117 protein-coding genes (1 of these 117 running past the window's edge) are annotated in these 115,343 nt (G+C 43.7%); 55 read left to right on the forward strand and 62 right to left on the reverse strand.

The features are described from left to right. Positions 1-169 precede the first annotated feature (169 nt). The 3 genes from QNI24_RS00005 (at position 170) to QNI24_RS00015 (ending at position 3,296) form a co-directional block, all read left to right on the forward strand. Positions 170-592: an ion channel gene (locus tag QNI24_RS00005; protein WP_283708409.1), complete on the forward strand. Its 423-nt coding sequence runs from the start codon at positions 170-172 to the stop codon at positions 590-592. Continuing rightward, a complete protein-coding gene (locus QNI24_RS00010) occupies positions 589-1,923 on the forward strand; it encodes a hypothetical protein (RefSeq protein ID WP_283708410.1) in 1,335 nt (444 codons plus the stop codon). The genes QNI24_RS00005 and QNI24_RS00010 overlap by 4 nt, the downstream gene beginning before the upstream one ends. Before the next feature lie 95 nt (positions 1,924-2,018). Beyond that, on the forward strand, positions 2,019-3,296 hold the full coding sequence (locus tag QNI24_RS00015) for a hypothetical protein (RefSeq protein WP_283708411.1): 1,278 nt from the start codon (positions 2,019-2,021) through the stop codon (positions 3,294-3,296). 182 nt (positions 3,297-3,478) lie between these two features. Here QNI24_RS00015 and QNI24_RS00020 read toward each other — a convergent pair whose 3' ends face one another. The 5 genes from QNI24_RS00020 to QNI24_RS00040 form a co-directional block, all read right to left on the reverse strand. Next, on the reverse strand, positions 3,479-3,811 hold the full coding sequence (locus QNI24_RS00020; protein ID WP_267176876.1) for a hypothetical protein: 333 nt from the start codon (positions 3,809-3,811) through the stop codon (positions 3,479-3,481). Positions 3,812-3,915: 104 nt separating this feature from the next. Next, positions 3,916-4,215: a HigA family addiction module antitoxin gene (locus tag QNI24_RS00025; protein ID WP_267176875.1), complete on the reverse strand. Its 300-nt coding sequence runs from the start codon at positions 4,213-4,215 to the stop codon at positions 3,916-3,918. After that, entirely contained in the window at positions 4,215-4,493 is a 279-nt protein-coding gene (locus QNI24_RS00030; RefSeq protein WP_267176874.1) for a type II toxin-antitoxin system RelE/ParE family toxin, read from the reverse strand. The genes QNI24_RS00025 and QNI24_RS00030 overlap by 1 nt, the downstream gene beginning before the upstream one ends. Positions 4,494-4,569: 76 nt before the next feature. Next, positions 4,570-4,848: a hypothetical protein gene (locus QNI24_RS00035; RefSeq protein WP_267176873.1), complete on the reverse strand. Its 279-nt coding sequence runs from the start codon at positions 4,846-4,848 to the stop codon at positions 4,570-4,572. Positions 4,849-4,887: 39 nt separating this feature from the next. Continuing rightward, the gene (locus QNI24_RS00040; protein ID WP_283708412.1) at positions 4,888-5,316 is read right to left on the reverse strand and encodes a hypothetical protein; all 429 of its coding nucleotides are present in this window, start codon (positions 5,314-5,316) and stop codon (positions 4,888-4,890) included. Positions 5,317-5,488: 172 nt separating this feature from the next. On the opposite strand from QNI24_RS00040, the gene QNI24_RS00045 reads away from it, so the two are divergent. Further along, on the forward strand, positions 5,489-6,424 hold the full coding sequence (locus tag QNI24_RS00045) for a transposase (protein ID WP_267176871.1): 936 nt from the start codon (positions 5,489-5,491) through the stop codon (positions 6,422-6,424). A 208-nt stretch (positions 6,425-6,632) separates the two neighbouring features. On the opposite strand, the gene QNI24_RS00050 is transcribed toward QNI24_RS00045, so the two are convergent. The 4 genes from QNI24_RS00050 to QNI24_RS00065 form a co-directional block, all read right to left on the reverse strand. Beyond that, positions 6,633-7,169 carry a YaeQ family protein gene (locus QNI24_RS00050; RefSeq protein ID WP_267176870.1) on the reverse strand — a complete coding sequence of 179 codons (537 nt, stop codon included), beginning with the start codon at positions 7,167-7,169 and terminating at the stop codon, positions 6,633-6,635. Positions 7,170-7,263: 94 nt separating this feature from the next. Continuing rightward, positions 7,264-8,058, reverse strand: a complete 795-nt coding sequence (locus QNI24_RS00055; protein ID WP_267176869.1) for an alpha/beta hydrolase family protein — start codon at positions 8,056-8,058, stop codon at positions 7,264-7,266. A 134-nt stretch (positions 8,059-8,192) separates the two neighbouring features. Continuing rightward, positions 8,193-8,531 (reverse strand): nuclear transport factor 2 family protein, encoded by a 339-nt coding sequence (locus QNI24_RS00060; protein ID WP_283708413.1) that lies wholly within the window; start codon positions 8,529-8,531, stop codon positions 8,193-8,195. A gap of 32 nt (positions 8,532-8,563) precedes the next feature. Next, entirely contained in the window at positions 8,564-10,693 is a 2,130-nt protein-coding gene (locus QNI24_RS00065) for a GGDEF domain-containing protein (protein ID WP_267176867.1), read from the reverse strand. Positions 10,694-10,862: 169 nt separating this feature from the next. Between QNI24_RS00065 and QNI24_RS00070 the strand changes: the two genes are divergently transcribed. Further along, positions 10,863-11,714 carry an alpha/beta hydrolase gene (locus tag QNI24_RS00070; protein ID WP_283708414.1) on the forward strand — a complete coding sequence of 284 codons (852 nt, stop codon included), beginning with the start codon at positions 10,863-10,865 and terminating at the stop codon, positions 11,712-11,714. 53 nt (positions 11,715-11,767) lie between these two features. On the opposite strand, the gene QNI24_RS00075 is transcribed toward QNI24_RS00070, so the two are convergent. After that, positions 11,768-13,954, reverse strand: a complete 2,187-nt coding sequence (locus QNI24_RS00075) for a right-handed parallel beta-helix repeat-containing protein (protein WP_267176865.1) — start codon at positions 13,952-13,954, stop codon at positions 11,768-11,770. A 185-nt stretch (positions 13,955-14,139) separates the two neighbouring features. On the opposite strand from QNI24_RS00075, the gene lexA reads away from it, so the two are divergent. Next, entirely contained in the window at positions 14,140-14,751 is a 612-nt protein-coding gene (gene lexA, locus QNI24_RS00080) for a transcriptional repressor LexA (protein WP_267176864.1), read from the forward strand. Positions 14,752-14,813: 62 nt separating this feature from the next. On the opposite strand, the gene QNI24_RS00085 is transcribed toward lexA, so the two are convergent. Together QNI24_RS00085 and pip are read right to left on the reverse strand one after the other, a co-directional pair. Continuing rightward, the gene (locus QNI24_RS00085) at positions 14,814-16,730 is read right to left on the reverse strand and encodes a right-handed parallel beta-helix repeat-containing protein (protein WP_267176863.1); all 1,917 of its coding nucleotides are present in this window, start codon (positions 16,728-16,730) and stop codon (positions 14,814-14,816) included. Between the two features lie 262 nt (positions 16,731-16,992). Continuing rightward, on the reverse strand, positions 16,993-17,931 hold the full coding sequence (pip, locus tag QNI24_RS00090; protein WP_283708415.1) for a prolyl aminopeptidase: 939 nt from the start codon (positions 17,929-17,931) through the stop codon (positions 16,993-16,995). 411 nt (positions 17,932-18,342) lie between these two features. Between pip and QNI24_RS00095 the strand changes: the two genes are divergently transcribed. Next, positions 18,343-19,017, forward strand: coding sequence for a zinc metallopeptidase (locus QNI24_RS00095; RefSeq protein ID WP_267176861.1), 675 nt, complete (start codon positions 18,343-18,345; stop codon positions 19,015-19,017). Positions 19,018-19,022: 5 nt separating this feature from the next. Here the strand turns inward: QNI24_RS00095 and QNI24_RS00100 are convergent, their stop codons facing one another. Beyond that, the gene (locus QNI24_RS00100) at positions 19,023-19,439 is read right to left on the reverse strand and encodes a hypothetical protein (RefSeq protein WP_283708416.1); all 417 of its coding nucleotides are present in this window, start codon (positions 19,437-19,439) and stop codon (positions 19,023-19,025) included. A 245-nt stretch (positions 19,440-19,684) separates the two neighbouring features. Here QNI24_RS00100 and QNI24_RS00105 point away from each other — a divergent pair, with 245 nt between their 5' ends. Further along, entirely contained in the window at positions 19,685-21,142 is a 1,458-nt protein-coding gene (locus QNI24_RS00105) for a hypothetical protein (protein ID WP_267176859.1), read from the forward strand. An 85-nt stretch (positions 21,143-21,227) separates the two neighbouring features. On the opposite strand, the gene QNI24_RS00110 is transcribed toward QNI24_RS00105, so the two are convergent. The 12 genes from QNI24_RS00110 to lptM form a co-directional block, all read right to left on the reverse strand. Continuing rightward, entirely contained in the window at positions 21,228-21,650 is a 423-nt protein-coding gene (locus tag QNI24_RS00110; protein WP_267176858.1) for a F0F1 ATP synthase subunit epsilon, read from the reverse strand. A gap of 11 nt (positions 21,651-21,661) precedes the next feature. After that, on the reverse strand, positions 21,662-23,077 hold the full coding sequence (atpD, locus tag QNI24_RS00115; RefSeq protein WP_267176857.1) for a F0F1 ATP synthase subunit beta: 1,416 nt from the start codon (positions 23,075-23,077) through the stop codon (positions 21,662-21,664). A 12-nt stretch (positions 23,078-23,089) separates the two neighbouring features. Continuing rightward, a complete protein-coding gene (atpG, locus tag QNI24_RS00120) occupies positions 23,090-23,950 on the reverse strand; it encodes a F0F1 ATP synthase subunit gamma (RefSeq protein WP_267176856.1) in 861 nt (286 codons plus the stop codon). Positions 23,951-23,994: 44 nt separating this feature from the next. After that, on the reverse strand, positions 23,995-25,542 hold the full coding sequence (gene atpA, locus QNI24_RS00125) for a F0F1 ATP synthase subunit alpha (RefSeq protein WP_267176855.1): 1,548 nt from the start codon (positions 25,540-25,542) through the stop codon (positions 23,995-23,997). A 38-nt stretch (positions 25,543-25,580) separates the two neighbouring features. After that, positions 25,581-26,108, reverse strand: a complete 528-nt coding sequence (locus QNI24_RS00130; protein WP_267176854.1) for a F0F1 ATP synthase subunit delta — start codon at positions 26,106-26,108, stop codon at positions 25,581-25,583. Position 26,109: 1 nt separating this feature from the next. Further along, on the reverse strand, positions 26,110-26,580 hold the full coding sequence (locus QNI24_RS00135; protein WP_267176853.1) for a F0F1 ATP synthase subunit B: 471 nt from the start codon (positions 26,578-26,580) through the stop codon (positions 26,110-26,112). Positions 26,581-26,629: 49 nt separating this feature from the next. Beyond that, complete coding sequence (gene atpE, locus QNI24_RS00140; protein ID WP_267176852.1) at positions 26,630-26,917, reverse strand: F0F1 ATP synthase subunit C; 288 nt, start codon at positions 26,915-26,917, stop codon at positions 26,630-26,632. A 57-nt stretch (positions 26,918-26,974) separates the two neighbouring features. Next, on the reverse strand, positions 26,975-27,838 hold the full coding sequence (atpB, locus tag QNI24_RS00145; protein WP_267176851.1) for a F0F1 ATP synthase subunit A: 864 nt from the start codon (positions 27,836-27,838) through the stop codon (positions 26,975-26,977). A gap of 9 nt (positions 27,839-27,847) precedes the next feature. Further along, complete coding sequence (locus QNI24_RS00150; RefSeq protein WP_267176850.1) at positions 27,848-28,228, reverse strand: ATP synthase subunit I; 381 nt, start codon at positions 28,226-28,228, stop codon at positions 27,848-27,850. Between the two features lie 242 nt (positions 28,229-28,470). Then, positions 28,471-29,160: a DUF484 family protein gene (locus tag QNI24_RS00155; RefSeq protein ID WP_267176849.1), complete on the reverse strand. Its 690-nt coding sequence runs from the start codon at positions 29,158-29,160 to the stop codon at positions 28,471-28,473. Between the two features lie 18 nt (positions 29,161-29,178). Then, on the reverse strand, positions 29,179-29,958 hold the full coding sequence (dapF, locus tag QNI24_RS00160) for a diaminopimelate epimerase (RefSeq protein ID WP_267176848.1): 780 nt from the start codon (positions 29,956-29,958) through the stop codon (positions 29,179-29,181). Further along, a complete protein-coding gene (gene lptM, locus QNI24_RS00165; protein WP_267176847.1) occupies positions 29,948-30,112 on the reverse strand; it encodes an LPS translocon maturation chaperone LptM in 165 nt (54 codons plus the stop codon). Before lptM ends, dapF begins: the two co-directional genes overlap by 11 nt. An 89-nt stretch (positions 30,113-30,201) precedes the next feature. Here lptM and QNI24_RS00170 point away from each other — a divergent pair, with 89 nt between their 5' ends. Together QNI24_RS00170 and QNI24_RS00175 are read left to right on the forward strand one after the other, a co-directional pair. Further along, a complete protein-coding gene (locus tag QNI24_RS00170; protein WP_267176846.1) occupies positions 30,202-30,852 on the forward strand; it encodes an alpha/beta hydrolase in 651 nt (216 codons plus the stop codon). Between the two features lie 11 nt (positions 30,853-30,863). Further along, positions 30,864-31,616 carry a biotin--[acetyl-CoA-carboxylase] ligase gene (locus QNI24_RS00175; protein WP_267176845.1) on the forward strand — a complete coding sequence of 251 codons (753 nt, stop codon included), beginning with the start codon at positions 30,864-30,866 and terminating at the stop codon, positions 31,614-31,616. Here the strand turns inward: QNI24_RS00175 and QNI24_RS00180 are convergent. The 4 genes from QNI24_RS00180 to QNI24_RS00195 are packed head-to-tail and all read right to left on the reverse strand — an operon-like array spanning position 31,610 to position 34,249. Further along, complete coding sequence (locus tag QNI24_RS00180) at positions 31,610-31,825, reverse strand: hypothetical protein (RefSeq protein WP_283708417.1); 216 nt, start codon at positions 31,823-31,825, stop codon at positions 31,610-31,612. The two genes, QNI24_RS00175 and QNI24_RS00180, sit on opposite strands and share 7 nt — an antisense overlap. Positions 31,826-31,828: 3 nt before the next feature. Continuing rightward, entirely contained in the window at positions 31,829-32,953 is a 1,125-nt protein-coding gene (locus tag QNI24_RS00185; protein WP_267176843.1) for a serine hydrolase domain-containing protein, read from the reverse strand. 24 nt (positions 32,954-32,977) lie between these two features. Continuing rightward, positions 32,978-33,727, reverse strand: coding sequence for an alginate export family protein (locus QNI24_RS00190; RefSeq protein ID WP_267176842.1), 750 nt, complete (start codon positions 33,725-33,727; stop codon positions 32,978-32,980). Between the two features lie 12 nt (positions 33,728-33,739). Continuing rightward, entirely contained in the window at positions 33,740-34,249 is a 510-nt protein-coding gene (locus tag QNI24_RS00195) for a hypothetical protein (protein WP_267176841.1), read from the reverse strand. A gap of 406 nt (positions 34,250-34,655) precedes the next feature. Between QNI24_RS00195 and QNI24_RS00200 the strand changes: the two genes are divergently transcribed. Together QNI24_RS00200 and QNI24_RS00205 are read left to right on the forward strand one after the other, a co-directional pair. Next, a complete protein-coding gene (locus tag QNI24_RS00200; protein WP_267176840.1) occupies positions 34,656-35,309 on the forward strand; it encodes a hypothetical protein in 654 nt (217 codons plus the stop codon). Continuing rightward, positions 35,309-36,325 carry a glycosyltransferase family 4 protein gene (locus tag QNI24_RS00205; RefSeq protein WP_267176839.1) on the forward strand — a complete coding sequence of 339 codons (1,017 nt, stop codon included), beginning with the start codon at positions 35,309-35,311 and terminating at the stop codon, positions 36,323-36,325. The genes QNI24_RS00200 and QNI24_RS00205 overlap by 1 nt, the downstream gene beginning before the upstream one ends. A gap of 53 nt (positions 36,326-36,378) precedes the next feature. Here QNI24_RS00205 and QNI24_RS00210 read toward each other — a convergent pair whose 3' ends face one another. The 5 genes from QNI24_RS00210 to QNI24_RS00230 are packed head-to-tail and all read right to left on the reverse strand — an operon-like array spanning position 36,379 to position 39,697. Then, positions 36,379-36,780 carry a hypothetical protein gene (locus tag QNI24_RS00210; protein WP_267176838.1) on the reverse strand — a complete coding sequence of 134 codons (402 nt, stop codon included), beginning with the start codon at positions 36,778-36,780 and terminating at the stop codon, positions 36,379-36,381. A gap of 37 nt (positions 36,781-36,817) precedes the next feature. Continuing rightward, entirely contained in the window at positions 36,818-37,360 is a 543-nt protein-coding gene (locus tag QNI24_RS00215; protein ID WP_267176837.1) for a GNAT family N-acetyltransferase, read from the reverse strand. Positions 37,361-37,362: 2 nt separating this feature from the next. Further along, positions 37,363-37,896 carry a hypothetical protein gene (locus tag QNI24_RS00220; RefSeq protein ID WP_267176836.1) on the reverse strand — a complete coding sequence of 178 codons (534 nt, stop codon included), beginning with the start codon at positions 37,894-37,896 and terminating at the stop codon, positions 37,363-37,365. A gap of 44 nt (positions 37,897-37,940) precedes the next feature. Next, positions 37,941-38,327, reverse strand: a complete 387-nt coding sequence (msrB, locus tag QNI24_RS00225) for a peptide-methionine (R)-S-oxide reductase MsrB (protein ID WP_267176835.1) — start codon at positions 38,325-38,327, stop codon at positions 37,941-37,943. A 14-nt stretch (positions 38,328-38,341) separates the two neighbouring features. Beyond that, positions 38,342-39,697, reverse strand: a complete 1,356-nt coding sequence (locus tag QNI24_RS00230; RefSeq protein WP_267176834.1) for a Do family serine endopeptidase — start codon at positions 39,695-39,697, stop codon at positions 38,342-38,344. 74 nt (positions 39,698-39,771) lie between these two features. Between QNI24_RS00230 and pyrF the strand changes: the two genes are divergently transcribed. Further along, positions 39,772-40,575, forward strand: coding sequence for an orotidine-5'-phosphate decarboxylase (gene pyrF / locus QNI24_RS00235; protein WP_267176833.1), 804 nt, complete (start codon positions 39,772-39,774; stop codon positions 40,573-40,575). 14 nt (positions 40,576-40,589) lie between these two features. Here the strand turns inward: pyrF and QNI24_RS00240 are convergent, their stop codons facing one another. Beyond that, a complete protein-coding gene (locus QNI24_RS00240; protein WP_267176832.1) occupies positions 40,590-40,844 on the reverse strand; it encodes a hypothetical protein in 255 nt (84 codons plus the stop codon). Positions 40,845-41,045: 201 nt separating this feature from the next. Here QNI24_RS00240 and QNI24_RS00245 point away from each other — a divergent pair, with 201 nt between their 5' ends. The 4 genes from QNI24_RS00245 to QNI24_RS00260 all read left to right on the forward strand — a co-directional run bounded on the left by QNI24_RS00245 (position 41,046) and on the right by QNI24_RS00260 (position 50,013). Then, a complete protein-coding gene (locus tag QNI24_RS00245) occupies positions 41,046-42,284 on the forward strand; it encodes an efflux RND transporter periplasmic adaptor subunit (RefSeq protein WP_267176831.1) in 1,239 nt (412 codons plus the stop codon). A gap of 10 nt (positions 42,285-42,294) precedes the next feature. Beyond that, positions 42,295-45,450 (forward strand): efflux RND transporter permease subunit, encoded by a 3,156-nt coding sequence (locus tag QNI24_RS00250; RefSeq protein ID WP_267176830.1) that lies wholly within the window; start codon positions 42,295-42,297, stop codon positions 45,448-45,450. A 131-nt stretch (positions 45,451-45,581) separates the two neighbouring features. Continuing rightward, the gene (locus QNI24_RS00255) at positions 45,582-45,863 is read left to right on the forward strand and encodes a hypothetical protein (RefSeq protein WP_267176829.1); all 282 of its coding nucleotides are present in this window, start codon (positions 45,582-45,584) and stop codon (positions 45,861-45,863) included. A gap of 829 nt (positions 45,864-46,692) precedes the next feature. Then, positions 46,693-50,013, forward strand: a complete 3,321-nt coding sequence (locus QNI24_RS00260) for a hybrid sensor histidine kinase/response regulator transcription factor (RefSeq protein ID WP_283708418.1) — start codon at positions 46,693-46,695, stop codon at positions 50,011-50,013. Between the two features lie 59 nt (positions 50,014-50,072). Here QNI24_RS00260 and QNI24_RS00265 read toward each other — a convergent pair whose 3' ends face one another. Further along, positions 50,073-50,378: a hypothetical protein gene (locus tag QNI24_RS00265; RefSeq protein ID WP_267176827.1), complete on the reverse strand. Its 306-nt coding sequence runs from the start codon at positions 50,376-50,378 to the stop codon at positions 50,073-50,075. Positions 50,379-50,412: 34 nt separating this feature from the next. Continuing rightward, entirely contained in the window at positions 50,413-50,721 is a 309-nt protein-coding gene (locus tag QNI24_RS00270; protein ID WP_267176826.1) for a hypothetical protein, read from the reverse strand. A gap of 271 nt (positions 50,722-50,992) precedes the next feature. Between QNI24_RS00270 and QNI24_RS00275 the strand changes: the two genes are divergently transcribed. The 3 genes from QNI24_RS00275 to QNI24_RS00285 all read left to right on the forward strand — a co-directional run bounded on the left by QNI24_RS00275 (position 50,993) and on the right by QNI24_RS00285 (position 53,495). Then, entirely contained in the window at positions 50,993-51,862 is an 870-nt protein-coding gene (locus tag QNI24_RS00275; protein WP_267176825.1) for a hypothetical protein, read from the forward strand. Between the two features lie 439 nt (positions 51,863-52,301). Then, positions 52,302-52,874 (forward strand): hypothetical protein, encoded by a 573-nt coding sequence (locus QNI24_RS00280; protein WP_267176824.1) that lies wholly within the window; start codon positions 52,302-52,304, stop codon positions 52,872-52,874. 30 nt (positions 52,875-52,904) lie between these two features. Next, positions 52,905-53,495, forward strand: coding sequence for a hypothetical protein (locus QNI24_RS00285; RefSeq protein WP_267176823.1), 591 nt, complete (start codon positions 52,905-52,907; stop codon positions 53,493-53,495). A 450-nt stretch (positions 53,496-53,945) separates the two neighbouring features. Here QNI24_RS00285 and QNI24_RS00290 read toward each other — a convergent pair whose 3' ends face one another. Further along, the gene (locus QNI24_RS00290; protein ID WP_267176822.1) at positions 53,946-55,373 is read right to left on the reverse strand and encodes a DNA recombination protein RmuC; all 1,428 of its coding nucleotides are present in this window, start codon (positions 55,371-55,373) and stop codon (positions 53,946-53,948) included. A gap of 47 nt (positions 55,374-55,420) precedes the next feature. On the opposite strand from QNI24_RS00290, the gene QNI24_RS00295 reads away from it, so the two are divergent. After that, on the forward strand, positions 55,421-56,434 hold the full coding sequence (locus QNI24_RS00295; RefSeq protein ID WP_267176821.1) for an SRPBCC family protein: 1,014 nt from the start codon (positions 55,421-55,423) through the stop codon (positions 56,432-56,434). Between the two features lie 39 nt (positions 56,435-56,473). Continuing rightward, entirely contained in the window at positions 56,474-58,495 is a 2,022-nt protein-coding gene (locus tag QNI24_RS00300) for a tetratricopeptide repeat-containing sulfotransferase family protein (protein WP_267176820.1), read from the forward strand. A gap of 11 nt (positions 58,496-58,506) precedes the next feature. Here QNI24_RS00300 and QNI24_RS00305 read toward each other — a convergent pair whose 3' ends face one another. The 3 genes from QNI24_RS00305 to QNI24_RS00315 are packed head-to-tail and all read right to left on the reverse strand — an operon-like array spanning position 58,507 to position 60,467. Further along, positions 58,507-59,496, reverse strand: coding sequence for an NAD(P)H-dependent glycerol-3-phosphate dehydrogenase (locus QNI24_RS00305; protein ID WP_267176819.1), 990 nt, complete (start codon positions 59,494-59,496; stop codon positions 58,507-58,509). Next, complete coding sequence (gene secB, locus QNI24_RS00310; protein ID WP_267176818.1) at positions 59,496-59,981, reverse strand: protein-export chaperone SecB; 486 nt, start codon at positions 59,979-59,981, stop codon at positions 59,496-59,498. The genes QNI24_RS00305 and secB overlap by 1 nt, the downstream gene beginning before the upstream one ends. Positions 59,982-60,041: 60 nt before the next feature. Continuing rightward, positions 60,042-60,467: a rhodanese-like domain-containing protein gene (locus QNI24_RS00315; protein WP_267176817.1), complete on the reverse strand. Its 426-nt coding sequence runs from the start codon at positions 60,465-60,467 to the stop codon at positions 60,042-60,044. A 221-nt stretch (positions 60,468-60,688) separates the two neighbouring features. Here QNI24_RS00315 and QNI24_RS00320 point away from each other — a divergent pair, with 221 nt between their 5' ends. Both QNI24_RS00320 and QNI24_RS00325 read left to right on the forward strand, forming a co-directional pair. After that, on the forward strand, positions 60,689-61,792 hold the full coding sequence (locus QNI24_RS00320) for a murein hydrolase activator EnvC family protein (protein WP_267176816.1): 1,104 nt from the start codon (positions 60,689-60,691) through the stop codon (positions 61,790-61,792). Between the two features lie 139 nt (positions 61,793-61,931). Then, positions 61,932-62,339 carry a hypothetical protein gene (locus QNI24_RS00325; RefSeq protein ID WP_267176815.1) on the forward strand — a complete coding sequence of 136 codons (408 nt, stop codon included), beginning with the start codon at positions 61,932-61,934 and terminating at the stop codon, positions 62,337-62,339. A gap of 79 nt (positions 62,340-62,418) precedes the next feature. Here QNI24_RS00325 and QNI24_RS00330 read toward each other — a convergent pair whose 3' ends face one another. After that, on the reverse strand, positions 62,419-63,453 hold the full coding sequence (locus QNI24_RS00330) for an isoaspartyl peptidase/L-asparaginase family protein (RefSeq protein WP_283708419.1): 1,035 nt from the start codon (positions 63,451-63,453) through the stop codon (positions 62,419-62,421). 72 nt (positions 63,454-63,525) lie between these two features. Between QNI24_RS00330 and QNI24_RS00335 the strand changes: the two genes are divergently transcribed. The 5 genes from QNI24_RS00335 (at position 63,526) to QNI24_RS00355 (ending at position 68,984) form a co-directional block, all read left to right on the forward strand. After that, complete coding sequence (locus tag QNI24_RS00335) at positions 63,526-66,531, forward strand: aminotransferase class III-fold pyridoxal phosphate-dependent enzyme (RefSeq protein ID WP_267176813.1); 3,006 nt, start codon at positions 63,526-63,528, stop codon at positions 66,529-66,531. Between the two features lie 63 nt (positions 66,532-66,594). Next, a complete protein-coding gene (locus tag QNI24_RS00340; RefSeq protein WP_267176812.1) occupies positions 66,595-67,056 on the forward strand; it encodes an FKBP-type peptidyl-prolyl cis-trans isomerase in 462 nt (153 codons plus the stop codon). 197 nt (positions 67,057-67,253) lie between these two features. Continuing rightward, the gene (locus QNI24_RS00345; RefSeq protein ID WP_267176811.1) at positions 67,254-67,715 is read left to right on the forward strand and encodes a DUF4174 domain-containing protein; all 462 of its coding nucleotides are present in this window, start codon (positions 67,254-67,256) and stop codon (positions 67,713-67,715) included. Between the two features lie 92 nt (positions 67,716-67,807). Beyond that, complete coding sequence (locus QNI24_RS00350) at positions 67,808-68,014, forward strand: hypothetical protein (protein ID WP_267176810.1); 207 nt, start codon at positions 67,808-67,810, stop codon at positions 68,012-68,014. Between the two features lie 253 nt (positions 68,015-68,267). Continuing rightward, positions 68,268-68,984, forward strand: coding sequence for a hypothetical protein (locus QNI24_RS00355; RefSeq protein ID WP_267176809.1), 717 nt, complete (start codon positions 68,268-68,270; stop codon positions 68,982-68,984). Here QNI24_RS00355 and QNI24_RS00360 read toward each other — a convergent pair whose 3' ends face one another. The 3 genes from QNI24_RS00360 to ubiG are packed head-to-tail and all read right to left on the reverse strand — an operon-like array spanning position 68,985 to position 70,636. Next, positions 68,985-69,242, reverse strand: coding sequence for a hypothetical protein (locus tag QNI24_RS00360; protein WP_267176808.1), 258 nt, complete (start codon positions 69,240-69,242; stop codon positions 68,985-68,987). 7 nt (positions 69,243-69,249) lie between these two features. After that, positions 69,250-69,927 carry an HAD family hydrolase gene (locus QNI24_RS00365; protein ID WP_267176807.1) on the reverse strand — a complete coding sequence of 226 codons (678 nt, stop codon included), beginning with the start codon at positions 69,925-69,927 and terminating at the stop codon, positions 69,250-69,252. Next, the gene (gene ubiG, locus QNI24_RS00370) at positions 69,920-70,636 is read right to left on the reverse strand and encodes a bifunctional 2-polyprenyl-6-hydroxyphenol methylase/3-demethylubiquinol 3-O-methyltransferase UbiG (RefSeq protein WP_267176806.1); all 717 of its coding nucleotides are present in this window, start codon (positions 70,634-70,636) and stop codon (positions 69,920-69,922) included. The genes QNI24_RS00365 and ubiG overlap by 8 nt, the downstream gene beginning before the upstream one ends. Positions 70,637-70,852: 216 nt before the next feature. On the opposite strand from ubiG, the gene QNI24_RS00375 reads away from it, so the two are divergent. Further along, entirely contained in the window at positions 70,853-71,251 is a 399-nt protein-coding gene (locus tag QNI24_RS00375; RefSeq protein ID WP_267176805.1) for a MerC domain-containing protein, read from the forward strand. Positions 71,252-71,272: 21 nt separating this feature from the next. On the opposite strand, the gene QNI24_RS00380 is transcribed toward QNI24_RS00375, so the two are convergent. After that, the gene (locus QNI24_RS00380; RefSeq protein ID WP_267176804.1) at positions 71,273-71,443 is read right to left on the reverse strand and encodes a rubredoxin; all 171 of its coding nucleotides are present in this window, start codon (positions 71,441-71,443) and stop codon (positions 71,273-71,275) included. A 68-nt stretch (positions 71,444-71,511) separates the two neighbouring features. On the opposite strand from QNI24_RS00380, the gene QNI24_RS00385 reads away from it, so the two are divergent. Together QNI24_RS00385 and QNI24_RS00390 are read left to right on the forward strand one after the other, a co-directional pair. Beyond that, complete coding sequence (locus QNI24_RS00385) at positions 71,512-72,465, forward strand: ABC transporter ATP-binding protein (RefSeq protein WP_267176803.1); 954 nt, start codon at positions 71,512-71,514, stop codon at positions 72,463-72,465. Continuing rightward, entirely contained in the window at positions 72,462-73,232 is a 771-nt protein-coding gene (locus tag QNI24_RS00390; protein ID WP_267176802.1) for an ABC transporter permease, read from the forward strand. Before QNI24_RS00385 ends, QNI24_RS00390 begins: the two co-directional genes overlap by 4 nt. Before the next feature lie 9 nt (positions 73,233-73,241). On the opposite strand, the gene QNI24_RS00395 is transcribed toward QNI24_RS00390, so the two are convergent. Next, the gene (locus tag QNI24_RS00395) at positions 73,242-75,926 is read right to left on the reverse strand and encodes a PEP/pyruvate-binding domain-containing protein (protein WP_283708420.1); all 2,685 of its coding nucleotides are present in this window, start codon (positions 75,924-75,926) and stop codon (positions 73,242-73,244) included. A 353-nt stretch (positions 75,927-76,279) separates the two neighbouring features. Here QNI24_RS00395 and groES point away from each other — a divergent pair, with 353 nt between their 5' ends. The 3 genes from groES (at position 76,280) to QNI24_RS00410 (ending at position 79,483) form a co-directional block, all read left to right on the forward strand. After that, the gene (gene groES, locus QNI24_RS00400; RefSeq protein WP_267176800.1) at positions 76,280-76,567 is read left to right on the forward strand and encodes a co-chaperone GroES; all 288 of its coding nucleotides are present in this window, start codon (positions 76,280-76,282) and stop codon (positions 76,565-76,567) included. A 5-nt stretch (positions 76,568-76,572) separates the two neighbouring features. Beyond that, positions 76,573-78,219, forward strand: coding sequence for a chaperonin GroEL (groL, locus tag QNI24_RS00405; RefSeq protein WP_267176799.1), 1,647 nt, complete (start codon positions 76,573-76,575; stop codon positions 78,217-78,219). A gap of 124 nt (positions 78,220-78,343) precedes the next feature. Continuing rightward, positions 78,344-79,483, forward strand: coding sequence for a trans-sulfuration enzyme family protein (locus tag QNI24_RS00410; protein WP_283708421.1), 1,140 nt, complete (start codon positions 78,344-78,346; stop codon positions 79,481-79,483). 7 nt (positions 79,484-79,490) lie between these two features. Here QNI24_RS00410 and QNI24_RS00415 read toward each other — a convergent pair whose 3' ends face one another. Continuing rightward, positions 79,491-79,694: a hypothetical protein gene (locus QNI24_RS00415; RefSeq protein ID WP_267176797.1), complete on the reverse strand. Its 204-nt coding sequence runs from the start codon at positions 79,692-79,694 to the stop codon at positions 79,491-79,493. Between the two features lie 195 nt (positions 79,695-79,889). Here QNI24_RS00415 and QNI24_RS00420 point away from each other — a divergent pair, with 195 nt between their 5' ends. Continuing rightward, positions 79,890-81,143 carry a tetratricopeptide repeat protein gene (locus tag QNI24_RS00420; protein ID WP_267176796.1) on the forward strand — a complete coding sequence of 418 codons (1,254 nt, stop codon included), beginning with the start codon at positions 79,890-79,892 and terminating at the stop codon, positions 81,141-81,143. A gap of 23 nt (positions 81,144-81,166) precedes the next feature. Here the strand turns inward: QNI24_RS00420 and QNI24_RS00425 are convergent, their stop codons facing one another. From QNI24_RS00425 to QNI24_RS00440, 4 genes are all read right to left on the reverse strand, one after another. Further along, a complete protein-coding gene (locus tag QNI24_RS00425) occupies positions 81,167-81,775 on the reverse strand; it encodes a DUF1287 domain-containing protein (RefSeq protein WP_283708422.1) in 609 nt (202 codons plus the stop codon). Positions 81,776-81,847: 72 nt separating this feature from the next. Then, positions 81,848-82,051 carry a dodecin family protein gene (locus QNI24_RS00430; protein WP_267176794.1) on the reverse strand — a complete coding sequence of 68 codons (204 nt, stop codon included), beginning with the start codon at positions 82,049-82,051 and terminating at the stop codon, positions 81,848-81,850. Between the two features lie 155 nt (positions 82,052-82,206). Continuing rightward, positions 82,207-84,015: a M2 family metallopeptidase gene (locus tag QNI24_RS00435; RefSeq protein ID WP_267176793.1), complete on the reverse strand. Its 1,809-nt coding sequence runs from the start codon at positions 84,013-84,015 to the stop codon at positions 82,207-82,209. A 112-nt stretch (positions 84,016-84,127) separates the two neighbouring features. Continuing rightward, positions 84,128-85,474 (reverse strand): hypothetical protein, encoded by a 1,347-nt coding sequence (locus tag QNI24_RS00440; RefSeq protein WP_267176792.1) that lies wholly within the window; start codon positions 85,472-85,474, stop codon positions 84,128-84,130. A gap of 142 nt (positions 85,475-85,616) precedes the next feature. Between QNI24_RS00440 and QNI24_RS00445 the strand changes: the two genes are divergently transcribed. The 7 genes from QNI24_RS00445 (at position 85,617) to gorA (ending at position 92,058) form a co-directional block, all read left to right on the forward strand. Further along, positions 85,617-86,528 (forward strand): DMT family transporter, encoded by a 912-nt coding sequence (locus QNI24_RS00445; protein WP_267176791.1) that lies wholly within the window; start codon positions 85,617-85,619, stop codon positions 86,526-86,528. An 81-nt stretch (positions 86,529-86,609) separates the two neighbouring features. Then, positions 86,610-87,020 carry a DUF4389 domain-containing protein gene (locus QNI24_RS00450; protein WP_267176790.1) on the forward strand — a complete coding sequence of 137 codons (411 nt, stop codon included), beginning with the start codon at positions 86,610-86,612 and terminating at the stop codon, positions 87,018-87,020. A gap of 117 nt (positions 87,021-87,137) precedes the next feature. Then, positions 87,138-87,338 (forward strand): hypothetical protein, encoded by a 201-nt coding sequence (locus QNI24_RS00455; protein ID WP_267176789.1) that lies wholly within the window; start codon positions 87,138-87,140, stop codon positions 87,336-87,338. Position 87,339: 1 nt separating this feature from the next. Next, positions 87,340-88,131: an SDR family oxidoreductase gene (locus QNI24_RS00460; RefSeq protein ID WP_267176788.1), complete on the forward strand. Its 792-nt coding sequence runs from the start codon at positions 87,340-87,342 to the stop codon at positions 88,129-88,131. Next, the gene (locus tag QNI24_RS00465; protein WP_267176787.1) at positions 88,122-89,585 is read left to right on the forward strand and encodes an aldehyde dehydrogenase; all 1,464 of its coding nucleotides are present in this window, start codon (positions 88,122-88,124) and stop codon (positions 89,583-89,585) included. Before QNI24_RS00460 ends, QNI24_RS00465 begins: the two co-directional genes overlap by 10 nt. A 592-nt stretch (positions 89,586-90,177) precedes the next feature. Continuing rightward, complete coding sequence (locus tag QNI24_RS00470) at positions 90,178-90,678, forward strand: hypothetical protein (RefSeq protein WP_267176786.1); 501 nt, start codon at positions 90,178-90,180, stop codon at positions 90,676-90,678. Positions 90,679-90,729: 51 nt separating this feature from the next. Next, complete coding sequence (gene gorA, locus QNI24_RS00475; protein ID WP_267176785.1) at positions 90,730-92,058, forward strand: glutathione-disulfide reductase; 1,329 nt, start codon at positions 90,730-90,732, stop codon at positions 92,056-92,058. Positions 92,059-92,064: 6 nt separating this feature from the next. Here gorA and QNI24_RS00480 read toward each other — a convergent pair whose 3' ends face one another. The 3 genes from QNI24_RS00480 to sufT all read right to left on the reverse strand — a co-directional run bounded on the left by QNI24_RS00480 (position 92,065) and on the right by sufT (position 94,310). Next, positions 92,065-92,832, reverse strand: coding sequence for a hypothetical protein (locus QNI24_RS00480; protein WP_267176783.1), 768 nt, complete (start codon positions 92,830-92,832; stop codon positions 92,065-92,067). A gap of 102 nt (positions 92,833-92,934) precedes the next feature. Next, entirely contained in the window at positions 92,935-93,747 is an 813-nt protein-coding gene (locus tag QNI24_RS00485) for a polysaccharide deacetylase family protein (protein WP_267176782.1), read from the reverse strand. 14 nt (positions 93,748-93,761) lie between these two features. Next, on the reverse strand, positions 93,762-94,310 hold the full coding sequence (gene sufT / locus QNI24_RS00490) for a putative Fe-S cluster assembly protein SufT (RefSeq protein WP_267176881.1): 549 nt from the start codon (positions 94,308-94,310) through the stop codon (positions 93,762-93,764). Between the two features lie 247 nt (positions 94,311-94,557). On the opposite strand from sufT, the gene QNI24_RS00495 reads away from it, so the two are divergent. From QNI24_RS00495 to QNI24_RS00520, 6 genes are read left to right on the forward strand one after another with little or no spacing between them, the layout of a single operon-like run. Continuing rightward, positions 94,558-95,541: an AAA family ATPase gene (locus tag QNI24_RS00495; protein WP_267176781.1), complete on the forward strand. Its 984-nt coding sequence runs from the start codon at positions 94,558-94,560 to the stop codon at positions 95,539-95,541. A gap of 11 nt (positions 95,542-95,552) precedes the next feature. Then, entirely contained in the window at positions 95,553-96,509 is a 957-nt protein-coding gene (locus tag QNI24_RS00500) for a DUF58 domain-containing protein (RefSeq protein ID WP_267176780.1), read from the forward strand. Further along, complete coding sequence (locus QNI24_RS00505) at positions 96,509-97,021, forward strand: DUF4381 domain-containing protein (RefSeq protein WP_267176779.1); 513 nt, start codon at positions 96,509-96,511, stop codon at positions 97,019-97,021. The genes QNI24_RS00500 and QNI24_RS00505 overlap by 1 nt, the downstream gene beginning before the upstream one ends. After that, positions 97,014-97,982, forward strand: a complete 969-nt coding sequence (locus tag QNI24_RS00510; protein WP_267176778.1) for a VWA domain-containing protein — start codon at positions 97,014-97,016, stop codon at positions 97,980-97,982. Before QNI24_RS00505 ends, QNI24_RS00510 begins: the two co-directional genes overlap by 8 nt. After that, positions 97,982-99,781, forward strand: coding sequence for a VWA domain-containing protein (locus QNI24_RS00515; RefSeq protein WP_283708423.1), 1,800 nt, complete (start codon positions 97,982-97,984; stop codon positions 99,779-99,781). Before QNI24_RS00510 ends, QNI24_RS00515 begins: the two co-directional genes overlap by 1 nt. Positions 99,782-99,784: 3 nt before the next feature. Further along, entirely contained in the window at positions 99,785-101,446 is a 1,662-nt protein-coding gene (locus tag QNI24_RS00520; protein WP_267176776.1) for a BatD family protein, read from the forward strand. 14 nt (positions 101,447-101,460) lie between these two features. Here the strand turns inward: QNI24_RS00520 and QNI24_RS00525 are convergent, their stop codons facing one another. Continuing rightward, a complete protein-coding gene (locus tag QNI24_RS00525; protein WP_267176775.1) occupies positions 101,461-102,561 on the reverse strand; it encodes an acyltransferase family protein in 1,101 nt (366 codons plus the stop codon). A 151-nt stretch (positions 102,562-102,712) separates the two neighbouring features. On the opposite strand from QNI24_RS00525, the gene QNI24_RS00530 reads away from it, so the two are divergent. The 5 genes from QNI24_RS00530 (at position 102,713) to QNI24_RS00550 (ending at position 109,986) form a co-directional block, all read left to right on the forward strand. Then, positions 102,713-103,576 carry an SPFH domain-containing protein gene (locus tag QNI24_RS00530; RefSeq protein WP_458368007.1) on the forward strand — a complete coding sequence of 288 codons (864 nt, stop codon included), beginning with the start codon at positions 102,713-102,715 and terminating at the stop codon, positions 103,574-103,576. Positions 103,577-103,578: 2 nt separating this feature from the next. Further along, positions 103,579-103,743: a type II toxin-antitoxin system antitoxin gene (locus tag QNI24_RS00535; RefSeq protein ID WP_267176773.1), complete on the forward strand. Its 165-nt coding sequence runs from the start codon at positions 103,579-103,581 to the stop codon at positions 103,741-103,743. A 100-nt stretch (positions 103,744-103,843) separates the two neighbouring features. Next, positions 103,844-104,347, forward strand: a complete 504-nt coding sequence (locus QNI24_RS00540) for an ECF-type sigma factor (RefSeq protein ID WP_267176772.1) — start codon at positions 103,844-103,846, stop codon at positions 104,345-104,347. Beyond that, positions 104,344-107,052 carry a serine/threonine-protein kinase gene (locus QNI24_RS00545; protein WP_267176771.1) on the forward strand — a complete coding sequence of 903 codons (2,709 nt, stop codon included), beginning with the start codon at positions 104,344-104,346 and terminating at the stop codon, positions 107,050-107,052. Before QNI24_RS00540 ends, QNI24_RS00545 begins: the two co-directional genes overlap by 4 nt. A gap of 285 nt (positions 107,053-107,337) precedes the next feature. Next, positions 107,338-109,986: a right-handed parallel beta-helix repeat-containing protein gene (locus tag QNI24_RS00550; RefSeq protein WP_267176770.1), complete on the forward strand. Its 2,649-nt coding sequence runs from the start codon at positions 107,338-107,340 to the stop codon at positions 109,984-109,986. Positions 109,987-110,024: 38 nt separating this feature from the next. Here the strand turns inward: QNI24_RS00550 and QNI24_RS00555 are convergent, their stop codons facing one another. Beyond that, a complete protein-coding gene (locus QNI24_RS00555; RefSeq protein ID WP_347177847.1) occupies positions 110,025-110,246 on the reverse strand; it encodes a CPXCG motif-containing cysteine-rich protein in 222 nt (73 codons plus the stop codon). 95 nt (positions 110,247-110,341) lie between these two features. Here QNI24_RS00555 and QNI24_RS00560 point away from each other — a divergent pair, with 95 nt between their 5' ends. Next, complete coding sequence (locus QNI24_RS00560) at positions 110,342-111,106, forward strand: DUF4097 family beta strand repeat-containing protein (RefSeq protein ID WP_267176768.1); 765 nt, start codon at positions 110,342-110,344, stop codon at positions 111,104-111,106. A gap of 51 nt (positions 111,107-111,157) precedes the next feature. Here the strand turns inward: QNI24_RS00560 and QNI24_RS00565 are convergent, their stop codons facing one another. The 5 genes from QNI24_RS00565 to QNI24_RS00585 all read right to left on the reverse strand — a co-directional run. Continuing rightward, a complete protein-coding gene (locus QNI24_RS00565; protein ID WP_267176767.1) occupies positions 111,158-111,499 on the reverse strand; it encodes a nuclear transport factor 2 family protein in 342 nt (113 codons plus the stop codon). A 79-nt stretch (positions 111,500-111,578) separates the two neighbouring features. Continuing rightward, entirely contained in the window at positions 111,579-112,829 is a 1,251-nt protein-coding gene (locus QNI24_RS00570; protein ID WP_430539198.1) for an inorganic phosphate transporter, read from the reverse strand. 11 nt (positions 112,830-112,840) lie between these two features. Next, entirely contained in the window at positions 112,841-113,545 is a 705-nt protein-coding gene (locus tag QNI24_RS00575; RefSeq protein WP_267176766.1) for a TIGR00153 family protein, read from the reverse strand. Between the two features lie 69 nt (positions 113,546-113,614). Then, positions 113,615-114,958 carry a TRAP transporter large permease gene (locus tag QNI24_RS00580; RefSeq protein ID WP_267176765.1) on the reverse strand — a complete coding sequence of 448 codons (1,344 nt, stop codon included), beginning with the start codon at positions 114,956-114,958 and terminating at the stop codon, positions 113,615-113,617. Beyond that, positions 114,958-115,343, reverse strand: partial view of a TRAP transporter small permease subunit gene (locus tag QNI24_RS00585; RefSeq protein WP_267176764.1) — the 3' portion only. The gene runs 115 nt beyond the window's last position; the window shows 386 of its 501 coding nt (coding positions 116-501); its start codon lies beyond the right edge, outside the window; it ends in the stop codon at positions 114,958-114,960. Before QNI24_RS00585 ends, QNI24_RS00580 begins: the two co-directional genes overlap by 1 nt.

Raw genomic sequence — 115,343 nt, forward strand, 5'->3', positions numbered from 1 at the left:
CACCTGACTCATGCTGTTTGATGGCGCCAATGATTTGTTCTTCTGTATAACGTTTCTTTTTCATAATGAGATATCCTCTTTCTTAGTTTAATTGGAAATCTCATCCTTGTCATGGGTCTGTTTTTGGGGGAAAGGTCACATTATATCTTGTTTGACATTAACAGCTTTAATGTTTATTGGAGCTTTCTTTACGCTATTAAATGCTATGCTCGCAATAGCATGGGCATCGATCACGATACTTGATATAATTCAATATCAGCTCAGACTTGTTCTTCTTAGGCCTGTATATCACGAAAATTATTCACCATATTCAGCTGAACGTACTTTAATAATATTAATTCTTCAATATCTGCAATTAATTGGATGCTTCTCGTTGCTTTACTTTTTTGCATTTAATAGTGACTTTTGCGGCGGCTTAAATGTTTGCCAGTCTATTGAATTTTCTATTGTAACTATTACTACTCTTGGCTATGGAAATATTGTTGCACAGCCAGGTTCATTAGGTGCTTTGGTTGCTTCATTACAAGCATTGATAGGTGTGTTTTTTCTTGGCTTAATAATTTCTACAGCTATTGGTCGAGCAAAGTCTTGACTGCTTTAGAATCTATTACAAATATAGGCCCACTAAATTGTAAATGTATGAAGCTTTTATCAAGTTATGGTTATGATTCTAGTATTCAAAAATTAGCCACAACTCTTTCTGGGAATCTCTGGGTCGTGGGTGGATGGGTTAGAAACTCAGCACTTAATTATGATTACGTTGGAGATGTAGATTGCCTCACAACCTTAGAACCAAATGAGCTTAATCAACTTCTGAGGAGCGCCAAATATGAATATGATTTAAATCGATTTGGTACTAGAAGATTTCTTTTGCCAGATGGAAACCATTTAGATCTGAATACAACAATAGAACAGGCAAATACTTCAGATATTGTTATAGCATTAAAAAATTTTAACTTTTCTATTAATTCAGCTGCAATAAATTATTCATCAGGCCAACTAATCTATACTGAATCATTTGCAAGAGACTTTCAAGAAAAGAAGTTTCATGTCACATGCGAAGAAAAACTCAGGACAGGAGAATACGAAGTTAACGTATTAAAGGATATGGAAGTACTTGAGCAATATTACTGTATAAAGCCTGTAATTGATGTGGTTTCTAATCAATTAATTAAATCCCGTAAAGCTCTTGATGAAAATTTGAGAAGCATTTCTAATAAACTGGCATTAAAAAGAATGTCTGAGCACATAGAAAAACTATTGCCATCAGGTACTTCCTCATGGATTGTTCGCGGATATCCTCGTTGTGCTTATTTAGGAGAATTGAGATATTGGGATGACGTAGATGTGATTGTTGATTGTAGTCAAGAGGAACTGACCAAACACTTATCGCGGTCTAGAATTAATTGGTCCTACAATTATTTTAGAACACCTAAAATATTCCATTTCAGTGGGTTAACTTTGGATATTTGGCCCTTAGAAAAAAACCAATCAATTCATGAAGCAATTTCAAAATTTACCCATAACCTTGACTCCACAGCGTGGCCAGTTGGGGGAGATTCTTTACTAGCTGAAAATATCGTTCTACAGTCATTAGATAAAAGGATATTGAGCGTAAACATTCCTGTTATTGAAAGTATGAGTAAATTTGATTCATCTTATGCAGCCATCAAGTCTTTATACCTTATTTTTCGTCACAATCTTGATATTGATGACAGTATTGCATGGTTACTAAACCGCGAATTTCATGATACGTCGCTAATGAGAAAACATGTGATTAGGTTAGTGAAAGAACTTTATATTTGCGGGATACTTGAATTATCAAATAAAGCAGAATACATATTCTCTGAATGTGGAAATAATGTTCCTACTTCTTATATGTTGAAATATTGGGAACTGCCTCTTCGAAGAAAAAACTGTTAAGGCCTGAGAATAATGGGCGCAAAGTGTGGGAAAGGTCAAAAACTCCACTTCATACTGGTAGAAGTTTGGGGGAAAGGTCAAAGAATTTGAAAGCTATGCATAATACTAATAAAACTGAAAAAATACTCAAACAAATAATTGTTAATCAGTGGAGTAAGTCTCAAGAACTCTACCCACAAGGAATAGATGTTTTTGAGTGTTCAAAATCGAAAGAATTTAAAACAATAATACTGGAAGTAGATGAGAATTTCTCATTCTATAAAAAGTACCTCAGGGTTCTTATTTCTAAAGACATTCTTGATGGTGCGACCAAAACATTTAGTTTTATACTAAGTTCAGCTTTTAACAACCAAAAAAGCTTAGAATTTATTAATAAGCACCTAAAAAGCTCACTTGGACTTACTATTTCAAATAACGAAATTGTGATGGCACAAAAGTCTCCGGCAAGCGTTGTTAAATCTAAGTTAGATGTTAGTTCTGACCAAGCAATCCAAGATAGAATTGACGAATTGATATTGGCTTATGACCAATCTCAACATCAAAACTTGAACTACATCTCACACAAAGAATCTTTTGTTCTAGCTTTGTATTTACTTGAAAGTGAAATTATGAAACTAGACAACCCAATTGAAGATATTTCAAACGACTACTCTCTCTTTGAAAAACATTTCAAAGAGAGAAATGCGACTTTAGTGGAGGGACAATTTTCCAAATATAAATTGGTGGAAATTGATGACAATGTACAAATTGTCAAAGGCGCCACAGCCAGGATACATGACATAATAAGTGATACAACAATATTTCTTTGTGGTGTTGAAGATTATTTGCTGGATTATTTAAGTGAGTTAAAAAATATTAATTTATCACTGAAACCAAGTTCTTTATATTTTGTTAATGGTAAATTTGATAAGAGTTTTATTATAGAACATCTTGAAATAGGTGAATATTTTGATGTTAAAAACCTTGATAAGGAACTAATTACTAAACTTTATGATAATCAATACGACAATCTATGGGTTAACATTGATGGCTCGAATATTACTTTTGAAGAGATTCTTCAAGACGCCAGCACTTTTAATAATATGTACATCAGCCAGGTGATTCATGCTGAATATGTAAGTAATTGTAAGGGCTTATTCGTTACGCACATTGATCATGAGTTTATTTTCTATACAGCTGAAGAATTTAAAAGAAGGCAATCAGATGTTTGCCAAAAAGGACAAGCCCAAAAGCGAATTAAAACATTTAAAATAGACAATAGTGAAATTCCTATCACTGATAGTGACAATATATTATTTTTAATTTTAAAAATCAAATTTGAAAATCAAATGTTGCTAGAAGAGTACTTTAACAAAGTAGGTGAATTAAATTAAGTTAGCACCTTAGTGATGTCATATTGCTTAAATAATTTTGAGATCACAAAAGCCACAATAATGGATAAAAAGTTAAAGACTTTGGTTGTAAACATCATTGTTAACTATTTTTTTAGAAAATTATCAAAAATTAAAGACTTTCGTTGTGAAATGAATTTACATAATACAATAAAATCAACAACTTATGTTTTTACGAAATTAAGCACTTTGGTTATCAATCCACCCTTGTCCGTTATGGTTATAATGTTAGATGAAAGATTACTGCTATCCTGCACAATGTCCAGTAAACCAAAGCCCTCACGTTTATTATAAGAATCATATTTAGAATACATTCTTAGATGTTTTGATCCTGCTGCTGTTTTTAACCCTGCTTTTTTGATTATTGTTGTTTGGTCAGCACCATCATTTTCAAAAGCAACAAGAAAAATAAGAACCTGTTGAACTGTTATACTCTTTTTCAATTCTTGAAAATTATTCAATACCTCAATCACATTCCTAATTTCTTTATAAGTCATAAAGTAGCCTCCAATAATACCTTTTTTTGTTTCTAGATATTTTCATACCACCTGTCACCATAGCGAATATCTGCCCGGCCCTTCTCCATAATATTGTTGCAATTTTAGGCATTGACTACTGGCATTGACTGATCGGCTTGAATATCTTTATAGTTGTTCATGTCCAATTGAGCCAAATCAAAGCTGTTTTGCATGCCAAGCCAAAATCGAGCTGATGTTGAAGTCATTTTGCTGATCCTTGCGGCCATGTCAGCACTGACACTGGCTTTGCCATTAGTGATACCTGACAAGTGTTTTCTACTACACCCTAAGGTTTGTGCTGCTTTGGTGACTGAGATGGCTGAAGGCTTGAGGTACATCTCTAAAAAGACCACCCCTGGGTGTGCTGGGTTTTTCATGTTCATCAGTGATAATCCTCATAATTAACTATTTCAGCAAACCCATCTATAAATCGAAAAGTGATTCGCCAATTTCCACTTACCCATACAGACCAAATGTCATTACGTTGCCCAGAAAGTTTGTGTAACCGGAATCCAGGTAAGTTCATGTCTTGAACATTTATTGCATTGTCTAAAGCTGAAAGAATTATTTGAATTTTAAATTCATGTTCAGATTGAATGCCAGCTGTTGACCCATTCAAATAAAACTTCTTTAAACCTTTGTGTTTAAATGATCTAATCATTCGTATTGTAACCTATTGGGTGACACAAAGCAACATATATCAGCCACATATCTAGACGGCTTAGTGATGTTTTGTTTCATAAGCCATAATAATCATTGAAAAAACTAATCAATTCTGCAACTTGGGGCTGAGTAAAAGTAATTCTTGCATCACGGTGTATCAATACAATTCTTGCAGACACCTCAATAAAACCCTTATCTGAAGACTTATTATAATTTTTAAGGTACTCAGCAAAAGTATCTGCTAGTATCGGAACAGACCAACCAGAATCAATTGTGATACCACTTTCCGATGCGGTTACTGTTATCCCATACTTCTCATTAGTTAGGTCAATAGTTTTCATTTGTTTTGCCATATCAATCTCATTTATTAATTGTAAAAGTGATGTATTGCTTCATTTTGTAATATATTCCCTTAGAAATTGGATGTCATATTTAAGTTTGTTTAATTTATCGTATTCGTTTGATTGAGATTGGTTATTTTGCGTAAATTTTAACATTTTGATTAAATCATTTGGAGATGCCACATGCACTGGCAAACCAAAAATCTGTCTTTTTTCAGAACCTTTCAAAATTAAATTGAAATTAAATTGTTCTGAAACTGGTGTCATTAAATCTGTGAGAATTGACCCTTCATTAAGTTTGAATAGTTGTTTTATATTTTTAAAAGTATCAATGAACCGTTTAACAACTTTTTGATCAAAATCAACTTCAGTAATTGAAATCAATGATTCTGCAATGTTTGATGCATTTCTCTTCGAGTTATTAACTAAAATATCCATATCTTGGGTTTTTCTGTTTGGATTATAGCAACGTACAGCCATGCCACGAAACTAATCAAGGACAGGCATCCCTTTCAACAAATTCTTACACGCTCATCAGAAACTAATCAAGGACAGGCATCCCTTTCAACAAATTCTTACACGCTCATCAGACATTTGCCACAGATAATTTCCTGCAAGTCCTACAAAATAGTATTTTTAAATGAAATTAATCATGACTATTGCCAGAAACCAGCAAATTTGTGTAGAAGAGACCCCCTATTACCATGTGGTATCGAGATGTGTAAGAAGTGCCTTTCTTTGCGGCGAGGACAAGGTGTCAGGAAAGTCGTTTGAACACCGCCGCCAGTGGCTCATAGATCGCATCAAACAAGTCACTTCTGTGTTCGCTATTGATGTGTGTTCATATGCCATTATGAGTAACCATTTTCATATTGTCTTGCGCGTAAATTCAACCAAAGAATGGAACGCCGCTCAGGTACTCATGACTTGGTGCTCTTTGTACTCTTTACCTGTGTTGTGTGATCGTTATCTGAAAGGCCAAATCAGCACCGAAGCTGAGCTTAGGCGAGTGAGAGAATATGTCGCTGAGTACCGCGCTAGATTAGCATCAGTTTCGTGGTACATGAAGGCAATTAATGAGTACATTGCTCGCATGGCCAATGAAGAGGATAAGTGCACCGGTCACTTCTGGGAATCTAGGTTCAAGAGTCAAGCCCTACTTGACGAACGCGCCCTATTGACTTGTATGGCTTACGTCGACCTCAACCCAATAAGAGCAGCAATTGCTAAAGACTTAAAAGGCTCTGACTTCACCTCAATAAAAGAAAGAATTGAAAACTCAAACACGTGGCTTTCAGGCTTCGGCAAAGGTGATAATGACCTACCATTTTACCTATCTAGCTATATTGATTTAGTTGATGAAACTGGTCGATGTTTAAGAGGAGATAAGCGAGGTTTTATCTCAGAAAAAACAGCCAAGGCCATTGATGAAATCGGTATCAATCCTGATGACTGGCTTGACGAATTAAAGGGCTTCAAATCCATCGGATTCAGTGCTGTTGGAACAGCTGAACAACTCAAAGAATACTCGAAGAAAACTAAGCGAAAATGGACGCTCGGAATTAAGCTTACACCTGCTTTGGAATAGCTTAAAAATCAACAAAACCAGACCGGCAGATTAATTCTGCAACCATCCAACTCGAATACATTTCAGTAAACCAACCTCAAAAAACTTATCCAACCAATTTGATTCAAAAAAGCACTCAGTATATGCCTTAGACAATCCATTTAAAGCTTCGATAATCCACTAAAACATCAACAGAACTTCCTCAGTTAATGCCTGTCCTTGATTAGTTTCAAGCTTTCAGCTCTAGAACAACCACTTCATAGCTTTCTTCACCAGCAGCAACATACACTGTATCGCCACTGATGCTCACTGACCAATCCATGTTGCGTTCAGCGCAGGTAGCCAGCTGTTGAATCTGTGACCAATCAAGCTGGTAGTAGGAAACATTTTCGAAGGCCTTTATTTTCGGCATGGTTTGTTGCCACCAGGTATCTGATTTGCTGTTGAAACTGTAAATTTTTACTACATTGGCTTGGCGGCTGGCTTTTTTGATTCGATCAGGCGAAGGTTCGCCCATATCAATCCACAGTTTGATTTGGTCATCATAAGTTTTAAGCCAAATATCAGGCTCATCAATTTCAGAAAGGCCTTTGGTAAAAGTTAAATCTTTATCGGCATTGAGGCAAAAAGCCACTACTCTGGCCATCATCCTTTCGATAGTCTCTGATGGATGCAACGCCACGGTCAAGTTGAATGAGTCGTAGTAATCACGATTCATGTCAGAGATAGCAATGCGTAATTTATAGATGGTTGGCTTCAAAGCCATAGTTAAGTACTCTTGTTACATTCATTTTAGTGAAAACCATTTTACAGCGTGTGCCTGACATATAACAATCACTCAAATCTGACTTGGCCTTATTTCACTTGAACCGGTTGATCCAGTCAGTCACTGTGGCAAAAGTCTCTACCATGTTATTGTGCCCTAAGGCTGAAAACAACACATACTCGATGGGCTTGCCTGTTTGTATTAAGTCTTTGATGCGACTGATGGAAAGGTTTACTGGAATGCTGCCGTCTTGGGCACCAAATACCCACAGGCTGGGTACCTGCAACTTCTCTAAGCTGTCTTTGGGGTTGGTATCTACACCCAAAAAATCTGGCCACACATAAGGCGATTTTCGAGCCGCCAACGCTTCAGCAAAACTGGGCAAATCAGCACCATCATGGTCTTGGGTGTATTTGCTGTATATGTCTTCTTCACTGACTTTGGTTACCGGCCCACTCCACACCACCATAAAGTCCACAGCCTTGGCTTGTTCAGCTGCCAATGGCACAATCCAGCCGGCTTGCGAAATACCGCTCAAGCCAATGCGAACTCCTTTGAGTTTTGGGTGCTGTTGTAGCACCTTCAGGGCCGCCAAAGCATCATCAGCCAACAGCTTGATGTTATGACCACTGACACTTTGTTGTGCTTCATATTGACCACCCGATTCACCCACACCGCGTTTGTCATAGACCAGTGCGGCAATGCCGTCTTGAGCAAAACGTTCAGCTATCTTAATGTTGCGGGTTTGTTTTCCAGAGCCATGTACAAACACCACGGCAGCGGTGATTTTTTCTGCTGGCCAAAGGATAGAACCGGCCAAAACATCTCCATTCGATTCAAAGGTAACCTGTTCCTCAACCGCCGCTGCTGGCAGCGCTGTAGCAAGCATTAAAAGCGAAATAATCCATAGATTTATAAACTTGAGTTGAAACATAATTAATTATTCTTAAAGAGATTTAATTCATTCTAATAACGAATGTGCATGGGCTGTGTTACATAATTATCGTCATTAGCCGATGTACTTCAGCCGCGAATAAAAAACACCCGCTGGATCAAACCACCTTTCACTTCATACATCGCTACCACATCCATCGGTCCATCAGGCAAACCGTACACGGTCTCTCGATCAATGGCAAAATCACCGATGTCATTGGTGGCATGTACTTTACAGTGTAAATCTGGCGTAGCAAAGCGCCTCTTATACATCTCACGAATGGCCGTTATTCCAGTCGCCACCACTTGGCCCGAGGGCAAATCGGTTAACACCGCATCTGCAGCAAACAAGGCACAAAACGCATCTAAATCACAGTTGTTATAGGCAGCCAGCTGTGCAATGGCTATGTCTCTTGGCGTTTTAGTCATTGTTTTGTTCAGTGTTATGTTCTGGTCTTCAGTCATGGCTTAGATATGGTTTTTAATTGTCTGGATTGAACCAAGCCATCAATGTCAGATAGTTTGTCGTAACTGATTTCTGCATCCATCAACTCAAAACCATACCAACTGTCCTTGCCGGTGTTCTTGACTTGATACAAACCGTGATCAGCCAAAGCCAATGCCGCCTCCCAATCTTCGAAATTCAATGAGACCAACGGGAAGCTCGAAAAACCGATGGAACAAGTTACTTGTTTGTTGCCCTCTCTGAACCAATGGTTGTTGGCCAGATTATCTTGCAAGCGTTGACATTTTTGTGGGCCTTGGTCCAATTCATCGATGACAGCCAACCATAAAAATTCCTCACCACCCCAGCGTGCCACCACATCTTTTTCTGCTGCCGTGTCTTGCATCACTTGAGCAAACTGTTTCAAAACTTCATCACCCCTTTGGTGTCCATACTGATCGTTGATCTGTTTGAAATCATCGATATCTAGCATGATCAGGCACCAGTTGTTTTTCACAGTGTCTTGTTTGGCCATGGTTTCAGCAATCAACTGGGTCACATAGCGGCGGTTTTTTAAGCCAGTGAGGTTATCATTCTCGGCTTGTTTCTTTAACTTTTCATTGAGCTCTGATAATTGTAGGTGTTGTTGTTCAATACGTGCATTGTTGGTCAACAAAATCTGGTTCACTTTGCCTCGGTAACGCAAGGAACGAAACACCAACAACAAAACAATCGCCAGAGCTGCCAATAGCACATACATCAGCAGACGTATCCTCTGTTCGAATGCACTTTGTGAATTGAGCAGTTCAATACTGGCTTGTTGTTTTTCCAAAGCCAATTCAGATTCAATCAAGGCCCGTTCTTTTTTCTCAACATCAAAAGAAGTGAGGATTTCATTGAGTTCTTTCTTTGCTGCGACCGAATTGATCTCATCTTCCAATGCTTTGTATTCGACCATCATTTCATAGGCCCGCCGGAAGTTACCCACCTTAACCAAGACCTCAACCATTTTGGGGTAAAGCTTTATGCGTTCGTGTGTTAAATCACTTTCTTGGAATTTAAGGTATGCCTGTTCATAAAAATCTATGGCTTTTTGATGCTGACCCATATTGGCATAGACATCAGCCCTCGATTTAAGTGATACCCCCCTGATTTCAGCATTTTCTATGTCATCCAACTCTGAGGCACTTAATTCATGTTGTTCTAAGGCTTTTTCATACTGGCCGGTAAGGTTATATAACTCGCCGAGATTCAGACGTGCCGTTGAAGTCGTCGAGCCCAAATCGGTGCTGATCTTGATTGATTTTTCAAAGGCCTCGATGGCCATTTCATTTTCACCAATCTTGACGTAAGCTGTGGCTAAATTGTTGTAAGTTGAGGCCACTGCAGGTGTGGCTTCTGGAGTCATAGCAAGGGATTTAAGACTGTACTCAATCGACTGTTCAAAATCATTCAGAAGAAAATACAAAGACCCTAAATTGCGGTATCGATCGGCTGTAACTTCCAGGCCGTTATTCTCCAGCAGCTTGATGGCATCCAGCATGTATTGAGCACCTTGCGCCAATTTGGCTTGTTGCGCGTTGATCACACCGATGGTATTCAGTATTTTGCTGCGCCCCACTATATTATCCGGGTTTATTTGTGACAGCGCTGCCAAAAAATATGGCTCAGCCTGTTCGAATTTCGCTTGGTAATACAGGTTAAAACCCAGCTGTTGATTCAACATTTGTAATGGCCTTCCAGCTGATTCAGAATCAGACTGACTCAATTCGGCTATGAGCGATTCAGCCCGCGCAGTGGCTTGTTTAAAACCTGTTTCGATTTTTCCAGCTCGCAATAGCTCTAATTCTCTGGCAACCAACAGAGCTTCTTGTTCAGTTGTTAATCCATCCAGTCCTGCAAATTGGGCATGTAGCGCCAATGCTTGTTCAGCTTCACTGTTTTTGGATAAGACATACATCTTGAGTAGTGCTTTTTCAAAATTATCCAGTTCGACAGTCTGTTCAGGCCAATAAGCATCCATCGCCTCTAAAGCGGCTTGAGGACTTTTATGCAGCAGTAACTCAATGTTCACAGCAGCCTGATCGGCAGCACCGGCCTGCATAACTGCCAATAACAACATCATTAAGTATTTGGTTTTTAGCATCACACTCATCTCATTTCGGACCTGATTGATTTTATCGGATTATGCAGTTGAATGCTTATATTTCAATCAGTTGTGCGGACTTATTTGTTAAGCAAGCTGTTAGAACAGCATCAATCACATTCACAGCTGTTGTGCTAAATTTCAGTTTTTTTCATGTTGATAAAAAATGATGAAATATTTAATTCTAGCGATGATTATCTTATTGATGTTCAGCACGGTCAAAGCAGGTGTCGGTTCCAGCTTGTTTAACACGGCCTTAAAAGTCACCCGTCCTGTAGATTCAATCAAGGACATTTACTATGGCAATGAAGCGTGGCAAACACTGAATATCTATCCTGCTGAAAACCGCAGCAATGCGCCGGTGATTGTTTTTATTTATGGCGGCGCTTGGTACAAAGGCAGTAAAGAACAACATCATTTCGTGGCCGATGGCTTGGTGAGATTAGGCTACACTGTAGTGATTCCTGATTACATTAAGTATCCCGAAGGTAAATTCCCCACCTTTGTTGAAGACATTGCGCTGGCGACTGCTTGGGTCAAAAACAACATCATTAATTACAACGGCAACCCCAATCAAATCTTTTTGGCAGGCCACTCAGCAGGTGCCCATACCGGTGCCTTATTAGTGACTGACAACCAGTACCTAAATACGGTAGGCATGTCAAAAAACGAAATCAAAGGCTTTGTTGGGCTGGCAGGGCCTTATAACTTCACGCCCAAAAACCCCAAATACATAGAAACCTTTGGCAGTGAAAATTTCGAAATCATGAAAGCCAATCACCATGTGGATGGTTCTGAACCACCCATCAAGCTGATGCACAGCAGCGGTGATAAAACTGTAGCTTTGTTTAATTACCAAACATTCCGAAATAAATTACGCTCAGAGGGTGTACAGGTCGAAACCAAGCTATTTGAGGACATTGGACATGTTTCCATGGTTCTTAAGATTCACCCGTGGTTCGCTGATGAAATTGATCTGGCAAAGGAAATCGATCATTTTTTCTCCAAAATAATCAATTAAACCCCATCAGCTTGGCATCCAAATTCAATGGTCAAATCTAAGACAATCCTTTTTTATTCAGGCTCACAATATTGTCTGATGTTAATGTGACATTCACCACCTCGCCTGTCTCGCTCACTGCATTGATAGTTAAGTTGATTGGCTGTACCCACGTCATTGTAAGCATTCAATAGCCACGGCGTAATCAATTGATTACCTTGTGCTATAGCAGTACCGTCAACCTGGCAACTTCCTTCATCTACATTGTCAGAAGCCCTGACAACTGTGACGCGATTTAACAAAGCTTGATCTCGCTTCGCATCAGTCACTCGCCCAAACTCTAAATTACAAGCCGCTTGCACCCCAATTAATCGCCCTTCAGTACACCCTAAAAGATGAGCATCACTGCCAACCTCACCATCGTCACAGACGTTATTTGGTGCATCACAAGCAACCCCATCCTGCCCAAAGTCCTCAATTATTGGTGCCAAACATTCAGTCATAGGTTCACGACTGAGGATGTTATTTTGACATACCAAAGCTTGCCCACAAGACAATCGAACCGGCGGTTCAATGTTCCAAAAATATTTGACAACTTCACCATTCAAAATGTAGGGTAAATGCCCATTGCTGATTGGATCTAGGTAGGGTGGCTGCATACCATGTGTAATGCCTGCCAGCACAGCACATCCAGCACCCCTCTCTTGCATGATTCGTAAAGCTGTTTCAGCACTTCGGTCAGAGTCAGTCTCATTACTGATTAAATAATTGACCAATGCCTTATTTTTATCACTGCGTTTAATCGGTTTAAGGCTATCTGTCGGAATAAATTGGATCCATTGGTTTTCTGCAATCACATTGTTTTGTGCCCAATCATCATTGTCTTCGCTGCTGCTAAAGACTTCTGCTGTATCCCAGTATGTGCGATCGTCATTACTGGGATAGGCGCTTCCATCACTCGCCCTGTCATCACCACAGTAACGCTTAACACCTCCCAGTGTGTCCAGGTCATCTCTGGACCCCAAAATAATAGTTGGTTTGTCTTGATCCCCTTCCGAGTAATCAAACACATTATTGATGATTTGGTTATATTGCGGTATGCGGTGACGCACTGCTCCACTTTCACCACAGTTGCGGTACAAACGGATGGCACCATAAGGCATATCGCTGATGTGGTTGTTAACGATGCGATTATGTTCTGAGGAATCTATGCTGATCACTTCTCGCTCTTTACCACCGAATAAAATGCCCCTTTTTCTCTGTCCAGTAATGCGATTATTTTTAATCACATTCCATCCACCATCAGCCGGTAAATGGATCGTCATGCTATGAAACCCACCCAAAATCTCAGAATCTTCAATAGTGAAATGATGAACACCCGGTAACAAATGCACTGCGCCTTTGAGGCGGCCTAAAATTTGTACATTTGAAAATGTGACGTGTTGTGCCGCACTGGCTTGAAGCCGCTCTACATGGTCTGCCCTGACCACCGACAGATCATGGTAAGGATCTCTTAATGAGCGCGCTGAAATATGGCCTCTAATGCGACAGTTTTTAATCTTGATGTTTTTCACCGGATCACAAAAACTTCGAACACCACCGTACTCATCGACATACTGGCCACCACCATCAACCAAAGGCTTAATACCACAGTTGCTGGGTTGGAAAGTCAGCATGTGAATGACTTTATCACCTTGGCTCTTTAGGTATTCAGTGGAAGCTGGATTTCTTATTTGCGCGCGTTGTTGACCATCGCCTAAACACGCAACTTCAACGTTTGAAGATTTCGGGCCGATGAACCGAAATTTAACATGAATTTTATCCTCAGGCTGTAGCACCAAGTTGCACCGAAGATTGATTGACTTAATGTCTTCAGTCTCGGAATAAAACAAGTTTTCCAATTCATTTTGTCTGTCGTCAATGGTTTCTCGCAGTTCACGCTCTCGAGCAACACGCGCATCAGCATTTGAGAATACTTCTTCGCTCAATACTTTTTCTACATAGGTATAAGAACCAATGTCCAAATAGACTTCTTTCGGGCATTCTGTTTTTGTGGTCGGCAATTCTTCATCGCCTTTGAAATCAAGATTCACTATTTTATCGTTGGCCAAAGTGACCATCAATTGGTTGTCAGTGATCACTGGCTCGATGTCTGTCCTGATTAAACTGATTTTATCAGCACAGGCTGTTAACAACAGAAGTGAACTCAGCAATAAAAAATGCCGTAGTTCGGCGAATTCAGTTGTAGCGTGTTTACTCATAGCATTTTCCTCTCATTCTTTTCTGTAATTTTTGAGTTGATATAATAGGTATACGAGAAATCCTGAGGAATCATGACACGATACCATTACAATTAATGATTAATTCAGTCAGTATCCCAAAAAATGACTCAAGAACAGAGTGATAGGCGTTGTATTTTCCCTTTTTGTTCCCTATAATCAACAACATGCTGACCGAACGTGAACAAGATACTTTAAACTTTATTCAAAGTTACATGAACCAAAACCAAAAGCCGCCACGCTTGGTGGATATTGGTGAGGGCCTTGACATCAAAGCCATGGGGCACATCTCCAGGCTACTCAAAGCGCTGGAAGAAAAAGGCTACATAGAACGCAGCAGTGCCAACAGGGGCATCAGCTTAATTCAACAAAAAACCCACACCATAACAAGTCAAACTACTGCACCGGGTTTGCCTTTGCTCGGTCGTATCGCTGCTGGCACACCGATTGAGGCTTTGGCCGACGAGGACAGCATTGACATCAATGCCATGTTGGCTGGCAATGATCATTTTGTGCTTAAAGTGGAAGGCCAATCGATGCAAGATGTGGGCATCATGGATCAGGATTGGGTGGTGATTAAATCGGCGCAAAGTGCCCGCAACCATGAAATTGTCGCAGTCATGATCAATGGCTGGGAAACCACCCTCAAGCGCATTCAATACATTGATGAGGAAACCACCCGCCTGATCCCCGAAAACAGCGAACTTGAACCGATTGATTACCACCCAAGCCAATTAACCATACAAGGTGTTCTGGTGGGTCAATTCAGGCGCTATTGAAACCCAACAGTGAATAACAACCACACAGAGCCAAAGCGGCTTTGGCTCTGTGCTGCTTCATTTTATTGTTGAATGTAGCTTGAAATTGGCTCCATCAATGGCTGATTGTCGTATTGATTCTGTCCGGGAAGTCGATAAATACCATCACCCACGCCATCTCCATTTTGGTCAATTAAGTTAGCCTGGTTATAGTAATTACCCAATGATTGAGTATATTCATAACCACCAAACTGATAAGTCAATGGCAACAAAGACTGCCAATCATTATAGCTGCCATCGTTGATACAAAACCCATCATCCGCTGTGAAAATAAAATCATTTAAATAGAGTTCATTGCTGTATGACTGACTGATATCGATTTGACAGTTTAAAGCAAATGGGGTGCTGTAACTCATCTGATTTAACCTGATGGCATTATCTGATGAACGCTCCAATGAGATCATGGCATAGTTGTTATTCAATGAATTCTGCTCAAACAGACTGTCATTCACACGCCTTAACTCAATACCAAATCCATAGTTTTCTGAAAATTCATTTTCAGTTATGTGGGCGGCGTTGACACCTGACATCAGAAGACCAGCCTGTTGATTGTATTCAAACAGATTCTCTTTCACCACCACATCATCAACTCCAACCAAACTCAAACCGTAATTTTTATTGACAATGAAACGATTATTAATAAGCTGGACACCAACGGATTGGCCAACTGTCAGACCATTACCACTGTTGCCACTGAAACTGTTGTTTATGACACTGATATCAGAAGTGCCAGTGATGATGCCACCCAGGCCATTGGCTTGTAACGCACGGGGGTTGAAACTGAAACTGTTATCAGCCACAGCAACAGACTCTGAGTCTCTTATGATCAGACCGGTATAATTATTAGAAGTAGACTGATTACCTCTGATTTCAATGTCTTTGCCCGCTCGGACCTCAATAGCAGCCCACTCCATCAAATAAAAGGTATTATCAATGAATCGGCTGCCTTCAGTATTTTCAGCAAAAATACCATGGCCGCCTCGAAACTGACAATCCAAACCAGAGACCACTATGCGATCAGAGTTTTTGATGTGTATGTTGTTGTGTTGGTCACTGTTATCCGTACTGAGACCACATGCCAAATCAACAACCTGACCATCGTGAGAACCTGTATCAAACAAAATACCGGCATCAAACTGATTGCTGCGGCCATCCAGACTGAAGCCACTGATGGTCACATTGGGAGACTGTACCCATATATTAGGCCTAAAAATATTACCTGTAATCTGAGTTCGGTCTCTGCCATTAACAGAAACCAAGCTCAATGCTTTGCGAATGATAACGTATTCATCATAAATACCATCATTGACCAATACGGTACCACCAGTAGTGGCCGCATTGACTGCATCTTGTATCCGATCATATTCCTCAGGAACCAACCAAGTGGTCTTAATCGGTGGGGTGATGGTTACGCTATAATCTTCCACCTCACCATGACCGATGGAACCACACACTGGTGAATTTTCGTAAAAACTGGCTGATATTCGCAATCGTGTTGTCACCTCACCCTCAATGTCAAGCCCTGATAAATCAACGGTCGCTGCTTCTGAAGCAAAGCCACTGGCCGCCCATACGCGCTCATCTGCAGTGAAATCATAGTCACTGTTAAGATCAATCCACACTTGCCAATGTGTCGGATAATCAACCATAATCGGATGCTCGAGCCTGCCTGGATTCAGTGTCAGCTGATTCAATCCCACTTGCCAGTTAAGGTTTAAGTTTGAATAATCAGCATAACCAATGTAAAGGTGATCTTGATCACCGTATTGATTATTAAACGGACCTGTTTGATTATTGAATGGATCACTTGCAACGGATTCCACCCACATCAATTGATTACCGTATGAACCATTTTCACAATATTCTTGTGACGCTGCATTGAATGACAGAGAGCCACCCATGATGACCGAAAACAACCAGATTTTTAAAGTTTTTTGCATATACATTCCTCATAGATTTAAGACGAAAAAGACCGCCAACCAGCCACCAAAAATAAACCATCAAATAACATCAATATGATGGCTTATCCTGGTGCACTAAAGAATCAGTTAATCAGATTTTTATGATTGGTTGGATGAGTTAATTATCGCCCAAAGGCTTCTCATTTCTTGCGAATAGGAACTATATATTTTTATTATTATCAATACCTTAAGCTATTATTACAGCCCTAAAAAAACAGCCTTAAGGTATTAAATTCAGCGTTTATAGTTGGCTCAACATCTCATCAGTTGCGCTGACCAAAGCATCTACCATGGCAGGCTCTTTCGATGCATGACCGGCGCGATCTACAACTGTCAGTTTTGATTCTGGTAGTGCTTGATGCAGCTTATAGGCTTTGATGGGCGGACACAATAGGTCATAACGGCCATTAACTATGTACACCGGCATGCCCTTGAGTACATCAAGATGTTCAACAATGGGCCGATCTTCAATAAAACAATTGTGCACACAGTAGTGGGCTTCCAACATGCCTTGATGCCAGTTACCATCATCTGGGTTGGCCGTGGATTCATAGTCCTGCATGGTAAAACCCGCATCCTCCCAACGCATCATTTCAGCCGCCGCCAGATTGCGCTTGGTGTCATCACCGCTGGTCATCATCTGATAATAGTATTTGAGGATGTGATCACGCTGATCGACTGGTACCAACGACTGGTAGCGTTCATAAGCTTCCGGATTAAATCGGCTCAAGCCTTCTTGCCAAAGCCATTTATTTTCCTCAGGTGTGCCAAAAAAAACACCCCTAACGATCAAACCCAGAACCCGCTCACGGTGGGTCTGAGCATAAACCAGACTTAAGGTCGATCCCCATGAACCGCCAAACACCACCCATTGCTGGATAGCTAGATGTTGACGAATGGTTTCAATGTCTTGTACCAAATCTTGGGTGGTATTTTCTTCGATGTTACCAAGAGGCCTTGAACGGTTACAGCCCCTTTGGTCAAACAAAACAATGTGGTATTTTTCCGGATTAAAGAAACAGCGGTCATCCAAGCCACAACCGGCTCCAGGTCCACCGTGGACAAATACCACTGGCACCCCATCCGGATTGCCACAGGTTTCTACATATATCTCATGGGTGTCATTGACTGATAAATGAAATGATTGATTCGGTTCGATGCTTGGGTACAGTTTTTTCATCATATTACTTTCAGTTGAGTTACCGATAAATGGCATTATTGTTAGGTTTTAAATGTCGTGATTAAGGTCGTTTAGAACTGTTCTGTTTATTTTTTACTTTTAAACAAACTGGCACTGACTGCACCAGCAACACCACCAGCCACACCGCCACCGATGACCGCTGGGTTTTCGTAACCAATGTATTTCAATATAACCACTGATACAATCGCTGATTAGGCAGATATCATACACACTTTTAATATGGGGTTCATTTATAACACCTCTTTTTTTCAAACTTTCAACACGAACAGTATAGATGTCCTATTTTGGTTTGAGAATAACTTTTGCTTTAATTTGAGTCTTTAGATACAGGCTATCTCAAGCCGTAAACACTTGACCTGTGTCCAAGGCGTTGTTAAATTCTCAATTAACATGCCCATCTTAATCATCCTAATTTTACTGATTGTATTTGGCCCACAGCTCTGGGTGAAATACATCTTGCGCAAACACCAAAAGCACATCGAATCATTGGATGGTACGGGCAGTGAGCTGGCTCATCACCTGGTTGAACGTTTTGAGTTATCCGGTGTTGAGGTCATTAAAGGCGCTGAAGGTGCCGATTACTATGATCCACAAAACAAAATCGTCAGTTTGAGTCCTGAAGTCTACGAAGGAAAATCTCTCACCGCTGTGGCGGTGGCTGCCCATGAAGTGGGACACGCGATTCAGTTCAACAAAGGAGAACCAGTCAGTCGACTGCGACAGAAATATTTACCCACCGCACATCGCATCAAGCAATTGGGAATGATGTTCCTGATGGCCTCGCCCTTTGTTGGTTTGGTTTTTAGAATTCCGCAGATGGCATTGTTGACCATCGTTATAGGTGTGATAACTATGTTGGTCTCGGTGCTGATGCATGCGGCTGTGCTGCCTGAAGAGTTCGATGCCAGTTTCAACAAAGCCATGCCGATTCTCTCTGAAGGTTACATCAAAGAGGAAGAGTTACCCAAGGTCAAACAAATCTTACGTGCTTGCGCCCTGACCTATGTTGCTGCAGCGCTGGCTGATATCCTCAACCTGTGGCGCTGGATGCGCTTTATGCGTTAATCTACCTAACTGTTTTTTACACCGGTTATTTTGGCACCTAAATAGGCCATGGGTATATAGGCCACAACTAAATCAGCCACAATGAACCACATGGGCCCGCCGACCAGATAAACCATGGTGATCCCACCAGTCAGGAATACCAAACCGACCAATAAAGCACAAGCCAGTTTGTTACTGACTGCAATTTTTACTGCCACAATAGCACCCACCAAGGTGCCTAAAGCATGCGCCAAAAATGGAAAAATAAAGTGCTTGGGCTCAAACAACTTCATACTCGCTTTTAAGGTTTCCATGTCCGTCACATCAGCCCCACCCGGTGGCGGTATGACAGATGGACCCACATTCACCAAGCCCATATTCACCACAGCCCCAATCACCACACCAATGACAATCGCTAAAATATTTCGTGTCATGTTATTCATAATTTCACCCTTTCATAAATTTTTCAATATACAGTTTAGCCGATTGGGTGATTATTTTCATGTCACCTAGGTGCGATATTCTCAGCCGCCTATATCTGTTGTGAACCTCGTGAAATTAGGAACCACATCTTAACTGATTGATCATTCATGTACTTTGCAAAGCCACAGGCAATATCAATATTTAACAAATTTCGAATGCCTATCACGTATAATTAAAAACTCAATTATCTATGCAGGGAAAAGCAATGAAAAAATATTTATTGATGGGGTTGTTATTGATTTCACTCAATGTATCAGCAGTCTATATCAACCACAAAGGATTGGGCGAGGTTTTAATCCTTCCATATTACACCGTAAATAATGGTTTAAACACCTTAGTCACTGTAACCAACTCTACGTCTTATGGCAAAGCCATTAAAGTCAACATACGTGAAGGATTACACGGTTATTCAGCACTTTCTTACAATATCTATTTAGATGCTTATGATGTGTGGACTTTTGCTCTGGTGCCTACTGCATCCAGTATTGAGGGTTATCAGGGTCAACTTTCGGCGATGCAAATCTCAAATGACACATCATGTGCACCTGGTTTAAGAAAATCCGGTCAAGAGTTTCTACCTAATGAGATCATTGATGGATCCAATGACCTTGAACGAACACGCGAAGGATTCATAGAAGTCATCGAAATGGCAACATTTTTCAATGGATCCAATGTTTTTGGCGTCGCTGAGCATGGTGTCACCGGGGTTCCTCAAGATTGTGATTCTCTGGCATCGTTTTGGCAAGAAAATGGCATGTGGCACGAAGAAACTGGTGGCAATGTACAATCAGAATTGTTAACCACAACTGGCGGATTGATGGCAGATGCACAAATCATTGATGTGGCCCAAGGCATTAACTACTCAGTACCGTCTTTGGCATTCGACGGTTTTCATGCTGAAAACACCATAGCTCATGTTAACCCTGAAGATTCATCTTTATCGTTGGATTCAGCAAATCCGATGGCTGATATCATGGCACATGGTCAATCTTATAAGCTGGCCACAGCAACGGGTATTGATGCGGTCACTGCTGTTCTAATGGCGGATAAATTGGTGGCGTCATATGCCTTAGATACTGTTGTGGCCGGAATCAATGAATCCATATTCACCCAACCCACCCGGCGTTTTTATGTGAACAGCAATGACACCAATGCCACCAGGCCATTTAATTCGAATACCCAAGACAACGATTTAATCTGTCAAAATACTGCTTATGGTGGCATCGAAATAAAACAATTTATTTTCGACAGAGCATCTCAAGAGAAGGACTTTAATAGTTGTAACTTTGGTGCGCCTTGTCCAGTTTTATTTACTCCTGCTATTTGTGGCAGTGTTTTTGTTCAGGGTTACGATTTAGGTACTTCAATTACAGACTCGCCAGATAGGCCTTTGATTACAAATTCTAAAAATTCCACAATTACAAAGACACCAGCAGCAATTCATGCTACTGAAAATGGTTTTGTTGTTACTTCATTTCCAACAGCAAGAACACTACCAGCAACTGAAACAAACACCGGTTCAACTGTCAATATCCATGGTATTCCTGTCACTGGAATCTCTCTACAACGTTTCACCAATGCAGGGGCAGGTGAGGGCTTGTTAGCCCAATACGGCGGCTCTGAAATCATTAAGTCATCAGTGACTGTTACAGAAGATAATTAAATATATCATCAGTGTCACCTTTTCGAAAAGTAAAAAAAAGCCGACTGAGCAGTCGGCTTTTTAATGCTATTATCAGCAGTTCAAATCAGCGTTTCAACTGTTTCTTCAAACGGGTGATGGCTTGGATTTGCGCCACGGCTTTGGCCAAATCGGCTTGTACCCGTGCCAAATCCTGTCGCTTGTCGGTGTCTTTCAACAACCTTTCGGCTTCTTCTTTGGCTTGAATCGCTGCCGCTTCATCGATGTCATCGGCACGCACTGCTGTGTCGGCCAAGACCGAAACCAAGTGTGGTTGTACCTCTAAAATGCCACCTGAGACGTAAAAGTCTTGCTCAGTGCCATCTTCAAACAAAACCCGCACTTCGCCTGGCTTTAATTGGGTGATGAGCGGGGCGTGCCTGGGCGCAATACCCAATTCACCGGCTACACCACTGGCCACAACCATGGCAACTTCACCAGAGTATATGGCTTTTTCAGCACTGACTATGTCACATTGAATGGTTGCCATAATTATTTACCTCAAGCTGCTTCTTTATCAGCCATTTTCTTGGCTTTTTCTAACACTTCATCAATGGTACCGGCCATGTAGAACGCTTGTTCTGGAATGTGGTCGTACTCACCTTCGATGATGCCTTTGAAACCACGGATGGTTTCGCTCAATGAAACATACGTTCCTGGTGAACCAGTAAATACCTCTGCCACGAAGAATGGTTGTGAGAAGAATTTCTCAACTTTACGTGCGCGGTATACTGTTTGTTTGTCTTCTTCAGACAGTTCGTCCATACCCAGTATCGCGATGATGTCTTTCAATTCTTTGTAGCGTTGTAATGTACCTTGTACTTCACGGGCTGTGTTGTAGTGCTCTTCACCAACCAACTGTGGATCCAATTGACGCGAAGTTGAATCCAATGGATCAACCGCAGGGTAAATACCCAACTCAGCAATCGAACGAGACAGTACAACCGTTGCATCCAAGTGAGCAAAGGTGGTCGCTGGTGATGGATCGGTCAAATCATCAGCTGGTACGTATACCGCTTGAATCGATGTGATCGAACCTTTTTTAGTCGAGGTAATACGTTCTTGTAATTTACCCATTTCTTCAGCCAAAGTAGGCTGATAACCCACCGCTGAAGGCATACGACCTAACAGTGCAGATACCTCAGTACCGGCCAATGTATAACGGTAGATGTTATCGATGAACAACAACACGTCACGACCTTCGTCACGGAAATACTCAGCAATGGTCAAACCCGTCAATGCAACACGCAGTCTGTTACCTGGAGGCTCATTCATCTGACCATAGACCATGGCCACTTTAGAGTCTTCAAATTTCTCAACATTAACAACGCCAGCTTCTTGCATCTCGTAGTAGAAGTCATTACCTTCACGAGTACGCTCACCGACACCAGCAAACACAGACAAACCTGAGTGTTTGGTGGCGATGTTGTTAATCAATTCCATCATGTTTACGGTTTTACCTACACCGGCACCACCGAACAGACCAATCTTACCGCCCTTAGCGAAAGGACAAACCAAGTCGATCACTTTAATACCTGTTTCCAGAATCTCATCAGACGCGGCTTGCTCATCATAAGCTGGTGCATCACGGTGAATTTCCCAATGCTCTTCGGCATCAACATCACCACACATATCAATCGGCTCGCCCAATACATTCATGATGCGACCCAATGTTTTGTTACCCACTGGTACTGAAATGGCTGCACCCGTGTTGGTGACTTCTAATGAACGCTTCAAACCGTCGGTAGAACCCAAAGCAATGGTTCTGACCACGCCATCACCTAATTGTTGTTGAACTTCTAAGGTGGTACCGGTTTCGGCAATCTTTAATGCATCATACAGTTTTGGCACTGCATCGCGAGGAAACTCAACGTCTACTACCGCACCAATGATTTGTACTATGTTACCTGAACTCATATCTGACTTCTCCTATACTGCGGCCGCGCCGCCGACGATTTCTGAAATTTCTTGGGTGATGGCTGCCTGTCTTGCTTTGTTGTAAATCAACTGCAGGTCTTTGATCAGGTCTGACGCGTTGTCAGAGGCTGATTTCATCGCCACCATTCTGGCCGCATGCTCGGAGGCCAAATTCTCTAATACGCCTTGGTAAACCAAAGACTCAACGTAACGGGTCAACAAATGATCCAAAACATCTTTGGCATCAGGCTCATACAGGTAATCCCAGTTATCTGAGATTGCCTCTTCTTCTGTTGCTGGTAAAGGTAATAACTGGTCGATGGTGGGCTTTTGACTCATGGTGTTAATGAAGTCATTAAAGACCAAGTACAAATGACTCAATTCGCCGTTCTCAAAGGCATCCAACATCACTTTAACCACACCAATTAATTTGGTCAGTTCTGGGTTATCACCCAATGATGAGATATTGGCCTTCAAGTTCACATTGGTCGATTTGAAAGTACTGGAGGCTTTATTACCAACGGTTACCACATCAATCTCGGAACCTTTTTGTTCCCATTCACGCATGTGAATGACTGCATTTTTAAACAAATTTGAGTTCAAGCCACCACACAATCCACGATCAGTAGAAAGAATGATATAACCCACACGATTGGCTTCTTGTTCCATCATGAATGGGTGTTTGTACTCTGGTCTGGCTTTTGCCAAATGACCAATCATTTGTTTGATTTTATGCGTGTAAGGTCGAGAGGCATTCATTTGATCTTGAGCCTTCTTAATCTTACTGGCTGAAACCATTTCCAAAGCAGTAGTCACCTTGCGGGTCGACTTTACGCTTTTTATCTTGGTTACAATTTCACTACCAACTGCCATATTAAATACCTGTTATGTTATTAACAAACGCTATTTATAACGTTTTAATAAGTACCGTTCTTTTTAAAATCTTCCACACCAGCTTTCAACTGACCTTCGATTTCTTCATTGAAGTCACCACTTTCATTCAGTGAATTCATGAAGCCTTCTTGGGTGTTGTTCATGTGATCAATCAGAGCTGCTTCAAAGTCTTGGATTTTGTCCATGTCGACATCATCCATATAACCCCTATCAATGGCATACAAAGACACAGCCATCTCAGCCACACTCATAGGCGCGTATTGTTTTTGTTTCATCAATTCGGTCACACGTTGACCACGCTCTAATTGCGCTCGTGTCGCGTCATCCAAATCAGATGCGAACTGGGCGAAAGCCGCCAACTCTCGGTACTGTGCCAGTGCCAAACGAACACCACCACCTAATTTTTTAACAACTTTAGTCTGTGCCGCGCCACCCACTCGAGATACCGATAAACCTGCATCAATCGCAGGACGGATACCTGAGTTAAATAAGTCTGTACCTAAGAAGATTTGTCCATCTGTAATCGAAATCACGTTGGTAGGTACGAAAGCTGATACGTCACCCGCTTGTGTCTCAATGATCGGCAAAGCCGTCAATGAACCGGTTTTTCCTTTGACTTCACCATTGGTAAAGCGCTCAACATAGTCGGCGTTGACACGTGCAGCACGCTCAAGTAATCTTGAATGCAAGTAGAATACATCACCCGGGTAGGCTTCACGACCTGGAGGACGTTTCAACAACAAGGAAACCTGACGGTAAGCCACGGCTTGTTTTGATAAGTCATCATAAATGATCAAGGCATCTTGACCACGATCACGGTAGTATTCACCCATCGCACAACCAGAGTAAGGAGCGATGTATTGCATAGCCGCTGATTCAGAAGCTGTTGCCGCAACGATGATGGTGTGATCCATTGCACCGTGCTCTTCCAACTTACGTACCATGGCAGCAACCGATGAACGTTTTTGACCAACTGCTACGTAGACACAGACCACGCCGGTGCCTTTTTGGTTGATGATGGCATCAATCGCAACGGCTGTTTTACCGGTTTGACGGTCACCAATAATCAACTCACGCTGACCACGTCCAATTGGCACCATCGCATCAATTGATTTCAAACCAGTTTGAACTGGCTCATCAACTGACTGACGATCAATCACACCCGGTGCGATTTTTTCAATCGGAGACAATAATTTAGATTCAATCGGGCCATTACCATCAATTGGATTACCCAACGAGTCGACCACGCGCCCAGTTAATTCAGGTCCAACAGGCACTTCAAGAATACGACCAGTACATTTGGCTTTATCACCTTCTGAAATGTGGCCGTAATCACCCAAGATTACCGCACCTACTGAGTCTCTTTCCAAGTTCAATGCCAAAGCAAAGGTATCACCTGGTAATTCAATCATTTCACCTTGCATCGCGTCGGCCAAGCCGTGGATGCGTACAATTCCGTCTGAAGTACTGACTACAGTACCCTCTGTACGGGCCTCTGACTGAACTTTAAAGTCTTTAATTCGATCTTTAATCAGTTCACTGATTTCTGATGGATTCAATGTCGTTTGCATTGTATTTCCTCGTATTCTCTTAAGTCTGTTGACTTAAATTAATTAAAAAGCTGTGTCTTCAATCGCTCTACTTTGCCGCGCAAAGTGCCATCAATCACCAAATCTCCACAGTGAATTCTGGCGCCGCCCATCAGACTTTCATCGATGTGCGTGTTCAAGCTGATCTGTTTACCGGTTCTCTTGTTGAGTGCTGCGGTCATGGCTTGTTTTTGGGCATCAGTTAACTCGATGGCAGAATACACATCCACACTCAGTGATTGGGCATCTTTTTCGAGGTAATACTGATACAACTCGGCCACTTCTGGCAACAAGCTCAAGCGGTTATTCATGGCCAACAACAACACAAAATTCTTGTATTGTTCGCTGGCATCATCACCACTGACTAACTGAACCAAATCTTCGTCCAGAACTTCTGGTTGGTTGAAGTAATCCAGAATTTGATTGTTTTGAGCTAACCCAGCAGCCACCATCAAGTTTTGAGCCCATTGTTCAACAACAGCCTCACTTTTGGCGAACTCAAATGCCGCTTTGGCATAAGGTCTTGCTAATGTGATTGGTTCACTCATCTCAAATCTCTTTGATTAAATCGTCCAACAATTCGGCGTGTTTCTGGGCATCCACTTCTTTTGAAAGCAACTGCTCAGTGCCCGCAATAGCCAAAGCAGAGACCTGTTGTCTCAGTGCTTCTTTTGCGCGGTTCGCCTCTTGTTCTATTTCAGCCTTAGCTGCATTCAACTGACGCTCTTTTTCAGCAAGGGCGTCAGATTTTGCTTGGTCTTTGATTTTGGTTGCCATTTGTGAAGCCTGATCCTTGATATGGATGGCTTGGTCTTTGGCGTCAACAATCAAAGTGTCCACTTTGGCTTGGGCTTGACTCAATTCTTTTTCAGCACGATCGCCGGCGGCTAAGCCATCAGCAATCTTCTTTTCGCGCTCTTCCATGGCGCCCAAGATTTGCGGCCAGATGTACTTCATTGTTAACCAACATACGGCCAAGAAAGCCAATATTTGGATAATAATTGTGACATTTAAACTCATGTTTCGTACTCCGACTGGTTAGTTAAAGAATGTAATTAAATTAATTTAATTAACCGCCTACCGCTTTCAATACTTCTGGTACGAATGGGTTAGCAAAGGTAAAGAACAACGCCATACCAACGGCAATCATTGAGATCGCATCCAAAAGACCAGCCAATAAGAACATTTTGCCTTGTAACATAGGTGCCAATTCAGGTTGACGTGCTGTTGCTTCCAACAAGCGACCACCCAAAATAGCAAAACCAAATGCTGTTCCAAGTGCAGCCATACCCAAAATAATTGCAACAGCGATAACTGTCATACCTTGAATGTCTGCTAATAAAGCCAATTCGTTCATCGTTTTCTCCGATTTCTATAGTAAGTAAAAAATTAGTAAAAAATTTAAAGTTATAAATCAGTGGGCATCATGCTTTTCATGAGCCATGTTCAAGTACACCAAAGACAGCATCATAAAGATATATGCTTGTAGTGTGATAATCAAAATATGGAAGGCTGCCCAAATAAAGGTCAAGATGAACTGACCAATACCCATCAAAGGTCCGCCTAGGGTGGTGAATAATTCAGTCACAGCCATGTCTAGTGTAAACACCGCAATCAATAAGAATATCAACTCACCAGAATATAAGTTACCAAACAATCGCAAAGCCAATGAAATCGGCTTAGCCAAAGTTTCAACCACATTAAGTAATAAATTGAATGGCGCCAAAGCAATTATTGCGATTGGGTTTTTGGCCTCAAAAGGGTGAGTAACCAATTCCTTGGCATAACCCAATGGGCCTTTAATCACGATACTGTAATAGAACACCAAAATCATCACACCGATGGCCAAACCAAAAGTGATGTTTAAGTCAGTTGTAGGTACCACCTTCATATAATTGATGCCCACTTGTTGACCCGCTGCTGGCAACAAATCGACTGGAACCAAGTCCATAAAGTTCATTAAAAACACCCACACAAATATGGTCAGAGCCAATGGTGCTACTAATTTTGAATTGCCTTTGAAGGCGTCTTTGACTTGGTCGTCAACAAAACCAACGATGAGTTCGATGAAGTTCTGCATCCTGCCGGGCACACCTGAAGTGGCTTTCTTTGCCACCCTGCGGAAAAACCACAAGAACAACACACCCAAAACCAAAGAATAAATCACACTATCTATGTGTACATTCCAGAAAGGATTACCCGGAACCAACTCAATGACATTATTAGTCAGGTGATGCTCAATGTAACCACCAACACCTGTGTATTCTTTATCAGCCATTTAACTCTCTCATTTAAAAGCCGTTAACAGTGCCACCCAAAACGTTACAAAAGTGGCGATAAATCCAAGCAATAATGGCAACAATGCCAGCTTGAGCAAAACAATGGCCACGTAAAATAACACCGCCACTGTGAAAATTTTGAGGATTTCTCCTGTCATCATGCGAGATTTTATCTGCCGCTCATCACGAACAGGTGACAAAAAAACCATGGATGCAAACACCAAAGAACCCACTGTACTGATTAATGCGCCTGCAAAAGCTGCATAGGCTGCTGACTGGCCTTGAACAAAGAAAAATATAGCTGCGACAAATAAACCAATGAGCAATTGCTGCAATGGAATTTTAAACACAATTTTTTTGACTTCTTTGTAGGATAGTTCAGCTGTCATTTAGAGTCTCGAAAGACCCAATCTTGCGGCCTTTTAATGTAACAAATACAGTGCCTTCGATAAAAGCGGGTGCATTATAATGGCAAAGTGGCACCAAAGCAACGCTTTAACAACAAATATCGAGACCACCGCGCCATGGCTGGGTTTCTCAATCAACTGCAATGTTTGGGCTCTGGGTCAAAACTCAATAGCTGTTGAACACAAAAACTCCCGGCACAATGAAGGCATACCCTGTGGCTTACTTATGACGTGGCTTGTGCTTCCTCAGCGGCTTGTGTTTGTTGGAGGTAAGTGGCCAAAATATCGGTCAATTTTTGTAACAGATCAGTGGCTGAATGGGGATGAAATTTTTCTTGATCAACACTACCAAAGACCATGATGCCATATTCAGCAGCCTCACCAATGGGTAAAACCACAGCAGACTTGATGTCATCAGCAGTTGGAAACACGCTTTTAAGCTGTTCTTGTCTCAACCGACCTGAAATCGGTGCTGACTTGGATTGAAACACAGAAAAATGGTTTTGTTGGTTGGCAGTGTAGGGCGCCAAGTTATCGCTTTCCTCATCAATGAATGCTTTTTCAGCCAACATGATTTTGAAATAATCTGCTTTAAAGTTGGCTGCCACAAAATCAATAAAACGATCGATGAAATCGCTGCCATCAACCACCGATAGCTGCAACAGCAAGTTAAACAAACGATCCATCACAGACTCGCTTTGTTGGGCGTTTTGCATCAACGCGGTCATTTTTTGCTTCAGTTCACGGTTTTCCTTTTGTAAGGAGCGCAGCTGATGACTGGTTAAATCGGTCAATTCACCGTTGGGCTGTGCAACACTGAGTTGATTGATTAACTCTGGATGCTGAGCAAAATATTGGGGGTTTTTTAGCAGGTAATTTTTAATCGCTTTTTGAATTTTTAGATCATCACTCATTATATAGTGTCACTCTCATTAAATGGTGTCAGGTGATAAAGTACCGCTGTAGACGGCTCTGACCGGACCAGTCAGGGTGATTTTGTCACCTGCCAAATCATAACTGACCTGCACATCTCCGCCCAACATTGATACCGTCAGTGGTGTGGTGGTTTGTAATAAAGTGGCACTGGCAATGGCCGCGGCACAGGCGCCACTGCCACAAGCTTGCGTTTCTCCCACGCCACGCTCAATGACCCTCAACTGGATGTGATGGTCGTTGATTTTTTTTACTGCCTCCACATTGGCGCCTGTCTCAAAGGCATTGTTAACCAAATGACTCAAAGGTTTTAAATCTTTGGCCCTCAAGTCTGGTTCATGATAGACCCAATGGGGGTTGCCCATTTCAACGTAGTAACCATCTACCCCAGCCACCTGTGATTCTTTGACCTTAATAGATTGGTTGAAGGTAACTGCAATGTTGTCTTGGTCTTTGTAGTTCAAAATGACTTCACCGCCCAAACCAGTTAATTTTAAATTTTTCGCGGCTGTTCCATGGTGCTGCAAGTAATGTGCTATGGCTCTCTGACCATTGCCGCATTGTTCAGCCTCGCCACCATCGGCGTTGAAAAAACGATAAGACAAACCAGATGGTTTTTGTTCAATCACAATTAATTGATCAAAACCCACACCGGTGCGCCGGTTAGCCCACTCAACGATTTGCGAGGTTGCCACATCGAAAGCTTGTTGACGACAGTCCAATAACATGAAGTCATTACCCAGCCCATGCAATTTTTGAAAGTGTAATTTATGACTCATCTGACTGTTGTTCTTGCGATTCGTTTTCCGGCAAATACAATTCACCCTTGTTGCCACAAGCACCGAGCATGAAAGCAGCCACGAGCAACAGCACCAATATTTGAGACTGTTTGTGTTGTTTAGGCTTTGCCGCGCGTTCGGATTTGGTCGCCATAATGCTTTGTGTGAATGAGAAAAACGCTATAATAGAACGCTTTTAAACGGATAACAAGTCACAACGGCTTAAAAAACACTCATTCCCCTATGTTAGATTTCATAACCCAAAAAACCGGTGAAAACCCAGAGATTTTAGTCATCTGGCTGCATGGACTTGGCGCAGATGGTCATGATTTTGAACCGGTGGTGCCACAGTTCAAAAACCCCGACAAAGCCATTCAATTCATTTTCCCACATGCACCGATTCAACCAGTGACCATCAACGGTGGTATGGAAATGCGTTCTTGGTATGACATCAAAATGATGGACATCGGCAAAATGCCTGACGAAGCCGGCATTCGCGAATCCGAACAAAAAGTCTTGGCCTTAATTGAGGCACAAATTAAGGCAGGCTTTAAGCCCGAACAAATCGTCTTGGCTGGTTTTTCCCAAGGCGGCGCAATCGCGCTGCACACCGCAACACGAACCCAACATAAACTGGCTGGCGTGGTGGCCTTGAGTTGTTACTTGCCCATCACTGAAAAATTGGCCGATGAAGAATCAGCTGTGAATAAAAACACACCGTTTTTTATTGGCCATGGCAACTATGATCCAGTGGTGCCATTCCAGTTAGGCCAAAGCTCTTTTGAAGCCCTCAAAACAGCTGGCTATGCAGTAAGCTGGCATGAATACCCATTGCAACATGGTGTATCGATGGATGAGCTGGAAGACATCAAAAGATTCATTTTAAGCTTGTAACTCAAAACGCGATGGAAGCCATAGACATTGATGCCATACGGCGTCATTTCAAGCACCTCAAGTGTGACTATGTTGACACAATAGCCTCAACCCAGAACAGCGTCAAATTGGGCGGGCTGTTAATTGCAGAGGAACAAACCTCTGGGCAAGGGCGGCGCGGCAACCAATGGCTGACACCTCATGGCCAATCCATTTGCTTGTCTTACAAAATCCTCTGTGGCATGCCAGCAAGCCAGTTAGCGGGCTTTCAAATGGCAGTGGCTATGGCCACTTTAGTCACCATCGAACAGTTTGAACCTGCAGCTGATGTGCAGCTGAAATGGCCCAATGACTTATATACCAACGGGCAAAAGTTTGCTGGGATTTTGATTCACCTGACGCCCAAACAAGCGGCCAATACAGAAATTAACATTGGTATCGGTATCAATTGGACCTTGAGTGAATCAGAATTGGCAGCAGTTGACCGACCCATAAGCAACATCCCGTTACAGCAGAAACCCACAAGAACCGAATTTATCATTGCATTGATTAAGCACCTCAATGACCACATCCAACAATTCGAACAACAAGGTCTGGATGCACTGTTACCAAAATGGCAAAAGCATGACCTATTAACTGGTCAATCAATAGAGTTACTGGGGCACCAACAAGCCATCCATGGCCAATACGTCGGCATCAGCCCACAGGGCGAACTGCTGCTTGATACTTCGGAGGGCGTCAAACCATTCAACAGCGGGCAGGTCACACTGCGCTTGAATCACTGACCAGTGGTTTCAGTCTCTTTGTTCATCAGGTAATCTGCAACGGCTTGATAAGCCGGTAGTGAGGTGGGGTCGATGTAACCGTTTTTGGCTTGCGGAAACGATGAAAGACGCACAATCACCATTTCAGCAGTGGGGTCGACATAGATGGTCTGGCCGTGCACCCCGCGAGCAGCAAATGCCTGGTTCTTGTTATGCAATAACCACCACATGCTCTAATAACTGCCACCGGGCAATGTGCCATAACCAGCCTGAGCAAAGTGGTCTTTATCAGCACCTTGTTTGATGCTTTGAATGGCGCTGCTTGGAACCACTTGCTGGCCATTGATTTGACCCTCATTGAGCATCAATAAGCCCACCCGGCCTAAATCGCGCAAACCCGCACTCAATCCACCGCCAGCAAAAGGCGTACCGATTGCATCAACCGTAAAATAAGCATCTTGTTCTGCACCAATTCTGCGCCAAATTTTCTCGGCAAAAAGGTCAGCCACAGATTGACCTGAAGTTCTCGCTATGATCCAGCCCAATGTATCTGTGTTGATTGTTTTATAGGCAAACCCCTGTCCATGAGAACCCTGTGCTTTGACCGTTTGTAAGTATTCATAGTAACCAACAGGACCTTTATATTCAGGCGGTTTGGTCATTGGATTTGCCGCTGCCGAATAAACCCAAATATCGGCTTTGGGATCTGAATAATCTTCGCTGTAATCCAGTGAGGTCGTCATATCCATCACCTCTCTGACCGTGGCATCACCAAAAGCACTCTCACTGAGCTCAGGAATGAGGGTTGCCACTTCAACATTCTCATCCAGTGCCCCCTCGGCAATCAACACCTCAGCCAAAAGTCCGGTCATTGATTTGGTCATTGACATGGCCGCATGTTTTCCAGCCTCATCCAAACAACCACTGTAATATTCATAGACTACTTTGCCTTGGTGCATGATCAACATGCCATCTGTGTAATTAACTGCCAATGATTCTTGCCAACTCATGGGCGTGTCTTTCCCTATGGGCTTGAAGGTCACATCATTGATGGCTGGGTCCGGTTGATAAGGCAGAGGAACGGGATTTCCAAGCCCTCTGCTGACTTGTTTGGTTGGCATCAACTCACGGATATGACAGACCGTCCAACGCATTTTGGGAAAACTGAAAAAATTTGAGTCCGGCTGCATCACTCGCTTTTCAACCGGTGGTGGAAAGCCTTGCATCATACCTAGTTTTTGAGGGTCTGATGCTGCATCATCTAAGTTGTTGGCGGCCAAAGATGAAGAACCGATTACAGCAAGCATTGAGTAGACTATCAATGCCAGGTTACGGCCTTTATACTTTACTTGGTTCATGCTTCTTTACTCCTATATAAACTGTTAATAATTGATGACTATATTGACGAATCCGCCCATCCAGTTTGGTAAATTCCTCGAAGCAGCTGCATCCAATCCCTCACCAGGCATAGACACGCTGAAACCAGCGGTTAAATATTTATTAGGGGTCAGTATCCTACTGTATTCTATAAAAACATCATCAGCCAGATGGGGTTTCGTTACCCCAGCAACAATGTTGTCATTACCAGCAAGTTCAAACCTAACTGCTTGACCGAACTGAACTGGGCTTCTTATTTTATCCACTCGTATGTGAGCATAACGCAATGTCAGGGTATCTTTGATAGACGGCTTGAGTGACCATTCGAGTTGATGTGATTTGACATTGGAATTGATGAAAGTCATGGCAGATTTTGTACCGGTAGCCCAGCTGCTCGGTGAGCCTTCAAAAAACAATGGATCAAAACGCTCTTGTGATGGCGTGTTAGGGTCGTCACCAGAGAATGTTTGATGGCTGTACATCATTCTGGGCTGATACTTTTTGCTGCGGAATACATACCTCGCCTGGATTCTACCTGCCCAAGCTTCCATATCAATTCGACTGTTTTTTTGGTGGGCATAATCAGCAGAGAAATACCACCCTTGTAACATGCCATCAGTAAAGTGATGCTTATAATAAACGTTGAAAAAAGACATCCCTCGCCTATTGCCGGGGGTGACACTGGGCGCTCCAGCGCCGCCGGTAGCCGCTTGAGGATAGGCGGCGTTTGAAGTCAGGATGTTGGCATAAGTCACACCAAGAAAAGATTATTGGCCCAGCACATAATTCACATCCACTCCATTCAAAGTGGTATTGGTGTCATTGGATGGTACTTCATTGGCATCCAAATAAAGACCTGTGATGTCAAAATCACTGACGTTAAAAGTACCCATGGCGGCCATTTCCCAAGCTTTTCTGGGCCCAAACTTCAACGCACCCCGTTCGAAGCCACTAGAACCGCCGTTGGCAATCAACATGCCTGTTCCCAGTTTTTTCTCCCTGGGTCCCACTGAGAAGTCAAATGACACACCATCATTCAAGACATAGTTTATACCCAGATAAGCCTCCTCTAAAGTCAGCCTACCACTGTCACCTTTATCATAAGCGTCTTGCTCCGCGGTGGCTGACAACACCACCGAGTAGTTGCCATAAAAATTTAACTGATCGTTTCGCGTTTTGAAGCTGATGGCCGGCTTGATATACCCCTCCAACCAAGTTTTATCAGGATTGAATTCCACCGAAGCGGCGAAGGTATCAGCCAAGCTTGAAAATGCCATTGAATGGCAGCATGATCATTTTCAAATAGTATTTTTTCGTCCGGTGTTTGTTTGGCATGGGTATCGGTAAAGAGCACACTCAAAAAAAAGCAAATAAACAACTTTGAACCATGATTGGTTGTGTTTGATGGTCGTTGATACATTGGCTACCCTCATAGTTTGAGCTCAAAAAACAATGATGATAATACCATGCTTTACTTTTGTTTTTGATGATCACATAAGCCAAAGCAAGACATACTAATAGCAATCAATCGACTCCACCGATTGGCCCAACAACAAATCAAGCAAGTCTAATCAGTTTGGATTCAAACAACCATTCATCAATCAGTGGCGAAGTTGCTGGCTAAGACGTATAATCCAAAACCATTATCCATAACAACCAGCAAGCACGGACACAATCACAACAATGCGTTATTTCTTTATTCTGTTACTATTGGCAAACATCGCTTTTTTCGTCTGGTCAAAGCGCATTTCGCCAGTGGTAAAAACCGAATTCACCGTGGTTGATGAGGGCGTAGAGAAATTGGCCTTAATTGCTGAGGTTGAACCGAATAAACCTGCCACTACAAGTGAAGTGACCATCAACAGTGATGTACAACAGTTGTGTTACTCGGCAGGACCCTTTGATGTTGAGGCCAATGTGCACGCCGCCAGAGAAACACTGGATGCGGTGGTATTGAAAACCAACATCCGTAAAATCACCACCACTCAAGAGGCTGGGTATTGGGTCTATTTGCCAGCGCTTTCATCGCGCACCGAAGCATTGAAGAAAGGCCGTGAACTGGCTGCTGCATTTGTTAAGGATTATTATGTTGTGACCTCAGGTGATAATGAAAATTCGATCTCGCTGGGCTTGTACCGCGAATCCTTCAACGCCGATAACCGCATTGCTGAATTGTCAAAAAAAGGCTTCAAAGTCAGCAAAGAAATACGCATCGAACAATGGCCTGAGTTTTGGCTGGACTTCAGTATCACTGAATCCCAAATTGACACCTTGCCTGATTTGAAAGTCAATTACCCAGACATCAGCCAGAACGAAGTCATCTGTAAAAGCAATTAATGGCGCACATCTTTTTCGCTGACACCACTCACCCCAAACCCTACGGTTTTGCCGAACTGGCAGCTCAAGCCATGGGTGGTACCGAATCCAGTGTGTTGCGAACAGCAGCAATCTTGGCAAAAAATGACCACGCAGTCACCGTGTTTCAACAAGCCCGCGATGGCGCAACTGAGCACAGCGGCATCCAATTCATTGGCCCACAACAATTAGCCACCATTTCAGCGCCAGATCACGTGGTGGTTTTGCGTAAATTTCCGCAATTAAAAGTATTCGAAAAACATTTTCCCAAGGCATCATTCCATTTGTGGATACACACTTATAAAAACTGGGAATACAGCTTAAAAAGGGCAATCACGTTCAAACCAGGCTGGCAGCTGATTACCAACTCCAAAACCCATGCTGCTGATTGTGACCGCCTGTTGAATCGAGGTCTGCTTGGCCAATTGTTTAACCTGTTCAAAGCAAAAATAGACATTAAAACTTGCTACAATCCCATTCCAGCCTCACTGGCTGATTACCCAGCACAAGCCAGAAACACCAACAAGTTATTGTTCTTATCAGCACCGAACAAAGGTTTGGCGCAAACTTTGCGCACTTTCCAACAAATCAACCGCCACCTCAAAGATTTAAAACTGTACGTGGCCAACCCTGGCTACCGCGATGACCAACCTGAAGACATCCCCAATGTGCATTACCTCGGTGCCCTGCCTGCCGCTGAAGTCAAAGCCCACATCGCCAGCAGCTTGTGTGTGTTTTACCCACAAAACAGCTTCGCCGAAACCTTTGGCTTGATTTATGCAGAGGCCAACGCCTTGGGCACTCCTGTTTTGGCCCATGACATCGGCGCCGCCCGCGAAATCTTGCACCCGAGTAATGTGCTGATTGATGCCGAGGATAACTACCAAATAACCAAAACTTTGGTCAATTGGCAGCGTGAATTGCCACAGGTCAGTTACCGACACATGTTTGATGATGAAAGCGTTTACAGCCAATGGCTTGATGCCTTGGGTTTGTGAAAACAGAATGGCTTGGCGGACTATTTGTAGCAGATTCAACTAGAGTTTGTTGATTAAAACGTGGGCAGCGGATTATTTTTTTTCTTGTAATATCGGGCTTCATCGTCATAGCCATAAGGATCAATCAATGTATCGGCTTCAGGCACACAAGCATGGTTTAAGTTCATCTGTTTCATCACCTTTCGCATCACTGAAGGTGGAGGCTTATTGAATACCACAAAAAACACCGAATCAACCTCATCTTCAGTTATCATTACATCCAGATAAGGTGTTGTCTGACTGCTCAAGCCCACAACTCCCTTGTTGTGAGGCTGCCACTGGATGAGAGGGAAGAGCTGGCTCAAATGTTTTTTCACCTCTGCCGCATTACCCAGTCGTTCGGCTTCCATTTTCTGCCAAGAAGTGATGGGACCAGTACCTTCGGGCGCTCGATACAAATAAAACTGCAAGCTCATAAAAATTTCGAAGGCTGATTGTTTTTCGTCATCCCTTTCACCAGAACTCAGGCCGATTCAAAGCATCGACACAGCGGGTCTTGCCAGGCATTGGCAGCAATGGCTGGTCAGTCAAGGATTGCGCCAACCAGCCATCAGGGTAAGACAGGGGTTGAGGCGCCTCGATGAAGTCTTGTGATATGACTTCAAAGCCAACTTTTTGGTAGTAATTCGGATCACCATAAGTCAATAACACTTCAACACCCTGCGCTTTTAAAGCGACGAGACCGTGATTAATCAACGCCTGTCCCAAGCCTTTGCCTTGTTGGTCCGTTGCGATGGCCATGGGCGATAAAATAAAAGCGGTTTTATTCACGGGTAATTTAAAGCGACTGAACAACACACCACCTGCCAATACATCACCTTCTACAGCGACGAAACCAGACAAGTCTTTGGCCGCCGTTTGTTGCAACATATCGGCCACCAATTGTCCAATCAACTCACCTTCAGCGGCGCCCTCAGAAGCGCTGAAGACGATGGTGAATAAATCTACTTTGGCTTGGGTTTGGAGAATTTTATGATCCCGAAATTGCAATGCCATCCCTATTTACTGCTCGTTTTTTCCTTGATGATTGCAATCACCTTCTCGACGAACAATTGATGGTCTGTTACATCTGAAGGTGAGGCGACCGTGAGCCAATAGTTTCGATAGAACACAATGCGTTTGTTGATTTGGGTGCTGTCAAATATGGCCAGGTCATCATGCTCACTGAATTCATAATGTTGCTGCCAGTCTTCATAGCCATATTTCTCTTTTTTCCAGGCCGTTGCTGCAGCTGAGGACTCAAAAACAAAAAACTTTAATTCAACCTGATGCATCACATTGGTTTTTTTGCGATAAGCCAAATTGGCCATGCTGGTCACGCCAATTGACTTGAACTGATTGATGGTTGTTGCCATGGATTGAGCAAAAAATGCCGGTGGGTTGTTCATGTCTTCAATCACCACGCCTGTGCCACCCTCCCACTGCGGCCCAATTTGTGCCGGTTTGAGCACCATTGATTTGAAGTCAGCTTGCACCGCCGATGCCATCGACACAAGCAGCAAAACCATAACAAAGCGTTTTATCAATTGCATATAGTCCTTGCCATTTGATTCATACTTTTTCCACTTAGATAGTCTTAAGCTTCCTCAAAATCAACCGAAACTGAATTAACACAGTAGCGCAAGCCGGTGTCCGTTGGGCCGTCATTGAACACATGACCCAAGTGGCCCTCACAATTGGCACAGACCACTTCAACGCGGCGCATGCCATGAGAATCGTCAAACACTTCTTTGATCTTGCCGGCCTCAATTTCACGATCAAAACTGGGCCAACCACAACCCGCATCGAATTTTGAAGCGCTGTCAAACAGCACCTCTCCACAGGCTTTACAGCTGTACTTTCCGTCTCTGAAGTTCAGGTTGTAATCGCCGGTGTGCGGTCTTTCAGTGGCTTTGTTGACAATCACTTCATAGCTCACCGGATCAAGTTTTTCTTTCAGTTCTTTTTTTAAGTCTTCTTTCATTCAATTACCTTAATCTAATCACCTTCCAGCAACAACAAATAATTCCTGCCATTGCGGTAGATGTTCAGCAGCGGTGTTTTCTTACTGGCATCAATGTTTTGGGTCATTTGCTTGAGGCTGTTAATCTCACGTTTGTTAACCGAGGTGACTAAATCACCAGCACGCAAACCCAATTCCCAAGCACTGGAACCGCGTTCAATTTCTTCAATCAAAACCCCTTGAAACCGGTCGCGGTATTGCAGCGGCAAATTACTTAGCAAAGTGCCTTTGAGCAAAGGGTGCAATTCTTGGCCTTTGAGCTCATTGCGATCGGCTTCAGTAATCAGAGTCATCACCTGTTTGGCCGCATCATCGCGCAGGTAATCGATTTTCACTTGGCTGTCTAACTCAATCAGTCCTTCGTAATTTTGAAATTGCTTCTGATTACTGATCTTATCACCATTCAGTCGAGTGATGATGTCACCAGCTTGAATGCCAGCACGATCTGCTGGCGAATCTGGATCAACTGAAGTCACCAAAACACCTTGTTTTTGGCCCACATCAAAGGCCCGCGCCAGGCGTTCGGTGATGTCTTGAACACCCATGCCCAGAGAGCCACGACGCACCGTACCAAACTCCACCAACTGGCGCATCATGCGTTTGGCGAGGGATGATGGGATGGCAAAACCAATACCGACGTTACCGCCAGAGGGTGAAAAAATAGCGGTGTTGATACCGACCAAAGCACCATTCAAATCAATCAAAGCACCACCTGAATTTCCCGGATTAATCGAAGCATCGGTTTGGATGAAATTCTGATAACCCAAACCACTCAAACTGGTCCTTCCCAGCGCGCTGACAATGCCCGAGGTTACGGTTTGACCCAAACCAAAAGGATTACCCACAGCCACCACAAAATCACCCACACGCAGTTGCTCCGAATCAGCCAGAGGCAAAGCAGTTAAATCATCCGCTTCGATTTGAATCACCGCCACATCAGTGCCTTCATCCGAGCCGATCAGTCTGCCGTTATAAGTGCGACCATCATGCAGCACCACAGAAATGTCATCGGCATCACCTACCACATGGTGATTGGTCAGGATTAAGCCTTTGACTGCGTCAACAATCACCCCAGAACCCAGTGACTGAGTCACCCGTTCTCGCGGTGTGTTAGGCAGACCATAAAACCAACTGTAAAACTCACTGTTGCGTGAGCGCACATACTGAATGGATTGGGTATTGATATTAACCACCGCAGGTGTCACTTGCTCCAAAATGGGCGCCAATGAGGGGACTGGCTGGCCATTAACAGCAGCCGGCAAGCTCGCTTGTGATGTGGCAAACACCATCAAGCCACAGCATATAACAAAGATAGATTTAAATTTTTTCATAACAGTTCTGATTCGTTGATTCAATCAAAGTTCCGTTGTTGTAAAATAGCCTTTTTCCTGATAATTTCAAGCCCATGTTCATACAAAAACTAGAACAAGCCCAATCAAACAACAACTCATTGGTATGTGTCGGTTTGGACCCCAATCAAGAAAAAATTGCCCCGCTTGGTGTGGATTTAATCACCTGGCTGAAAGGTATTGTCGATGCCACCGCGGCACATGTCTGTGCCTTCAAACCACAAATTGCTTATTTCTCCGCACTGCAAGCCGAATCAGAACTGACTGAAATCATCAACTACATCCACCACAAATACCCCAATGTGCCGGTGATTCTGGATGCCAAACGCGGCGACATTGGCAGTACCGCTGAACAGTATGCCAAAGAGGCCTTCGAGCGCTACCAAGCCGATGCCGTCACCGTTAATCCTTACATGGGTGGTGACACCATTGAACCCTATAGCTCACAGGCAGATAAAGGCGTGGTGGTGTTGTGTAAGACATCCAATGCGGGTTCCGGCGAATTACAAAACCTGAAACTTGATAATGGCCGAACCCTGTTTCAAGAAGTCGCCCACAAAGCCACCACCAGCTGGAATACAAACAACAACATACTCTTGGTGGTCGGTGCCACATACCCCGAAGAATTGGCTCAAATCCGCCAAACTGTGGGTGACATGCCCTTACTGATCCCTGGCATCGGTGCCCAAGGCGGCGATGTCAAAGCCACCTTGAATGCCGGTTTACGCAGTGACGGCAAGGGCCTGATCATCTCCTCATCGCGCGGCATTATTTTCGCTGGTAAGGATAAAGACAATTACGCCGCAGCGGCTGAACAAGCTTGTATAGAATTAAAGAATTTAGTCAATCAGTTCAGATAAGCTTCTTCCGCCGGTTATTGAAGTGTTAAACCCCGCTCATCCATCAAGGCATTAACCAGTTTTCGCTGCGCCATGTTCCGCGCTGCAATAGGTGGGTATATCAAAGGCAAGAAAGTGAGCAAGCCAAAACCATTTTTGATGGTACTGAACAACGCCACCCCAACCAAGAACCCCATAATAAAAGTATCGTAACGTTTGGTCTTTTTCATGATTTCGGCGTGTTTAATCAGTTCATCATCGGATAACTGAGAAAGGTCTTGTTTGGACATTTGATTATATTAATTATGGCATATCATTAATTTACAGGAACATGCATCAAAGCTGCATGAAAAGTCCTAGAAAAATAGCCCTAATGTGCTATTTTATATTCACAGGCATAAGAGTAAAATGGCATTAAAAGAAGCACAACATCTGTCCAGCACTCGGGGGCTTGCTGACAGATAAAGACCACAACAAACCTGGGATAAGCCATGGAAAAAATCAGTCACCAACAAGAACAAAATACATCACTGCTGAGACGAATATTGCCTGTCTTGGTTGTTTTAGCAGTTGTTTTTCTGCTCCTTCAATTTATGGCCTCGATGAAAACCGAACCAGCTAAACTGCCCGAGCAGCCGCAAGGATTTTTGGTTGAGACCCATAGCTTAGAGCCGACAGATTTGACCTTGACCATCTCATCACAAGGCACTTTACACGCCAAACGACAAATCGCGCTGTTAACCGAAATCAGTGGTAAAGTGTTAACAATGAGTCCAGCTTTTACCGCCGGTGGTCGCTTTGATGCAGGCGATGTTTTGGTCACTTTGGATCCTGCCGATTACCGCGTCGCAGTGGCCAGGGCCGAGGCCAATTTAGCCAGCGCCCAAGCAGCACTGGATTTGGAACAGGCCAAATCTGATCAAGCGCAGAAAGATTGGGACTCTTTTGGTAAAAAAGGCCAGCCCAGTGATTTACTGCTGAATAAACCACAATTGGCCGGCGCCAAAGCCAGTTTGAAAGCCGCTCAGGCAGATTTGATGAAAGCGCGCCGTGATTTAGAAAAAACCGAAATCAAAGCACCTTTTGCTGGTACCGTACTTAGTAAGGCTGTGGACTTGGGGCAGTATGTTGGTTTATCTGGTCAGCTGGGTATGCTGGCTGGTACCGAAGTGGGTGAAGTGCGTTTACCGTTGAGCAATTCGGACATCAGTAAATTGAATTTGAAAAACCGTGACTTAACTGAGCAACCACTCTCGGTGGTTTTCAGCGACGATACAGGCCAACAAATCCAAGGCACCATCAAACGTTTAGAGGCACAAAAAGACAGCCGCACTTTGATGAATTATGCGGTGGCAGAAATCAATCAGCCATTTGCAGAAAACATTTTATTCAACACCTTCCTCCAAGCTGAAATCACAGGATCGACTTACCAAGACGTTTACGCCATCCCCTCGGCATGGATGATGCCCAATGACCAAGTGGCGATTTATGCTGATGATAAGTTGACAATAAAATCCTTGGATGTTTTTCATAAAACCGATACTTATTTCTACGTCAACCAAGGCCTCAGTACCAGCGACCAGGTCATCACCACGCCGATTCAAGCACCTGAAAACGGCATGTTGCTGCGGCGCAAGACAACAACCGAAGATGATAAAGCCAATCAAGCAGCCAGCGAAACCGTGGGTGCAGTGTTGCATGAGCAACTGACGGCAGAGACTGAGTTGTGAGGGGCTTGTCATGAAAAAACAATGGGATCAAGGCATCATTTACTGGTTCGCCAGTAATCCAGTTGCCGCTAATTTAATGATGGTCTGTTTGCTCATCGGTGGTTTGTATTCAGCCTGGACAATGAAAAAAGAAATGTTCCCGGCCACCTCGGTCAACCAAGTGCAAATCACCATGGCCTATCCGGGTGCTGCACCTGATGAAGTCGAAAAGGGCATTTGCGTTAAGGTCGAAGACGCGGTGACCGGCTTGGAAGGCATTGATAAAACCACTTGCGTGGCCAATGAGGGATTCGCTAACGCCAGTATCGAAATAGGCAATGATTACGATGTCAAAAACGTCATGGCCGAAATCAAAAACCGCGTCGATGGCATCAATTCATTCCCGGAACAAGCGGAAAAGCCCATCATCAGCGAAATCCTAATCCAACAGCCTGTGCTGTTTTTATCGGTTTACGGCAACGTACCTGAAGACAATCTGTTGCAAGCCACCCGTGATGTCCGCGATGACCTGATTGATTTACCTGATGTGTCGATGGCCAGTTTGGTTGGTAGCCGAGACTATGAAATTGCCATTGAAGTGCAGGAGAACACCTTGCGCCAGTATCAAATCACTTTTGATGAGATTGCGCAAGCACTGCGTGCGGCATCGATTGATTTACCAGGTGGCTCTATCAAAACCGACCGCGGCGATGTATTATTGCGCGCGGTTGGACAATCCTACACCGGAGTGGAGTTTGCTAACACCATCATTCGCACCAACCCTGATGGCTCACGCTTGTTACTCAAAGACATCGCAAACATCAAAGACGGCTTTGTTGAAACTGCTGATATTGGCACCTTTGATGGCAAACCAGCCATCAGCATCCAAGTCAATGCAGTGGAAAATGAATCGGTGTTGATCATTTCTGACCAAGTCAATGCCTACGTCGATGAGATGCAAAGCAAACTGCCCCCGAACATGTCCATGGCCAGTTGGTCTGATACTTCACACTATGTGCGCGGTCGCCTCGACATGATGGAACGCAACATGCTGCAAGGGGCCGTTTTGGTGTTACTCACTTTGACCTTATTTTTGCGCTTGAAAGTGGCTTTCTGGGTGATGTTGGGTTTGCCGGTGGCATTCTTGGGCGCCTTTATGTTTTTGCCTTTGACTGGCATCAGCATCAACATGCTCAGCATGTTTGGTTTCATTTTAGTCTTGGGTATTGTGGTCGATGATGCCATTGTTATTGGTGAAAGCGCTTATTCTGAGATTCAACACAAAGGCCACTCGTTAAAAAACGTGGTGGTGGGTGCCCAACGGGTGGCCACACCAGCGACTTTCGGGGTGTTAACCACCATTGCAGCATTTGCGCCGATGTTGTTTGTTGGGACCTTATTCGGCTCATTTTTTGAGGCCATCGGCTGGGTGGTGATTTTGTGCTTGCTGTTTTCATTGGTGGAGTCAAAACTGATCTTGCCAGCACATTTGGCGCACATGAAGTCTGATGACATTGGCACCAAAAACCCAGGCCCATTACTGCGCCTACAACGCAAGGTCAACAGCGGTCTTGAATACGTCATCACCCACTGGTATAGGCCTACCATTGGTCGCGCCATCAATCGACCCGGGCTGACATTAACGGTCTTTGTCGGAATCTTTGTACTCAGTTTGGGCTTGATTCAGAACAATTTGGTGCGCTTTGTGATGATGCCAGATTTTGTTGCTGATTTTGTGCAAGCGGATTTTGCCATGGCCCAAGGCACCCCACAAGAAACCACTGAACAGGTCTTGAACCAGGTAGAGGAAGCTCTGGTGCGCTTGGACAAAGACGTCAGTGAATCTGTGGGCTTGGAAAACGGCGCGGTTTATAACCATCGCCTCTCTTTCATTGATTCTCAAGTCTCTGGCAAAGTCATTGTGGAATTGGTGAAAGAAGAAAATACCGTGATCGATGGCAAGGAAATGCTCAAGCGTTGGACCGAATACATTGGTGAAATACCGGGTGCCACCCACATCGGCACCATGTCATTGACCGGTCCGGGCCAAGGTCCTGATGTCAGTTTAAAACTGGTCGGCAGCGACACCGAAGAACTGCGCCTGGCGGCGGATATCTTAGCCAATAAATTGGCTGATTATGAGGGCGTATCAGACGTGCGTAATTCAATTGAGGCCGGCAAGGATGAGATTGAATTTTCAATCAAACCACTGGGGGAAAACCTTGGCCTCAGCCAAAACGACATCGGGCGACAAATACGCCAGGCCTATTATGGCGAAGAGGTCCAGCGCCTACAACGCGGCAATGACGAGGTGAAAGTGATGTTGCGCTATGACCGAGCCACCCGTGAATCACTGAAATCGCTGGATGAATTACGCGTTCGCACCGCCCAAGGCGATGAACTACCTTTGAGCACAGTGGCCGAAATCAACCTCGGCAAAGCCGCCAACTCCATCGAACGGGTCAACCGCAAACGCGCGGCCAGAATCACTGCCATGGTTGATAAAGCCATCGCTGATCCACAAACCATCATTAGTGAATTGATGCCTGAAATGGGCCAACCCATCGTGCCAGAATACCCTGAAGTGACTTATGACTTGGATGGCATGAGTAAAGAGATGACTGAGTTGATGCAAAACCTTGGTGTGGGTATGCTATCGGCGGTGATTTTGATTTATGTGCTGTTGGCGATTCCATTGAAATCATACCTACAACCATTGATCATCATGTTAGTGATTCCTTTCGGTATCACCGGCGCGATTGTCGGTCATTTATTACTGGGCATGACTTTCAGTATGATGTCCATTTTTGGGGTGATTGCGCTGACTGGCGTGGTGGTGAATGACTCGCTGGTGATGGTCGATTACATCAACAAAGAACGCAATGAAGGCATAGACATCATCAGCGCGGTTAAACATGCAGGCGCCAAACGTTTCCGGGCCATTTTATTGACTTCACTGACCACCTTCTTTGGCTTACTACCGATCATGTTTGAAACCTCCTTACAAGCCAAAGTGATCATTCCCATGGCAGTGTCGTTGGCTTTTGGCATCCTGTTCGCCACAGTAATCACCTTGATTCTGATCCCCTCACTGTATGCCATATTGGAACGTTTCAAGTACCGTTTTATTAGGGTTGATGGTTACCAACGCAAAGGTGGAACCACTGCACCGGTTATGAATGAGTAAGCTTTTGGAGTAATAAATCAGTATTTTTAGGAAATTAAGGACATTTTTTTTAACTTTTGGTGTCAGCGTGTAAAAGAAGTGAAATTTTGAGGTATGATACGCTTTTTTTAACGTCTAGGAATTAATAACCCATGAAAAAATCTATAACCTTAATTGCAATCTTCATATCAATGAGCTCTGTCTTTTATTTTAATGATTCTCAGGCACTCAACGAAGGACCCCCACCAGCTGTACGTGAGTGTATCCATTATATTGATGGCTACCCTAATCCTTATGGTTTAATTGGACCAAATTCCAGTTGCCCTTCACCACCTCATAACGTACCACAACTATTCAAAAATGCTCAAGGCGTAATCCAACTAGACGTTCCTGGTGCACATAATTGTGAAGTCAAAGACCTACCAATGTATTGATAAAAACTGATAACCACACGTTAAAAGCCAGAGCTTCGTTCAAAGCTTTGGCTTTTTTATTGGATACTCTTACTTATAAGATTTTAATTAAAGCTTGAGGAAAAGGATTACTAGATAATTGAATTTCACTAATAAAAAAATTGAGTTAAACTAGATCAATCTTTTTCGCTTAATGAGTATGAGATATTTAACTTGCTTCCTTATTTGTATTTCATTCAATTCACTGTCCTTAACTTATAACTTTCAACATCTGAATGATTTTCAAGACCTGAATGATTCTCGAGTAATTGATTTTGAAGAGGATAAACATGGTTTCATCTGGCTTGCGACTAGCTCTAACTTATATCGGTACGATGGCTATGAGTACCTTAATCTAAACCAAATTTTACATACTGATCAAAAAAAAATAGAAGGTATAACTGATATCGGTTTATCCTCTGATAACCGCATATGGATTCTTACCAAGGAAAAAGGGGTTTTTGTCTATGATTATAGCACCATTCAAAAGTTACAATTAAATCGAAACGGCCTCATTGAAGATTTAACACCTTCTCACATGACATTTCACAATGACAAAGCATGGATGGCTGATTCTGATGTTTTATTTTCATTGGATGAAACAGGCCTTAACAGGTTTTCACTGCCAGAAAATACTCAGAAAAAATATCATTCAATCAAAACAATAGCGTCGGTCAGAGACAGCTTAGCTCTTGTTACATTGAATGATGTTTTTATTTTTGACACTGTAAATTCAAAATTCAAGAACATTAGTTTTGATGCTGCGACAAAACCTCTGATATGGAATGCTCATATAGATGATTTCGATAACATGTGGGTTGCCACAGATTCTGGTGTGTTTTTAATGGAATATGGCCAAAAACAATTATCTCCATTTCAACCGGGTCTGATTCCATCAATTATCGTGTCTATAGAAAGCGACCAAAGCGATATCTGGTTTGCATCAGCCACTACAGGTCTTTTTCAATACAGGAAAAAAACTGGTCAAATATATCAACATCAAAAGTCTTTAGACCAAAACTCAATACCTGAGAATGAACTAACATCTTTGTTTAAAGATGAAATTGGACAAATTTGGATCTCAACTTTCACCGGATTACTGGCTAAGTTCAACCCCACTTTTCCAAAACTTAAGCAAAACCTGAATTGTGATACAACGGCTGCTATTTATGAGGTTATTGAATTTGAAAACAAATTATTTATTGCTGCCGAGGATGGTATTGCCATTGCATCTACAGATTTAAATACTTGTCATTTTATTCCAACCAAACCCACTGCTTTTGACGATGAGGGTTTTGTTCCAACATCTTTTTTTGTGGATTCACAAGAAAACTTTTGGATTGGTAGTGAAGTTGGATTACACCAGTTGGACTATGATGGCAAAACCATAAAAAGTAACATAAAAGCAAAAGAACTATCTGGAGTCAGCACTATATTGGGGCAGGTTGATGAAGAGCATCTTCTCATAGCCAGCGGCTTTGAATTATACCTTTTCGAAATACTGACTAAAAATTTCATCGAATTAAAAATTATTTCAACCAAAGAAAATAATTTAAACAAAATCAAACATAATGGCTCGATTAAATTCAAGGACCATTTCTTTTTAGCTTCTAATCACGGTATATTAATTTTTAATACCAAATCAAAAAAATTAGTTTTAGCTGACTTAATTAACTCTCAGCTTCCCACTCAGCAAACAACAGCAATTTCATACAATAATGACTCTATTTATATAGGAACAATGAATTATGGGTTGTTTGAACACGACACAATAAATCAGATCACTAAACAACTTATTCCTGAATCTATTTTACCTTCAGAAATAAATAATGTTGTTGCTGATAACAATGGAAACGTATGGTTATCTAGTAACATAGGGCTTATTAAGTACAACCACATTTCGCAAGCAGCCAGCTTATTTAATGCAAATAATGGCGTTCCAAAATTCAAAGCTGTATCTAAATCAAGCTTTATCGATAGCAAACAAAACATTTATATTGGCACTAGGGATGGCTTACTTAAATTCAGTTCAAACTTATCAGAAAACTCAAACAATATTTTAAAACCTGTTTTGACACATTTAAAACGGTTCAATGAGCAAGTAAAAATTGGTCAGTCTTATGATGGGTTTGAAATTAACAAAGATATAAATTTATTGGAAAAGTTAGAGTTATCTCATTTGGACTATGTAACTAGTTTTAACTTTTCTGCTACAAGTAACACAGACCCAGAAAACACCACGTACTCTTATCAACTTCAAGGATTTGATCCTGATTGGAACACAGTTGGTTCTGATAATCGTTTCGCTACATACACAAATTTGCCAAGTGGTGATTATGAACTGAAGATAAGAGCTGCACATTTAGACGGGGGTTTCAGTCAAAAAATTAAAACTTTAAGTATACAAGTCCTTCCTCCGCCCTGGCTGACATGGTGGGCCATCAGTGCCTATGTATTACTGGCTTTGTTTTCAATTTATTGGTACGTACAAAGAAAAATCAAAACCAACAAAGCCATCGCTGAACAATTGCGCTTAGAAGTGGCAGAAAAAACCAAAGAACTCAACATCCAGAAACAGACAGTTGAGTCTTTGTTGGTGAAAAAGAACGAACTCTTTTCTAATGTATCACATGAGTTTCGCACGCCCCTGACATTAATTTTAGGGCCAATCAAAGAATTGATTAACAAGCAAGTAGATCAAGAGGACACCCGCAGCCTGAAGATGATCAACCGCAGCGCCAATCGACTACTTTCCTTGGTTGAGCAGTTACTACAAATCGCGCGGGTCAGCGACACAGAACAAGTCAACACCACACCCCAAAACACCCAAAATCAAGTGGCGTCACTGGTTGAGTCATTTCAGTATTTAGCTGATTCAAAACACATCAAGCTCGATTTAAAGCACAATGACCAAGCCACCATCGATGTCACTGATCAGTTCATTGATGCAGTTTTAGGTAATCTGGTTTCTAATGCCATCAAGTACACCCAGTCTGGTGGTCACGTAGAGGTTACTTCTAAAACCACTGATGATTCATTGGTGTTGTCAGTCAGTGACAACGGCGCAGGTTTAACCGCTGAACAACAAAAGGACATTTTCAAACGTTTCAGAAGACTGGATTCACACCAAGCAATCGAAGGCATCGGTATTGGTTTATCGGTGGTTGAGGAAGTGGTTAAAGTCAACAATGGCGAAATCCAAGTCAGCAGTGAGCTCGGGGTGGGTAGTGAATTTATCGTACGCATACCACTGGCTGAAGCTGTGGCTGAGATCGAATCATCACACATCAGCACTTTAATCGAACAATTACAAAATGAATCAATAGAAGCCAAAGATGAATCGACAGTGGCAGTTAATAACGTGGAAAACAGAGACCTAAACACCGTATTAGTGATTGAAGACAATCACGACATGCGCGAACACATCGTCTCTATTGTTAGCCCATTTTACAACTGTATTACAGCTGAAAACGGTGTGAAGGGTGTTGCGACAGCAATTGAACAAGTCCCTGACATCATCATCAGTGATGTGATGATGCCTGAAATGGATGGCTTCAAAGTGGCCAGGGTCATTCGTGCTGATCAGCGGACTTCCCACATACCACTGATGTTATTGACCGCTTTGAATGACAAAGTCAGTCGCATCAAAGGTTGGCGTGAAAATGTTGATGCTTATATGGCTAAACCATTTGATCGTGATGAATTATTGGTGCAGCTGGAGAACATGCTGACCATCAGGGATATTTTAAAAACCAAAGCAGGACAAGAAGTTAAGTCCGGTAAGTCAACATCCAAGGTATTGCCTAAAAAAGACCAAGAATTTGTCGACCAACTGATTCAGGTGATTGAAGAAAACTACATGGATCCCATTCTGAACCGTGCCAAGATTGCCAGTAAAATGGCTGTTTCAGACCGCCAACTTCAAAGGAAAATCAAAGCCTTAATCGACCAAAATCCGATGGACATGCTGCGAGAGTATCGCTTGAACAAATCAAAAGAATTACTCAAAGATGGCTACCAAGTTGGCATTGTTGCTGATAATTGTGGATTCAACTCTGTGTCTTATTTTTCACAGTGTTTCAAGGCACAATTCGGTATGACCGCAAAAACCTACCAACAAACTGCCAAATAAAAAAAGCAGCCATAAAAAGGCTGCTTTTAAAAGACAGGTGAAACTGGAATAATTAAGGTTTACTGTATTTCACAATAATATACTTCACTTCCTACTGCACCAGATCGGTGACAACCAGCTGGTATACCAGGCCCACCCATTTCCCACATTCTAGTTAACATATTACAAAGTCTAGCTGAACCAAAACAGCTTGGTGCAGGGTAGTTAACCTCAATGGGTGGTAGTTCAATGTCGACCAGTAATTCTGACCAGTTTATACTAACTACTTTCTGTTCAAACTCAAAACTCATAGCCTCTCCGTCTAAATCAGTCGCCAAGGCGTTTAAAGATATTGTCGCCATCAATAAAATCATAATTTTTTTCATATCATTTTCCTTTTGTTTATTTTCAATAAATCGTTTACTTAATCTCGCAATAAACTACTTCACTACCAACGGCACCAGATCTATGACAACCTGCAGGAATATCTGTACGGCCCATCTCCCAAAGTGTCAAAACAAGATTACACAAAGGCAGATTTCCCAGACACCTTGGGGGATCAATCGGTGGATCCATTGGGTTTGGGAAAGCCAGTAATTGATTCATGTCTATGGCGTATTCGACCTGTCCAATCTCAAATTCAAATAGGTTGGCATTTTTTTCACCTTGTTCTTGAGCCATTAAGCCCAAAGACACTAGCAACATCATAACAGTCATAATTTTTTTCATATTTCGATCTCCATTAGAGGTTAATTAATAATAATTTCATGTGATTGAAATCAGTGCCTAGTTTATAAAGGTTGGTTGAAATTAGTTATCAAAATTAGGACAAAAAAATCAAGTTTTTAGCCGCTACCATCTGATGAGTTTTTGTAATCAAATACTGGGATGAAAGTTAAAAAAAATGACTTAATTTTGATAACTAGTTTTTTGATAGATCAAGACAATGTTCAACATGAGTTTTTACTCATTTTTATCAATAATTAATTTTGGAGAAATCATGAAGAACATATATTTTTTATTATTAACGACCATCCTGACCGGATTTTCACTTCCTAGTTCAGCAGTCGAAAAAGATTACGGCTTTTGCTACAGTTGTACGGAATCAGACAAGCAACGTGTTGCTAGATCAAAAATAGGGTATCACAACAATAAACATGTCACTGTTGTGAACAGATACACCAGACAAGCCACAACATACAATGTTTACAAAATAGTTGAGCCTGGCTTATTTCAAGTCTTGACATCAAGAATGAATACAAGCCAACAAGCTCAAAATTTTGTTAATGATGCATTTGAAATTATCGATGCCATTAATTCAACTCAAGAAGGAATCCCTGTTAACCTACTTCCTGGTTCTGGATCAGCAGGCTTTCCTAATACTGTTCATGATTTGGTTGGAAACTTTAACGGACAGCAAAGGGTTTTAAGGGCTTTGCAAGATTACGTCACTTCTCAATCAGGAGTACGATTCACCACTTGGACGAATAAAGTGGCAAAATTTTTGGATGAAAGTGGCAATCTAGATAGCAAAGAGTGGACTGTTTTTTTCAATGACAGCAGCAGTGTAACTTTTGATTTTAGCGGCACAACTCAAGATGGGACAACAGGGTCATTCAAGATTAAAGTTAAACAGTCACCAAACTCAATGGTTGACTCAGATGGCAACACACTTCCTGATATTGGCTTGAGCGGTTTTCCAGGAAACACCTTTACTGTAACTGGTGGCGGTGGCGGTGGTAATATCGTTTCATGGTTGAGCATGATAAGCCGATTGAGGATTCAGGCCGATTTAGAAAATGACAGTGGAAATTTCACCCTTCACTGTTACTGGACTTCAAACAACACAGTCCAATGTGACCCACTGTAATATAATCTGACATATACATTAATTGTCAAGGCCATCAACCCATCAGGGTTGGTGGTTTTTTTATTCAGGCTCTGAAGTTACTTTCCAATAAAATGAACTGATCAAGCATTTCTGTTCTCGTCAATTATTCAACCAAACCTTTTCACAAATTGATTGAAAGCCCATGTATCTATAACTGATACATTTCACCTTTAAAAAATTTAAACACTTTCCCTCCCTGCAAGAGGGCTTCAAGACAGTATGCCTGTTTGATCAATCAAACACCTTGTCTTTATCAGCTTGTATCAATGGTGAAAGCATTCTCAAACTTAAAATATCTAGAATTGTCATTTTTTATATTTATGGTCCCTATTTTGATAACTAAAAAAATTGAGTATCCCGATAATAGGCGACGTGTATTAATCACATTTTATTAAATCATTCAATTATGGAGAACAACATGAAAACTTTATATATGGCATTTATGATGATGCTGCCCTTAACCACTCTGGCTGAAGCGAAGCCTGATTTTAATCATCAAATGACGGATACTGGTTTTGATATTCAGTGGCAACAAACTGGTGACACGCTTTATTTTTCACAAAGCTACAAAGATCAATTCTCAGGTCAACAAATGGTCATCACAAAACGCATCGATACAGTTACGAAAAATCAGAACAATCAAATGGAAGTGTCCATCTTTTCAGACAATGGTTTCATGGTTTTTAAGCCCACTCAACTTGTAGATGAAATGCTGAATGACAAGTCAACAGGTGAAAAATCTGAAGAATTACAATTATTCCTGTCTGTGGTTCACAGCCAAATGGTTGCAGATGTCAATCGTCAGCTTACTGAAGAAGTTTCAGTCAGTTTAAAAAGGGGCGCATGTTCTGCAGCAACTTCTTATGTCGCTTTTACTTGGAATCAATTCATGCAAGCAGTTATTGCCGGGAACAATGGTGCAGCTAATTATTGGATGTTTGAAAACCAATGGGCTATTTCAGAAATGCGAATCTTTTGCGAAATACGTTAATACTACTTAATAAATAAAAAGGAAAATAAAATGAATATATTCAAAACACTAATCACCATCACTCTATTTGGAGTGATGTTCCAAGTGGCTGCCAAAAAGCCTACTGAACTGAATCAAGTCGCTGAAAACCGTTATGAACAAAAACAATTAAACCTGAAGGACTCGACAGTTGTAAACCACAGTTTTGTCGATGCTGAATCAGGTGAATTCTTGAACATAAGCAGTCGTACCAGCTTTGCAAGTCAAAAGAAAGGCGAAAATAACACTGAATTTCATATCAGCAGTAATCGCGGATCATTGATTATCAACCAACAAGGCATAACCATTCAGATGGACGGTCACATTGAATTGATTCAACACCATGAGAAATCACTTAAAAAGATAACTTCCCAGGCTGTATTGAATCATGATCTGTTATTGCAAATGCAAGAGGAAATCGAACAGCAGGCACTTGGATTGAAACGAGGATCTTCGTGCGATGCTGCAACAACCGGCGCTGCACATGCCGTCGGCATGTATGCACGCGCATTATTCTCCGGTGATTGGGACGGTGCAAACTTTTGGTACAGTGTTTATCAAGGGCATGTTTACAACATGCGTACTTTCTGTGAAATTCAATAAGAAAATGATATTGTTATCACAAGCCACTCTATACGGTGGCTTGTGAAATTAAGACCAAACAAATCTGAATCCGAAACTTGAAATTTAGCCACCTGAGAATCAATCAGTTGTGGATACCCCCATAAGTCGATTCATACAGTATCTGAGGACAAAATATAATAGCTGGTTCACCTGAATGGGCTAATATGATAGGAATACATTGCAATTATAAGAATGTAAAGATCTCATGGTTTGTTTGTTTTGTGGTATTATTGTTTTATTGACAATGTATTTGTCCAAAAGATATAAATATAAAACCCAATCATTCGAATCTTATTTTCACTGAAATCAATATTCCTTAATACAATAATGAAGGTTCTTGATTAACAATTATTATTTTTTACATACTTAAGCTTACTTTTTATATTTTTCTCGAACAAATAACCAACTAAGCTTAAAGTGAATTCTTGTTCATTCTTTATCAAGTAACTTGCTATTTCTGGCACCCAATTGCTTCAATTTGTCGGCTTGAGAAATCAGATTGCCGCGACCACTCTTAAGTTTGTTTTCAGCTGCATACCAGGCTTCATCGGCTTGTTTCAGGCGGAATTTGATGTCATTGAGGTTCTCGACAAAACCAACCAGTTTGTCGTACATTTTACCGGCGCGATCAGCGATGAGCTGGGCGTTTTTGTTTTGGTTTTCGTTTTGCCACAATACCATCACAGTGCGTAAGGTGGCCAATAAATTACTGGCTGATACCACCAACACATTTTTCTTATAGGCGTCTTCCAGTAAGTTTGGTTGGGCGTTTATGGCGTCCAGATAGGCCGACTCAATCGGTACAAACATCAACACAAAATCCAATGAATCCAGCTGTTCAATGTCGTGGTAGGATTTTTTGGTCAAGCCATCGATGTGGCTTTTCATGCTTTGCACATGTTGTTTCAGTTGTTTTTGGCGTTCGGTATCGGTCTCTGCGTTGACGTATTGTTCAAAAGCGGTGAGTGACACTTTGGCATCCACAATCATGGTTTTATTTTGTGGTAAGTGAATCAATACATCAGGGCGCAGACGTTTGTTGTCATCGGTTGAAAATGACACTTCGGTTTCGTATTCACGGCCTTTTTCTAGCCCGGCCACATCCAACAATCGATGGAGCACCATTTCACCCCAATTTCCTTGGGTTTTACTCTCTGAAGTCAACGCTTTGGTCAGATCCTCGGCTTTCTTATTCAGCTCCTGATTGAGTTGATAAACTCGCTCGATTTCAGATTTCATTGACTTTTGTTGCGCCAAGCCTTCAGTCGCATTGCGGTTGATCAGGGTTTGAAACTCTTGCAGCTGCTTCTGTAAGGGCGTGACCACTTGATTCATTTGTTCTTTGTTGCGGTCTGTGAATTTGGCGGTTTTTTCTTCTAGAATTTTCTGTCCTAATGTACTGAAGTGATCGGACATGGTGGCTTGAGAATTTTTGATGAACTCGGTTTGTTCCAAAAACCGCTGTTGTTGGTGCTCCACTTCAGACTTTAACTCAGTCAGCTGTTTTTCTGCTTGGATCAGGGCTTGTTGACGCTCATCGGCGAGTATGGCTTTTTCTTGGCTGTATTTATGTTGTTCGGCCAACTTAACCGTCAATTTATTTAAGCGCATCAACTCGCGATCTTGCTGCTCATTTTCTTGTTCTGTCTTTTCCAGTTCGTGCTGGATTTGTGTCAGTTGTTGGTTCAGCATTTGTTCCACAGCTTGGCGCTTTTCTGCGGCCAAATCTGCAATCTGTTGGTGGGCTTTGCGCCACAACAACCAAGCCATGAGGGCGGTTAAAACAACACCCAAAAACAAACTCGCCAGCAGGCTTTCTAGCAAGTAATTTTCTGCAAAACTCAAAAGGTTATTCATGCGTTATATGCTATCATCTAGTGCATTCAAAACCTAGGGTATTTAGCGTGAGAGTTTTCAAATATTTATTTTTCGCCTTGCTGTTTTTGGTTGTTGCTTTTTATGCCTATGGCTTCTTTTTCTTAGAAGATGAAGTACAAGTTTCACGATCAGTGACCATCGATCGTCCGGCTAAAAAAGTATTCAAAGCAGTTAACTCAATGCATCATTTCAACAAGTGGTCACCATGGGCAAAATTAGATCCCGAGGCCAAATACGATTACGAAGGACCTGAGTTCGGCGTTGGTTCTTATATGTCTTGGACTGGTAACGAAGAAGTCGGCAGCGGCAGACAAACCATCATCGAATCGGTACCCAATGAACGGGTCAAAACTAAACTCTATTTTGATGGTCAAGGCGATGAACCTTCGTACGCCACCTACCTGATCAAAGATCTGGGTAATCAGTCGGAAGTGACATGGGTTTTCGATGCCGACTTCAATGGCGACATTCTCGGTCGTTATTTTGGCATGATGATGGATGACATGTTAGGGCCAGAATACCAAAAAGGCTTGAATAACCTCAAACAATTGGTTGAGTCACAACCGGTGTATGATTTCAGTGGCTTCAGTACAGAAAATGTACAACCACAAAGCATTCTGTATGTCAGCACCTCAGCCAATACCAACCAAGATGTGGCGCCTATTATCCAAGCGGCCTATGATGAAATTACCACATTCATGTTTGCTAATAACATTGAGTTTGCTGGCCAACCGATTGCCATCACACGCAGTTGGGAAAATGATGTGTGGGAGTTTGATGCCGCAATCCCAGTAAACATCAGCAGCATCGAGGGTGACACCGGTGATGTTATGTTAGGCCAAACCTATGCAGGCACTGCGGTAAAATACGTACAAATGGGTTCCTATGACCAAGGTGAAGCATCATACGCTTTGATGGATGCTTATTTGGTTGAAAATGAACTACAGATCAATGGTGATCTCTGGGAAGTTTATGTCAATGACCCACAAAATGTCGCTGAGGCAGATATCATCACCCATTTTTACCAACCGATTAAATAAAAAGCCTAAAAACAGCCAGAAACAAAACACCAGACACCTATGACTGATAACATCAATAACGCCCAAGAACTTTTCAGGACTGGAGAAATTCAAGAGGCACTCAATCTATTAGCCACTGATTCATCTGATCAAGCCATCAGTCTGTTGCGAGAGTACCATCTTGGTGAAGGTCAAACTGAACTGGCCAAACCATACATAGAACAGTTAGCAACAAAAGCAAGTGCCGAAGGCCTGGTCAGCCAATCGATTCAAGCGTTTTTAAAGCATGATTTTAATCAAGCCATCCAACTGGCTGAAATGGCCGTTCAAAGCAACCCACAATCAGCCACAGCTCACAACCATCTAGGTCGTGCTTTACAGAATGCAGGACAATCTGGACGGGCCAGCAAAGCATTCAAATCAGCCGTGAGGCTGGATGAAGACTATGCCCAAGGCTGGCATAACTTGGCACATACCCGTCGTGCCATTGGAGCGCTTGATGAAGCCATAGGCTTTTATCAAAAAGCCATTACTGCAGCCAAGAGCTATCAGTCGGCCTATTTTAATTTGGGTGTCACATTAGCCGCCATGGAACGACACGACGAAGCGCTGAGTACTTTTAAAAAATTAATCAAAATTAATCCAACTCATGCTTTGGCATGGGTCAATGCCGGATTAGCTCACCACGCCAAAGGTGATTTCAAAAGCGCCATAAATTGTTACGACCAAGCCATGGACATCGCTCCCAAAATGGCTTTGCCATTTACCTATAAAGGCATCCTTCTTAATGAGCTGCAAGAGACTGAACAAGCCATTAAATGTTTGAAACATGCTTTGAGTCTTGATGCCAATGAAATTGATGCATGGTGTGAATTGACCAATTTGTATGAAAAAACCAATGACCTCAAGCAGGCTGCAGCTGCCAACCAACAGGCCCAACAGTTAGATTCAACACATCCGACTGTAATGATTGATGCTGCACGCATCGCAAGAAGACAAAAAAATACAGAACAAGCCTTGGATTATTTGAATACCATTGAAGTATCCCAATTACCATTCAGAAAAGCCGTCGAATATTGGTTTGAGCGAGCCACCATATTGGATCAAGACGGTCAATTTAATGCAGCCTTCGCCTCCTATCAACAAGCCAATCAATTGGCAGCACAAAGCCCTAGAAACAAACAATTTAATCCCGATGCTCTGGATAAAAGATTGGCCACCATTGATGCAGGATTAGATCACATAAAAACACCCTCAAAACCGGGTATATTTTCTCGGCTGTTTGGTGCGCGTGACTATGCACCAAATACAGCTAAACGTGAATTGGGCAGTCATTTATGTTTTCTTATTGGCTTTCCTCGTTCCGGAACCACGCTCATTGACACCATTCTCAGCGCCAATAATGACGTCACTTCAATTGAAGAAATGCCAACGATCGAGACAGTAATTAAATACCTGTCCGAAAACAAACAAAACCCTTGGTGGCCAGATTTTAAAAATAAGGCTGATTGGCCTGTGCTCAGATCGTTGTATTTTGACCAAATTGATTCACACCTCGATCAAGGCCAGCCGCAGTTGGTTATTGATAAATTGCCTTTTAGGTTCCTGCAAGCGCTGTTTATAAAAGATTTATTCCCTCAAGCGCGTTTCCTGTTCATGGCAAGACAGCCAGCAGATGTGATTCTCAGCAATTTCATGCAGAATTACGCACCAAATGAAACCTTCATTCATTTCAATGCTTTCGATGAAACCGTTAATACCTATGATCGAAGCATGCAGTTGTGGTACCGCATACGTGAGCACTTGGGCACCCAATTGATGACTGTTAAATATGAAGATTTAGTGACTTCACCGGAGCAAACCACACAAGATGCCTGTCAATTTTTAGGAATTGATTACAAGGCTGACATGTTGAACACCCAAAAAAGACTGGCTTCAAGGGCGCGAGTCAGCACCAACAGTTATGCTCAGGTAGCTGAAGATTTGTATCAAAAATCTGTCAATCGTTGGCAACATTATAGACAAGCTTTTGAACCACACAAAGCTTTACTCGAACAACACCGCAAAGCACTTAAGTATTAATTCGGTGAGAATTAAGAGAATTCAGGCCTGACCTTACGATCCATCAGTGCCGACAAAGCCTCAACGGTGGTCATTTGCCCATGTACCACTTTCCAAACATGCTCTGTGATGGGCATATCGACCCCGTGCTTTTGGGCCAGGCGCATCACTTCATCGGTGGTGCCAATGCCCTCAACCACTTGACCGATGTTGGCCTGTGCTTCAGCTATTGATTCACCGCGGCCTAAAGCCAATCCCATGCGTCGGTTTCTTGATAAATCACCAGTGGATGTCAAAACCAAATCACCCAAACCTGATAAACCCATCAAGGTTTCAGGACGACAGCCAAGGGCTTCACCCAAGCGCATCATCTCTGCCATGCCTCGGGTCATCAATGCAGCACGGGTATTATCACCCAGCTCCATGCCATCGGCGATACCAGTGGCTAAGGCCAATACATTTTTTACTGCCCCACCCAATTCAGCACCTATCACGTCAGTTGATATGTAAGCGCGAAAATTATTGGTCTTCAAGGCTTTGCTGACTTCCATCGCAAAATCTTCATGCTGCGATGCAACCGCTACCAAGGTGGGTTTATCCATGGCCACATCTTTGGCAAATGAAGGTCCAGTTACCAGCGCCATTGGCACCGCATCACCGATGATTTCTTCAGCCACTTCATGCAAAAATCGACCGGTTCCAGGCTCAAAACCCTTACTGGCCCAAGCCAATGGACGCGCCCCAAGCAGTGGTTTTATTTGCCTTAAAATATCACCAAAAGCATGTGATGGACAAACTACCAAGACCGCTTCGCATTGTGCTATGGCTGCATCAAGATCAGTCTCTATGATGAGTTTTTCTGGAAAAACAATACCGGGCAGGTATTGTTCGTTGGTTCTGGATTGTTGCATGGCTTCCATGCCAGCTTGATTGCGTCCCCAGAGAACGGTCTCGTGGTTGCGCGATAGTTGCATCGCCAACGCCGTTCCCCAGGAACCTGCACCAAGTACAGCAAATTTCATTATTGCTTGGTACTTGAAGCAGCTTGTTCTTGTGCTTGACGCATTTGTTGTGCGTACATTTGCTCGAAATTAACTGGCTGTAACAACAACGGTTGGAAACCACCAGCCAAAACCATGTCGCTGATTTGTTGTCTGACATAAGGAAAGATTACATTCGGGCAGTAAACACCTAAAGTTTGGTGCAGGGCTTGATCATCAAAATTTTGCATACCAAAGATGCCAGCGCCACATACTTCAACCAAATAAGCAGTCTTTTCATTAACCGTGCAAGTTACTGTAGCTGTCAACGCCACCTCAAAGTTGTTCTCATCCAACTTATTGACTTTTTGGTTCATGTTCAACTTGATGTCAGGCTGTCCTTGCTCATTAAAAACCTGTGGTGCATTAGGTGCTTCAAACGACACATCTTTGGTGTAGATTTTTTGCAAAGACATGGTTGGTGCTTGTTGTTCTGCCTGTGCAGCTACTTTGTTCTCTTCTGTCATAATATCTTCCTATGTTTTGGCAGGATAATGATCCCGTTAAATGATTGAATAATGTTTGGATTAGGCTTTGCTCAATGGCAACTTCTCACTGATCCAGCTGTTGATACCACCTTGTAAATTAAACACCGATTCGAAGCCTGCTTCAGCCAAGTGCTTACCAGCTTGCGCTGAACTTTTACCGACTTGGCAATAGACCACAACCGGTTTTTTCTTCAGCTTCTCTAGTTTGGCTTTACCCGCAGTGATATCAGCCAAGGGTGCGTTGATGGCGTTCACGATGTGGCCTTCATTGAAAGCTTCTTTGGGACGCACATCGATGACTTGAGCGTTTTGTTGGTTCACCAGTCGCGTCATTTGGTCTGTGCTAACATTCTGAAAAGCTTTACTTTGTTCTTTGTATAACGCATTCAGAAATAAAAACAATGCGATAAAAAACAGCGACACCAAAAAAGGATGGTTGCCAACGAACTCGACCAGTTGCGACATGTTTATTACCTAAAAATTCAAAAGGGACAATATAAGGTATAAGCACAAAAAATCAAGTTAAAAAGCCTGAAAACCAATGATATGGTAGAGTTTGCTCTGGTTTACCCCTTAAAACTGTTTTTTCTGTGCCATGAGTTTGTTATCATGACTCGTTGTTTAACCCCCCGAGCCCACTTAAGTTGATCATTCGTTGTTACTTAATTTTGTTGTTTGTATGTTGCATGAACCACCAAGTCATGGCACAGGATGGCATGAGCGAAGAAGAAATCAGTGACAAGCTCATACAAATTCGTGAACGACTGTCAGTTTTAAAAGATGAGCTGAACCAAGCCCAAGGTGAAGAGTCAAAATTACTCATAGAGCTGGAAGCACAAGACCAAAAAATCAACCAGCAAAGAAAGTTGATACGCACCACCAAAACACAAATCGAAACAGCCAGCCAACAAATTGAAGTACTCGGTCAACAAATCGAGGAAAAAGGTGCCAGCATCAGTAATCAAAAAAACCAAATGGCTGAATTATTACGCCTGCATGTTTTTATCAATCATGACCGCATACTGAAGATGATGTTGCTGAACGCCACCACCAAGAGTGCTGAAATCACCCAACACCAAATCAAATACCTACAATACAAGCTGTATGACCTGATCAAAAGCATCGCCGAACAAATCATTCAGTTGGAGGCCTTTCAGCAACAAATCAACGAACAAAAAAGCAACTTAGAACAACAACAAAACAAGCTGCTAGCAGAACAACAAATCATGCTTGACCAAAAGCGCCAAAGGGCCTTGGTTTTGAATGATTTGCGCCGCACCATTAAAACCTACCGCAATGAAAATGAGTCGCTCAATAAAGACAATGAAAGACTCAATCAGCTGCTGCTACAACTCACTCAATTCCTTGATGATTTGCCAGAGAATTTGGGCGAAAACCTGTCCTTTGCGCAACTCAAAGGACAACTGAGCAAACCGCTGGTGGGTCAAGTCATTCGTTCCTACCGCTCACTGCGAGCCGGTTACAGTCGCTGGGACGGCGTGGTCATCGGCAATCAAGCCGGAGAAAATGTGGTGGCCTCGGCCTATGGGCGCATTGCATTTGCGGACTGGCTCAGGGGTTATGGCTTATTGATAGTGATTGATCATGGCGATGATTACATGACGCTCTATGGTCACAATGAAAGTCTATTGGTTGAGGTGGGCGATTGGGTACAGGCCGATCAAGTCATTGCCACCGCAGGCAACTCCGGCAACATCGACCCGACCGGGGTTTATTTTGAAATCAGAAAAGCCGCCGACCCAACCAATCCATTGCCTTGGTTTAAGTAGTTGGTTGGCTTGCCATTAGCCCCACCTCCCAAAAAACAACCCCAGCTGTTTTGTATATACTGAATTCACACTACATTCAGTTTCGTAGAAGTATCATGGTATCACAGTTTAAAACCCACTTATTAACCAGGAGCAGAACATGAAAAAAACAACATTAATCTTATCGCTGCTTGTCAGCGCCAGTGCTTTCAGCTTTGATTTTCCATCACCCAGTGACGCAACGGCCAAACTGGTTTTCAATCACAGCAGTGGTGCCAAGCAAATGTTTCCTGTGAAATTACTTGAGGTGAATGGTGAAAACGTGATCGTTCGAGACAGCGCAGCCTGGTTCAATGCCGGTGAGTATATTTTGAATTTTGCTTCCAATGTCGATACCCGATACACCAAAGCGTTTTTGACACCACAAGAACGTCGAAACAGCCAACTACAAGATTGGAATACAGAATTGAGAATAAAAGTTGAGTCTGGCAAAACCTACTACATTGGTTTTGATGCATCTAGCAGTGATTCGAAAGAATGGCAGCCGGTTATCTATAAAGTAGAATAACTAACAGCCATCGATTCATCCATAATAGGACTGTGATGCAGCGATGCCTCACAGTCTTTTTTTATGCTGAAGTAACAGCTTACTCATCACCATAAATAGCCACTTTGGATTCTTTACTGGTTTTGAAACCACGATACATACCAGGTGTGTTGAACACCATCACCGGCTTACCCGCAGGGTCCATACCGATGATGCCACCTGAACCACCAACACCTTTGAGTTCTTGCATGATTACTTCTTCGGCTGCTTGTTGCAGGTCCTTGTCTTGGTAACGAACCCGAGCACAAATGTCATGAGCCACCGCATACCTGATGAAAAACTCGCCATGGCCTGTGGCTGATATGCCACAACTGCGGTTATCGGCATAAGTACCTGCACCAATCACCGGCGAATCACCGATGCGGCCCCAAGCCTTATAAGTCATGCCACCGGTTGAGGTGCCAGCGGCTAAATTGCCATTGACATCGACTGCCACGGCGCCCACCGTGCCAAATTTAAATTCCGCATCCAGCACATCTTGTTCTGAGGCTTGATCGGCCTGCTTTGCCTTGGTTTTCGCATCGACTTCTTGCCATGCTTTGAATCGTGCTTCGGTGTCGAAATAGTTGTTCTCGACCTGCTCCAAGCCTTTGAGTTTTGAGAAAGTGTCAGCACCTGAACCTGCCAACATCACATGCGGCGAATTGAGCATCACTTGCTCTGCGGCTAAAATGGGGTTTTTGGTGAACGAAACACCGGCTACAGCGCCAGCTTCTAAATCACTGCCACGCATGATAGATGCATCCAGTTCATGTTTTCCAGGTTTGGTATATACCGCTCCTTTACCGGCATTAAAGTGTGTTGAGTTTTCTAGCACTTTAATCGCTGCGATGATGCCTGCGGTAGAATCACCACCTTGCTCCAGCACAGCATAGCCAGCATCCAGTGCTGCTTGTAAATCTGCTTTGATCGACTGTTCCTGTTCGTCACTTAAATTCTCTCGCATGATGGTACCCGCACCACCGTGGATAACAATGGCGATGTTGTCTTTTTTGCTCTGTGCTTGTTCAGCCATCGCCACACCCCCAGTCATGCTTATAGCAAATAAGCATATCAATATAATTATTATTTTCATAGAGTTTCTCAATTCTTATCAACATTCCCATACAATAGCAAAAAAACAGAGCTCATTGGTCATAAAGATGCCATGAATAAAAAACCCAACAAACAGCAAGTCATCCAATGGTTGAAACACCATTACGGCATTACTGGCCAACTCTCAGAATTAGTCGGTGATGTCGACCACAACTACAAATACCAAGGTGAACAACAAACTTTTACAGTCAAAATCAGTCGTGTAACTGACTTGGCTTGTTTTGAGTTTGAAAATGCATTGATGATTCATTTGTCAAAGCACCAAGCCGCTGGTTTGAATCTACCTCAACCTATACTGAATCAGCACAATCAGTGGTTAACCACATGTGACAACATCGATGGGGAATTGATCATCATGCGTGTTCTGACTTGGGTCAGTGGGGTGTTGTGGTCAGACTACCTGCCTCATAGTCCAATGATGTTGTGCCAACTGGGTCAACAAGCCGCCGCACTTGATACGGCCTTGGAAACTTTTTCACACCCTCTTGCCGAGCGAGCCTTTGAATGGGATTTGGCTCAGTCTTTGTGGCTCAAAGACTACCTAGATTTGTTTGATAAGGACCAACAAAAACTGTTACTACACTTCACTGATTTGTTTGAGTCACAACAAAGTGAATACCAACAACTGCGTCGCCAAGTCATTCACAACGACCTCAATGACAACAATGTCTTAGTGGCTGAGAATCGCGTCAGTGGATGCATCGATTTTGGCGATGCCATTCACACGCAACTGATCAACGAGTTGGCCATCGTCTGTGCCTATGCCATGATGGGCCAATCCGATGTTTTAGGCGCCGCTGCGGCGGTGATCAAAGGCTATCACAGCGTCGTTCAATTGCAGCAAAGCGAACTTGACCAACTGTATCATTTGATTGGCATGCGCTTGGCTGTCAGCGTGACCCAAGCAGCCATAGCACGACGTGACAACCCAGCAAACACCTACAAAACCATTTCTGAAAAACCGGCGTGGGAGGTGTTAAAACAGTGGCATTCGCTGCCACCGGCCATGGTGAGATACACCGTTAGATTAGCCTGTGGTTACAATGCCCATCCACAACAAAAAGCATTGATCCATTACCTCGAACAAAACGCCATCAAGTTAGCTGAGATATTTCCAGAACACCACGAAAAAACAGCGATCATGGGCATTGATCTGAGTGTTGGGAGCACTTTGTTGGGCGCTGCTGCTGATTACGAAAACCACGCCGAACAACAGTTTAAAATCAGTCAACAACAAGCCAAATTCCCACAGCATTTTTTAGCCGGTGGCTACGGTGAAGCCCGTTCTTTTTACGCCGCCGATGCTTTCAGTTATGAGGGCAACAGCGGCAAAGAATACCGCACCATGCACTTGGGTTTGGATGTTTGGTTGCCTGCCTTCAGTGCCATTCATGCGCCACTGGATGGGCGCATTGTTGGTTTTAAGAACAACGACAACCCGCGTGACTATGGTCCGACCATCATCTTGGAGCATCAATATGAAAACGGCACTTTTTACAGCCTGTACGGCCACTTGGCATTAAAAACCCTTGAATTACATCAACTGGGTGATGAAGTAAAACGTGGGGCCCTGCTGGCCTGGGTGGGTGAGGCAGATGAAAATGGCGGCTGGTCTCCGCATTTGCATTTCCAAATCATGCATGACATGCTAGGTAATGAGGGCGATTTTCCAGGCGCATGTCGACCACTTGAGTGGCCGGTTTACCAGGCCTTGTGTCCGGACCCCTATTCGTTCATCAGCGACCCAGTCAGTCATCAATATGAACATTATGATAACCAAACAATCATAGATTTTCGCCACCAACATTTGGGCAAATCATTATCTTTGGCGTATTCTGAGCCGATTCAAATGTTGCGCGGTGATGATGTTTACTTAATTGATCAATTCGGTCAAAAATACCTAGATACTTGTAACAATGTGGCCCACGTAGGGCATGAAAATGCCGCCGTGGTGCGTGCTGGCCAACAACAAATGGCCATTCTCAACACCAACAGCCGTTACCTGCACCCAGCCATCATCAAGTTCACCAAGGCATTACTAGAGACCCTACCCAATGAGCTGTCAGTGGTGCATCTGGTTAATTCAGGTTCAGAGGCCAATGAACTGGCCTTGCGCATGGCACAAGCTTATAGCGGCGGTAAAGATGTGATTGCACTGGAATCTGGATACCACGGCAACAGCAATAGCACCATCGCCATCAGTTCTTATAAGTTTGATGGAAAAGGTGGTCAAGGCGCACCTGAGAACACCCACATTGTGCCATTGCCTGACACCTTCAGGGGGCGTCATTGTGGTGCCGATGCCGCAGATCAATATGCCAGCTATGTACAACACCACATCCATAAGCTACAAGCCCAAGGACATCAGTTATCGGCATTCATCGCTGAGAGTATCGTCTCATGCGGTGGCCAAATTGAGTTGCCAACTGGCTATTTAAAACAGGTTTATCAAATGGTCAGAGCCGCAGGTGGGGTGTGTATTGCGGATGAAGTTCAAGTCGGTTGTGGCCGCATCGGCAGTCATTTTTGGGCCTTCCAGTCTCATGATGTGGTGCCCGACATACTCACCATTGGCAAACCCATCGGTAACGGTCACCCACTGGCTGTGGTGGTTTGTAGCCAAAGGGTCGCTGATGCTTTTGCTAATGGTATGGAATACTTCAATACATTTGGTGGTAACCCAGTATCGGCAACCATTGGCCTTGCGGTGCTGCAACAAATCAAAGACAAAAAGCTGCAACAAAATGCCTTGGAGACGGGGCAGTATCTGAAAACTAAATTAGCTGCATTGCAAGCCCAACACCCCATCATCAAAGACGTGCGAGGACAGGGGCTATTTTTAGGTTTTGAGTTGTGTGATGATAATTTGAATCCATTACCACAACAGGCTCAGTATTTGGCTGATCGCATGCGCGATTTGGGCATCCTTATCAGCACTGATGGACCCGATCATAACGTGATTAAAATCAAGCCCCCAATCACATTCAGTCAACAGCATGTCGATGAATTGCTGCACAGATTAACCATTGTGTTGGCAGAAAACCCGATGAATTACTGAGGATTCACAACAGCCATGGCTGCTTATGTTAAAATGCGCGGCTAAATTTTATCAGGACACAACATGCAAATTAAAGACAATTGTGTGGTCGCTATGCACTACACACTCACCAATGACGAAGGTCAAGTACTCGATTCATCTGAAGGCCGCGACCCTTTGAAATTTTTACAAGGCGCACACAATATCATCATTGGCTTAGAAAAAGCCATGGAAGGCAAACAAGTTGGCGATGCGTTTGATGTCACTGTTGAGCCAGAGGAAGCTTACGGTATTCGTCATGAGCAAATGATTCAAAAAGTACCAAAGTCAGCCTTTCAAGGCGTTGATGACATTGAAGTGGGCATGTCCTTTCAGGCACAAACTGAGCAAGGTCCTGTGCCAGTAACCATCACCGAAGTTACTGGTGATGTGGTCACAGTTGATGGTAACCACGAACTGGCTGGTCAACGCTTACATTTCAAAGTGAGCATCGAAGAAGTGCGTGAAGCCACTGCTGAAGAGCAAGAGCACAACCACGCCCATTAAGTGGTTTGTTACGAGGCCATTGGTTTTGCTCAAAGCGAAGACCAGAGCCTTAAGTAAAAATTTGATTAAGTTAAAAACAGGCAAGTCTCACTTGTCTGTTTTACCATTGGCGGTGACTGTATCACTGCTTCTTTCCCCAAAGGCTAAACCACCACTTCATCACATCTAAATCACCTACATTTTGGTATATTTCAAATATGTTTAAAGCATCAACAACATCAACACCAATGCTACCAATGGTTGCTTCATTGTTGTTATCTATTTTTTCAGGAAATGCCTTGGCCAGTAACAAACCAGCAAACGCACTGAATGACATCACTGATTTGCAGTGGCAACACCGCATCATTCTGATCAATGACATTGAAAACCTAGATGATGTTGTGCAACTCCTTGAGCAAAACAAAGATGAAATTCAGGAACGTGATATCCTCTGGTTTGTGCTGTCACCAGATGGCATTTCTACCAACCACACCCAGCCGTTGTCAGCTGAATTAAAACAAAATATTCTCAAAACCTACCCAATGAAAAGCAACCAGGTCATCCTTATCGGTAAAGACGGCGGGGTTAAATCACGCTTCAGCGCACTGCAATTAAATGACATATTCAGCGAAATCGATGCCATGCCCATGCGCCAAGCTGAAATGCGCAGGGATAACTAACGCAACTCTGACTAACGACTACCTGTGTTCACACAAACCATAAGCCGATTGATTTAAAATATTCATGAGTCAAATGAATTCATACCACCACCATGCAACATCAAAGTAATCCAGTTCATCCACAAAACATCGGCGGCATTCATAAAAAAGGCATCGGCATGGGCGAGGAGGCCATGATCAGAATCACCGCTGGCTTATGCGCACATCCAGAATCGTGGCAGAAATCACCACAAGAAATAGTCGCCCGAGCCCAAGCCATTCACGATGAATTATTCAGGTACAAAGGGGTCGACGCATAACAAGACAGGCAAATCAGTGATTTTATCATCGGTTTATTGGACCTCTTTATGGTCTTGAATGGTTGGGTGATATCACTGAACTGTGTATGAGTTTGTGATGGGCAGGGCCCAATCTACTTAAATACGGTCATTCTCGAGCTGACCCAATTCACTATTGTGGTGACTATAAAATCCATTGATTTAATTGTTTTGGTATAGGTTTAGAGAATAGAATGATTACTACTAATTGCATCATTCAACAGGGACATACAAAATGAAAACTTTATTACTCATTGCTTTTTGCTTTTTTTCAACCATTACATTCGCACAATCCAACACCAATAAAAAAATAATCTATCGACCCATTTTTGAGCTGAAAACAGAAGTGGCCAGAGCCGGCACAGCATTCCTGCTGGTTGAAAACAACAACATTTTCATTGTCTCAGCTCAGCACTTAGTTGGCACAGCAGGTGGTTTATCAAAAGACTACACCGGGAAGGAGATGGCTGCACAATTTGAAGCCATAAAACTCGAACCGCTCGATTCACGTTTTGGCTCTTTGACAGCAAAAGATTTACTTTCAATCCCAAATGCTAAAGCCATAGAGGGTGATAACTTTACTGATGATATTTTCATCGCACCGGTCAGTGCGCAAGTCGACTCTGAGCCATTCAAGTTATCTGGATACAGACCATCAATTGATGATAAAGTTTTCCTGTTTGCACAGGTTAACAACCAAACAGCAAGCTATCACCCTGCTGTAGTCATCAGCTCGGAAGAGTATGAACTGGCCTACCTGTTTGAAAATAAGACCATCAACTTAAGGGCAACAAGCGGTGCACCAGTTTTGAATAGCAACTATGAAGTCGTAGGGATTAATTTGGCAGGTGGTGAAGTTCCTGAAGTGGGTGTAGTTGGTTGGGCAAATCCCTTAAATTCAATCAAAAAACACATATCAAACCCCAAACCTTTGGCTTCACACGAAGAATAATTAACCTTGTTGTTCTTTGATTTTTTTATTGATATATAAAAGTATAAAAGCAAATACCCATTGATAAACAACAGCTGCAATTATTAACCATGTTTCAGAAAAACCGTTAAACACTTTTTCATACCAAACACTCATGATACCAAGTAAATGAATCACAGCCAAAACCACAGCATCTTTAAGTGGTGATGTTTTTTTGTAGAGAAAATACATAACAAGCAATTGAGAGGCTGTCAGTGGCATCAATACCAGGTAATGCATGAGAGCCTTATCCTGTTATCGTGGTGATTATTTCTTTACTGGAGCTAAACCTAAAATGCGCCAACCATTCCTCAACCTTATCCTCAGGAGCCAAATAACCCCACAGGGCAATGCCTGATTGCATACCAGCGGCGTGGGCGGCGTCGATATCTGATTTAGCATCACCGAGATACAACGTTTCAGTGTGGACAATTTGCATCGCTTCGGCAGCGTGTAACAAAGGTTTGGGGTGGGGCTTGGCGATGCCCACTTGATCGGCACAAACCAGTATTCTGGATGCATTCAGTTCAGTGGTGTTTTCAACAATGGGCTTGGCCAACCAAGAGGGTTTGTTGGTGACGATGCCCCAGGGAATACTGCGCTGATCAAGGTGTAATAACAAGTCAGGTATGCCGTCGAATAATTGGCTGTGGGTGTTGAGTTGTTGCTGGTAGATATCGAGGTATTCAAGGCGCAATTGTTCCAATAACTCAGCAGATGGGTCAGCAAACACCGACTTAACCAAAGCCACCGCCCCTTTAGAAATATACTGGCGGTAATCAGCCACGTTCAGTTGGTGTTCGATGCCATGATTATCAGCCAAATGCATCAATGCATGGATCATATCCACCGCTGTATCCATTAAAGTGCCATCCAAATCAAACAGCACGCTGTTGATTTCAGGCCGCTGCTGAGATTCAGGCATTTTTCTTCGCGGTGAGGAAGTAATTGATGTCCAAATCCTCAGCATCAATGCTGGCTGTTTCAGTGATGGGGTTGTAGCGCATGCCGGATAAGTCGACGATATCCAATGGTTTGTCTTGTAACGCTTTGACCAACTCTGATGGCTTGATGAACTGATTAAAATGGTGGGTGCCTTTGGGCACTATTTTCAACACATGCTCTGCGGCAAAAATGCCCAACATCATGGCTTTGGGCGTGCGGTTCAAGGTCGATAAAAACAGCCATCCACCTGGCTTTAGGGCCTTCAAACAGGCATCCACAATACTTTCCGGATCAGGCACATGTTCCAACATTTCCAAACAACAAACCACATCTTGTGAGGCTGGATTGGCCGCGGCAAAATCTTCTATGCTTTGCAGTTGGTAATCAACCTTTTGGCCTGATTCGTGTAAATGTAATTGGGCCGTTTGTAGGGATGATTTTGATAAGTCCAAACCGGTCACAGCGGCGCCTTTGGCAGCCAATGCCTCACTGAAAATACCACCGCCACAACCCACATCCAAAACATTCAAGCCGTCGAGCTTGACTTGGTCGGTGATGTATTTGAGACGAGTTGGGTTGATCTGATGTAGGGTTTTGAACGGGCCATTTAAATCCCACCAAAAGGCGGCTTGGCTGTCAAATTGGTCAATTTCATGGTCGAAATGGTTACTTGTGTTGGCTTCACTCATGGCATCGATTTGAGTCAAAAATGCTATTGTACACTCACATGCGGCCATTTTTTGTGCTTTGTCAGCAATTCTTAACAGCAAAGACGGTTTGGACCACAGTGGTTTTATTGTTGAGCGAATTTTTTACCACCAATGCCCATTCAAAGCCTTGTTAGTACACAAAACAAACCCATATCTGGTATCATCCGAATTTTACAGAATCAATCCTCACATCACATGCAATCAACCGCTGATAAAATAGGTATCTTCTTGTCTGGCTTGTGTGCCATTCAATGTGCCATGCTGCCGATTTTACTCAGTGTATCTGCAGTGGTGCCCAGTTGGGCACATTTTGGTCATGGCTGGATTTGGTTAACTGTAATTGGGGTAATCGCTGCATGGTCATTCAGTCGTGGCTGGAAACAACACCAGGATAAACGTGTGATTGGACTGTTTGCGATGGGTTTTGGTTTTTTGATTGCTGGTTCTTTGGCGGAAGACAAAGTTCACATCATCACAGAATCAGCGATGTTCGTAGTTGGTGGCGTGTTGATGGTGATGGCGCATTGGCGCAATTACCAACTGATGAGATGTATTAAGCCCAAAGCGAGTGAAGTCGTTGGCGGAATCGAGTAGTTAGATTCAAGAGAACTGCGATTAAAGCTCCTCGAAGTCTTCCTTAGTCACACCACAGTCAGGACACATCCAGGTTTCTGGAACGTCTTCCCAACGGGTGCCTGGCTCGATGTTGTCATCAGGCCAACCATCGGCTTCATCGTAAATGAGACCACAAACAACACAGATATATTTTTTGAATTCAGTTTCCATTGGGAACAAATATAATTTCAGATGTCGCTTATATACGGTCATTTGAAAAAAAATCAACAAGGTAATTTATGCAACATGCAATTGACATCAAAAACTTAGTAAAAACCTACAAAGACGGTACCCAAGCACTCAAAGGCGTAGACCTGAAAGTTGAAGCCGGAGAAATCTTTGCTTTATTAGGCCCCAACGGCGCCGGCAAATCGACCTTGATTGGCATCATTTCATCATTGGTCAACATGACCTCTGGCGAAGTCAAAGCCTTTGGCAAAGATTTGGTCAAGAACCGCACCGAGGTCAAAGCCATGATTGGACTGGTACCACAAGAATTTAATTTCAACATGTTCGAAAAGCCCATTGATATCGTCGCTAACCAAGCAGGCTATTACGGCGTACCACGTAAAGTGGCGCTTGAACGCACTGAAAAGTACCTCAAACAATTACAACTGTGGGAGAAACGGAATACCATTTCACGCGGTTTATCCGGTGGCATGAAACGTCGCTTGATGATCGCTCGTGCCATGGTCAATGAACCCCGCATCCTGATTTTGGATGAACCCACAGCGGGTGTGGACATTGAGATTCGCCGCTCCATGTGGTCTTTTGTTGAAGAAATTGCTGCCCAAGGCACCACCATCATCTTAACCACGCACTATTTGGAAGAAGCAGAGCAGTTATGCAAGAACATCGCCATCATCGATCATGGCGAAATTGTCAGGAACACCACCATCAAGGATTTACTCAAGACCTTGGACATTGAGACATTCATATTTGACCTTGATAAAACCCCTGATGAAAAATTGTTGGCGGCATTGGATGCCAGGGTGAGGGACGATAACAGCATTGAAATGGACGTCCCCAAATCGAAAAATCTTAACAGCGTGTTCAAACAAATTGATGAGGCCGGCTACTGTGTTTCCTCGATGCGCAACAAAGCCAACCGCCTGGAGGAATTGTTTGTGAAAATGATCGAGAACAACACCGAAACCAAATCATCTCAGCCAACCCCAGGAGGTGCAGCATGAGCTCAGTAACATTCAACGGCATCAAAACCCTGATGCGCAAAGAAGTGACCCGCATTGTCAGAATTTGGTCACAAACCTTACTGCCACCAGCGATCACCATGACTTTGTATTTCGTGATTTTTGGTAATTTAATTGGTTCTCGAATCGGCCAGATGGGTGGTTTTGATTACATGTCTTTCATTGTGCCTGGTTTGGTGATGATGGCAGTGATCACCTCATCATACGGCAACATGGTTTCCTCATTTTTTGGCGCCAAATTCGCCAGACACGTAGAGGAGTTACTGGTATCACCGATGCCCAATTGGGCCATCTTGACCGGTTACGTCAGTGGCTCATTATTCCGCGGCTTGGCTGTGGGTTTGATTGTGACCATCATTTCCTTATTTTTTACCGAAATCAAAATCCATAACGTGTGGATCATCATTTCAACAGTCGTTCTGACCTCTATTGTGTTTTCCTTGGGTGGCTTTATCAATGCAGCCTTCGCTAAAAAGTTCGATGACATCGCCATCATTCCCACTTTCGTCTTGACCCCTTTGACTTATTTGGGCGGGGTGTTTTACTCGATTTCTTTGTTACCTGATTTTTGGCAAAAAGTCTCCTTGATCAATCCGGTACTGTACATGGTGAACACTTTCCGCTATGGCTTCCTGGGCGTGTCAGACATCAATGTGGCTGTGGCCTACGGCATCATCATTTCCTTTGTCTTGATTTTAGGCTTTATTTCTTGGTACATCTTGCACAAAGGGATTGGTCTGCGGTCTTAACCACAAGCATCAATCAATCCAAGGCCTGGCCTGTTTGATTTCTAAATGACCGCGGCTGCCATCGTCGGTGCGGGTGATTTTGAACTCGATGTCCATGGCAAAATCTTCATCACCCGCATAAATGGCTTTGAAGTGGCTTTGTATGCGTTGCATGGCAACACGCAATTCCCTCACTTCATCATCCAGCAGCACATTGATGGTGGGAACTGGCTGACCGTAAACCGTTTCTACATTTGAGCGCCTGATGTACTGCTGAACCCAGCTGTAATCAGTATCTGATGAAACCAGCCTGGCCAGTAAAAATTCATCTGGAATGGCACCCACTTCACCCTCACTGGTAACAATCGGCTCTGGGTTGGTCACTGAGATTTCACCGTATTGGGCATTGACATAGTAACCTTCCCAATTGCGATCATAAATGTTTTTAGTCACTGCCACACCATTGACTTGTTCATCACCATAGCTCAGGTGTACCAAAACACCCATATAGGTTTTAAAATGATCAATGCGGTAAAAGCGCCGTTCTTCAAATGCGCGACTGGTCCACAGACTGGCCCATACTTTTTTCACTGACTCCCCAATCAAACCTTCATCAGGGTGGTGTGTGTTGGACTCATAAAGCCCAGCACCATTGAAACCGGCCAGGTCTTCGTTGTTGGTGCTCGAGCGCAACCGAATCGAATGGGTGAAATCACCATCTGGATCCCAAAAATAACGCATCGACTCTAATACCTCAGCCATGTCAGCTGGCACTTCGCTTTTGCGCACTTCTTTGCGAAAATCTTTTAATTGTTCAAGGCGAACATCCGGACTGTTTATGAATGCCTCTGCTGCCATGATTTGTTGAATTTGTTGGTACAGACTTTTGCCGTTGGGATCACTGGAATCATCGCACAGGTCGCGGTATTTGCCATCCGGCGTGATGCCATCATCCTCAAAACCTTGACACCGATTCATCTGCATAAAATCATCGTACATAGCAAACGGAATGGCATAACCCACTGGGTATGAACCCGGTTCCAGCACCTGAGCCAGTTCAGCAACATTGGCTGCTTTGGCACCAAAACGAATCCAATCTGAATGGCGCAAGGTATCTAGTCGTGCTGGTAAAACCACTGATAAATCACTCTGCGGCTCTTGGCTTTTTTGAGGCCGTACCTGTTCCAACCATTGATCAACTTCAGCCTGTGTCGCGGGTTCTATAACAAAACCATCGTGATTCACTTGATAATGAACCAACTGATTCAACAAGGGTTTTATGAAGGGGTTTTCGGCGGCATCCTGAATGAAAGCATTGGGTGTGTTGTTTTGTTTGGCCTTTAAATTAATGTGTGATAACGGCGTTTGCACGGTGTCGGTGATGATGCCTGCGACATGAGCCAAATCATTGGGGATGAAGGTAAAAATCACCACATCGTTGACTGAAGGGGTTGGATCTCCCTCATTGACCACGCGTAAAGTACCGTAGCCTTCAGCCAAATTCATCGCTGTATAGGACACATTATCAAACAATGTTTCACTGTCGATGACAGCCACTTCATTGTCATCAAAATAGGCTTGGTTCTGCAGATAGATGTTGGTTTGGGTATCACTGCCCGGAAAGTACACCAAGTTACCATCCAGCACGCGCATTTTCGCCGTTAATAACTGATGGGCTTTAACAATCAAAGGCGCCGCCACTGGATCAGTCGGCCATAACTGCAAGGTGTATAAGCCCTTGGCTGCTGGATAGGGATTGATGAATTTATCATGCGCCAGTATCGAGCCCGCCAAATGTTTGCGTGCGTCTAAGAAATACGTGCTGCTGTTAAAAACTCGGTAAGCCTCATCGTAATTAAGTGTCGGATACCAGTCCAAAACATCGTAAGCAAAATCTATATGCAACGGTACGTGTTCACTGTGCATGAAGTACACACTGGGAAAATCAGTATCAATGTCTTTGATGATGAATTTCAGTTCACGGATACCTATGGCACCCGGTGTTGCGCTGCGTACCGACAAGTCATTATAGACCTGCCTGTTTATTATGTAGGTGGCTCCAAGTGAAGGGTCTAGCCCCCATTGGTAACTGACCGTTACTTCGGCGTCTTGATGACCAGCAAGTCGTACTCGCAACGCCGATGATGTGATTCCAGATAGAGTAATGAACTCATTACCCGCACTGTTCGCATCACCTTCAAAACCACTGTAAGTGATTTCCATTCCTTGGTAACTGACCGTGGCCAAGTCAGCACCATTTAATAAACCACTGTTTTTATCAACCAGCGCGGTATCACCATCATACAGTTGTAAATCAACATCCTGATTGGTGCTGATATTGATTCGGACTTGTGCCTTTCCTGCTGGAATGCTGCCGATCACTTTCACCGACTCACCAACCAATGACAGGTGTTGGTTGAATACCCCCTTTCCATGATCATAATCACTACAACCGGTGTTTAACTCCCATATTTTGTTGAGCAATGCATTGGGTGTTTGATCAGTTGCAGTATCGTACAGAAAATTCTTCACCCGAACGGCTTTATCTGAATACACCCCAGATGGGTGATTGAGGTAATCTCGACTGAAGCTGCGCAAACAAAACTGTTTGTCATGGTTGCTTTCACAGCTCGCCACCCATTGGCTGATATTGGTTTCAGGACAAGCTTCCTCCCAGTCAAAACCACTGGCTTGTGAGCTTGAAACGACACCCATGATAAGGCCAAAAAGTGTTGTTGCATGGCAATGATTTTTCACTCTGAGATCCCTGATTAATCCATTCATATTTAACTGACTTGCAGTTTAGCACAGCGATGTTAAAACATTGATAAGGCATTGATTCACTGCACATCATTACCGGTCTTGTAAATGTTGAAAGTTAACAAACCACAGGAAATAAACACCTGGTTTGCAGGTATCTGCCAAAAAAAACGGGAATTCTATGTATTGGGGCTTGAATTCAACACCGCCAACCCCACATGACACTCCAACCGAAGCACCGTTATTTTAGAATACTTGTGCTTCATCACTATAGACTAATTTTTAAACGTATTTAGGGAGTTCGATTAATGAATATTCGTCCTTTACACGATCGCGTTATCGTAAAACGCACAGCAGAGGAAACCACCTCTCCAGGCGGCATTGTACTGCCGGACTCAGCCACTGAGAAACCACAACGTGGTGAAGTCGTCGCAGTCGGTAACGGCCGCATCTTGGACAACGGCGAAGTCCGTGCTTTGGATGTGAAAGCTGGCGACAGTGTGTTGTTTGGTAAGTACTCAGGCAGCGAAGTTAAGGTTGATGGCGAAGAATACCTCGTCATGAAAGAAGAAGACATCATCGGAATCATAGGATAAGAACAATGAGCGCAAAAGAAGTTAAATTTGGAGAAGACGCACGAGCCAAAATGGCACGTGGCGTGAATGTATTAGCCAATGCAGTTAAAGTCACCTTGGGTCCTAAAGGTCGCAACGTGGTATTAGAAAAAAGTTTTGGTGCACCTACCGTGACTAAAGACGGTGTATCAGTGGCCAAAGAAATCGAATTGGAAGACAAGTTCGAAAACATGGGTGCGCAGATGGTTAAAGAAGTGGCCTCACAAACCAATGATGTGGCTGGTGACGGCACCACCACAGCAACCATCTTGGCCCAAGCTTTTGTTCGTGAAGGTTTGAAAGCTGTTGCTGCTGGTCGCAACCCAATGGATCTAAAACGTGGTATTGATCAGGCCGTTGCGGTTGCCGTTGACGCCATCAAAAACCAAGCCACACCCTGTTCTGATTCTAAAGCCATTGCTCAAGTCGGTACCATTTCTGCCAACTCTGATGCATCAGTCGGTGAAATCATTGCTGAGGCGATGGACAAAGTGGGTAAAGAAGGCGTCATCACAGTCGAAGAAGGTTCTGGTTTACAGAATGAACTAGATGTGGTTGAAGGCATGCAGTTTGATCGTGGATACTTATCACCTTACTTCGTGACCAACCAAGAAACCATGTCAGCTGATTTGGACGACTCATACATCTTGTTACACGACAAGAAAATTTCGAACATCCGTGAGTTATTGCCGGTTTTAGAAGCCGTTGCGAAAACCGGTAAAAAACTGTTCATCATCGCTGAAGACATCGAAGGCGAAGCCTTGGCTACTTTGGTAGTTAACAACATGCGCGGCACTGTAAAAGTATGTGCGGTTAAAGCACCTGGTTTCGGAGACCGCAGAAAAGCCATGTTGGAAGACATTGCCGTGTTGACTGGTGGTACTGTAATCTCTGAAGAAGTGGGCTTACAACTGGACAAAGCCACTTTAGACGAGTTGGGGTCGGCCAAACGCATCCAAGTCAACAAAGACAACACCACCATCATTGATGGTGCTGGTGATGTGGCTGAAATTGAAGCACGTGTTAACCAAATCCGAGCTCAAATCGAAGATGCTACCAGTGACTACGACAAAGAAAAACTGCAAGAACGTGTGGCTAAATTAGCCGGCGGTGTAGCAGTGATTAAAGTTGGTGCAGCCACTGAAGTTGAGATGAAAGAAAAGAAAGCCCGTGTAGAAGATGCCTTGCATTCGACTCGCGCTGCTGTTGAAGAAGGTGTGGTACCTGGTGGCGGTGTGGCTTTGTTGCGCGCCCAAGCTGAAGTCATTGGTCTGAAAGGTGACAATGAAGACCAAAACGTCGGTATCGCAATTGCCATCACTTCAATGGAAGAGCCATTGCGTCAAATCGTTAACAACTGCGGTGAAGAATCATCAGTAGTGGTTAACGAAGTTAAAAACGGCAAGGGCAACTTCGGTTACAACGCAGCCACTGGTGAATATGTTGACATGATCAAAGAAGGTGTTCTTGATCCTGCCAAAGTCACCCGGTCGGCCTTACAGCATGCAGCATCAGTTGCAGCATTGATGATCACCACTGAATGTATGGTTGCAGAGATTCCACAAGAATCTGCACCTGCTATGCCTGATATGGGCGGCATGGGTGGTATGGGCGGTATGGGCGGCATGATGTAAATCATCCCCTGAACGTCCGTTCACAAAAAGCCCTGTTTTTACAGGGCTTTTTTTATGGCTGTTTTTTACCGGCCTTAAATAATCATCGGTTACAATCTTGGCATTCAATTCCTAAGCTTTGATGATGACCAAACCCACCCAATTTGAAACCCGCGCCATTCAAGCCACTGAACCCCATGATGATGAGACCGGCTCAGTCGCCAACGCCATCTACCCATCAACCACGTTCAAGCGAGAGACTGATGGCACTTTCAAAAGTGGCTACATCTATTCACGAAAAGCCAACCCCAACCGCAGCTTATTAGAATCAGCCTTGGCGACCATAGAAGAAGGTGAATTTGCCTTGGCTTTTGCTTCAGGCATGGCGGCCATCAACACCGTGTTACAAAGCCTGAAACCCGGTGATCATGTGATTGTGCCAGATGATGCCTATTATGAAGTTCGACGCACCTTGGGTGAATTGTTCAGTACTTGGCATTTAGCACACACACAAGTAGACATGACTGATCATGAAGCGATAAAAGCTGCAATCAAACCCAACACCCAACTGATCTGGATTGAATCACCTTCCAACCCGTTACTTAAGGTGACTGACATCAAGACCGTTGCTGACTTGGCGCATGCCAATGATGCACTTTGTATCGTTGATAACACTTGGTGTACACCGGTGCTACAAAGGCCTTTGGCTTTGGGTGCTGATGCCGTGATGTACTCAACCACCAAATACTATGGTGGCCATTCAGATTCTCTCAGCGGCGCTTTGGTGCTCAACCCTGCTGCTCCTGAATCTTTCAAAGCCCAGCTCAAGAACATCCAAAACCTCAGTGGCGCCGTACCATCAGCATTTGATGCTTGGTTAATCACTCGTGGCATCAAAACGCTCAAACTGCGGGTGATGCAACAAGTCAGCAATGCCCAGAAGTTGGCTGAATTCTTTGCCCAGCACGATGCCGTTGATGCCGTCCATTTTCCTGATCTGGCCAACCACCCCCAACATGAGTTGGCCACCAGGCAGATGCCAGATGGCTGTGGTGCCATGATTTCCATCCAAGTGGGTTCTGGCAGAGAAGCAGCCATGGCAGTGATCGCAAAGCTCCAGCTTTTCACTCCCGCCACTTCATTAGGCGGCGTTGAAAGTTTAGTTGAACACCGCAAATCAGTGGAGGATGCATTAAGCCAAACGCCCGAAAACCTGATCAGAATTTCAGTCGGTATCGAACACATCGATGACTTAATGGCTGATTGGCAAAACGCGCTGTCTTGAAAATGTTTTAATTGACTGGCAGGCCTTTGATTTTTTGCCGTTCTTTTTTGATCAAGTTCAACAGCTTTCTACAAAATGCTGTTTTCTCTGAGCCTTGAAAAGAAGCCCTGACCAACTCACGTTGTAAGTACCTGATCTTTTTTTCGATGGTTTTGGCGTTTTGATACGCTGCATTTCTGGATTTAATTTGTGCAATGATACTGTGTTGCATTGAAACACCCTTTCTGTTGTGACAATGACTGTATGTTCGCTCCAAAGCAACTTGTTTGTCTGTCATTAAAATCCGATGTTGTTGTAAGAAATTATCGATGGTACTGCGAATTTTTGGCCAATCATAACTGCAGACTGTTATTCATATGAAGTTTCTATTATGATGAAATGCGTTTGTAAATGATGATGATGATGAATGCCTCCTCAAGCTGTCGAAAACACACCACCGTTTTGGCGTAAGCTGGGTTTTTTCCTGACTTACCTGAAACAAGAAAAACTCTACTACCAAATCACCCTGCTGGCTTTTGCCAATGTTTTGACCTTTATACCCATCGTGATTATCCCTTTGTTGGTTGCGGCTTTGTTATTCTTGGCATCGTATAAATTGGCCTTTGAGGTTTTGCATGCGGTATCCACTGGCCAGTTTACATACGCCGATGCTCGCAGCCATGAGATTGATGACAAAATTGGCTTCAAAGCCATGGTCATGGCCATCATTCAGATCTTTATCTTTTTATTCATATACCGCAGCGATCCTGCTTCTGGTTTGGCCTTATTGATTCTCACAACGGCAGCAACACCAGCATACCTGATGATGCTGAGCAAAACTCAATCAGTTACGACTTCTTTGAACCCGATGAATCTACTCACTGTAATGACCCGCATTGGTTTTGAGTATTGGATGTTATTGATTTTCTTTTTAATCTGTGGTGCGGCTAATTTAGGTTTCAGGTACCTGATGGCCGATGCACTGCCTGGCATCATAGGCAGTGTACTGACGGCTTGGGTTTTGTATTTTTTATTGGCTTATACTTTTGCAGTTATTGGCTATGTGATGTACCGCCACGCCGATGAATTGGGTCATGATACCGTGGATACTGAGGTCTTAACAACCCAAACAAGCCACCCTGTGGACCCACTGAAGGATCGCATCAAAGACTTGATTGAACAAGGCAACGCTCAGGAGGCCATCAACATCATCAATGAATTAAAGGCCGATGAAGAACGCACCGACTTGGATGTTTATTTGTCCCAAGCTCAAGATATTTTAGTACACAACAATCGCCTGCGACCCGCTGATAAGCTGCAGCAATTGATTGCTCAAAACAACCACAAAGCAGCCATAGAATTGGTCCTTGAGTATTTAGAAGATGGACATTTCATCAAACCCAAAGACCCCAACCACATGAGCCAATTGATCACCCATGCCTTCGAGAGAAATCAATTCAAAACCGTACTTAAACTGGCTCGCGACTTCGATCAACGCTTTCCCGATGCGCACCAGGATGTTGTTGATAATTATTTTTTGGTGGCCAAAATATATTACCAAAACAAAAAAACTGATGCCGCGGTGAAACTGTTAACTCATTTGATAAAAAAGTACCATGGCAGTGCCAATGTCAACGCACCAAGTTCCTATTTAAAAGGCATTGAAAAACTCAAAGGATAATGAGTCATAACAAAATGACAGACTCAATAACGGTAATGGCCAGTGATGGGGTGTTTAAACAGCATGTCTTCACTTCTTACGCCCCAGCCTATGTTGTGAATGATTTCATAATTACCTGATGCTGCCTTTTGATCACTGACGATACCAATGTGTGGCCGGTTGTTGCCACTCAGACGCCAACTGACGATGTCACCTGGCTGATAATCTCGAGGGTTTTGAGTGATTGGCAAAGCAACACCAAAGCGCTTAAAAAATACTTCTAAATTAGGCACTCGGCGGTGATCGATGTTACTGTCTGGTTTGTTCAGTCCCCAAATTTTTGGATAGAGTCCGAAATGCTTATCCATGTCCTCATGTACCAATTGTTGTAGGTCTATACCTAAGGCACGGTATGATCTGATGATGACATCGGTACACACCCCTTTGTTGGCTGCCACATCTCCCATTGGGTAGGCTATTGACTGGTATGAACCGTCATAAATCACCACATGTTTAAGGCGGTCCTTGGCTGCATCAACCAATGGGTTGGCAATGCTTAAGCCGTTGAAGGTCAGCAGCACCAGGTAGAATAAGCCAGAAATGAAGACTCGCATTTCAACTTTGACAACTGTCCAGTAAATTGATTCAAACAAAACACTTACTGCTGGCAAAGAAAAAGCCAGCTGAAAAGCCGGCTCTTGCTACTTTTGATAATTAATGGTTGGTCAGTCTTTTAATACAAATGTGACCTTCATCGCCACGCGGTATTCAACCACTTTACCGTCTTCTACCACAACTTTTTGGCTTTCAACCCAAGCACCAGTAATATTTTTTAAGGTCTCAGAGGCCCTTTCGATTCCATTTTCAACAGCATCATCGAAACTTTTTTTCGAACTGGCAATGATCTCAGTTACTTTGGCTACGCTCATGAGTTTTCTCCTGAATGATTAATAAGTCTAATGAGGGTAGCAAACCACCTGTTATTTTTCCATTAGCTGGGTATTGATTTAACACTTGTTGATAATCAATGAGACAAAAAAAGCCGATCACAGACCGGCTTTTTATCAAGCATTACCACAAGCGTTTACCAGCCGCATTCACGACCTTGGTTTTGTTCATCCAACCAAGATTTCAACGGCGCAAAATAATCAACCACCGCGGTGGCATCCATTTCACGTGAATTGGCAATCACTTCCATGGCATCTTGCCAAGGCTTTTCAGCACCCATTTCCAATACTTCGATGAGCTTTTCACCGGCTGCTTGGTTGTTATAGATCGAACAACGGTGTAAGTCACCCTCAAAGCCAGCTGTTTCACACAGTTCACGGTGAAATTGAAACTGTAGGATATGAGCCAGGAAGTAACGAGTGTATGGGGTGTTACCAGGAATGTGGTATTTGGCACCTGGATCAAAATCAGCCTCAGTTCTTGCTACCGGTGCTTTGATGCCTTGGTATTTATTGCGCAATGCCCACCAGCCTGCGTTGTACTCTTCGGGTGATATTTCACCATTGAACACCTTCCATCGCCACTGGTCTACCAACAAACCAAAAGGCACAAAAGCAATTTTTTCTAAGGCTTTTTTCATCAACATACCCAAGTCATTTGAAGATGCTGGAACTTCATCTATCAAACCAATTTCCTTAAAGTATGAGGGTGTGATTGACAACGCCACAGTGTCGCCGATCGCTTCATGAAAGCCATCATTGGCACCGGTACGATACAAAATGCTTTTGTCGTTGTAAGCGCGCTGGTAGAAGTTGTGACCCAACTCGTGGTGGATGGTAACAAAATCTTCATAATCTTCTTTGATACACATTTTCATGCGTATGTCATCGACATTGTCAATGTTCCAGGCACTGGCATGACACACCACATCGCGGTCTTGTGGTTTAGTAAACAGCGAACGTGACCAAAACGTTTCAGGCAATGGCGGCAAACCCAAAGAGGTAAAAAAGCCTTCTGCTGTTTTGGTCATTTTCTTGGCATCATAATCATTTTCGGCCAATAATGCCGTGACATCGATGGTTGAGCCAGCATCCTCAGGTTTGACCAAATCGTACACACCAGTCCAATCTTGGGCCCACATGTTACCCATCAGATGAGCTGGAATCATGCCGTCATCACCCATGATTTCCTCACCGTAATGATCAGTTAATTTGGTTCGAACATGGCATTGAAGTGAATCATACAAAGGCTTGACTTGGGTCCACAAACGATCCAACTCTTGGGGGAATTCACTGGCTGGCATGTCATAACCTGCACGCCACATGGCACCGGTATCTTGGTAACCCAAAGCTTGTGCACCTTCGTTGGCTAACTCAACCATGCGCTGGTATTTATCGCGCATGGCAGGTGAGACTGTGCGCCAGCCTTGCCAAGCTTCTAATAAAGTTTCATGATCACGCGACTGCGCTATGGTTTGAGACAGCTGACCCAAAGATTGACATTTGTCCTCCACACAGTATTTTCCAGCACCATACATGGCCTCCAAATTAGCCATGATTTGAGCCAACTCAGCATTCTTATCCACATCATCTGGAGCCGCCAGCGTCAAGCTGCCTTTGATGATATTCATGCGACGGCGCATGTCATCAGACAACTCCAAATCATCAAATTGTTTCGCCTCGTTGGCAAATTTGACTGACAAAGCGCCAGTTTTTTCAATGCTTTTGGCGCCCAACCAAACCGTATCTTCAGTAATGAAGTTGGCCTGTACCCAGGCGACCCTGCTGGCATATTCCCATTCGTCTAAATAAGTCTGTTCAACTTTATCTAAAAAAGCTTGGGCATCTTCAACCGTGACTTGATCAGCGGCTTTTTTATTCATGGTATTGTTTTGACAAGCCATCAATGACATGATCAAACACAATGTAATTACATTTCTCAACATTTTTAGTCCCGTTAATAAAAACGCTGACATTCTACAACAAACCAAGAATATTTTCTGACGGCAAAAAAATACCCAGCATCGCTGGGTATCTAAAAAAAATAATGTGGTTGCTTTACTGTCTTTGGCGGCCTCTATCAACAGATCTTTTAGAGCTTTGTCCTCGCGATTTATTGTTATTGCGGTTGTTAGATTTATTTGAAGCTTTAGGTGGGCTGCGCTTTACCTGAGCAGGTTTGTTTCGTTGCTGAGGTGTCGATCTGACCGCCGGTTGATTGCGATTGGATTGTGCTTGCCGTTGCGGGTTGGGGCGCACGGCTGCGCTTTGGTTAGTCCATGGTGAAACGTAAGTGGATCGTTGGTTGATCACTCGCCTGGGTTGCTGTGCAGGCTGCGAACGTGTATTGGTGTGATAAACCGGCGATTGACTGTTCATCGGTTTGACCTGCACTTGACGATTGCGTAACTGGCTGGCTATGCGGTTGTTACCTGGCCGATTTGAACTTGTGTTGCTGGATGTTCGGTTAGTGGGCGTGCGTTGTTGCAGGTTTCTTTCGGCATATTGTCGCTGTAATCGCTGCTGTAACGCCGCATCAGACACGCCATTATTAATCGACGATTGAACAGTGGTTCGACCTGTTACCGATTGTCTGTTGCTGCCAGAGGCATTGTTGGTGCTGCTTTGCTGCCTGCTGCTGTGAGCGCCACGAGTTGATCGATTGGGGCTGCGGTAGTTGTTATTGCTTGAACGACTGCCAGAACGGTTGCTTGAACGATTGATAGACCTGTTCGCTGAACGGCTGGCTGGCCTGGTATTGAGCCGCCGATTACTGCTGCTGCGTCCACGATTCACGGCCGTTGGATTGCTGCGGTAGTAACGGTCGTTGCGGTTGGGTGTCTTGTTATTATAATTGCGGTAATAACGTCCATTGTTCAGCCTTCTGGCTTCATTTCTGGCTGAATAATAACCACGCTGTGTAGGACGATAGTGGTTATAAGTTCTGTTGCGCCAGTGGTTGTACCACCAATAGTTATCATTATAATAGCTGTTATAACCGAAGCCATAGCCCAGTCCAAAGCCCCATGATGGCCACCAAGTGGATGCATAAAAGCCAGGTCGGTGATTGAATCCATAACCCAGACCACACCAAGAAGACCAGTATGAAAAACCACAATTATTAAACGATGAATAGTAAAAACCTACTCGCGGGTAACGGAATGGGCTGTAGTTGATGTTACTGTAGGTTACGCCCCAACGATCCGGGTAATAATTGTAATTGTTATAATAAACACCATCACCAGCAGCGGTATATTCAGAAGAGCCATAACCGTAATAAGGGTCATAATCACCGTATGCATAATAATCATCTTGGTAGTAAGTATCACTTTCGGCACTGTAGCGGTGATTGTGTACACCACAAGAGGCCAAAAACAGCGTCATAATTGGTATCAAAAGTTTCATTTTTAGTACATGGATTGTCATTGTTCAACCATACTACAACCAAAACACTGAATCAAACATGAATGCAGCACAGAATAACTACCATTCTGCGGCCAAATCAAGTTAAATACCGCCACCTAAGGTTATATATTTCAAGGCAATCATGAATCAAACCAGCCAAACTGAAAATTGGAAAAAAGGGCTTATTTTCTCTCTGATTACGGTGCTTTTTTGGAGCACTTTACCGGTTTCACTAAAGATCAGTATGTCAGCCACTGATGCCATGACTTTGACATGGTTTCGCTTTCTGGTGGCAGCACTGTTTACCCTATTGCTGTTACTGCACCGCAACAAACTCAAAGAATTCAAAGGCTTGGTTGTAACGGACTGGTTGTGGCTTGGTTTGGCTGCATTGATGTTGATAGGTAATTATGTGCTGTTCTTGATTGGTTTGGAGATGACCTCACCTGCCAACGCCCAGGTTTTCATTCAAATGGCACCGCTGTTGATGACTTTAGGTGGTGTGTTGATCTTTAAAGAGGCGTTTAATCGAATGCAGTTTTTGGGCGTGATTTCGATTATTACTGGTCTGATTTTGTTTTTTAATGACCAGATCAAACAAATCCTCAGCGAAGACTACTCTGTCGGCATTTGGGTGATGTTTGCTGCTGCTTTGACCTGGGCCATTTATGCCTTGATTCAAAAAAAACTGGCTGGCCGTCTTTCCTCACAAAGCATCCTTGGCTTCATTTATGCGTTTGCTACTTTGGCGTTATTTTATTGGGCCGACTTGGATAATTACCACACCATCACCACCACCCAATGGTTGGCCATCGCCTATGCCTGTATCAATACGGTCATAGCCTATGGTGCTTTTGGAGAAGCCATAAGCCATTGGAATGCCTCGAGGGTAGGCATGGTGTTGGCCCTCACGCCTGTCACCACGTTGTTATTCATCAATGCATTTGCCTACTTTTTTAATGATTTGATATCTGCTGAGTCGATTCAACTGATTGGTTACATTGGTATGGCTTTTATTGTTACAGGGTCTATGCTGGCCAGTTTGAAAAAGTAAATGTGATGTGACCAATGGCACTGTCGTTTTTTTACTTGCTCCCGTATAGTAATTAAGAAACGAAGCAATGGAGCAAATATCATGTCCGACAAAGAAAACAAAGATGATGTGACCGAATCATCAAATGAAACCAATACAGAACAAGTCATTGAAGCTGAAACAGTTAACAGTGAAAAGACCGCCAGTGAGAATGATACAAAAACCAATAAATTCAATAACGATGTATTAACCAGAATTTTGGTGACCTTGTTATTCGCTTTAATTGGCTGGGTTTCCTTGTGGGTTTTCGCGGTTGTGGTGTTGGTACAATTTGGATTCTTACTGATCACCGGTCATGCCAATAAGAACCTCAAAGCTTTCGGTGGTGAAATGGGCCAATACTTATCTGACATCATCAAATACGTTGGCTTCCAAACCGAGCAAAAGCCTTTTCCCTTTCAAGGCTGGCACTACGATGATAAAAACACCAAAAACGGTGAACCCGCCAAGTAATTATTTCATTTCCTCTCTTAGTTGTAGTTGACGCCAAGTTAATCTTGGCGTTTTTTTTGCTGGTCTAATCCGCCCATTGTTTGTAATATGTTTGTTCAAAATAGGTCTTAATCAAACATGAAAACATATGATTTAAAAGGATACACTCTGGTGCTGGATAAAGTGGTTTTTGTCAGTGCAGTATTCACTGCTGACCATGATGAAGGCAAACAATTCAATGTCCGTTTGGTCGGCGACCTATTGAAGTTTAAGTTTCCTACCCACGCCGATGCGGTGATGGCCAGGGAGCTGTTGATCAAAACCATGAAGGAAGCATAATATGATGGATTTAAACCTGAAAGGCAAGACCGCTGTGGTTTGTGGCTCAACCCAAGGCATGGGCTTAGCGATTGCACAACAGTTGGCACAACAAGGCGCGGCAGTGGTGATGGTGGCTCGCAACCAAGAAAAATTGACCGAAGTGGTCAAGACTTTGAGTACTGAAGACCAGCAGAACCATCATACTTTGGTGGCTGACTTCAGCGACCCAGCACAAGTCAAGTCAGCCATTGAGGCGCATCTGGCCAAACATCCAGAAGCAAACATTTTAATCAATAACACCGGTGGACCACCGCCTGGTCTTGCCAAGGATGCCGACCCAGCAGCTTTTCAGTTGGCTTTCAACCAACATTTGATTTGTAACCAGGTGTTGGCGCAGGCTTTGGGACCCGCCATGCAACAAGCCAAATACGGGCGCATCATCAATGTCATATCCACCTCAGTCAAACAACCTTTGCCCAATTTAGGTGTTTCTAACACCATCCGTGGTGCGGTCGCCAATTGGGCCAAAACCTTGGCCAATGAATTGGGACAGTACAACATCACCGTTAATAACGTCTTGCCGGGCGCCACCGAGACCGGTCGATTGTCGAGCATTTTTGAAAATAAAGCCAAAAAAACTGGCTTAACCGTTGATCAAGTGATTGAAAATGAAAAAGCCATCATACCGATGCGTCGATTCGGCACGCCACAAGAATTTGCCAATGTGGTGGGCTTTTTATCATCGCCCGCAGGGGCTTACATCAATGGTGTCAACATTCCAGTCGATGGTGGACGCACCGCATGCCTGTAACGGCTGAAAACCTTACCATTAAAAACCTCATCAATGGTGAGCTGCTGGAGCCTGTCAATGGTCAGCACATTGACAACATCGAACCAGCCACCGGCCAGGTTTATGGCCTGATTCCCGGTTCAGATAAGGATGACCTCGATCTGGCAATCAAAGCCGCTGAGAAAGCGTTCAGCATTTGGTCTAACACGCCGGCAGAGATAAAAGCCAAAACACTGAATAAACTGGCAGATTTGATTGAAGAAAACCAAGATCAATTAGCCAGAACAGAGGCCATTGATAACGGCAAACCAATCACTTTGGCTAAAAATGTCGACATTTACCGCGCTGCTGCAAATATCCGTTTCTTCGCCCAAGCGGCCACACAATTCAGCAGTGAATCTCACGCCATGGAAGATGTCGCCATCAATTACACCTTACGCGATCCTCTGGGTGTTGTGGCATGTATTTCCCCATGGAATTTACCGCTGTATTTATTCACATGGAAAATTGCCCCTGCTTTGGCCACCGGCAACTGTGTCATAGCCAAACCCTCAGAGGTGACGCCGATGACTGCCTACTTGTTTTCTGAATTGTGCATTGAAGCGGGTTTGCCTGCTGGTGTTTTGAATGTCTTACACGGCACAGGACAGGTCATTGGAGATGCCATAGTTAAACACCCCAGAATCAAAGCAGTCAGCTTCACCGGTGGCTCAAATACCGGCACAACCATCAAACAAGCCACCGCCCAGCAGCACAAAAAATTGTCTTTAGAGTTAGGCGGTAAAAACCCCACTTTGGTTTTTGCTGATTGTGACTTTGAACGAACTGTTGATGAGGTGGCACGTGCTGCTTTTGCCAATCAAGGGCAAATTTGTTTATGCGGCTCGCGCATTTACATTGAGCACAGTATTTATGATCAATTCACAGCCGCTTTGGTGGCAAAGGTCAAACAACTGGTGATTGGCGATCCTTTGGATGAGCGCACACAATTTGGCGCACTGGTATCCAAAGCACACATGGAAAAAGTTTTAAGTTATATTGAACTGGCTCAAACTGAAGGCGGTGAGGTACTCACAGGAGGCAAGCAAATTAACCTCGAAGGTCGATGTGCCGAAGGGTATTTTATTCAACCGACCATCATTGCAGGGCTTAAAAACCAATGCCGCACCAATCAAGAAGAAATTTTTGGGCCTGTTTGTAGTGTACAAAGTTTCTCCTCAGATGAGCAAGCATTGCAATTGGCCAACGACTCAGATTACGGTTTGGCTGCCAGTATATGGAGCCAAGACATCAGCCGCTGTCATCGTATGGCCAAACAATTGAACACCGGCATTGTCTGGGTCAATTGCTGGCTGTTGCGTGATTTACGCACGCCTTTTGGTGGCATGAAAGCCTCAGGCTCCGGACGTGAAGGTGGCTTGGAAGCGTTGCGCTTTTTCACTGAGCCCAAAAATGTTTGTATCAAATACACCTGACTCTGTCACCACTGATCAAAATCACCAATCAATTTGATTACTTATTTTTCTCAAACAGCGCTTTGTCATTCAACAAGCCATCAACAAATGGATTAATTTTGTAATCATTTCGTTAATTCATGGTCTTATTAATAAGTTCGTTGAAAACATCAGGACTTTTGGCACATTAATTGGCCTGGTGATATGACTAATATAATAATACGTACTGAAACAACAACAAAGTTATTGACGTACGTAAGACTTAGTAGTATAGTGATTGCATGAAACAGACATATGTAAAGCAATTTCCATATGGATGTAGCAAGCTTGGAGTTACAGAAATTCCTCCCCTAACGCTTTTTAACTCTCTGATTTCTGTAACTCCACCCTTTTAAGAATCAAGGGAAGGTGGCCTTGTGGACCAAGGCTCACATGCTTTTTTTGACTAACAAATTCAATGTCTTGGGTTATCAACGATTTATAACTTGAGGCTCCTCTTTTTTATATTTCCACTCTCAATAAAATCATTTATAACCGTCCTTGCGCTTTTTATTATAAACCGAAAACGGCATAATACCTCAAACAGTTTTTTAACTTTTTTTTCACACCACCCATGTTGCATAACTCTGAAGAAATTCGTACACAATTAAAAGAAGTAACCGATGCTGCCCACTGGGCAGGCGATCTGTTTGAAAAGTCCTTTGGTGCCAAAGTACCAGATTTCCCCAAACACTTTGTCTTGGTCGCTGAAGCGCCCAACGACGAAACACTGATATTGGGCTATGTCCACTTCACACAGCATGAGAACGTGTATTTGGGTGGCGGTATGTGTGTCAACAAACAAGCCTTGAGGCAACTACCCAAAAACCTCAGGTCAGCATTGAACCAACAAGGCGGTGTGGCTTACACCATGCTCAGTGAGGCAGTGAAACAACTTAATGACTGCGATGCTGTGTTTGGTTATGTCGGCCACAAAGGTGCGTACAGAATTGATTTGGCTGTGGGCTTTGAACCAACAGTCCACAAACACCTGATTGTGTACTGGAAAAAACCGATGAATGAATTGGAACAGAAGCAGATCATACAAAAAGCCCATGCCTATGGACCTTTTTAGCAATATTTTTACAGCAACTGGGTCAACTAACCAAATGAAGCGGAGAAACAAATGAAATATGATTATGACTTACTGGTTATTGGTGCAGGCTCTGGTGGCGTAAGGGCAGCAAGGATAGCTGCCGGCTATGGTAAGCGCGTGGCCATTTGTGAGGGCGACAAAGTAGGTGGTACTTGTGTCATCAGAGGTTGTGTGCCGAAAAAGCTATTCGTTTATGCCTCTCAATACAGCAAAATGTTCAAAGCAGCGAAAACCTTTGGATGGGACATTCAAAGCCAATTCAATTGGCCAGAACTGCTGCAAAACAAAGACGCTGAAATCAATCGCTTGAATGGCATTTACTTGAACCTATTGGCCAATGCAGGGGTGGAGCTAATCAGGGGTTTCGGTACATTTGTTGATGCCCACAACATAAAAATTGCGGAGAAGACTTACTCTGCTGAGCGGATTCTGATTGCCACTGGCGGTTCTCCAACGGTCCCTGACATACCAGGAAAAGAACACGTCATCACTTCGAATGAAGCACTGGATTTACCACAACTGCCAGCAAGCATCACCATCAACGGCGGTGGTTACATCGCGGTTGAATTCGCTTGTATCTTCAATGCGCTGGGAGTAAAGGTCAATTTGGTTTACCGAGGTCCACAAATTTTACGCACTTTCGATAGTGAAATAGCCGCTTTCGCACAACAAAGCTTCATAGATGCCGGTATCAATGTCTTCACCGACACATCAATCTCCGCCGTAGAGAAAACCGAAGCAGGCTTGGTATGCAAGAGTAACCAAGCTGACATAACCAGCGATGTGGTGTTCTTTGCCACTGGCCGGCAAGCCAATACCGAACGACTTAATCTCACAAAAGTTGGTATAGCCACCCAAGCGAATGGACAAGTGGTGGTTGATGAGGAACAAAGAACCAGTCTGGAACATGTATTTGCAGTCGGTGATGTCAGTAACCAAGACAACCTCACCCCTGTTGCCATTCGCGAAGGCCATTACTTGGTTGACCGGCTGTATGCTGGTGGCGAGCAATATCCAGACTATGACTTCATTCCAACCACCGTTTTTTGCCAGCCCGAGATAGGCACCTGCGGACTGACAGAGGATGAGGCCAGGGCGCAACATGCCAACATCAAAACCTACACCAGTACCTTCCGCGCGATGAAATATGCCATGAGTGACGTGAATGAAAAAACCTTGATGAAAATTGTGGTCAATGAAGACACCGATCAAGTTCTGGGCATGCATGTCTGCGGTGCCGATGGTGGTGAAATGATACAAGGTTTTGGTGTGGCTTTGAAACAAGGCCTGACCAAAACCCAGCTCAACAGCACCATCGGCATTCACCCGACTTCTGCTGAGGAGTTTGTCACGCTCTGAGCCGTTTCAGCAAGGAATGACTGGAGTGATGTTTGAAGATGCACTGCCTAGCACATTGAATATTTCCGAAGTAATCCGGCATTTATTCAGAGCGATGTCCAACAACAAAGCAAAAATAACCGTTAAATAAACGAGGTATGACCAACCCATATAATCATTGAAAATCAGTGTGTACAACCAATTTTGACCAAAAATGTAAAAAGCTGTCGCTATGAAAGTGGCAAAGAACAACATCAATCCCGGCACAAACAATTGTTTTATTGCCAGCGGTTTGAGGTATGAAAGAATAAACAGAATAAGAAACATGGTGGCATTGCTGAAAGCAAAAACCCTTATATCTGACTGCAGTTGGCTAACTGTTTCTATGTATTTCCCGCTGACTATTTCAGCCAGGTTAAATTGTGCCATTTTCAAACCTTTAAGTTTATCAAGGTAATCTTGCTTGATACCTTTGGCCAACTGCTTGCTCTTTTCACAGTCATAACCACACATTTGCGCCATGATAGTGGCTATTCTTTGGGGTAATTCATCTGCCAGATTTTGTTGAATTTGGCGTTCTTGCAGACCCAGCCTGTCGGCCAGGGCCTGGGCTTTTTGGCCAAATTTTGTGTTGGCCATTCCGGACAGCTTGGTTCTGACTTCTTTTTCAACTTGGTAACTAACAAAGTTTTTTGCTGACTTTTCTACCAATTCAGCATCTGTAAAAGTTAAGATAAATATAAAGCCGAACAGCAACAAACCCAACATGCCGCTTATTCTCAGTGTGATTTTCATGGTTCAGTCCTCTGGTTGTTTCTCCAGTAACGAACCAAGACCCTGTTTGTTTTAGTTTGATTATGATTTTGAGCAGTGGGTCAAGTTTTACAGCAGAGGTTATTAATCCTGCAGCAAGATTGACTTCAACTGGTGCTTATTTTTCCAATCATTATTTGCCACAAAGCGCGGCATGGCCCAAACATCGCTGTCTTTATCAACGTGATCCGCAGCTGTGGTAAAAGCGGCTTTCAAGCCGATTTCATGACCATACTCAGGCAGGTACTCAAAGCGCAAATAATCACTGAAATTACCGTATGGGTAGGCGAAATAGTTGGATTGGTAGGACCCTTTGATGTGCTGATTGAGGTATGTTTGTGCTTGCCTGATTTGAATGTCACAGCTGTTTTTGTCGTTGATACAACGAAAAGAGTCATCATCAACATTGTTATTTTCCAACACACCGTGATTGTGATCCCAGCTGTGATTGGCTATTGCCATTAAGCCAGAATCTTGGGCCAATTGCCACCAATCGTCTTGCCACCAACCTTTACCCACCAAGCACTTTTCATCCAGAACCACACGAGCCGCTGGCGAGACAATCACAAAATTGGTCATGTGTACCGCCGCACCGGTATTTTTTTGGTGGTGTTTCAGGGTGTTGAAAAAGCTGATTTGTACACCAAAATCTGGGTGAACAATGTCGTGAAAGTCAAAATCAGTGCCATCATCACAGGTCAACACCACGCTATGCTCTACCGCAGCATCAGGCAGCTGCCCTGCATGCCAAGCAAGCAACTGATCCAATGTGATGATTTTTATGCCAAGTTCATGGATGGTCGCTAAATCATTGGCCAAGGCAATGTGGTCATTGTTGTTGTATGCCATGCCGTTGATGTTATTGGCATGGTAGGTAAGTATAGGAACGCGAATCATCAATTAACTGCGCTTCAGAGCATGCCGGTTTCTAATTTAGCCTCCTCAGACATCATGGATTGATCCCAAGGTGGATCGAACACGATTTGGCAGTTTACTTGGTTGATTTCTGGAATGAGTTTGATTTTGGTCGCTGCATCTGAAACCAACACATCACCCATGCCACAACCAGGCGCGGTTAAAGTCATATCAATATCAACGTTATAGCCTTTTTCAGTCGGTTTGACTTCACACTCATAGACCAAGCCAAGCTCAACGATGCTGACCGGTATTTCGGGGTCATATACCGTACTTAACTGGTGCCAAACGGCTTGTTCAACGTCTTCTTGAGTGGCGTTTTCAGGCAATTCAGGGGCCGCTATCGGCTCACGTCCCAAGGCGTCGGCATTATGACCTAATATCATGAACATGCTGCCATCAACAAAAATGGTGAAACTACCGCCCAAAGCTTGGGTGATGTAGCCCACCACACCAGCAGGTAATTCTATGGTCTCGCCAGTGGGTACTGTGATGGCTTCCACATCACGTTCTAATTTAAATGGTTCGCTGGTTAAACTGTACATATGAGTTGCAACGTTTTCGGCCTGAACGGCGTCTGTTAAATAGAAAGCGCGAATTTTACCATGCTTGTGATGAAATGTTTGCATCGAACCAGCAATTGTTGGCTGATGCTGACTTTTGACACATTCAAAGGCCGGGCTTTCTTGTATAATCATCGCAGCTTCAAAACATCTTGAAATACTAGGGTTTGGTATTAAATCAAAGTCGCCTTTTTATTTTATTTTAACAACAGCACATACAGGTCATTAAATGGAACAACAAATCACAGCTTTGACAGCAGCTTTTCAAAACACACGAGAAGCCATCGGCAACCAAATTCTGGGACAACAAAAACTGGTTGATCGCTTGTTGATGTCATTGCTTTCTCATGGTCATTTACTGGTAGAAGGCGCACCTGGACTGGCCAAGACCACCGCCATTAAAGTATTGTCTGAATGCATTGAGGGTAATTTTCACCGCATTCAATTCACGCCAGACTTGTTGCCTGCCGATCTGACCGGTACTGATGTTTACCATGCCGAATCGGCTACCTTTGAGTTTCAGAAAGGGCCTTTGTTTCATAATTTGGTGTTGGCCGATGAGGTCAACCGAGCACCTGCTAAAGTTCAATCGGCCTTACTGGAGGCCATGGGTGAACAGCAAATTACCGTCGGCAAAACAACCTATGATTTGCCTAAGCTATTTCTGGTGATGGCAACACAAAACCCAATTGAGCAAGAAGGCACCTACCCCCTGCCTGAGGCACAACTGGATCGTTTTTTGATGCACGTGACCATTGGTTATCCTGAAGCTGATACTGAATTAGATATTTTGAAATTAGCCCAAAGTAAAGATTTGGCAGAATTCAGTCACAGCAACAAAACCGAACAGTTGTTGACCCAAGAACAAATTTTTGCGGCGCAACAACACATCCTCAAACTTTATGTGGCTGAGAATTTGGAAAAGTACATGGTCGAATTGATTTTGGCTACCAGAAACCCCAGCAAATATGATGAATCATTGGCCAGCCAAATAGAATTCGGCGGTTCACCTCGTGCCACCATTGCGCTGGACCGTTGTGCCAGGGCACATGCTTTTCTTGAAGGCAGAGACCACCTATTACCAGAGGATATACATGCAGTTATACATGATGTTTTGAGGCACCGCATTATTTTGTCTTTTGAGGCTGAAGCTGAAGGGTTAACCGTTGACCGAGTGATTGACCAACTGCTAACCAGCGTGCCATTGCCCTGATAACAACTGACATGAGCCAACCCAGTCCGCACAATGCAAAAACCACGGTAACCGCAAAGAGCTTGGTTGAAACGCGGCCGCATGCCCGCCAATTTAATTTGACCAGCATAAAAAAAGCATCCTCTGCCATTTCGGGCTTACATGATTCACGTTTTCGTGGACGCGGTATGGATTACCAAGAATCCAGAATTTATCAAAACGGCGACGACATCAGAAACATGGATTGGCGCGTTACAGCAAGAACTGGCATAGCACACACCAAACTGTTTCAAGAAGAGAGAGAACGGCCCACTTACTTAGTGGTTGATGCCAATGACAGCATGCGTTTTGGTACTAAAAAACAATTCAAATCCGTATTGGCCAGTAAGGTTGCGGCTTTGTTAGGTTGGTCGTCGGTACAACAAGGTGATCGCATCGGCATCATGAGCTTTGGCAGTAATGGCTTACACATCGGCAAAGCCACCGCTGGTAAACGTGGCATGATGGGTGTCATATCTCATCTGATCAAAGCGTTTGACAGCGTTGGGAAAAACCAAGAACACCACCCACTGGACCAAGCGCTGAAACAACTGCGAACCATCATCAGACCCGGTTCTTTGGTGATCATAGTCAGTGATTTTCAAACTTTAGGTGATGAGTCAAAACGGCATTTATTGCAATTAAGAAAGCACAATGATGTGCTGGCGGTCAAAGTCAGTGACCCGTTTGAAAACCAATTACCATTGCCAGCCTTGTACGGGGTTCAAACCTCACAGCGTGCCAAAGTACTGAACACCCAGTTGGACCGCACCCAAAAAGCTATGCGTGAGCGCCAATCACGTCACATCCAAGCATTGAAAGATAACATCATCAAAGCGGGGGTACCTTTGATACCGATACAAACCAGTGACAATTGGGTCAGCACCTTAAAAAATGGTTTAACCAATCCTGCCCTGGCATTCAGCCACTGGCTGGGGGCTAATGGCTGATGCAAGCACCAGGACCAGAACTCAGCACACTGCCACTGCGCGACATCAAGCTGCCCACAGAACCGGGGTTTTGGCCATTGGCACCTGGCTGGTGGGCTGTAATTGTATTGGTGCTGGTGCTCTTATCACTGTTAACCATCATTTGGTACAGGTATCGACAAAAGAAAAAGCGCTGGTTGGCCATTGAGGCACAACTCTCAGCACTTGAGTTCAAACACCATGAAACTCAAGATGCACAACAGTTACTGACAGATATTTCGGCTTTCCTCAGGCGCTTCGTAAAGTACCAGTTAAGACAAAACACTGCTGTCACGTTATCCGGCCAAGCCTGGATTGATTACTTGAACGACTTGGCACAATCTGAATTATTCAGCCCGTTTGCTGACACTTTAAAGGCCGGTGCTTATCGCAATGATTGTGAATACGACAGCGAACAACTGTTACAGGTCACACGCCAGTTCATCAAACAACAAACCATGAAGCCCAAAATCAAGGAGCCAGAAGATGTATAACTTTGATTGGCCTTGGGTGTTCTTTTTACTGCCACTGCCTTGGTTGGTGCGGATGCTACCCAAAGTAAGCCAGGCCAGCATCACCACCATTGATGCACCTTTTTTAAATGATCTTTTTGGCAGCAAAAGCGGTGAATTTCAGCCACGCGCTTCCGTTTTTAATGTTTTGCCATGGCTGTTGTTACTGTTGGCTGTGAGCAAACCACAATGGATTGGCGAGGCGGTACCATTACCGGTAGAAGGCAGGGATTTGATGTTGGCCATCGATATTTCAGGCTCAATGGAACAAAAAGACATGCAAATCAACGGTCAAGCTGTCGACCGGTTAACAGCGGTGAAAAAAGTGGCCGGTGAATTCATTGAACGGCGAGTCGGTGATCGTTTGGGGCTGATACTATTCGGCGAAAATGCTTACCTACAAGTACCTTTGACTTTTGACCGTGAAACCGTCAAAACATTGTTGTTTGAGGCTGCCATAGGGCTGGCTGGGAAGTCCACAGCGATTGGTGATTCCATCGGTTTAGCGGTTAAAAAAGCCCGTGAAGCCGAACAGGGCAACCGCGTATTGATTGTGCTCACCGACGGCCAAAACACCGCAGGCGCCATTGAACCCCTGAAAGCCGCAGAACTGGCACGTGCTGAAGCACTGAAAATTTATACCATTGGTGTGGGTGCCGATGAATTGGTGGTCAACAGTTTTTTTGGTGGCCAAAGACGCATCAATCCATCCTCAGATCTAGATGAAGCCAGCTTGAAACGCATAGCGGCCATCACAGAGGGCGAATATTTTCGCGCCCGCGACACCAATGAATTAGAACAAATTTACGCCATCCTTGATGAGTTGGAGCCATTGGCAGAAGAGGAACAGTTCTATCGACCAACCAAAGAATTGTACATGTGGCCTTTATTCGCGGCGCTGTTGAGTTTGTTTTTAACCTTGTGGTTGAGGCGATTGTCATGATGAGCGAATTCATCTGGAGCCAATTTCACTTTCTCAGACCACAACTGCTTTGGTTGTTGATTCCTGCCGCCTTGGCACTGTATTTTTGGTTGAATGCCCGCAGCCAAAAAGACGGATGGCAACAAAGCTGTGACCCTGAACTGTTACAGGCCATGCAGATCAATTCTGCAGCCAAAGGTACGCGTTGGCGCTGGCTTTATTGGCCAATCACACTGATCTTAATTTTGGCTTTGGCTGGACCTGCTGCGAGACAAATTACTGTACCCATGGTGAAAAATCAATCGGCTTTGGTGGTGGCCTTGGATGTTTCGAAAAGCATGTTATCTGATGACTTGAAACCTTCTCGCTTACAACGGGCCAAGTTCAAAATACAGGATTTATTAGAAAAACGTCAGGACGGACAAACCGCCTTGGTGGTTTATTCAGGTGACGCTTTTGTGGTGACACCTTTAACTGACGACACCGCCACCATTGTTTCGCTGTTGGGGGTGCTTGAGCCCAGCATCATGCCAGCGTCAGGTACTAACACCATTGCTGCTTTGGATAAAGCCGATGAACTGCTGCAACAGGCAGGTGTCAGCCAAGGCCAAATTTTACTGGTTACCGATGGCATTGATATGTTCAAAACTCAAGATCGACTACAAGCCATCAGTGACTCAGGAACCACCATCCATGTGCTGGCGGTTGGCACTGCAGAGGGCGCGCCGATTCCAACCAACCAAGGTTTCCTTAAAGACCTGCGCGGACAAATTGTTATTCCTCAAGTAGACTACAACAGCTTGCAGCAAGCGGCGCGCATTGGACAAGGACGCTTCAGTGTTCTGGATAACACCATCAATGAAGACAACCTGTATGAAACCAATCCCAACCGCGATGACAATCAAAGCAAAGACAATGAGTCTGGCAGTGAGAACTTCATAGATGATGGTCCTTTATTGGCACTGTTGTTGATACCGATGCTGGCGCTGTTATATCGGCGCGGCATGTTGATGGTTGTTTGCGTGGGCTTCATGCTCAACAGCCAGCATAGCTACGCTTTGAGCTGGGATGATTTGTGGCTGAATAAAGACCAACAAGCTTATCGCCAATTAGAGACAGCACCTGAAAAAGCTTTTCAACAAGCCCAGAGCACGGCGCTAAAGGCAGCGGCTGCGTACAAAAAACAAGACTTTAAAACCGCCACATCGCTGTATCCTAAAACAGGAGACTCCTTGGCAGATTACTACAACCGGGGCAATGCGCTGGCCCAAGCTGGTGATTTGGCCGCTGCCTTGGACAGTTACAACCAGGCCCTCACTTTTGATCCTGAAGATGAGGACACACTGTACAACAAAAACATTGTTGAACAAGCTTTGCAGCAACAACAGGAACAAGAACAACAACAGCAAGAACAACAAGAGCAACAAAACCAAGAGTCTCAAGACAGCCAGGATAACCAACAACAAGAACAACAAAACCAAGAAAGCAGCGAACAAGAACAACAAGAACAGCAACAACAGGCGCAAAAAGACCAACAGGCAGAAGCCGATCAAGAACAAGAGCAACAAGCTGAAGAACAAGAACAACAGACCGAACAACAAGAGCAGGAACAACAAGAACAACAAGAACAACAAGAAAGCATCGAATTGACGCCAGAAGAGAAAGCACTTGATGCAGAAGAAAAACAAGCCATGGAGCAGTGGCTCAGAAGAATCAAAGATGACCCAGGCGGATTAATGCGTCGAAAATTTTTGTATCAATACCACCGCAGAAACCAAGATGGTGAAAGCTATGACAATCAAACCACAGAGGATTGGTAAGCCATGAGATTAACCCAACAATTTTTGCTGATACTGCTGTTGACTGCCTTCAATGGCCAATCACACGCTGAAGTAAAAGCCAGTGTAGATCGCCAAAGTATATTTTTGGGTGAGTCATTTACCCTAACCATCAGCTCAGATAAAAACACCAACAGCCAACCTGATTTCACCATTCTGGACGCTGTCTTTCACGTCGGCCAAACCGGTAAATCCTCGTCCACTAAAATCATCAATGGTGATGTTTCTACTGAAACCACTTGGCAGGTCTTGTTGGTGCCAAAATCACTTGGTTCCCACCTGATCCCGCCGCTTGAAGTTGACGGAGACCGTACCCAAGCGATAAAAATTGAAGTAAAGAAACCAGATCCAAACGCCCAAGCCAGCGGTGATATATTCATTGAGCTAGAAACCAACAAATCATCAGCCTTTGTCCAAGAAGAGGTCTTATTGACTGTGCGTTTACTTTATGCCATTAACCTCAAGAACGGTGCTTTGACCGAGCCCAGCGCCGACGGCGTGATCGTGCAACAGATCAATAAAGGCGCCAATTACACCACTCAGCGCGACGGCAGAACCTACCAAGTTTTGGAAAGAAAGTACGCAATATTTGCTGAAAACAGCGGTCCGTTGACACTGAATCCATTGGTGTTTGAAGGGGAAGTCACAGACAACAGCAGACAATCACTGAGCATGTTTTCTCGCGGTCGACCGATTCGCAAAGTATCACCAATGCTGGAATTAGAAATCAAACAGATACCACAGGCATTCGTCAACAAAAATTGGTTGCCCGCCAAACAAGTCAACTTACAACAAAGCTGGTCGCAAAATAAGCCTTATCAGGTAGGGGAACCAATCACCCGCACCATTAATTTATCCGCCAGCGGTTTGTCGGAAACACAATTACCTGACTTGCTCATTCCTGAAATAGCTGGAGCAAAAATTTACCAAGACAAAACCGACACCATGACGCGCACAGATGGTCAACAGTTGATTGCCTCTAAAGTCATTAAATATGCAGTCATTCCGACGCGCAAAGGTGCTTTGGAAATACCGGCTTTCAATTTGGAATGGTTTGACACCAACAAACAACAAGCTGCAACAGCAACCATACCTGCCACTGTTCTGAACATCGAACCAGCCGCTGCAGGCACCACCGAGGCCCCTCCGGCGATTAACTTTAACCCCCCTGAAACAACAACCATACCTACCACTGAACCGGTTGCTCTGAATAACAACAATGACGGCTCAACTGTGTTGTGGCGTTCTCTGGCAATTGGTTTTGCAGCCATGTGGTTACTGACCTTATGCTTGTTGTGGTTTAAAGCCAAAGGCAAAACCACTGTCCCAGTGACAACACCACCTGAACGCATCAACAGCGTCTCAATAAAAAACCTTAATCAGGCGACAACTGCCCATATCCAAACCACTTTGATAGATTGGTGGAACCAAGCACACCAGCAACAGGTCACCAATCTGGGTCAGATTAAGCAGCAGTTGGAAGCTGGGCAATCACGTGATGCCATCACTGCCTTACAACAAAACCTTTACAGTCAAAACACTGAACCTTTGAATATTGATTGGCAAAAAATGATAAAAGCAGGTCATTTCAAACCCGCTCAAGTCATTGCATCCAAAACCAGCGGATTACCCGAGTTATACAGCTGAAGCTGAGACAGCATTCAGTTTTTGCTGTGAAAGAGCATCTGCCCCTTGCGCTTGGCCCATTGCATCAAGGGCCATTCAATCAAGCGATAATGCAGTACACTGTAAATTGCAATGGTGGCAACAATAATGACCAGTGCCAGCAGGTGGTGCCATTCACTGGTTCGGCCCCAAGTGATCATGCCGATTTGAGTAAAAACAAACAAAATAGGTATATGCGACAAGTACAAACTATAGGAAGCATCACCCAATAGCTTACCCAGCTTGGGCATCACCAGTCTCCCGCGCTTTTCTGCTTCAACCAACAATGCAACTACAACAACTGCCACCAGACCGAATAACAACACCCTGACAGGTGCATAATACCCCATCGAAAGGTAATGACCCTCATCCAGTGCATCGTGTTGATACCATAGAGTAAAAACAAAAACCAATGCTGCCACAAGCAGCCCTGTTTTTAAGTATTTTACCCGATGGTTTTCAAAAAATATGGCTACGCCGACACCGGCTAAAAACTGCAAACAAAAAGGAGAAAAGAAAAAAGTGAATACTGACGATGTTGTGGGTAGGTTGGACAATGAATACACATCCATGACGAGGATGCCATAGGCTTGAACAAGAACAATCAATAAAGCAAAACCCATCAAAACACGTTTACAATCATTGACAGATAAAAATAAGCAAATAGTAAACAGCAAATAGAAATACAACTCAAAGCTGAGCGTCCACGCCACCTGCAATATCAAATGAGGAATCGTCAACTCTGTCAAAAAGAATGAACCCAACATATTCACAGAACTGAATTTATCAGCGGCAAAATATGCCACCAAAGCGGTGGTGATTAAATAATAAGGCCAATAACCCAAATAAATCCTTGCAGCTCGTTTGTAGGCAAATTCTGATGGGGTCTTTTTGCTTTGATTACCGTACGTAGAAATCCATATCACATAACCACTGATTACGAAAAAAACATCAACCCCAGCATACCCAAACTGCACCATAAACAAGTGCATTTTTTCCATCAGGTGATTGGTGTTAAAAAAATGCGGTGCAAGATGGTAGAAAACAACTGCCAGCGCTGCCGCACCACGCAGGAATTGAATGTTCTGCAATAACATGAGTCCGAGTGAGTTCCAAACAACAAAGCACTTACCTTACCCCAACCCATTATATTTTCAAGCCTTAATTGAATCATGACCAATGGCACTGATATCTATCATACATTATGATATCATTTTAATATCATTTGATTTTATGGAGTTTATTATGATTACAGAACAAAAAAGAAAAGCTTTGAACGGCATTCCTATGCTGTTGTTATTCATCGCTTTAATAATCGCTGACATTGCACTGTTGATATTTGCTGGACGCAATAAAATCACACCTTTGCTGATCACTTGCATTGCTGCCTTACCCGTACTACTTATCTTGCTCGCAGGATTTTTCATGGTCAATCCAAACGAATCGAAGGTTTTACAGCTTTTTGGACGCTATGTAGGCACAGTCGATGACTCTGGCTTGCGATGGGCCAACCCCTTTTTCGGTAAAAAAGCCGTGTCTTTACGGGTCAGAAACTTTGAGAGTGGTAAATTAAAAGTGAATGATTCGGCCGGTAACCCCATTGAAATTGCCACTGTGGTGGTTTGGAAAGTGGTCGACACTGCAGAGGCTATTTTTGAAGTGGATGATTATGAATCTTTTGTGCACATTCAAACTGAAGCGGCATTAAGAAATCTCGCCACTGCTTATCCTTATGAGTCACATAACGATGAAAAACTCACCTTACGCTCAGACCCACAAGAGATCGCTAACTTATTACAAAAAGAAGTTCAAGATCGATTGAACAAGGCTGGAGTTAAAGTTATTGAAGCCAGAATTTCACACTTGGCCTACGCTCAGGAAATTGCTGCATCCATGTTAAAAAGACAACAGGCACAAGCCATAGTGGCAGCCAGAACACAAATTGTTGCTGGCGCTGTAGGTATGGTTGAAATAGCACTGCAAGAATTGAGTAAAAAACAAATCATTGAACTGGACGATGAACGCAAAGCAGCCATGGTCAGTAACTTGATGGTGGTTTTATGCAGTGAAGAAAATGCCCAGCCGGTGGTTAATTCAGGCAGCTTATATTAGACATGTCTAAGAAGAAATCATTCCCTCTTCGCATCAACGAAGATATTTTGTCAGCAGTCCAACAATGGGCTGCTGATGATTTACGCAGTGTCAATGCTGAAATCGAGTACCTGCTAAGAGAAGCTCTGAGAAAATCTGGTCGACTAAAAAAACAACAAAAAAAATGAACTCAGTTATGCTCTGCCAATCTTACATTAAGGTAAAGCAATACAATAATTGAAGACCTAACAGCATTATTTTTAAGCTGGGTCATGTTAAGATTAATGCATGGAGCAAAACCTCAATCACGAAGTTTACGTGCAATTAAAACGCATCGCCAACAAGTTGATGCAAAGCGAACGCAATGGTCACACCCTATCACCCACAGATTTGGTGCATGAAGCCTTTTTAAAGGTCAAGCAGCCACAAAACACTTCTTTTACTGAGCAACAGTACACTTTTGTTTTGGCCCGTCAAATGCGACGCTTACTGGTTGATTATGGGCGCCATAAAGCATCCCTAAAACGAGGCGGTGACAAGAAAAAAGTCATGTACACCGACGCTTTAGGTATCAGCAATAACATCACTGACTTTGAAGTCATCAACGCCGCCATCGAAGACCTCAAACAAATGGATCAAAGGGCTGCCGATGCCATAGACCTGTTTTACTTCACCAACACCGAACGCAGTCAAGCTGCCCAAATGCTGGGAATATCGATTGCAACTCTAGAACGTGATTTGCGTTTTGCCAAAGCACACATCAGTTATTTTATTGAACAAAATGTACCATGAGTTCAAATAAGTCCCAGCCTCCTGCAATGGGTGCAAAAGCATTGTTTGATGCCTGCGTTGACCTACCAAAATCCGCGCAGCAGGCGTTGATTGCGGCGGCCAACGCCAGTGATGAAATTAAAGCCCATGTCACTGAGTTATTACAACATGCCAACAAAAACATTGACTTGACCCAAGCAGTGGTTGACTCGGTGCAAGTGAGCTTAGACATAAAACCCCTCAAAGCAGGCATGAAAATCGACGCCTTCCAATTAGTCAAAAAAATTGGCGAGGGTGGTCAAGGTGAAGTCTGGTTGGCTGAACGCAGCACCGGTGATTTCAACCAACAAGTGGCCATTAAATTTTTAAAACCGGTTCATGATGAACATGAGTTATCTCGTTTTAAGACCGAAAGAAAAACCTTGGCCACGCTCAAACATCCCAACATCGCCCAACTGATTGGTGGGGGCGAGCTAGAAAACAATAGGCCATATATGGTCATTGAATTGGTTGAAGGGCAGCCGCTGCTGCAATACGCCAAACACCATAACTTCTCCCTCAAAGCCTACCTTAAATGCTTTTTACAGATTTGCGAGGCCATCAGTTACGCCCACTCATTCTCCGTTATTCATCGAGACATCAAACCATCCAACATACTCATCACAGCCGATGGCACGGTTAAGTTACTTGATTTCGGCATCGCTAAATTCGTTGACGGTGAAGCAGTCAAAACAGCAACCTTGCCGATCATGACTTTGGCTTACTCAAGCCCAGAACAAGTCACCGGCGAACCAGTTTCTACCGCGACCGATGTTTATGCCTTAGGCTTGTTACTGTATGAAATGCTCACTGGTCGCAGGGCACAAGCCCACGACACTGAAGTGCCAGCGCAAATGATTGAAGAAATCACCAAAAACTCACCTTTGACACCCAGTTCAATGGCCACCCAATTGAACCTGGTCAGAAACTACACCATAAAAAACCTCAAGGGCGATTTGGATAACCTGATCATGATGGCTTTGCGCAAGGAGCCCAAAAGGCGTTATGCCACAGTCAAAGACATGGCCAATGACATCAAGAATTACCTCGATGGCAAACCTTTGGTTGCGGTGGGTGATGGCTGGTGGTACAAGACCAAAAAATTCATCACACGTAACCCAGCGTCAGCAGCACTGAGCACGGCATTGCTGATGTTTCTGATTGGCCTGCCGCTGGCTTTGTTGTACAACCAAAAACTGTTGACTGCTGAACGGGATAAAGCCTTAGCTGCACAACAACAAGCACAAGAGCAATCCATCGTGGCCAACAGAACCACTGACTTTTTGGTCAACATCCTTGAATCAGCTTCACCGTTGGGGCACAAAGGTGAGGACATTAAATTACAAGATGTGTTGGTGAGTGCAGAGCGTCAATTGGCCAACGGTTTAGATAACCAACCAAAAATCAAAGCTGAATTGTTAAGCAAATTGGCCGGCATTCACCACCACCTCGGCAACACACCCCAATCGGTCGAACATTACCAAGTGGTCCTCAGTATTTATGAATCGCTGGATGACCTGCCAGGCCAATTAAACGCCTTGGGTCAACTGGTCGTTATGTCAAACTTTGCGAACCAACAAGACCAAGCCGTTGCTTATCAACAACAAGCCGAAACAATCAAAGCCCAAGTCAAAGACATCAAAGCCCTGGCTTGGCATGAAGCCAAAATGGCTACCTTGGCCAATCAATTGAATCAAAGGACGGAAATTGAAAGTAATTTGCTGCGAGTGATGCAAGGCCTGGAACAGCACAACATCAACGATGCCGATTTATTAGGCAGAATTTACAACGAACTCAGTATCAGTGCAAAAGATCCGCAAACCGCACTTAAGTACAATTTAGCAGCACTGGATTATGCCCAACAATTACATGGCCAAATGCATCCACAATACCTCAACCGCCTGAAAAACTTGGCCAACCGATATAAACGCCTGGAGCTATATAAAGAAGCCGAGTTAACCTTACTTGACGCCATTGAGAAAGGCGAAAAGCTGTACAGCAAAGACCACCCTTTTTATGGTTCGGTTTTGGCAGAGCTTGGTGCGCTGTATCATGACAAAGGCCGTTTCAGTGAAGTTGAAAAAATTTACTTAAGTGCCATGGAAATCAGTCAACGCTTGACGGGTGAAGAAAGCCTGAATTATGTACTTGAAGTCAATAATTTGGGTTACCTGTATGAAGACATGGGCAGGTACGAAGCCGCCGAACCTATGTACAAAAAGAGCATCAAATTACGCGAAAAATACCATGCGCAAAGCCCCACCAGAATCGCCAGCAGCAAAAGTAATTTAGCCCGTTTGTTGGCCAAAATGGGACGCCATCAAGCCTCCGCTGCCCTATTAGAAGAAATTCAACCTATCGTTATCGAGCACAACCTATCACAAAGGCAAAACACCATCACCCAAATCGCCAATAAAATTGGCACGGATAAAAAACTGTGCCAACAAGCCTTGGCAGAAATCCGAGAAATCATACCGGATGTACAACAAATGTCAGACCGAAGTTGGCGTCGCATGCACAATGAACTGTGGCTGGGAGAATTGGCTTTTGGATGTGATGAATTCTCCTTAGCCAACCGTTTACTGGTATCTGCACTGACTCTTTCTCAAGCCATTTATTTTCCAGACTCAGATGGACAAAAAATGGTTTTAAATCGAGCTCAACCATTAATTAATCAAATAAATTAAATTAATTTGAGGGAAATCTACTTGTTTTACGCTTTATAGGGTAATGACAACAATGTCATTGTAGTGGTCATCTACCTCTACCACTTAAGTTTGGATCAAGCGGGGGAAGTTTGAATCCCAACAACGACTTAACCCACAACATTTTTTGTTGTGGGTTTTTTAGTTTATTAACTAAGCTAATTATCTGGTTCATACCCGGTATGTCGACAAGATTGAATTCATAAAGCATGCCAATGAAATCATTTTAATCTATAATAATTAGTAGTCAAAAAAAGAGACGGGGAAATGAAAAATCTAAAAATGAAAAAAACCTTGCTTTGCAGCGCTTTGCTGACAGCCATGGGTTCGGCCCAATCGGCCACCATCACAGTCAACGATGACTGTACCTTAATTGACGCCATCAACTCAGCCAACAACGACACTGCCGAAGGGTTATGTGGTGCTGGTTCAGGCGCTGATGTCATACAAATACAACAACCAAATTTAGTCATCAACATCACAGGCCCTTTGGTTCCTCCTGCTCCAGTCAAAGGCATCATAGGCGGTGGCGTTGAGGCTTTACCTTCGATTGAATCCGAGGTAACCATTGAAGGCAATGGCCTGACACTGAACGCTGATTATGCCAGCGACCCTGTGAGGGTTTTCACTGTGGGTTACGGTGCTGATTTGACCTTGCGCGATACCACTGTCACTGGTGCTGACTCAGCGCTGCCCTACGGTGGCAGTGGCTTATTCAGCAACGGTGGGCGTGTCACGCTGGAAAACACCACCTTTGATAATAACAGCGGCGGGGTATTTTTAGTCGGTGGCAGCGGACACGTGATTGATAACAGCGTCATCAGACACAACACCTTGGATGCAGCAGATTACGCTGCTGGCTTAACCATGCTTTTCACCACCGCACAAATATCCAGAACCAGCCTATTTGACAATGAAATCATTGATGCACCCTATATTTTAGGTGGTGGTGGCGGTGGCCCTGGTTTTGCTGGCGGCATCACCAGCATCCAATCTGAAGTGAGCATCACTGAGTCCACCATCAGTGGCAACCGCAGCCCGTTTGGTGGCGGCATCATCATTAAAGACCAGCCTTACATGCCAATATTCAGTCAGCGTTCGCTGCCTGGCCAACTGGGCGGGGGGCCGATGATTGAGAATGAAGTGACCATCACCAATTCAACCATCACCAACAACCAGTCCTATTATGCCAGTGGCATCCTAAATTTTAGTGAGTATGGCACGCTAACCATTGCCGGTACTATTGTCGCGGGCAATGATGAATCGATATTTAATTTCGCTGCCAATATCTACAACGCCAACCCAACTGCCCTGGTGTTGGATGGTAACAACATCATCGGTGATAATGGCAGCAGTGGAACAGTTGGTGTCGAATTAAGCGGAACCAACACCAGCTTCATCAATGACATAGATGACAATCTGTATCCGCTGACCCTATCAAAAGGCCAGCTGGTTCATCCGCTGAAAGTTAATTCAGCTGCAATTGACAGCAATGACCTTGCTTGTGCTGGTTCACTGACTGACCAAACTGGCAAAGCCAGGGGCCTTGATGGTGACGGTAATGGCAGTTTTGTCTGTGATATCGGTGCCTCGGAACACACCACCCCCATCGTAGCTGACGGCGCACCCTGTACGCTCAGTAACGCCATTCTCTCAGCCAACAATGATGCCAGTATAGGAGGCTGCCAACCTGGTAATTTCCACGACATCATCACTTTGCCAGAAAACAGCACCCAATCGGTATCAGCCACTGCTGATTATTTTGTCAATGGTTTCTTTAATTCACCCTTTGGCCTGCCCAGTATTGACACCGCGATTACACTAGAGGGCAACAACAGCAGCATACAAAGGGATCCTGCCAGCCTGGAAAACTTTGATTTGTTACTGATTGAAGACCAAGGTCAATTGAACTTGATTGATTCAACTGTCAGTGGCGCCAACGGACAACTGGCTGCTGTGGCTGCCATGTATGGTGGCAATGTGAATGTGGTATCTACCACCATCAGTGGTTCTGAAAGCATGGGACTTCTGGATATTATTTCTATCAATACATCGTTGGTTGATTCAGCCATTGAATACAATACCATTGGAATCAATTCCTACGTAACTGCAGCTGCAGGCATTTTCACTGTGCAGTCAAATGGGGTTCTTATTGAACAATCCAGCATCAACAATAACGCCAACGCCTATTTTGGCGGTATGCTTATCAATGGCAATTCTTTGACCAAAATAACCAACAGCACCATCTCTAACAACACCGGTAATAATGCTGGCGGCGTCGTTATAGCCGGTACCACAAACACTCAGTTGAAGGGCTTGACGGTGACAGGAAACCAAGGTGGTGGCATCACAGGTGGCATTTATGCCGCAGGCGCTGAATTGATTACACTCTCAAATTCGATCATTTCAGGCAACAGCATCACAGCACCAATACCTGTGCCTCAATCCCGGGTCAATCCAAACTCTGTTTTACATGCAGCAAACAATTTGGCATCCAGAGGAGGACCAGTCACACCACCAGAACTGGTCAGTTCGCCTGATACCATCACTTTAAATGGCACCAATATTCTCGGCCAGAATGGTGAAAGCGGCACCACTGGTGTGACCATAACACCCGGTGTGATTATACCCGCCGGCGCCACCGATACTGTGATTGAAACCACCTTAGGCAATAATGGCGGTAGCACCAAAAACCACTTGCCTGTGGCTGGTGGTGATGCGGTTGATACTGGCGGGGTATTTTGTGAACTGAGAACTGATCAGATAAATCGCATCAGACCCTGGGATGGTGACAACGATGGTAATGCAGCCTGTGATGTCGGTGCCATTGAACGGGGCTCCGTCACAGCAGCTGACCTGATATTCAAAGATGGTTTTGATGCTGAAATCATCATCAGAAGAGGGCTTAAACAATAACAGCAATCAGAAAACCCCTCATGTTAACAACTGGGGGGTTATTCGTTTTCAGAATCAACGGCTATGTCAGTCACCGTTTCACCATCACTGACAACCCTAAATATTAAGGGACGGCAACACACATAACAGTCTTCTACATATTCTTGCTGTTCCACTGAACAATCAATAACCGCTTCAAATGTTTCCCAACAACAGGGACATTGTACGTTTTGAGTAACCAATCCAGACATTTTTGCCTCAATATTAAACAGATTCAGCATGATAGAATAATTCTTGTAAATAATGCGTTGAACTGTAACTTTTACTCAACCAAGCCGTTTTCATAACAATGAAACCAATTTTTAAGGAGATGACCATGAAAAAAACCGCTATTATCGCAGCCATCAGTCTGGTGTCTTATGCCGCCATGGCAGGTAAAGACTTAAGTTTTGAACGCAGCTTGAATCTGAATACAGACCGCTTAAGTGGCCTAGAAATTGATGCTGGCGCCGGGTCTATTGAAGTGGTTGGCACTTCTGGCAATGAGATTCAAGTTTATGCCACCATCACTTCAGATGACTACAAGAACATGGATGACATGTTGGAAGGTTTTGATGACAAAATGTTGTTGAGCTTAAAACGTGACAGTGGTTATGGTTTATTAACGGCCAAACAAAAGAAAATGAGTGGCAACTGGGGCAGTAAAAACCTCGCCATTAACCTTCAAGTAGAAATACCCAGAGGTTTGGAGTTGGTGATTGATGATGGCTCCGGTTATATCAGTGTCGAAAATGTAGATGGCGCAGTGACCATTGATGATGGCTCTGGCTCGATTACTTTGAGGGATATTGGCAACACAGTTGAGATAGAGGATGGCTCTGGATCGATTCAAATAACGGATGTCAATGGTGATGTTGAATTGGATGATGGCTCTGGTTCAATTGACCTGAAAAACATTTATGGCAACGTCGCTGTAGAAGATGGTTCTGGCAGCATCAATGGCAAAAAGATCACCGGTGACTTCAAAGTAGATGACGGCTCTGGTGATGTGGTGGTAAAAGGACTGGAAGGCGAATTTATTTTGATTGATGATGGTTCAGGCTCAATTCGGGTCAATGGTCAACGCTGGGGTAAAAAGTAAGTTAAAGCCATCACAAAAAACAGGGCACCACCTAAGGTGCCCAGTTTCTGATCATCGCACTTCGATGTACCGAATCAAACCGCCGACCACCACAATCCGCTCTACCCCACTGAAAACATCAATTTCGCTGTTGTTTTTACATGCTTCGCAATCGAAATACAGTTCAGTGATGTGTTGATCAAGTTGTTCAATGCTTTTTATCTGCCACTGCAGGCTTTGGTATTGATCAAAAAAAGCCCTCATCATCAGCATGATGTTTTCAATACCGTAATACAGTCCGGTATTAACAGAACTGTAAGTGGCCTCTGGATGTATCAATTTTTCTATGGCGCTTAAATCCGCTTGGTTAGATAAATCAAAATACAATTGGGCGATTTCAGATGAAGTACTCATAGCAAATATTATAAACAGTTCAGCACAAAAAAGCCTGCTTTTAACAGCAGGCTTTCAGGTTGAAATAATAATCTTTTAATCAGCTGAAAATGGCTTTCAAAATAAAGAAAAACACAATCGACAAGCTGGCACCAGCTGGAATGGTTACCACCCAGGATGCGAAAATGTTCCTCACCACCTTCAAGTCAATGGCTGAGATACCACGCGCCATACCCACGCCCAAAACAGCTCCAACCAACGTTTGGGTGGTAGAAATGGGCATGCCAGTTCCGGAAGCCACCACAATGGTAGTCGAGGCTGCCAGTTCTGCTGCAAACCCTCTTGAAGGTGTTAAATGGGTGATTTTTTGACCGACCGTCCTGATTACGCGGACACCAAATGTGGCCAGACCAATCACAATACCAATACCACCTAACAACAGGATCCAGGTTTGAATACCTGATTTAGCCGCGACAATGCCGGTATGTGCGGTTGAAACCACTGCCGCCACAGGTCCCACGGCATTGGCCACGTCATTGGAACCGTGTGCGAAAGCCAGGCCCGATGCCGTGATGACCATCAACACCGCAAACACTCGCTCTACGGTATAGAAGTGAAAGTCTTTTTCTTTCTTTTTATCTGCTTTGATTTTAGACACAAAATAAGCGCCTATCAAAGCCACAATCACACCACTTAAAGCAGCATAAGAATAAGCTTGCATATCGGTAAGCTCTAAACCAACGTGTTTCAAACCTTTCTTAATGGTTACCAAAGTCAAAACAAATGCAGTTAAGAACATATAAAAGGGCACGTAACGTTTGGCTTTGGCCAGCGGATCTTTTTGTTTAAGTATCAAATGATGAACCGTTTGGAATATTAAGAACGCCAAGAAACCTGCAATCATCGGCGTAACCACCCAGCTCAAAACAATATCACCAACCTTACCCCACTTAATGGCTTCTGTTCCGATGCCCACCGCAGCAAAGCCAACCACTGCGCCCACAATCGAGTGGGTGGTCGAAACCGGCCAACCTTTACGAGAAGCCAACAACAACCAACAACCAGCCGCCAACAAGGACGCCAACATGCCGAAGATCAATAGTTCAGGGTTGCCCTCTACGGCAGAAGCATCAATAATGCCTTTGCGAATGGTCGAAGTCACCGCACCACCAGCCAATACGGCGCCTGCGAACTCAAAAATAGCTGCAATGATGATGGCTTGTTTGATAGTGATTGCCTTTGAGCCAACCGATGTGGCCATGGCATTGGCCACGTCATTGGCACCAATACCCCACGCCATAAAACCGCCAAATACAGCCGCTAAAATAATATACGTTAATTCATATTCCACAATTTGTCCCCTTACTTAGCCCACAACAATTCAAGCCTTCTACCAATGCGTTCTGCTTGATCCGCCACATCACCTAACATGTCTATTAATTTATATAAGAACATCACTTCAACCGGTGGTAAGCCCTTTTCCATTAAGTAAACTTGTTCTTGTAAGTCTGCTTGCATGTTGTCTGTTTCGGTTTCAATTCTGTCTAGCTTGGCAATCAGTTTCTCTACCACTTTAACTTCCGCCCCACGAAAACCGGTTTCATACAACTCATCTAACTCATTGACACTTTGCTTGGCTTTTTTAGCCGCGTCCACACAGCGGGACACAAAATCAGCAAACATATCAGCCAGCGGTGCGGGTATTTGCATTTTGCGCAGTCGAACCATGCCAGCAATTTGTTTACTGAGGTTAGCCACCTTGTCTTGCACCAAAACCAACTCGAGTAAATCTTGTCTCGGCACTGGCATAAACAAGCTCTTCGGCAAATTCGAGCGGATGTCATTTTTTAAATCATCGGCATCGTTTTCAAGCTGCCTGATGGCATTGGTGATTTCATCCACCTTAACCCAGTCATTTAAATTAGCTGCAACAAACAGCGAAGGCAACAATGCCGCTGCATCGTATGCCGTTTTGATGTGTTTTTGTAATGGTTCGACTGGCGAACGACCCAGCATGTCAGAAATAAAGTTACCCATGGTGCCTCCCTTGGTTTTAAGTGCGCCCATTATACCCCCCTCAATGATGTGGCGCATTGAGAAATGTCATCAAATCTTGACCAAACTGTCACAATTAATTCAAATCAGACTAACCAGTTCGGGAAAAAAGAACAACACCATCAACATCAACAGTTGCAACAATATAAACGGCATCACCCCGCGATAGAGATCGCGGCTTTTGACATCTGAAACACCACGTAAATAGAACAGTGCAAATCCAAAAGGCGGGGTCAGGAATGAAGTTTGTAGATTGATCGCAATCATGATGCCCAGCCAAACCGGGTCATAACCCATCATCAACAAAATTGGCCCGACTATAGGAATCACCACAAAGGTAATTTCAATGAAATCAAGTATAAAGCCCAGCAAAAACAACAACAACATCACCAACAACAGGGCCATGCCTGCACCACCGGGTAGGTTAGTCAAAAAATGTTGTACCGCTTCATCACCACCAAATCCTTTGAATACCAGCGAAAACAAAGCAGCACCGATTAAGATCATGAATACCATGGCAGTAACCTTGACCGTTTCTTTGAGGGCGTCACGCAACATCGCCACAGTTAATTGGCGGTTGATGGCAGCCAAAGCCAAAGCACCAACTGAGCCCACTGACGCAGCTTCAGTGGGGGTAGCAATACCACCAATAATAGAGCCCAAAACAGCCAATATTAGAATCAAAGGCGGCAACAAAGAACGCAGAATATCACTTAATTTTGGTTGCTTCTCAACTACCACTGCAGGCATCGCATCAGGCCTTCTGAGCCGCACCCAAAACAGGTACATGGCATACAACAACACCAATAAAAAGCCAGGAATCAAGGCCCCCATAAACAGGTCTTGAACAGAAACTGTCTTGGGATTGAAAATGTTTAAATCCAACTGTGCCTGTTGATAAGCGTTGGATAAAACATCACCCAATAACACCAACACGATTGACGGCGGTATGATTTGACCCAAGGTGCCAGAGGCACAAATCGTGCCTGCCGATACAGCAGGGTCATAACCATGCTTTTGCATCACGGGCATCGCCAACAGGCCTAAAGTAACTACCGTAGCTCCAACTATTCCAGTACTGGCAGCCAACAACATGCCGACTATCAACAAGGCAAAGCCCAGACCGCCTTTTTTACCACCTAATAAGGCCGCCATGTTCTGTAACAACGACTCAGCCAGCTTGGCTTTTTCTAAAACCACGCCCATAAAAACAAAAACCGGCACTGCCATCAGTGTGGCATTATTCAAAATACCGTTCAATCGATTCGGTAGAGCCGCCAAAAAGTCGGCATCAAACCAGCCAGTAATAAAGCCTATAAAAGCAAACCACAACGACACCCCACCCAAAGTGAAGGCCACCGGAAACCCAACCATTAAAGCGCCAGTTACTGCCATAAATAACAGTAAGGCCCACCAAGCTTCCATCAGTCAGTGCCTCCTGGCTGCTGATTGTTTGGTGGTTTTCTGAAACTGACAATAAACACATAACCCAACATCGATATCGGCATCAGCAGCAGGAGTGTTTTGAATACAAACACCAACGGCAAACCACCGGTTTCACCTGATCCTTCAAGTCTCAACCATGAATCAACCACGTATTGGTAGCAGGCATAAATCATGAACAGCATCATCGGCACCATCAAAAGCCAAGTACCAGCCAAGTTAACAAGGCGTTTTTTTGCTGCTGAAAAAGATTGATAAAACACATCCACCCGCACGTGGCGATCATGGTGCCAAGCATAAACCATACCCAACATCAACGCAGCAGCATGACAATAGATGGCCAACTCCTGAATAGGAATCCACACCA

Source organism: Marinicella marina (assembly GCF_030065545.1).
Lineage (GTDB): Bacteria > Pseudomonadota > Gammaproteobacteria > Xanthomonadales > Marinicellaceae > Marinicella > Marinicella marina.

Bases quoted from the DNA above. Each gene is read 5' to 3' on its own strand.
- QNI24_RS00540 (WP_267176772.1), top strand. From the start codon at position 103,844: ATGGAGCAAAACCTCAATCACGAAGTTTACGTGCAATTAAAACGCATC.
- QNI24_RS00240 (WP_267176832.1), bottom strand. From the start codon at position 40,844: ATGTCCAAACAAGACCTTTCTCAGTTATCCGATGATGAACTGATTAAA.
- lptM (WP_267176847.1), bottom strand. From the start codon at position 30,112: ATGGCGACCAAATCCGAACGCGCGGCAAAGCCTAAACAACACAAACAG.
- atpA (WP_267176855.1), bottom strand. From the start codon at position 25,542: ATGCAAACGACATTGAATCCATCAGAAATCAGTGAACTGATTAAAGAT.
- QNI24_RS00170 (WP_267176846.1), top strand. From the start codon at position 30,202: ATGTTAGATTTCATAACCCAAAAAACCGGTGAAAACCCAGAGATTTTA.
- QNI24_RS00395 (WP_283708420.1), bottom strand. From the start codon at position 75,926: ATGGGTGTCGTTTCAAGCTCACAAGCCAGTGGTTTTGACTGGGAGGAA.
- groL (WP_267176799.1), top strand. From the start codon at position 76,573: ATGAGCGCAAAAGAAGTTAAATTTGGAGAAGACGCACGAGCCAAAATG.
- QNI24_RS00030 (WP_267176874.1), bottom strand. From the start codon at position 4,493: ATGATTAGATCATTTAAACACAAAGGTTTAAAGAAGTTTTATTTGAAT.
- QNI24_RS00035 (WP_267176873.1), bottom strand. From the start codon at position 4,848: ATGGCAAAACAAATGAAAACTATTGACCTAACTAATGAGAAGTATGGG.
- atpD (WP_267176857.1), bottom strand. From the start codon at position 23,077: ATGAGTTCAGGTAACATAGTACAAATCATTGGTGCGGTAGTAGACGTT.
- QNI24_RS00130 (WP_267176854.1), bottom strand. From the start codon at position 26,108: ATGAGTGAACCAATCACATTAGCAAGACCTTATGCCAAAGCGGCATTT.
- atpG (WP_267176856.1), bottom strand. From the start codon at position 23,950: ATGGCAGTTGGTAGTGAAATTGTAACCAAGATAAAAAGCGTAAAGTCG.
- groES (WP_267176800.1), top strand. From the start codon at position 76,280: ATGAATATTCGTCCTTTACACGATCGCGTTATCGTAAAACGCACAGCA.
- QNI24_RS00575 (WP_267176766.1), bottom strand. From the start codon at position 113,545: ATGGGCGCACTTAAAACCAAGGGAGGCACCATGGGTAACTTTATTTCT.
- QNI24_RS00205 (WP_267176839.1), top strand. From the start codon at position 35,309: ATGGCGCACATCTTTTTCGCTGACACCACTCACCCCAAACCCTACGGT.
- QNI24_RS00095 (WP_267176861.1), top strand. From the start codon at position 18,343: ATGCCCATCTTAATCATCCTAATTTTACTGATTGTATTTGGCCCACAG.
- msrB (WP_267176835.1), bottom strand. From the start codon at position 38,327: ATGAAAGAAGACTTAAAAAAAGAACTGAAAGAAAAACTTGATCCGGTG.
- QNI24_RS00135 (WP_267176853.1), bottom strand. From the start codon at position 26,580: ATGAGTTTAAATGTCACAATTATTATCCAAATATTGGCTTTCTTGGCC.
- QNI24_RS00335 (WP_267176813.1), top strand. From the start codon at position 63,526: ATGAATAAAAAACCCAACAAACAGCAAGTCATCCAATGGTTGAAACAC.
- QNI24_RS00070 (WP_283708414.1), top strand. From the start codon at position 10,863: ATGAAATATTTAATTCTAGCGATGATTATCTTATTGATGTTCAGCACG.
- QNI24_RS00460 (WP_267176788.1), top strand. From the start codon at position 87,340: ATGATGGATTTAAACCTGAAAGGCAAGACCGCTGTGGTTTGTGGCTCA.
- QNI24_RS00385 (WP_267176803.1), top strand. From the start codon at position 71,512: ATGCAACATGCAATTGACATCAAAAACTTAGTAAAAACCTACAAAGAC.
- QNI24_RS00015 (WP_283708411.1), top strand. From the start codon at position 2,019: ATGCATAATACTAATAAAACTGAAAAAATACTCAAACAAATAATTGTT.
- QNI24_RS00515 (WP_283708423.1), top strand. From the start codon at position 97,982: ATGAGCGAATTCATCTGGAGCCAATTTCACTTTCTCAGACCACAACTG.
- atpB (WP_267176851.1), bottom strand. From the start codon at position 27,838: ATGGCTGATAAAGAATACACAGGTGTTGGTGGTTACATTGAGCATCAC.
- ubiG (WP_267176806.1), bottom strand. From the start codon at position 70,636: ATGAGTGAAGCCAACACAAGTAACCATTTCGACCATGAAATTGACCAA.
- lexA (WP_267176864.1), top strand. From the start codon at position 14,140: ATGCTGACCGAACGTGAACAAGATACTTTAAACTTTATTCAAAGTTAC.
- QNI24_RS00345 (WP_267176811.1), top strand. From the start codon at position 67,254: ATGTTTAAAGCATCAACAACATCAACACCAATGCTACCAATGGTTGCT.
- pip (WP_283708415.1), bottom strand. From the start codon at position 17,931: ATGAAAAAACTGTACCCAAGCATCGAACCGAATCAATCATTTCATTTA.
- QNI24_RS00275 (WP_267176825.1), top strand. From the start codon at position 50,993: ATGAAGAACATATATTTTTTATTATTAACGACCATCCTGACCGGATTT.
- QNI24_RS00500 (WP_267176780.1), top strand. From the start codon at position 95,553: ATGAGCCAACCCAGTCCGCACAATGCAAAAACCACGGTAACCGCAAAG.
- QNI24_RS00290 (WP_267176822.1), bottom strand. From the start codon at position 55,373: ATGAATAACCTTTTGAGTTTTGCAGAAAATTACTTGCTAGAAAGCCTG.
- QNI24_RS00045 (WP_267176871.1), top strand. From the start codon at position 5,489: ATGACTATTGCCAGAAACCAGCAAATTTGTGTAGAAGAGACCCCCTAT.
- QNI24_RS00565 (WP_267176767.1), bottom strand. From the start codon at position 111,499: ATGAGTACTTCATCTGAAATCGCCCAATTGTATTTTGATTTATCTAAC.
- QNI24_RS00470 (WP_267176786.1), top strand. From the start codon at position 90,178: ATGTTGCATAACTCTGAAGAAATTCGTACACAATTAAAAGAAGTAACC.
- QNI24_RS00435 (WP_267176793.1), bottom strand. From the start codon at position 84,015: ATGTTGAGAAATGTAATTACATTGTGTTTGATCATGTCATTGATGGCT.
- QNI24_RS00510 (WP_267176778.1), top strand. From the start codon at position 97,014: ATGTATAACTTTGATTGGCCTTGGGTGTTCTTTTTACTGCCACTGCCT.
- QNI24_RS00350 (WP_267176810.1), top strand. From the start codon at position 67,808: ATGCAACATCAAAGTAATCCAGTTCATCCACAAAACATCGGCGGCATT.
- QNI24_RS00355 (WP_267176809.1), top strand. From the start codon at position 68,268: ATGAAAACTTTATTACTCATTGCTTTTTGCTTTTTTTCAACCATTACA.
- QNI24_RS00100 (WP_283708416.1), bottom strand. From the start codon at position 19,439: ATGAATAACATGACACGAAATATTTTAGCGATTGTCATTGGTGTGGTG.
- QNI24_RS00050 (WP_267176870.1), bottom strand. From the start codon at position 7,169: ATGGCTTTGAAGCCAACCATCTATAAATTACGCATTGCTATCTCTGAC.
- QNI24_RS00215 (WP_267176837.1), bottom strand. From the start codon at position 37,360: ATGGCATTGCAATTTCGGGATCATAAAATTCTCCAAACCCAAGCCAAA.
- QNI24_RS00245 (WP_267176831.1), top strand. From the start codon at position 41,046: ATGGAAAAAATCAGTCACCAACAAGAACAAAATACATCACTGCTGAGA.
- QNI24_RS00445 (WP_267176791.1), top strand. From the start codon at position 85,617: ATGAATCAAACCAGCCAAACTGAAAATTGGAAAAAAGGGCTTATTTTC.
- sufT (WP_267176881.1), bottom strand. From the start codon at position 94,310: ATGTACAGTTTAACCAGCGAACCATTTAAATTAGAACGTGATGTGGAA.
- QNI24_RS00175 (WP_267176845.1), top strand. From the start codon at position 30,864: ATGGAAGCCATAGACATTGATGCCATACGGCGTCATTTCAAGCACCTC.
- QNI24_RS00195 (WP_267176841.1), bottom strand. From the start codon at position 34,249: ATGGCATTTTCAAGCTTGGCTGATACCTTCGCCGCTTCGGTGGAATTC.
- QNI24_RS00550 (WP_267176770.1), top strand. From the start codon at position 107,338: ATGAAAAATCTAAAAATGAAAAAAACCTTGCTTTGCAGCGCTTTGCTG.
- QNI24_RS00155 (WP_267176849.1), bottom strand. From the start codon at position 29,160: ATGAGTGATGATCTAAAAATTCAAAAAGCGATTAAAAATTACCTGCTA.
- QNI24_RS00055 (WP_267176869.1), bottom strand. From the start codon at position 8,058: ATGCTTGCTACAGCGCTGCCAGCAGCGGCGGTTGAGGAACAGGTTACC.
- QNI24_RS00230 (WP_267176834.1), bottom strand. From the start codon at position 39,697: ATGAAAAAATTTAAATCTATCTTTGTTATATGCTGTGGCTTGATGGTG.
- QNI24_RS00365 (WP_267176807.1), bottom strand. From the start codon at position 69,927: ATGCCTGAATCTCAGCAGCGGCCTGAAATCAACAGCGTGCTGTTTGAT.
- QNI24_RS00150 (WP_267176850.1), bottom strand. From the start codon at position 28,228: ATGACAGCTGAACTATCCTACAAAGAAGTCAAAAAAATTGTGTTTAAA.
- QNI24_RS00280 (WP_267176824.1), top strand. From the start codon at position 52,302: ATGAAAACTTTATATATGGCATTTATGATGATGCTGCCCTTAACCACT.
- QNI24_RS00535 (WP_267176773.1), top strand. From the start codon at position 103,579: ATGTCTAAGAAGAAATCATTCCCTCTTCGCATCAACGAAGATATTTTG.
- dapF (WP_267176848.1), bottom strand. From the start codon at position 29,958: ATGAGTCATAAATTACACTTTCAAAAATTGCATGGGCTGGGTAATGAC.
- QNI24_RS00455 (WP_267176789.1), top strand. From the start codon at position 87,138: ATGAAAACATATGATTTAAAAGGATACACTCTGGTGCTGGATAAAGTG.
- QNI24_RS00340 (WP_267176812.1), top strand. From the start codon at position 66,595: ATGCAAATTAAAGACAATTGTGTGGTCGCTATGCACTACACACTCACC.
- secB (WP_267176818.1), bottom strand. From the start codon at position 59,981: ATGACAGAAGAGAACAAAGTAGCTGCACAGGCAGAACAACAAGCACCA.
- QNI24_RS00270 (WP_267176826.1), bottom strand. From the start codon at position 50,721: ATGAAAAAAATTATGACTGTTATGATGTTGCTAGTGTCTTTGGGCTTA.
- QNI24_RS00555 (WP_347177847.1), bottom strand. From the start codon at position 110,246: ATGCTGAATCTGTTTAATATTGAGGCAAAAATGTCTGGATTGGTTACT.
- QNI24_RS00255 (WP_267176829.1), top strand. From the start codon at position 45,582: ATGAAAAAATCTATAACCTTAATTGCAATCTTCATATCAATGAGCTCT.
- QNI24_RS00020 (WP_267176876.1), bottom strand. From the start codon at position 3,811: ATGACTTATAAAGAAATTAGGAATGTGATTGAGGTATTGAATAATTTT.
- QNI24_RS00430 (WP_267176794.1), bottom strand. From the start codon at position 82,051: ATGAGCGTAGCCAAAGTAACTGAGATCATTGCCAGTTCGAAAAAAAGT.
- atpE (WP_267176852.1), bottom strand. From the start codon at position 26,917: ATGAACGAATTGGCTTTATTAGCAGACATTCAAGGTATGACAGTTATC.
- QNI24_RS00065 (WP_267176867.1), bottom strand. From the start codon at position 10,693: ATGCTAAAAACCAAATACTTAATGATGTTGTTATTGGCAGTTATGCAG.
- QNI24_RS00420 (WP_267176796.1), top strand. From the start codon at position 79,890: ATGCCTCCTCAAGCTGTCGAAAACACACCACCGTTTTGGCGTAAGCTG.
- QNI24_RS00285 (WP_267176823.1), top strand. From the start codon at position 52,905: ATGAATATATTCAAAACACTAATCACCATCACTCTATTTGGAGTGATG.
- QNI24_RS00005 (WP_283708409.1), top strand. From the start codon at position 170: ATGTTTATTGGAGCTTTCTTTACGCTATTAAATGCTATGCTCGCAATA.
- QNI24_RS00210 (WP_267176838.1), bottom strand. From the start codon at position 36,780: ATGAGCTTGCAGTTTTATTTGTATCGAGCGCCCGAAGGTACTGGTCCC.
- QNI24_RS00465 (WP_267176787.1), top strand. From the start codon at position 88,122: ATGCCTGTAACGGCTGAAAACCTTACCATTAAAAACCTCATCAATGGT.
- QNI24_RS00180 (WP_283708417.1), bottom strand. From the start codon at position 31,825: ATGTGGTGGTTATTGCATAACAAGAACCAGGCATTTGCTGCTCGCGGG.
- QNI24_RS00085 (WP_267176863.1), bottom strand. From the start codon at position 16,730: ATGCAAAAAACTTTAAAAATCTGGTTGTTTTCGGTCATCATGGGTGGC.
- QNI24_RS00545 (WP_267176771.1), top strand. From the start codon at position 104,344: ATGAGTTCAAATAAGTCCCAGCCTCCTGCAATGGGTGCAAAAGCATTG.
- QNI24_RS00505 (WP_267176779.1), top strand. From the start codon at position 96,509: ATGCAAGCACCAGGACCAGAACTCAGCACACTGCCACTGCGCGACATC.
- QNI24_RS00265 (WP_267176827.1), bottom strand. From the start codon at position 50,378: ATGAAAAAAATTATGATTTTATTGATGGCGACAATATCTTTAAACGCC.
- QNI24_RS00200 (WP_267176840.1), top strand. From the start codon at position 34,656: ATGCGTTATTTCTTTATTCTGTTACTATTGGCAAACATCGCTTTTTTC.
- QNI24_RS00380 (WP_267176804.1), bottom strand. From the start codon at position 71,443: ATGGAAACTGAATTCAAAAAATATATCTGTGTTGTTTGTGGTCTCATT.
- QNI24_RS00415 (WP_267176797.1), bottom strand. From the start codon at position 79,694: ATGCAACACAGTATCATTGCACAAATTAAATCCAGAAATGCAGCGTAT.
- QNI24_RS00560 (WP_267176768.1), top strand. From the start codon at position 110,342: ATGAAAAAAACCGCTATTATCGCAGCCATCAGTCTGGTGTCTTATGCC.
- QNI24_RS00250 (WP_267176830.1), top strand. From the start codon at position 42,295: ATGAAAAAACAATGGGATCAAGGCATCATTTACTGGTTCGCCAGTAAT.
- pyrF (WP_267176833.1), top strand. From the start codon at position 39,772: ATGTTCATACAAAAACTAGAACAAGCCCAATCAAACAACAACTCATTG.
- QNI24_RS00025 (WP_267176875.1), bottom strand. From the start codon at position 4,215: ATGAACATGAAAAACCCAGCACACCCAGGGGTGGTCTTTTTAGAGATG.
- QNI24_RS00360 (WP_267176808.1), bottom strand. From the start codon at position 69,242: ATGCATTACCTGGTATTGATGCCACTGACAGCCTCTCAATTGCTTGTT.
- QNI24_RS00040 (WP_283708412.1), bottom strand. From the start codon at position 5,316: ATGGCTGTACGTTGCTATAATCCAAACAGAAAAACCCAAGATATGGAT.
- QNI24_RS00220 (WP_267176836.1), bottom strand. From the start codon at position 37,896: ATGCAATTGATAAAACGCTTTGTTATGGTTTTGCTGCTTGTGTCGATG.
- QNI24_RS00440 (WP_267176792.1), bottom strand. From the start codon at position 85,474: ATGAAACTTTTGATACCAATTATGACGCTGTTTTTGGCCTCTTGTGGT.
- QNI24_RS00480 (WP_267176783.1), bottom strand. From the start codon at position 92,832: ATGAAAATCACACTGAGAATAAGCGGCATGTTGGGTTTGTTGCTGTTC.
- QNI24_RS00305 (WP_267176819.1), bottom strand. From the start codon at position 59,496: ATGAAATTTGCTGTACTTGGTGCAGGTTCCTGGGGAACGGCGTTGGCG.
- QNI24_RS00520 (WP_267176776.1), top strand. From the start codon at position 99,785: ATGAGATTAACCCAACAATTTTTGCTGATACTGCTGTTGACTGCCTTC.
- QNI24_RS00450 (WP_267176790.1), top strand. From the start codon at position 86,610: ATGTCCGACAAAGAAAACAAAGATGATGTGACCGAATCATCAAATGAA.
- QNI24_RS00580 (WP_267176765.1), bottom strand. From the start codon at position 114,958: ATGGAAGCTTGGTGGGCCTTACTGTTATTTATGGCAGTAACTGGCGCT.
- QNI24_RS00075 (WP_267176865.1), bottom strand. From the start codon at position 13,954: ATGAGTAAACACGCTACAACTGAATTCGCCGAACTACGGCATTTTTTA.
- QNI24_RS00185 (WP_267176843.1), bottom strand. From the start codon at position 32,953: ATGAACCAAGTAAAGTATAAAGGCCGTAACCTGGCATTGATAGTCTAC.
- QNI24_RS00320 (WP_267176816.1), top strand. From the start codon at position 60,689: ATGAACCACCAAGTCATGGCACAGGATGGCATGAGCGAAGAAGAAATC.
- QNI24_RS00390 (WP_267176802.1), top strand. From the start codon at position 72,462: ATGAGCTCAGTAACATTCAACGGCATCAAAACCCTGATGCGCAAAGAA.
- QNI24_RS00330 (WP_283708419.1), bottom strand. From the start codon at position 63,453: ATGAAAATAATAATTATATTGATATGCTTATTTGCTATAAGCATGACT.
- QNI24_RS00315 (WP_267176817.1), bottom strand. From the start codon at position 60,467: ATGTCGCAACTGGTCGAGTTCGTTGGCAACCATCCTTTTTTGGTGTCG.
- QNI24_RS00300 (WP_267176820.1), top strand. From the start codon at position 56,474: ATGACTGATAACATCAATAACGCCCAAGAACTTTTCAGGACTGGAGAA.
- QNI24_RS00325 (WP_267176815.1), top strand. From the start codon at position 61,932: ATGAAAAAAACAACATTAATCTTATCGCTGCTTGTCAGCGCCAGTGCT.
- QNI24_RS00060 (WP_283708413.1), bottom strand. From the start codon at position 8,531: ATGACTAAAACGCCAAGAGACATAGCCATTGCACAGCTGGCTGCCTAT.
- gorA (WP_267176785.1), top strand. From the start codon at position 90,730: ATGAAATATGATTATGACTTACTGGTTATTGGTGCAGGCTCTGGTGGC.
- QNI24_RS00410 (WP_283708421.1), top strand. From the start codon at position 78,344: ATGACCAAACCCACCCAATTTGAAACCCGCGCCATTCAAGCCACTGAA.
- QNI24_RS00525 (WP_267176775.1), bottom strand. From the start codon at position 102,561: ATGTTATTGCAGAACATTCAATTCCTGCGTGGTGCGGCAGCGCTGGCA.
- QNI24_RS00260 (WP_283708418.1), top strand. From the start codon at position 46,693: ATGTGGGTTGCCACAGATTCTGGTGTGTTTTTAATGGAATATGGCCAA.
- QNI24_RS00110 (WP_267176858.1), bottom strand. From the start codon at position 21,650: ATGGCAACCATTCAATGTGACATAGTCAGTGCTGAAAAAGCCATATAC.
- QNI24_RS00485 (WP_267176782.1), bottom strand. From the start codon at position 93,747: ATGATTCGCGTTCCTATACTTACCTACCATGCCAATAACATCAACGGC.
- QNI24_RS00495 (WP_267176781.1), top strand. From the start codon at position 94,558: ATGGAACAACAAATCACAGCTTTGACAGCAGCTTTTCAAAACACACGA.
- QNI24_RS00105 (WP_267176859.1), top strand. From the start codon at position 19,685: ATGAAAAAATATTTATTGATGGGGTTGTTATTGATTTCACTCAATGTA.
- QNI24_RS00375 (WP_267176805.1), top strand. From the start codon at position 70,853: ATGCAATCAACCGCTGATAAAATAGGTATCTTCTTGTCTGGCTTGTGT.